This window comes from Legionella bononiensis, from assembly GCF_016786215.1.
Classification (GTDB): domain Bacteria; phylum Pseudomonadota; class Gammaproteobacteria; order Legionellales; family Legionellaceae; genus Legionella; species Legionella bononiensis.
The window spans coordinates 57,672-173,014 of sequence record NZ_JADOBG010000012.1 but is presented as its reverse complement, the minus strand read 5'-3'; the positions used below and the strand labels follow the sequence as shown (position 1 = coordinate 173,014).

Below are 115,343 nucleotides of genomic sequence, written 5' to 3'. Positions count from 1 at the left end.
GCTCCACATCGGGTATGACCAAGGACGACTATCAATTTGGCGCCAACCACATTACAGGCATATTCAATACTGGCAAGAATGTCATCATTAATGACGTTTCCAGCAATACGAACACAAAAGATATCACCGAAGCTCATATCAAAAATAGTTTCAACGGGAACTCGTGAGTCAATACAACCAAGGACAACAGCGATTGGATGTTGCATTTTTGCTGTATGTTTAATATCAACTCGATTCGACCGGTGTATGCGCGTGTCATGCAGGAAACGTTGGTTACCTTCATGTAATATATTGAGTACATCTGCCGGTGAAAGATTGGATTGAACGTCATAAGTAGTTACATTAATAAAATCAATGTAATTATGAATTTTATAATGATCTTTAAAGCCGGTTAGGTTTAAGGCGATATGTTTACTTGGGGCCTGATCTTCTTTGAATTCTTTTAACAATTCCAGAATTTCTTTATCTATATACTGAGTATATCTGGCGTCAATAATCAATTGAGCATGCTTGGGTATGGAATCCAGTTCGGCTACCAAGGCGGCTTTGTTTAGAAAAGTCATCTGCTGGGGAAGAATAATACGGCTGGTAACCCCATTGGGATATATTTCCTTGATTATATCAATCCGTGTCTGACTGTTCGATTTTAAGATATAAAACAGTGAGATGGATAGACCGATCAGGATGCCGGCGAGTAAGTTAAAAGCAATAATACTAATCACTGTTACTATAAATGGAATAAAGCGATCACTCCCTTGGGAGTAAATATTACGGTATATAGAGGGTTTATTGAGCTTATAGCCAGTATAAATCAAGATTGCCGCAAGTGAGGACAAAGGAATCTTGTTTAAAGCTCCAGGTACCAACATTACTGCAAACAAAATGAATACACCATGTAAAATCGTTGATATTTTAGATTTAGAACCAGCCTGAATATTAATCGACGTTCTGACAATTACCGAAGTAACCGGGATTCCTCCAACAAGACCAGCAGTAATGTTACCTACTCCCTGTGCGATTAACTCACGATTGGTTGAAACATGCCGCTTTCTTTTATCTATTCTTTCACCTGCTTTGAAATTAAGCAGAGTCTCGAGTGATGCAACTATCCCGATGATTAAAGCATATACATATACTTTAGGATTCGTCCAGGATCCCCAGTTGGGATATTGAAGTTGACTAAAAAATTCATATAACCCTGTTGTTTCAGGAATATTTACCAGTTGCGGTGAGTTTTGTACTAAAGGGGAGTCAAGCCATTGAAACAGGTCATTGAGAAATACTCCAGTGATTACCACTATGATTGGAGCAGGAATTTCTTTTAATAATTTAATTTTTGTATATTCGAAGTAGATTAAAATAAACATGGATAGTGCAGTAATTAACATAGCCCCCGAGTTGATGTGATGGGATAGAGCCAGCAGGGGGCTTAGGGTAATTACATCTGTAGTTTCCAATAAGTGAGTTTTCAATTCATCAAAATCTGATGATAGGGTAAATGCAAGCGGTAATTGTTTGATTATTAATAAAATTCCAACAGCACAAAGTAATCCTTGAACTACGTTGGTAGGAACGTAATCGGCAACGAAACCGGCTTTAAAACTGCCAATGATGATTTGCAGTACGCCGGCTAATACCAGGGCAAGTAAAAAAGAATTAAAATCGCCAATTTGGGCAATGGCAGTAACAACAACTGCAGCCATACCCGCAGCAGGTCCACTGACACTGATATGAGAACCACTGATACTTCCAACGACTATACCCCCGATTATTCCACTTAAAATTCCAGAAAATAGTGGGGCGCCAGACGCTAACGCGATTCCTAAACATAAAGGAATCGCTACGAGAAATACAACTATGGCTGCAACAAAATCAAATTTGAAATAGCGTTTAGTATATACACGAAATTTACGTGAATTTATAATTTTTTTATTGATCATCGAAAAGTTCCTGTATCTGAGATAAACATAATATCAGTCTGGCCAGCCTGCTTTTTCAACATGATGCGTGTTTGGCGCTCTCAATGGTGATGCTTTGTGGTTGGCTTGTTCAAAACATATACTATACATTATGTAATATATTTGTAAAGAATGTTACAGAATATTTTTGTCAGTTATAAAAGAGTTTATTGCAACTTATAAAAACCGAAGCGTGTTCTGTATAATAATAGAGAGAACTGGTTGAATTGAGGCGTTGGCACCATCCTCTTTCTGGAGTGGATGGTGTCGTTTTGATATGCCAGAACCTGAATATGTTGTAATGGTGTTTAGTCTTCCAAAATCTCAAATTCCTCGGCTTTAAAAACTTCCAATTCTGCGGTATCGCTAGGAGTGATTAATTCCTGTTCGAGATTTTTAAAATTCCACATGTTTTGATCCATCAACTGACTTGGTTTTAAACTTTGCAGAGCATGGAGGATATTGCTTGGAACTTTAGGATTTTCAGCAGCCAGCTGATCTATTAAATGCGCAACCTTTTTACGCATCAGATTTTCCTGCGAACCGCAAAGATTGCAGGGTATAATAGGGAATGCCTGTTCGCCGGCAAAAGTGATAATGTCTTTTTCCTGTACGTAGCACATTGGGCGAATGACTATATGCTTCTTGTTATCGCTTAACAGTTTCGGAGGCATGGAGCGTATATCACCATTATATAAAATAGACATCATTAAGGTACGTATCATGTCGTCACGATGATGCCCCAAGGCTATTTTATTAAATCCTTGTTCTTCGGCGTAGCGATAAATAATGCCTCGCCGTAATCGTGAACACAGTGAACAATAGGTTTTACCTTCAGGAATTTTTTCCTTTACGATGCTGTAGGTATCACGTGTCAGAATTTCATGAGGTATGGCACGGTCAGCCAACCATTGACGGAGTACCGAATCATTCCATCCAGGTTGAGCCTGATCGAGAGTGAAGGCAAACAGTTCAAATTTGTTACCCGAACGCCGCCGTAATTGATTCAGTATGGTTAACATGGTGAATGAATCTTTGCCCCCGGACAAACAGACCATCACTCGGTCTCCTCGCTGAATCATGTTAAAATCAGCGATGGCTTTTCCGGTATAATGTAATAATTTTTTTTCTACTAATGTGGGATTGGACGACATATAACAACCTAATCTATTATTTAGTGGTGGCGCTGGATACTGAAGCCATTCCATTAACCCGAGTAGTCGCTAACCATGAATTAACCAGCTCAATATCATTTACATTTAGAGTGCCGGCGAGATATTTTAAAGTTAATATAGCATTAATCAAATCGTATTGATCTTTTGCTAATTGTTCCTGAGCCTCGAACAGTCGTTGTTGGGCATTGACCACATCAACCATGGTACGTGTACCGACTTCAAACTGCGCTTCAGTACTTTCCAGGGAATTTTGTTGTGAGATAATCGTTTGTCTATCTGCTTTAACTTTGCTGATTCCATCGGTAATCGTATTGAACGCGATACGACTGTTTACAACTACGTCTCTGTAGGTTTGCTCCAGTTGCTCGCTGGTCGATTGAAAACCATATTGTGCCTGTCTGGTTTGAGACTGTACCAGTCCACCCTGGAATACAGGAAAATTCATTGCCAATGCCACACTGGCCTGCGTTTGTTTGGTTGGCGCAAAGAATGAGGTGCTGTCTACACTATTATGGGTCTGAGCGGCGTTCGTTTGTATGGAAAAGACAGGCCAGTTACCTGCTGATAATGATTTAACATTCTCTTTTGCCACCTCAAGATTGTATTTCGCGGCGTATAATTTATAGTTTTGCTTGAGACCTGTATCAATCCATTGGTTAACATCATTGGGTTCTGGCTTAATTAATGGAATTTTACTGTCGCGAAGAGGTGCCAGGGTTTCGTAGACATGATTGGTCAGTTTACGTAAATTTTCACTTTGGTTTATCTGATTATTCCGGGCAGAAATAACGGTGGCAATGGATTGATCATAAGCGGCTTTTGCCTCATAAACCGAGGTAATGGCATCCAGTCCGACCTGAAAGCGTTGAGAGGCTTGTTCGTACTGACGTTTGTTTGCACGTTTCTTGGCTTCAGCGAAATCCAGGGTGTCTTTGGCAAACAATACATCAAAATAGGCTCTAGCAGTTCTGAGTATTAAATCCTGGGCCGCATCATTAAACGAGGCCTGAGCGGCTTTAACAGATGCTTTTGCTTGTGAGACTTTTGCCCATGCCTGATAGTTGAATACTGCCTGGGATGCTGTTACTTGCCATAATGTACTGCCATAATAGAGGTTAGTACTCAGTCCACCGGCTTGTACCGCCTGTAGATTACGTCCCACTTGACTTTTAATACCAACTTGGGGAAATAGTGCAGCGCGGGCTTGTGGAATTGCTTCTGTACTGGACATGTAGGTATCGTAAGCATTTTTGAATACGGTATCGTTTTCAAGAGCCTGTTGATAAATATCCATTAGATCTGTTGCATGAATATGCGTTGATAGACCCAGAGTTAATATACAGAACAGCAACGATCTCTTCATTCGAGCTTTCCCTAGAATACAAATTCTTTTGGTTTTAACTGATCTACTAGTTGAGGAATATCTGTCTCAAAAAGCATGCTCTCAGTCCAGATACCATTATGATCTAAGTTGTATAAACGTGCCTGCATTATAGGGGATTTACCCTCTATAGTGAATAACTTTCCACCCGGTAATATCTGAAGTCTATGGGTTTCTGTTAGATGTTCCAGTGCCCCTGTAAACACCATAACATCGTAGGGGGCGCTTTCCAGCCATCCACGGCATGCGTCACCTGTAAATAATTCGACATTAGTGCATTTATGGGATTCCAGTTTATGTTTTGCGTACTGAGTAAATTCAGAATAACAATCGATGCTGATTACCTTTTTGCATAACTTGCTCAGCATTGCGGTAAAAAACCCACTTCCTGTTCCCACTTCCAGAACTGTTTCGTGACCTTTAAGGTTCAAAGCCTGTAATATTTTTCCCTCTTCCAAAGGGGTTAACATTTTTTGACCATGTGATAAGGGAATCTGCATGTCTGAGTATGCAAAATGAGTGAAAAGTTCAGGTACGAATTCATGACGAGGAATGAGATCATACAAATCAAGTATGGATTCGTTTAAAACATCGCCAGTTCTTAATTGTTGTTTGACCATATTAATGCGTGCGCTTTGATTGCTCATTTGTTCTACCGAGTTAATTATCTTTGATAGGTTAAAACTTTGGGCCAATTTTAGCAAGAATTCATCTGATGTGCTAAGCATAAATGTCGTAAAGTGAAAGTTCTTATTTTTCTTATCGGTATTTCATGGTGACTATGTTTAAAATTTGTTATTATTTATAACTTTGTCAACAGCCATTGGAGAGAAGAGTGCTTGAGCGATTTATTAATCATTTGCAAACCGAACTGGAAACTCTTAAAGATGAAGGTTTATTTAAATCAGAACGCATTATTTCCAGTCAGCAGCAAGCTGATGTAAAAGTAAATGAACGCGAAGTAATCAATCTTTGCGCCAATAATTATTTAGGTTTGGCAAATGATCCTGTGCTTATTGCTGAAGGACAAAAAGCCCTTGAACAATACGGTTATGGTATGGCATCTGTTCGTTTTATCTGCGGAACCCAAACTCCTCATAAAGTGCTGGAGCAGAAAATCAGTCAGTTTTTGAGTAAGGAAGATACTATTTTATATTCTTCTTGTTTTGATGCCAATACAGGACTTTTTGAAACCTTGTTGGGTGAAGAAGATGCAATTATCAGTGATGCGCTGAATCATGCCAGTATTATTGATGGAATCAGATTGTGCAAGGCTGCGCGATATCGATATGCAAATAATGATATGAGTGCTCTGGAAGAACAATTGATCGCTGCTAAAAACGCGCGTTTTCGATTGATTGCTACGGATGGGGTCTTTTCAATGGATGGCATACTGGCAAATCTCCCCGCAATTTGTGAATTGGCAGACAAATATGATGCCATGGTGATGGTAGATGACTCACATGCAGTGGGATTTATGGGAGCGACCGGAAGAGGAACTCCAGAGCATTTTGGTGTGACTGATCGAATTGATATTGTTACAGGTACCCTTGGAAAAGCATTAGGGGGAGCTTCTGGTGGTTACACGTCGGCAAATCATGTAATAGTAGAATGGTTGCGCCAACGCTCAAGACCTTATCTCTTTTCAAATACTCTGGCACCGGTAATCGCTCATACTTCATCTGTAGTGCTGGATCAATTAACCCAAAGTAATGCTCTGGCTGAAAAATTAAAACGCAACAGCCACTATTTTCGTAAAGGGATGACCGAATTAGGATTTAAACTAATCCCAGGCGAACACCCAATCATTCCTGTGATGCTTGGTGATGCCAGCCTGGCTGGCCGTATAGCCAATCGATTGCTGGAGTTAGGTATTTATGTCGTTGGATTTTCTTATCCGGTTGTGCCAAAAGGTCTGGCCAGGATTCGTACACAGATGTCAGCCGCTCTTGAATTGCATCATCTAGACAAAGCCTTGAATGCATTTGAAACGGTTGGTAAGGAATTTTCTGTTATTTAACAAGGTACTCTCAGTCAAATAGAGATGCCGCAAATAAATGGATAAACTGTTCCTGTTTTAATGCAGGATTAAATTAACTCATTATGATTCTGAGGTACTGAATGAAATCGTTAGTCAAAGCAAAAAGAGAACCCGGAATTTGGATGCAGGATGTACCAGTTCCAGAATACGGTGTTAATGATGTATTGATTAAAATTAAAAAGACTGCAATTTGCGGTACAGATATTCATATTTACACCTGGGATGAATGGGCACAAGCTACAATTCCAGTGCCCATGACAGTTGGCCATGAGTTTTATGGTGAAATTGTAGAGGTGGGTAAAGAAGTTCAAGGTTTAAAAGTTGGTCAAAGAGTTTCTGGGGAAGGGCATATAACCTGTGGTTTTTGCCGTAATTGTCGTGCAGGTAAGCGACATTTATGCCGTAATACCTTAGGTGTTGGCGTTAATAGACCAGGATGCTTTGCCGAATATTTGGCTCTTCCAGCTACGAACGTTATCGCTCTTCCTGATAATATTACTGGCGATCAAGCTTCCATACTGGATCCACTGGGTAATGCGACTCATTGTGCCCTGGCTTTTGATGTGGTGGGGGAAGATGTATTGATTACTGGCGCTGGCCCAATAGGCATTATGGCCGTTGCAATAGTAAAACACATAGGTGCACGGCATGTAGTCATCACAGATGTTAATGAATATCGTCTGGATCTTGCCCGTAAAATGGGAGCTACTCGAGCTGTTAATGTGAAACATGAAAAACTGGATGATGTTATTGCTGAGTTAGGCATGGTGGAAGGTTTTGATATTGGTCTGGAAATGTCAGGAAATCCTATGGCCTTGAATGATATGTTGAGGACCATGAATCATGGTGGACATGTCGCTATATTAGGCATCCCTCCTCAGGCAACTTCAGTTGATTGGAATCAGGTCATTTTTAAAGGATTAGTAATAAAAGGTATTTATGGTCGAGAAATGTTTGAAACCTGGTATAAAATGATAGCCATGTTACAAAGTGGATTAGCTATTGAACCGGTGATGACTCATCATTTTCCGGTAGACCAGTATGAACACGCGTTTCAAATTATGGCATCAGGTCAGTCAGGTAAAGTGATTCTTGATTGGTAACAGATCCAGATTTTAAGAGGGTTAGAGTATTATGGCACAGTATATTTTCACCATGAATCGGGTGAGTAAAATTGTTGAAAATCAACGATTTATTTTAAAAGATATTTCATTAAGTTTTTATCCCGGCGCCAAAATCGGTGTATTAGGTTTAAACGGTTCCGGTAAGTCTACTTTATTGCGAATAATGGCGGGAGTCGATACGCAGTTTGAAGGTGAAGCCAGACCTCAACCTGGAATCCGAATAGGATACCTGGAGCAAGAGCCACAACTTCATCTGGAAAAAACTGTTCGTGAAGTAGTGGAAGAAGGTGTAGCGGAAATCAAAGATAAATTGGCGCGTTTTGATGCGATCAGCATGCGTTTTGCTGAACCAATGAGTGACGATGAAATGAATACCCTGCTTGCTGAACAGGGTGAGTTGCAAAATGAAATTGAAGCCTGTGGTGGTTGGGATCTTGATAGAAAACTGGATGTTGCTGCCGATGCTCTGAGATTACCGGAATGGGATGCAGTGGTAGGCAAGCTTTCTGGAGGGGAGCGTAGACGGGTTGCACTGTGTCGCTTGTTGCTTTCGAATCCAGATATGCTATTGCTTGATGAGCCGACTAACCATCTTGATGCAGAAAGTGTCGCCTGGTTGGAACATTATCTTGAAGGATTCCCTGGTACTGTAGTGGCGATTACCCATGATAGATATTTTCTGGATAATGCCGCAGAGTGGATCCTGGAGCTGGATAGAGGTGAAGGAATTCCCTATAAAGGGAACTATACATCCTGGCTTGAACAGAAAGAAGAACGTTTAAGTATGGAGAAAAAACAAGAAGATTCACATCAACGAGCGATTAAGGCCGAGTTGGAATGGGTTCGAACCTCTCCAAAAGGACGACATGCCAAAAATAAGGCACGGCTTGCCCGATTTGAAGAAATGAATTCCAAAGAGTTTCAAAAACGAAATGAAACCAATGAAATATATATTCCACCAGGCGAGCGTCTTGGCGATTTGGTACTGGAAGGCGAAAAAATCTCTAAAGCATTTGGAGACAGAATTCTTATTGATAACCTGGATTTCGTACTTCCTAAAGGTGGTGTATTAGGTATTATAGGTCCTAATGGCGCAGGTAAATCAACCTTTTTGAAAATGATCACTGGCCAGGAAGAGCCTGATAGCGGTACCATTCGTATTGGAGAAACGGTGCAGATGGCTTATGTTGATCAGATGCGTGATGATCTGAATGCAAATAATTCAGTCTGGCAAGAAATTTCCGATGGTCACGATATTATGCAGGTTGGTAGTTTCCAAATGCCTTCCCGTGCTTATGTTGGTCGATTTAATTTTAAAGGTACGGATCAACAGAAGAAAATGTCCCAATTATCGGGGGGTGAACGAAATCGGGTACATTTGGCTAAGTTATTGAAAAGTGGTGGTAATGTATTATTACTTGACGAACCAAGTAATGATTTGGATGTGGAAACTTTAAGAGCCTTGGAAGAGGCAATACTTAATTTTCCGGGTTGTGCTATCGTTATTTCGCATGATAGATGGTTTTTAGATAGAATTTGTACTCACTTAATGGCTTTTGAAGGTGATTCACAAATCACGTTCTTTGAGGGAAATTACAGTGATTATGAAGCAGATAGAAGACGACGTTTGGGTGATGAGGCAACTAGACCATCGCGGATTAAATACAGACGACTAAAAGATTGATTTAATATCCGCTCTGGTCAGTGGATATGGTGCATTTTTAGTTAACCAATCATTCAGCATTATTTGAAGTACATTCTGAATGATTTGAGATTATATTGTGGAGATTAAATTTAAATGAAAAAGTTGTTTTGGTTTGGTTTGTTCCTATGCCTTGGTCTTACGTCCTGCGTTGAATATGACGAATCTACTTTAATTACTGATGATGCGGGTTACGTTCATCGGACAACTCATTATTTAAGGGATAAACGAGGGCGTGATTATTTTCCAATGCAAATTAAAGCATCGGGAGAACGACAGTTTATTTTCGATCCTAAAGCATCTGCATGGGCTGCATATGACGAGGAAGGGAAACGAGTAATGACTGGAAGCGGCTCTGCAGGAGTTGACGTTTGTGAAGAAAACTCCAATCAATCCTGTAGAACGATTACTGGCACTTTCCGTGTTTACAATAAACGGGGTGCTGATTGTCGCTCCGGGGAATATCCTGTAGATACTAAGGGCGGCGCTAAAATGCCCTATTGTATGTATTTCTATCAAGGATTTACCATCCATGCTGCCTATGAAGTTCCCGATCATCCATCCAGTCATGGTTGTGTTCGAGTTCTGCCCAGTGCTGCAAAATGGCTTAATGAAGAGTTCATTCGAGTTGGTACCAAGGTTACTATTCTAGCCTACCCGGATCAAAATGGCGTGAACAATCCTGCTGTAGCACCTCATTAATTTATTGGGTTTAAATTAATTATTATCTCCCGCATTAGAGTATAGAAATGCGGGAGCTTAGTGTTTCGAATTTCCTGGATTACGGCTACGCCTAATCCAGGCTAAAATATTAGGTACCAGTTTTATTTCTGAAGTGATGGCAAAAGCCATTCATTCATCAATGTATTCGCAACGTTCCGCGATGTCGAAAGCGGAATTGTCAACACACCTTAGTCAATAATCCAGATGTTCGCAATTTTTATAAATCTTCTTATTTTGATGAGTATTAGCGAAGCCAGGCTTAATTCCATATAATCAAAATTTGGAAGGAACTTACTTTAAAAACAATACAGTTTTTGGAGAACATTGGAGCATTACATGACAGGGAACATCATTCGATGGGGAATTCTGGGAACCAGTTTTATTTCTGAAGTGATGGCAAAAGCCATTCAATCTTCTGCAACCAGTCAGCTAGTTGCTGTTGGGAGTCGATCTTCAGAGTCAGCCAACCAATTTGCACAACAGTTTTCAATATCCCAAATCTATGATGATTATCAAAGATTGATTGATGCCCAGGACATTGATGCAGTTTATATAGGGTTACCGAATCATGTTCATAAAGAGTGGATCATTCGAGCTGCCTATGCTGGGAAACATATATTATGTGAGAAGCCTTTAGTTTTGAATACCGAGGAAGCACAGGAAGTGATTTCAGTACTCGCGGAAACCCAGGTGTTCTGTATGGAAGCGTTGATGTATCGATGTCACCCCTTTACCCAAAAATTGGAAGAAATAATACAAAGCAGGATACTTGGGGAGATCAAATTATATAATGCACTTTATACCGCTCCTATTGCAGATCTGGCTAATCCAATAGCTGGAGGAAGTATTCGAAATTTGGGATGTTATCCCATATCCTTAATAAGGCTTCTTGCCAAGGCTGAGCCCGTTGAACTTGTTGCATCCGGAAGATTGAATCAGAGTAATCATAGTGACAGTCAGGCGAGCGCCATTTTGAAATTTGAGGATACTGCAATTGCTGTAGTTTCTACAGCAGATGATTTTGAAATGGTCTGGCAGTTTGATGTTTATGGAACTTTGGGAAGTTTGAAGGCAGTGACCAACCCTTGGCTTCCGGGTGAAGAGAATAATCAATGTGTTGTCCAACTATATGAAGATAAAAAAGAACTTGAACTCATTATCAAGGCGGAAAAACCTTTGTATACCTATCAAATTGACGCAGTAAACAGCCATATCATGAAGAATAGTGTCCAGAAACAGAACGTTATTTCTTTGGCGGACAGTTTGGGAAATATCAGGGTATTGGAGGATTGGTTAAAGCAGATTAATTAACTCCGACTTGGCGCGGACTAACCTTGACCGATCCACGTTTTTAAAAGCACATTGATTAAATTGAATTGGTATTATATTTAAGATCGTCATCCTCGCGAAAGCGGGGATCCATCCTAAAAATTAGCACCATGCCAGATTTTTGCATGGCTCCCCGCATTCGGGCGAGGTATCCTGAGATATTCTGAATGGCGCGTACAATTTGCGCCAAGCAGAAATTATAGATTAATTGTCAACAGCCACTGATTTTATGCTTCAATTTTTAATTTAAGATCCACAATGTTGGCATGGATGTTAACAAATCCAGTAGTAAAGGGCACTGAAACGTTATTTGCCATAACTCTGTTTTGAATGGATGGATAGGACAACACATGGCCGTAAATCAACTCGACCGTAGTATTGGTATTGACATGATAGTCACCAATCAATCCAAGGAAATATTGTGTGTCTGAAGGAAACACAATTGTTCTTAGGCTGTCATGCTCAGGCCCATCATCAATCATGCCCGCCAGAGTAAGACCTAATTTCTCAGAAAACTGATTTCGTATTGCAGCAAGATAGGCATAAGATTTGCCGAAATGCATATCAAAAACAAAGTTACTGAATGGAGGTGGAGCCGCAGTATTGAAAAGACGTGCATATTCATTCACGTTCCATTCACTTTGAAATACCTGAAAGTTAACAAGCCAGGTTGGATTGAAAATATGAACATAGCTTGCAATCGTAGTTGCTGGCATATTGAAATTAAAATACAGATTATTACTGTAATTGGAACCAAGAACACTATAACCCGTAGTTTTTTGAACAATTCTTGAATAATAAGTCAAACCAAGGAAGTTAGTTTGATTGATGATGTATGTAGCTCCGACGTTATAGCCTAAACCAAAACTGTGCGTTTTATTGACCAGGTTGGAATAAGTAAATTGACCTGTAGGAAAAGCCCAGTTTACTTCATTATTTAGCAGAAAATTGAAATTTAAACCGCCGCCAAACTGAAGCTTTTGATTAAAAGCGTAGGACATTTTGGGACTAACATCTACATCAGTAAGGTAGTTTTGTGTCACTGCATATTTTGTAAATGTATTGCTGCCCCAATCCAGATTCGAATTGAATGGCTCAGTTACATCCACAGCAAAAACTGTTTTATCATTGAACCGTTTGGCAATGCGTCCGTAAGGTAATAAGGTGTAGGTTCGTGAATGGCCAACACCAGTATCATATTGAAAGGTATTAAAATTAAGTACGCTGCCTTTAAATGTTAAATCACCATAGAAGCCAGTTCCACCAACAATAAAACTTTCTTTTTTAACTTTAAATAATTCGGAGGGATTGTTATAGCTGATGCCTGCAAAATACTGAATTACGTTTGCATGTGCACTTAAGGTTAAAATGCATAAAACTCCTGTAGTAAATTTCCGCATGATTGTCCTATCATCAGAGCAGCATCCTGTTTACAGGATGCTGCTTGTTTAATGTCCTAATTAGTTGTGCCGGGAGTAGCGGTCGTTCCTGAACCTGGATTTTGCTGATTGGAACCGTTATTTATTGAAGACGGTGAAGTTCCTGAATTAGCCGGTGTAGTTGGTGTAGTAGTATTGCCAGGAGTGGTCGTACCTGAATTGCTGTTTGTTGGGTTTGTGTTCGTATTGGTAGGGTTAACCTCTGTGCCAGTATTGGCCGGTGGTGCGCCCGTATTCACAGTATTGGGGGTGGTTGATGTGCTGTTTGGATTAGTGGTCGCATTCGCATCATTTGATTGCTGCATGGTCACTGATGTTCTGGGAGTAGCAATCATTTGAGTGATACCCAGATCTCCTGACATTTTTCGACCTATAGTTAAATTCACAATCAGTAATTGCGTCACTTTTTCTTTATTATTTTGATAGACTACTTGCAATGGCAGAGTTATTTTCCACTCATTTGCAGTCGCTTCTGTCACTTGAGCCTGACCATCCAGTTGACTGCTAACAGTCAGATTTTGCGATTTAATGGCATCAATATTACCTGATTTTTGTAAGGCGGTGTTAAATCCTTGCCATCCTTGATCAGTAAAGCAGGCTTGAAGTTTTTGAAGTTGAGCATCCAGAGACGCTGGTTCAAAATCAAATGCCTGAGTTGCAGCTTTTTCCGACCAGGTTAATACCAGAGCTTGGTCTATAGTTTTGGTTTCAGCAGAAATTTTATAATCGCAATTGATCGGTTGGGAAACTTGTTGCTGCTCAACAGGTACCTGTTGTGTTGTCTGTGGTTCTGCATTTTGAGCCGGTTGTTGCGTATTAGTTTGTACAGGCTGAGTTGTTTGAGGTTGACTTGTTTGATTTTGTTGCGTGTTTTGAGCGGGTTGCTGATTGGTGGTTTGCACCTGCTGTGTCGGTTGATTGCTTTGATTGGTCTGATTGGTCTGGGTAGCTGGTGTATTTTGATTCACAGCAGGCGTTTGGTTTGTTGTCGCAGGGCTATTGGTTGCGCCTGGAGTTTGTGCCTGCACAGCTTGTTGGGTTGCTTCTGCATGTATTTGAGTACATATAAGTGTACATAAAGCACCCCACAGCATCGTTTTCTTCATGAATTATACTCCTTAATTAGTATCTAACAATTCTGCGATAATAAGAGCCGCTAGTCTAGCAGTTTTTTGTTCTTGATCCAGTGGTGGAGAAAGTTCAGCTATATCAAGACTGACTACTTTTCCGCTTTGCATAATGTATTTCAGCAAAGGAAGTATTTGCCATGGGGTGAGTCCCAGGGTTTGTGGCGCACTAACGCCCGGTGCATAACACTCAGCAAGGACATCAAGACAAATAGTCAAATAGATGTGATCCAGATTAAGCATAAAATCATCAAGAAAAGCAATTTGCCAGGCTTGGCTCTGTTCATTAAGTTCTTCAGCAGTGAGATAATTGACATTTAACTCGTTGGCGCGGTTGAAGAGCGAGGGTGTATTTCCAAATTTTTGAATTCCGATACAACAGTATTCAAAGGGTAGTTTATTGGTTTTACAGTGTTCCGCAATTTGAGAAAACGGGGTGCCAGAATTACCCGGTTGACCGGCTTGATAGGGACGAAGGTCAAAATGGGCATCAAAATTGATTATACCAATTTTAGAATAACGACGAGATAAACCCTGAAAATGGGCCCAGGCAATTTCATGCCCTCCACCAAATGCAATTGTTTTATGTCCTTGTTGAAGACAACGGTGTATTAATTCAGCGAATTGAGTTTGAGCCGACTCCAGATCATCATCGACACAGATAATGTTGCCAAGATCTATATAGTGTTGATCATAGGGACAGGGTAACTTCGCCAGCTGCTGTTTTAGTTGATCGGGACCCAAATGAGCTCCTGGTCTGCCAAGGTTTCTTTTGATACCGGTGTCACTGGCAAAGCCGAGAAAAATTGTTTTTTTATCCTCAGTGATCAGTTCGTTTTCATCATTTAAAAATTTAATTTTTTGAAAAAAACGCTCTTCATTTACTGTATCTTTTCTTCCTTGCCAAAGAGAGGGATTGGCTCTTTGATAATTTGGTAGATATTCAAACATCTACTTCTCCTATGTATTAAAATTATGCCATGTTAGTTCAATGTCTGGTATTATCTGCGCATATCGTCGAATAGTGAATGAGGAAAGCGTGTTTATTATTACTGGTGGAGGAAGTGGAATAGGGAAGGCATTAGCTTTGAATTTGGCTGAACGCGGTAAATCAGTATTGATAATAGGCCGACGTGAGTCATTATTGCAGGAAACCGCTTCCGTTTCTACTTCGATTAAATATTTATGCGCCGATGTATCCACCAGTGAAGGCCGAGAATTGATAAAGATCTATTTGAACAATATACCTCAAATAAGCGCTCTGGTTAACAATGCCGGATCTCTGGAACCTCTTGCTTCCATCGAGGATATCCCATTGACCGAATGGCATCAGACTTTTGCTACAAATCTGGATGCTCCACTTTTTTTACCACAATTATTAATTGATAAATTACAGCATGGCCGAGTATTAAACATTGGCTCTGGGGCAGCATATTTTCCTATAAAAGGATGGGCGGCATATTGTGTTTCCAAAGCGGCACTGGCAATGCTGACTCGATGCTGGCAGCTAGAAACAGACTCAGTATCGTTTGCCAGTGTAATGCCTGGTATTATTGATACCGAAATGCAAGCAATTGCCAGAAATGGTTCCAATATGGATCCTGAACAGGTTGATTTTTATAAACGTTTAAAACAGCAGAACAGGTTAATAACTCCGGAAACAGTCGCGGAATTTTTATCCTGGCTTTTGCTGGAAATTGATGAAGAGACCTATGTTTCAAAAGAATGGGATATATATGAATCATCACATCATGCATCCTGGCTTAAACCACCACATCAAGTTCTTCATTGGGATTTCTAATGTTTGCCTGCGATAAATTACTAGTAAACGCGACGACTATCACGGCACAAGGGTTACCATTGCAGAACCAGGCTATTGTTATTCAAAACGGCCGGATAAAATGGTGCGGTTCTATGGATGATCTGCCCAGCGAATTTATCGACGGAGCAGGCCAAAAAGAGGATTGTTTGGGTAAGGTGATCACTCCCGGCCTTATTGACTGTCATACTCATCTTGTTTATGCGGGTAACAGAGCTTCCGAATTTCGAATGAAGCTGGAAGGGGTGAGTTATGCCGACATTGCCAAATCGGGTGGTGGAATCCTGTCTACGGTACAACACACCCGGGCTGCTTCTGAAGAGGAACTGATTCAACAATCCTTACCCAGAATACTTGCTTTACGAAATGAAGGTGTGACTACGGTTGAAATCAAGTCGGGATATGGTCTGGACTTGGTAAATGAGATGAAAATGCTTAAAGTCGCCAGAAGTTTGGGTGAGTTAAGCGGATTAAGAGTGAAGACTACTTTTTTAGGCGCACATGCCATAGGTCCGGAATATAAGGGAAACAGTCAGGCTTATGTTGATTACCTTTGTCAGGACATGTTGCCGGCGATCACTGAAATGGGATTGGTTGATGCTGTTGATGTTTTTTGTGAGTCTATTGCTTTTTCAGTGGCCCAAACGGAACAGATTTTCGCAGCCGCGCGCGCATTGAAAGTACCGATAAAATGTCATGCAGAGCAATTATCCAACCTTGGAGCAAGTATACTGGCTGCTAATTCAGGAGCGTTATCTTGTGATCATCTTGAATTTCTGGATGAAGCAGGGGCTGCTGCCATGGCAAAATCAGATACGGTGGCCGTGTTGCTTCCGGGAGCGTTCTATTTTTTACGTGAAAAGAGAAAGCCTCCTGTTGAATTATTACGACAGGCTGGAGTTCGAATGGCCATTGCAACTGATTCAAATCCAGGATCATCACCCACTACTTCGTTATTGTTGATGATGAGCATGGCCTGTCAGTTTTTTGAAATGTCCATTCCTGAGGTATTGTCTGCAGTAACTGCTCAAGCGTCAAAAGCATTAGGTCTGGAACATGAAACGGGACTCATTGAACAGGGTAAGGCAGCAGATTTGGTATTATGGTCTATAACTGATAGTGCGTCTCTTTGTTATTATTTCGCTTACCCACTGTCACACAAGACGATGATAGCCGGTGAGTGGTTATCCAATACAAATATTGATCAGGAGTTAAATAATGATTAATCGAATGAATCGCATACTTAAAACGGGTTTTATTTTAGGTCTTATATTAAATTCATTATTGGCCTATTCCATCACTCCTGTAGTGATTAAACAGGAAACCGCGCAATACATTCTGGATATTAAATATCCTCAAGGTTTTAAATCACCTGCAGTTAATGCATCGATAAAAGACTTTATTGCAAAGACGCAAAACAGTTTTATGGGCGAATTATCAGAAGATGCAACCACTCCTGCTGATGCTCCTGGTAAAACTGGGCTTAATATTACTTATACAGTACCTTATAAAACACCCAGGGCTTTAAGCGTTCGATTTAATATATCCATTTTTCATAAAGGTGCAGCACATCCTTCAAATACAGTTGTGGTGAAAAATTTTATCAATGGAAAAAATGTTAATCTGGGTGATTTATTTGTGTCAGGATCTGATTATTTGACGCCAATTGCTGCATTTGCTAAAAAGAACATCACCGAAAAAAATATTTCTGATGAAAATTGGATCAATGAAGGCACCAAGCCTACTGCTGAAAATTATTCAGTCTGGTATTTTACTCCCAAGGGCATCGCCATAATTTTTAATAGTTATCAAGTTGCCGCATACGTTTATGGCGAACAAACCGTGAAGATTCCATTGTCTTTAATCTCAAGATTTGTCTCATCTGAAATTTCAAAATCAGTGTGGGGTAATTAATGTCTGATACCCCATTTATTGCCGCGAATGAGAAGGTACCCGAATTAACGTTGAGAGTCATCTTACTTGCAATAATACTTACTGTATTATTAGCGATGTCCAATGCTTATCTTGCTCTCAAATTAGGTATTTTAACGTCGGCATCAATTCCTGCGGCTATTATTTCCATGGGGATTTTGCGTTTATTTAAAAACTCCAGCATTCTTGAGAATAATGCGGTGCAAACCGCTGCCTCTGCCGGAGAGGCAGTTGCAGGCGGTATTGTTTATACCATCCCTGCCTTGATTATTATTGGATTTTGGAATCATTTTGATTATCTGACCAATTTCTTTATTGCCGCTTGCGGTGGAATATTGGGCGTTTTATTTTCAATTCCATTGCGCCGTATTTTGGTAAATGACCAATCTTTGAAATTTCCTGAGGGACGCGCTATTGCCGAGGTTTTGAAATCTTCTGCTGAGAAGGCCGGAATAAAAGATATATTTATTGGTGGCGCTATAGGTGGTTTTATTGAGTTGTTGCAAATTGGATTCAAACTCGTAGCCAATAGCTGGGGTTACTGGTTTGTTGTAAAAAGATCTTTGTTTGGTTTGGGCGCTGGTTTCTCTGCAACAATGATCGGTGCTGGATATCTTGTCGGACATGATATGGCCATCAGTATTTTTATTGGGGCTGTTATATCCTGGTTGATCGCATTACCAATAGTCAGTCAGTTTTACCCTGATTTTATTACTCAATATCCTCCCGAACAGGCGACGACCTTATTATGGAATAGTGAAATGCGCTATTTGGGTATTGGTGCCATGTTGTTCGCAGGAATGTGGACTTTTGTAAAGTTAGTAAAACCATTAACCAAAAGCATTAAAGGCTCTTTGAGTGCTTTTATCTCAAGGAACAACGCAGATAAGGATGTTCTGCGTACAGATAAAGACATTCCGTTGCCCTTTATCTTTATGGGTGTAGGAACCGTTGCAGCCATTCTGTTTTTATTTTTTCAGTTTATCTTTCCTTTAGGTCAAGTAGGGCTGGATAACACCTATTCTCCCACCATTGTGTTTTTTGGAGTGGTTTATGTTTTGGTAATTGGATTTCTATTTTCTGTTATTACTGCCTATTTTTCCGGAATGGTCGGAGTGACAGCAAGCCCGGGAAGCTCTGTAGTCATTTCCGGAATGTTGTTTGCTGCATGGTTACTATTAACTGCGATTGATCATTTATTGCCTCTTCCTTTAAGCGCGCATCAAATACAGGCCGCAGAAGCCATTACTATTATAATTGGTTCGGTTGTAACAGGTATTGCAGCAATTGCTAACGACAATACTCAGGATTTGAAAGTAGGGCAATTAGTCGGCGCAACCCCCTGGCGCCAACAGGTCATGTTATTGCTGGGAGTGATAGTTTCTGCATTAGTTATTCCTCCTGTAATGCAATTATTATTTAATGTTTATGGAATTGCTGGGGTTATGCCTCATCCTGGCATGGATGTTACTCAGACCTTGCCCGCCCCGACAGCCGCATTGATGGCAGCAATTACCGAAGCTGTTTTTAGTAATTCATTGCCCTGGAACATGATGTTCTTTGGATCCTTAATTATACTACTCGCTATAGTTTTGAATCGTGTTTTTAATTTAAAACGAGTTCTGAATTTATCAATCCTGGGTATAGCTATTGGAATGTATTTGCCTCTGTCGTCATCTTTTCCTTTATTTATAGGCGGGATGATTGCCTTATTTGTGCAAAAACGGTTACAGAGAATGAAGACAGGTCAAGAAGAAACAATCACTCGAAAACAAAAAGGTACTTTAATTGCCTGCGGCCTGGTTGCTGGCTCGGCAATAATGGATGTATTGCTTGCCATCCCCTTTTCTATTTTCCATAGTCCTGACGCATTGCAGTTGGTCGGGCCAGAGTGGAAAGAAAAAGGTGTCTATTTAGGAGTGTTCACTACATTTGTTCTGGCCTGGTGGATTAGTCAACGAGTGTGCAAACATAAAATTTGAGCTTTGGGAGTTTTTAACTCTCTTCATGATCAATTAAGAAACAACTGGATTTAATTTGTTTCAATGAGCTATAATGGTTTACTATTTAATTAATAAGACCATTTTATGCCCATTAGTTATACTACTTCAGATCTCTATAATGATTTATTATTTACAGTCCGCTACCTTCCCAAGGTAGTCAAAAATACCGTTCAGTATGGACTTCTTGGTGCCATTTTAGGGTACGGTGCTGCATTTGTTTGTAAACGATCACTTACTCAATTTGCACAGGAACAACATGAAGCTGTAGATCTTGTAGACGGTTACGTTCCTGACGAAGAGGAATTTCTTCACTTTTCACGTAATCGCTACGTTAACAGAGTTACCCCTCCAATATCTGAATTTGTTCCCATTTATTCTTCCATTATCGGAGCAGGGGCCGGTGCTCTATTTGCCCTCAGTAAAGTGTCTTCAGATTATTCTGTACAATTGAAGCAAGATAGAGAAGAGCGCCGGCTTGATGTAATGGTTTAAACCATTATTCTTTTCTGGAACAGGTGACATGGACAGATAAATAAGGATAAGATCGGTTAAAACACGTATAAGGACATTTCGATTGTGTACTTCCAGGATCGGCAATTAGTTTTATTTAAAAAAGCCATCATTATTTTTTGGACTATCTGGTGGGTATTGGCATTTTGGACTGATTTTATCGGTATGTTCGCCCATATGAAACTGATTCAAAAAAGTTGGGCCCCAGATGCTAATTATCCATTTCTGGTTGAAGCTTTGAAAATGTATGAGGTATCAGCTCTGATTCCCCAAATGTGTTTTGCCGGGATCCTGATATGGTCATTCCTATCCTCAATCGCCTTCATCTGGACCTGTATTGCCTTTAATCAGGAAATCGAGCGATGGATGAAAAGAGCAGATACAGCCTTTATCATTTCACTTTGTTTTTGGTTAGCGATGTTTTTAGCGGATCAATTGGTTATGAAATTTGATCTGGAAGAAAATCATATGGTACAAGGAGGTTTTCAATTATTAACCTATTTGACACTTTATATTCTTCCAACAGGTATTAAAGACAGTTGATTTATACTGTTAACTATCTTTGTTCATGGAGAACGGCACTTAAAGCGGTATTTATAAAGCTTCAGCATACACATTATATGTTATTTTTAGTTCCATTTAGTGCGATTGTTTGACAATGTCTCATCCCCCTTCTAGATTTAAAATAACGTCTAAAGGGATTTAATGTATGAAACTTTGTATAACTATTGTTTTATTGTTCAGTACAGTTCTTGGTTACAGTGTTCCGATAAATGTTGGAGTAATGGGGTTTGCTCCTCCTTTTTCAACTTCGACAGATGGTGGGAAAAGTTTTTATGGGTTTCATATCGAATTAATGAATGAACTGTGCAAGCGAAGTAAGCTGAAATGTGAATATAAAGCGACAAAATTAGCTGATCAGATTAAATCACTTAATCAAGGTACTGTTGATTTAATCTTCTCGGCAATTCCGATAGAAAAAACAAACACAGGCGATTATATTTATAGCTTGCCTTATATGAACAGTAATGCTCAATTTGTAACTTTAAAAAATAACGATACGATTAATAGTTTAAAGGATATTAATAATCTGACTATAGGTGCCTTAACGAATACCTTATATTATACCTTTATTAATTCCAAATTTAATACAAAAGATGTAATCAAAAAATTCTCAACCATGGGCGATATGGTTTCTGCCTTGGTAAATAAGGATGTAGATGTCATTATTGTAAATAATAATTTAGCTCGATATTTATTACTTAATGATATGAACACGTTTAAATTGGTAGGTCCACCTATAACTTTGGGTAATGGGTACGGTATATTAGCGCTTAAGAAGAATAAGAAACTAATCAATAAAATGAATTCAGCTTTATTGCAAATGGAATCTGATGGCTCCTATCTTGTCATTTATAACAATTATTTCAGTCATGAAATAAAATAAATGAGCGATTAACCTTCCAGTTCAATGGATTAGTATTTGATATCAATCTTGTAGATTAATATAAAAAGAATTAATCTTATTTCCTGCAAATATTCTAAGGATGGATATGAAAATTATGGTGATAGGCGGTACCGGATTAATTGGTGCAGCAGTAGTTGCAGAATTAGAACCTCGTCATGAGGTTATATGCGTCGGTCATTCCAGTGGTGATTACACCGTAAATATAGAAGATCCTGCAACGATAAAAAAACTGTATCAAAAGGTTGGTCGAATAGATGCCGTAGTAATGACTACTGGTCGAGTATCTTTTCTTGGTTTATCCGAAATGACGGCCAGCGATTTTAATGTGGGATTAAACAGTAAACTGATGGGGCAGGTAAATTGTGTCTTAATGGGTTTGGAATACATGAATGACGCGGGGTCTTTTACACTGACCAGTGGTATTTTAAATCATGATCCAATTGCTGCAGGTACTTCTGCTGCAATGGTTAATGGCGCCATTGATGGATTTGTTACAGCTGCAGCAATAGAAATGCCCAGAGGAATTCGCATTAATGCAGTAAGTCCAACCGTAGTCACAGAAGCATTGGATGTCTATGGCCCTTATTTTCGAGGATACGAACCTGTTCCAGTTCAACGGGTAGCTCATGCATTCAGTAAAAGTGTAGAAGGATTACAGACCGGCAAGATTTATCATGCTCGATAATCTTGGGCATACATCGTGACTGGGTGGTAATCTGTCAGGTAATCATGAATGGATCATTGTGTGGGTCAGTATTAAGGCTATATTCTGCTTTTTTAGCGATATCATTGCGGACTGATTCACCAAACAATCGTGAAATAGCATAGAGACTCATGTCAATGCCCGCTGAAATTCCTGATGAGGTAATGATTCTACCATCATCTACCCAGCGGGCTTTTTTTATCCATTGAACCTGTTGACTTTGTTGCGTCACCCAATCAAAGGCCAGTTTGTTTGTTGTTGCCTTATGTCCATCAAGTATACCTGCTTTAGCAAGTAATGCGGCTCCTGTACAGACCGATAAAATAAGTTCAGCTTTGCCACAACGATTTTGAAGCCAATGGATTAATGGTTCATTATAAATTTCTGTTCGTGTTCCCATACCGCCTGGAACGAGCAGTAGATCCAAATGTGGCGCTTCGTGCCAGCTGTAGTCAGAGAGGACTGATTGTCCTTGTGCTGATTTTATCAATCCCTTATGCTCGGAAATCAAGATACTGTTCAGGTAATTGGGGATCATTCCGAACATTTCCAGCGGTCCAAATACATCCAGCGTTTCAAAATTGGGAAAAAGTACTATTCCCAGGTTTTTGACTGAAGTTTTATTTTGATTCATAAGTTAATCCTGATTTCTATTAAGTTGTTTTGGTCGTTCAATTTATTGAATACCAAACCAACCCCCTGTATCACCACCACCCCAACAAGCACTATTTTTACAAGCCGGTATTTTATCGGCACAAAGTTGAGTAAAGGTCTCAGAGGCACTGATATCCTGGCCCTTATAGCCATCAGGTTGGCAAATTCGTTCTACATAGTGTCCCTTAACTCGAATTTGTCCTACTACAGATATGGTTGCTGAAACAGAGTACACACCGGGGTTATGCGAATAACAGGCAACATAGCAACCAGGAGGTTCAAAATAACTGTTGTCCGTAGGTAACAGTACCTGAGTGGCCCCAGGGTAAGGGTGATTAATTACTTGAGAATCTTTAAGGATATACACAGGAAATGGCGAAGGCAACAGAGTAAAGTCGGGATCTAAAATTGTTCCAGTAGTTCCCAGGGCAAAAGTTTGGAAGCACAATACAATTCCTGAGAGATACCAAACGGTTTTGTTCATAATAATCATCCAGATGGGGCCGCTTAATTGATTATAGCCTAAGGATGGCGCAACGTAGATCGCAGTTCGTATGGGTTTATAATTGAGTCCTATGACTACAATGGTTGTGCAGGTTTAGCTTTTGGATGATACCATTTCTTTCCTTCGATCAGCCGAGCGATCATCATGCTGCTTACGCTATTACCTGTTACATTGAGCATTGTTGCGAGTGGGTCAATGATAATGCTGATGGCTGCGATTGCTATCAAAACTGAAGGAGGAAAACCGTAAACATTCAGGATCAATAACTCCCCAAGCATTCCTCCACTTGGAATTGCTCCCATGACAGTACCAACCAACAGGGATACACCTAATGCAGTGATAATAACCGGTAGTTCGGAAAAATTTAATTGAAATACCCCAAACAGAAAGGCAATTTTAAAAATCCCACCGATCACTGATCCGTCTTTATGAATAATGGTTCCAAGGGGTACTGCAGTTTCATAAATTTCAGGGGCAACGCTCATTTGCTTTGTAGCAGCTAAATTCGCTGGAATACTGGCCGCACTGCTGCAGGTTGCAATGGCAGTAATCATGGGCAGGAAGATATTGCTCCAGAATAATTTGATACCGGAACTGGTACCGGCTAAATAGGCATACCAGGTAAAGAATACTAAAAAATAGAGCAGGCCAGAAGCATAATACACTACGGTAATGCGAATGTAGCTGTCCAGCAATTGTGTTCCCAATTCATTGACCAATACAGCGAAATAAGCAAAAAAACCGATAGGGGCGTAATACATGATAAGTCCAAAAACCCTCATGAATATGTCCTCACCCGATTGTAAAAAGGTTCTAAATGCTGTTCCTTTTTCCTTAGAGCCAGCTACAGCGAGACCAACCAGAATTGAGAAGACGATTAAAGCAAGAATATGCTCATGTGATAATAATTTGGAGAAATCAGACACGGTGAATATAGTGGCAATTTGGCTGGAAAAACTGATTGTATTCATTTGTTTTGGCATAACCAATTGTAATGATACTCCTTCAGCAGGAGGGAACAATTGTACGGTGATCATGGCGTACATTGCTGCCATTAGTCCTGTAAAAAGAAATACTACAGTCATATAAAAAATTATTGACCCCAGTTTTCCTATGGAACCGGCGCGAGCAATTGCAGATGAGACACTGAAGAAGATCAATGGAACTATTGCGGTAAAAATCAAATTAAGAAAAATATCGCCAAAAGGTTTTAACCAAAGCGTAGCGTCATGATCAAGGCAGGATCCTGTTAAACCACCCATCACGATTGATAAGATTAAAATGATGGGGAAGGTATACGATTTTATGGTTTTGTACTGTGTGATCACTCGCCAGTGCTTCCTTTCTATGCATTGCTCAAAAGTCTCCTGAGCAATGCATGTCTTATGTGATTATAAAGTTTCAATCCTGATTTTATGCTGTAATAGTTTGTCTTTGGCTATTTGGGCCTGAGACAGTTTTTCCTGTTCTTTGGCAATAATTTCTGCAGGAGCTTTATCAGTGAATTTGGGATTATTTAATTTACCCTGTGCCAGATCAATATCTTTATCCAGTTTGGCTACTTCTTTCGCCAGACGAACTAATTCAGCTTCTTTATCAATTAAATTGGCCATTGGAATAAGTAATTCGATTTCACCCAAAACAGCGGTTGCTGAAACCGGGATTTTTTCTTCAGCAGCGAGATAATGGATATCAGTTACTTTGCTCAGTGCCTTAAGTGTTTGCTGATATTTCTCAACGCGTTGTTTTAATGTGGGCGTTATATTACGAATCGATAACGGGATTAATTTAGCAGGTGAAATAGACATCTCACTTCGAATGGTACGGATGGCTTGAATCGCTGATTTGAGCCAATCCAGCTCTTCCTCAATGGTATCATTGATAAATTGTTCATCCACCTGAGGATAGCTGCTTAACATAATGCTATTGCCATTTTCATTAGTAAATTTGGTTGTTCTATGCCAAATTTCTTCGGTAATAAAAGGCATTAAAGGATGGAGTAATTTTAAAATCTGATCGAGCACATGGATTAGGGTCCTTCGAGTGCCTCTTTTCATAGCGCTCAGCGCATGTTCATCCTGTAATACAGGTTTGGATAACTCAAGATACCAGTCACAATACTCATGCCATACGAATTCATAAAGAGTATTTGCTAATAAATCAAATCTATAGGTGTCAAAATAATGATGTACTTTTTCTATAGTTCGTTGCAAACGTGACAGAATCCATTGATCAGCAGGGCTGTATTGGAACGCGCCATCACCAAAATCAATTTGTTCTTCATCTGTATTAAGTAAAACATAGCGGGCCGCATTCCATAATTTATTACAGAAGTTTCGATATCCTTCTACACGCCCTATGTCAAAACGTACATTACGGCCAGTTGATGCAAGCGAGCAATAAGTAAAACGTAATGCATCCGTACCGTAGGCGTTAATGCCTTCAGGAAACTCCTTGCGGGTTGCTTTAATAATTTTGTCACGAACGGAGGTGAGCATGAGATTGGAAGTTCGTTTAGCAACAAGAGATTCAATATCTATTCCATCGATTATATCGAGAGGATCAAGGACATTTCCTTTGGATTTGGACATCTTGTGTCCTTCACTGTCTCGAATTAACCCCGTTATAAAGATGTCTTTAAAAGGAATTTTTCCTGTAAATTTCAAGCCCATCATGATCATGCGGGCTACCCAGAAAAATATAATATCAAATCCTGTAACCAGTACTGAGGTAGGATAGAACTGATCCAGTTCAGGAGTACGTTCAGGCCAACCTAGTGTTGAAAATGGCCATAGTGCGGATGAAAACCAGGTATCCAGAACATCTTCATCCTGTTTTAGCGGTGTGGCATCATCTATTTTATATTTAAAACGAACGTCATTCTCACTGTAGCCCACATAAATATTGCCATGGTTATCATACCAGGCTGGAATTCTGTGTCCCCACCACAATTGGCGGCTGATACACCAGTCTTCGATATTATCCATCCATTGGTAATAGGTTTTAGTCCAAGTCTCAGGTATAAAACGGATGTCTCCCTTTTTAACTGCGGCAATGGCCGGTTCAGCTAATGGTTTGGTTTTTACATACCATTGGTCTGTTAATAAAGGTTCGATTACTACATTCGATTTTTCGCCACGTGGTACTTTTAATTGATGTGGTTCCGTTTTAACCAGTGCTCCAGTGTGTTCCAAATCCTTAATGATTTGCTCACGGGCAACAAATCTGTCCATACCCTGATATTTTAATGGCGCATTTTTATTAATTGTTGCTTTCTTGGTTAAGATATTGATTAACGGTAATTGATGTCGTTTGCCAACTTCATGATCATTAAAATCATGTGCAGGTGTGATTTTGACGCAACCACTTCCGAACTCCATGTCGACATAGTCATCGGCTATAATGGGAATAGTTCTATCGCAAAGTGGAAGATGAACTTGTTTGCCAACCAGATGTTTGAATCGTGGATCTTCCGGGTGGACTGCAACTGCCGAGTCACCAAGCAGTGTTTCTGGCCGTGTGGTCGCGACCACTACAAATTCATCGGAATCAACCACTGGATAGCGAATATGCCAAAGTGATCCCTCTTCTTCTTCAGAAAGTACTTCAAGATCAGATACTGCAGTCCCGAGTTTGGGATCCCAGTTGACCAGGCGAGTACCACGGTAGATCAATCCTTCATCATGGAGTTGAACAAACACTTTTTGAACAGCAGCAGACAGGCCTTCATCCATAGTAAACCGTTCGCGGCTCCAATCCACTGATGCCCCGATACGTCTCATTTGCTGGGTAATCGTGTTTCCTGATTCATTTTTCCATTTCCACACGTATTCGAGAAATTGCTCGCGAGTGAGATCTTTTCTGGAGATTCCTTGCGCTTCTAATTGACGCTCAACGACGAGTTGAGTTGAAATACCGGCATGATCAGTACCAGGCTGCCACAGGGTTTTGTCTCCAAGCATGCGATGATAGCGAGTTAATGCATCCATGATGGTATGTTGAAAACCATGTCCCATATGCAGACTGCCTGTAACATTGGGAGGAGGGAGCATGATACTGAATCGCTTTCCATCACCGCGGGGTTGAAAGTAATGTTGACTTTCCCATTTCTTGTAGGAAGCCTGTTCTATGGCTTCGGGGGAATAGGTTTTATCCATGTTTGAGCCTGTACTGGTAAAACAAAGAATATTATCACAGACTGAGGGAGCATGGCCAACATTATGGCGGATATCATGAGGTTCAAACGGGCAGTTTTCTGTGGAATAGTGCCATCTGTATTGACGGCACTATTTAAGGATATTTATCTAGAGTTCTTCCGCCGTTTCATCAGGTTTATGACGATGGTCTTCGGCAATATAAGTATACATGGTTGGAACCACAAACAGAGTAAAGCAGGTTCCAATTAACAGGCCAGTGGCAATAACCAGACCAATATCAAAACGACTGACGGCACCTGCTCCGGTTGCAATAAGCAGAGGTAGAACGCCAAAAACCATTGCCGCAGTAGTCATTAATATAGGTCTTAATCTGATTGCAGCGGCTTCCTCAACTGCGGCTCGCCTATCAAGATTTTTTTCTCGTTGCAGATGGTTCGCAAAGTCAACAATCAAAATACCATGCTTACTGATAAGGCCAATTAAGGTAATTAATCCCACCTGAGTATAAATGTTAATGCTTGCCAGGCCCAAATTCAGGGGAATTAATGCGCCACAGATGGACATGGGCACGCTGATTAATACGATTAAAGGATCCCGGAAGCTTTCATACTGAGCTGAAAGCACTAAAAAGATGATGACGATCGCAAAAAGAAAGGCAAATACCAGAGCGCTTCCTTCTTGCATGAATTGTCTTGATTCACCACCGTAATCATAGGTAAAGCCTTTGGGTAAGGTTTCATCTGCTGCTTTTTGTAAAAAGTTGAGTCCATCTCCCAGCGTTTTCCCCGGCATCATTACAGCCTGAATGGTGGCTGAATTTAATTGTTGGAAGTGAGTTGCGGCATTAGGTTGTGTTTTTTCAACCGGAGTTACTACTGTTGAGAGTGGAACCATAACATCGTTTGATGTTTTAACGTAGATTTGCCCTAATTGTTCTGGTGTCAGGCGATATTTTCTATCAAGCTGGGGTATGACCTGATAACTGCGACCTTCCAGGTTAAAATAGTTAATGTAGTTACCTGAGAGCGCACTGGTTAAACTGCTTCCTATCGCACGCATATCCAGCCCCATTTCTGAAGCTTTCGAACGATTTATTTGATACTCAACCTGAGGTTGATTGAATTTGAGTGAGTTATCAATATAGATAAACAGCCCGCTTTTTTTAGCGCGTTGCGTTAATTTGTTTGAGACATCATATAAACTCTGAAAATCATTCGTGGTTTTTATAACAAATTGTACAGCAGGTCCACCTCCACCGCCTGGAAGTGGAGGTGGAACAATCGCGAAAGCATTTAAACCGGCAATCTTGGATAATTTATTTTGAAGCGGTTGCTTCATATCAAATTGGCTGGTCGATCTTTGATCCCATGGTTTCAGCACCATTCCCGAGATGGGCTGCGCCATGTTAACAGTAAAATAATTTTCTGTTTCGGGAAAGCTTTTATAGATTTCATCAAAAGGTTTGGTAAACGCCTCTATGTAATTGAGTGTTGCAGATTGAGGCGCTACGGCCATGACGAAGAAGAACCCTTGATCTTCATCAGGAGCTGTTTCAGCAGCGGTGTTGTTATATAAATAAGGCAGCATCAAGAGAACAACTGCAGCAAAAACAAGCATAATAGATCGTGTATTTAATAAATTATGTAATGCATTCTGGTATTTCGTTTTAAGTTTATTAAATAAATCATCCAGGAAGTGTACAAATTTTCCACTGCTTATTTCTTTAGTTAATACTTTAGAACACATCATAGGAGATAGGGTTAAGGCTATGACTCCAGATATGATAACGGAACAGGCTAAAGTAAACGCAAATTCCTTAAACAGAGCACCTGTCAATCCCCCCATAAATCCTATGGGAGCATAAACAGCTGCAAGCGTAATCGTCATCGCGATCACTGGCGTTGCTATTTCTCTAGCCCCTATGATGGCGGCCTCATATGGGGTTTTTCCCTCTTCTATATGTCTATGCACGTTCTCTACAACGACAATGGCGTCATCAACAACCAGACCAATAGCCAGAACGAAGGCTAACAAGGTAAGGAGATTAACGCTGTACCCCAGCATGAGCATTAGAGTACACACACCAACCAGAGAAAGCGGTATGGTGACTACTGGAATCAACACCGAACGAATGGATCCAAGGAATAAAAAGATAACAATAATAACGATTACCCCGGCTTCGATAATGGTATGCATCACCTCACTGATTGATGCTCGAATAAAGGCCGTTGCGTCATAAACTATTGTACCTGTTAATGATGGCGGGAATTCTTTTACTATGGAGGGCATCAGTTTTCTGGCATCGCTAATTACTGTCAGCGGATTTGCTGTTGGGGTTGGGGTAATTGAGATAAATACAGCTTTTTTACCGTTAAAAGTTACTGAACTGTCATAATTTTGAGAGCCTAAAGTAATTTTAGCGATATCTCGAAGTCTTACTATGGAGCCTTTGGAGCTTCTTACGATGAGTTTGCTGAATTCTTCAGCGGTATTCAGATCAGTTTTTGCGGTCATATTAATTGCAACGTATTCACTTTTAGTGCTGCCCGCTGCAGTGAGGAAATTGTTACTGGCCAGTACCGATGCCACATCGGACGGAGTAACGTTCAGAGCCGCCATTTTAATCGGATTCATGAAGATACGCATGGAGTAGGTCGCTCCACCCAGAATATCCGCTTTGGCCACTCCATCAACAGTTTGTAACTGAGGTTGAACTACCCGAGTTGCGTAGTCTGTTATTTGTTGAGGCGTCATTTCCTTACTGTCCAGACTGATGTACATCAAGGCAGTAGATGAGTCTGATTTTTTAAGAATCACAGGCTGTTGTGCTTCTTTGGGTAATTGATTTAGTGTTTGCTGGACTTTACTCATGACGTCTGTAAAAGCGATTTGCGGATCAAAATTCAACTTTATGGTGAGGGTGATGGTACTCAGACCTTGATCACTGGTTGATGTCATGTAGTCTATGCCTTCAGCGCTTGCTACTGAACTTTCCAGCGGTGAAGTAATAAAACCGGCAATTAACTCAGCGTCAGCGCCGGGATAGGCGGTAATAATGGTGATTACCGTATTATCCATACGTGGATACTGACGAATCTGCATTTTATTAATGGAGTTTATACCAAATAGAAAAATCAGCATACTTACTACTATCGAAAGCACTGGGCGCTTGATATATAAATCGGTAAATTTCATAAGTTATCCTGCAAAAAAACCAGCAATTATTAAATTAAAGAGCTCAAGATATTGAGCTCTGCACTTCAAACAGGAGAAATCTCAGGATTTCTGTTATTGTCCCATGCTATCTGGATTACTGATATCAGTCAGTTGGACGCTATTATTAATTACAACAGGTGTACCATTTTGTAATTTGAGATCTCCAGTACTGACAACCAGTTGTCCGGCCTTAATTCCTTTTTTTACTACTGTATAATTACCTTGTTGTTCCCCGGTAACCACAAATACACGATTAACTACCAGTTGATCCGAACCATCCTTGTTTTTCTTGCCTTCTGTATTTTTTTCAATGAGATAGATGGAATTTCCATACAGGCTGTACGATATGGCTGTGGAAGGAACAATTACTGTATTAGGTTCTGCGGGTTGTGGAATTTCAATGGAAGAAAACATGCCAGGAATAAATACATACTCACTTATTTTATTTTGACGGTTGGCTTCGCTGTTACAGGAGATGACGAGTTTGCTACCTCTGACTTCTTTACGCGTTTTAATAAGTGGTGATTTTGTTGGGTCCTTGATTGCCTGGGATGGGCAATTGGGTAATGTCGCCTGAATAAGGACGTTATGGGTGTTCAAATCGATTTTAGAGTTTACAGCGGATATAGTCCCTTCAAAAAGCGCATTGGGAAATTCTTCGACTGAAAAAGAGATGGTTTGATTTAACTGGATTCGTTTATAGAGTTGTTCAGGTACATAGAATTCCAGGTAAAGAGGATCTAATGATTGAAGCGAAACAATGGAGGTTTGTCCTGGGGTGACGTACTGACCGAGATTCACCTGACGAATTCCAAGGCGACCGGAAAAAGGAGCTGTGATGTGTTTCTGATTTATTTGAGCCTGCATTTGTTCTACTTTAGCCTGAGCTTGTTGAAGATTTGCTTTTGCTTCATCAACACTTGAACTGGGAGTAGCGCCGCGTTTAAATAAATCCGTTTGTCGCTTGTAATTGAGTTCTTTAAGGGTTAATTCAGATTGGTTAAATTTAAGTAAGGCTTGATCAATGCTGTCATCAATTGTAATTAATGGCGCATCTTTATTAACAAATTGACCTGATTCAAAGTCAATTTTAACTACATTTCCTGATGCTTCAGAATTGACATCAACTCCATTAATAGCAACGAAATTACCAATGGCACTGATGGTAGGTAACCAATCCACTGATTCAGCAACTGCTGAGGAGACAGTAACGGCAGGAGGTTCGTAACTGGCAAAAAATTGCTTAATCATCATTGCTTTAATCAGATTAAAGGCAATGATCCCACCGAAAACAACCAATAAGGTAATTCCCATGATCGTCATACGTTTTTTCATTGTCTTCCCCTGCGGATATTCGGTAAATTTTTGAATTTGTCAAATATAACATAAAGATATACTTAATCATCTTATTGTTTCGATTTGTTTCAATTTTTATTTATTTCATGGATATAAAAATAACCTATTGACTAAATTGAATACTTTGTTACTATGCGGCTTCCATCTTAATAAGGGGGTAAACCATGAAGTTGAAGTCGTTATTGTTTCTAGTTTGTTTTAGCTTATTTACCAATGTTTTTGCAGCAAATATACACCTGAATCCAAATGCTGACAGCAAAGACAAACAATCCATTCAAAAAGGCGTAACTTATCCTGGATACTGTCAAATTGAAATCATTAACCAAAGTTATACTGACGTTAATGTATTCGGAACTTTTGATGATGGTTCTACTGTAGATTTTAATATCTATCGTTATGAATCACCTCACTATATAAGCTTATTCTATAATTTCTACTGTCATAGTGGCATGTACATTACTATTACTTCACCGTTTTACACCATTTACTCCGGTTGGACTAATGTCAACAGTACAATTCGTGTAGTTCCTTATTTGAAACAAGCCAAAGCTGAATTATCAACCCGATAAATCACCAAAAAAAGGTTCATCATTGATGAACCTTTTTTATTTCTGAGGAGTTTTTTATGAGATACCTCGTCTCAAGTCTGTTAGTCCTGCCTTTATTGAGTTCCTGTACTGTAATTGAAGAGCAATATTATGATCGTGGATATTATGTTCCAGCTCCACGAGTTGAAGTCAGACCTGTTAATCCACATCGACATTATCATGCTAACCCTGTATACCGACCTGCCCGAACCGGCGGAGTGTACCATGGTCACCCTGTTACCAATGGTAATACGGTATTGATTGCACCACGACCTCGTTCAGCCCAGGTTGAAGTACAACAAAATGTACATGGTCACACTGGAAACTCTGGAACAGTTCATGGTCATGCCGGGAGTTCCGGAACAGTACATGGCCATGCTGGAAATTCAGGAACTGTTCATGGTCATACGGGTAATTCCGGAGTTGTTCACGGTCATGCTCCAACTGATGATAATGTTGTTTTACAACATTCTCAAAGTACCGGTGTTACAAATCAAGCCAAAGCTAATTCCTCTGGGATGGTTAACCGTGGTAATGTCCAGGAGCATCAAAAAAACTCTGATGTTCAGACTAAATCACATGGACATGCTTAAGGTTTATTGACAATTCTGATTTCGATTTCCCATGACTTGTTCCTTAACCAGCCATATATTTTAAAGGTCCTCCCCGCGAAAGCGGGGATCCATGCAACAACGGAGCGTTCTACGTCCTGTTTAAAGAAATTAATCAACGTGATTACCCCTTCGTATCTGGATAAATTTTGTGGTACTCTAATAACGTTTTTTCTTTAAGGAGCCTTTATGATTGACTCACTGAAGATGTTACTGGTGGGATCTATTTCCATGATCATTATTGCCTGTGCTGCCTCTCCTCAAGCTGAAAGCACTGGAGAATATCTTGACAGCACAACGACGACTACAAAAGTTAAAGCAAGTTTGGTTGATCAATTAGGAACAGATGGATTTGCTGTTAAAGTCAAGACGTATAAAGATCAGGTACAGCTTAGCGGTTTTGTAGATTCACCGCGAATAAAACAAAGAGCCGCAACTATTGCTGCTGGAGTAGGTGGTGTTAAAAGCGTTCGAAACGACATTATTGTTAAATCACGATAGGTATCATCCAGGCTAAGGAATTTCTCATGTTTGATGAAAGTTATACTATAGAACATTTTGATGATGCGCTTTTTCAGGCTATTACGAATGAAAAGCGTCGTCAGGAAGATCATATTGAACTCATCGCCTCTGAAAATTATGTGAGTCCCAGAGTTTTACAGGCTCAAGGTTCTGTACTGACTAACAAATATGCAGAAGGGTATCCAGGAAAACGTTATTATGGCGGATGCGAATATGTTGATATCGCTGAAGATCTGGCTATAACAAGAGCAAAAAAATTATTTGGCGCACATTATGTTAATGTTCAGCCGCACTCAGGCTCGCAGGCGAATGCCTCTGTAATGATGGCTTTGCTATCACCTGGGGATGTTTTTATGGGCATGGCATTGCCTCATGGTGGTCATCTTACTCATGGTTCGAAGGTGAATTTCTCCGGTAAATTATACCAGGCCGTAGAATATGGTGTTGATGTGAACACTGGTTTAATTGATTATGATGTTTTAGAAAGTCTAGCACTGCAACATAAACCCAAATTAATCATCGCCGGTTTCTCCGCTTACTCGAGAACTTTGGATTGGGCAAGATTCAGAGCAATTGCTGATAAAGTAGGTGCTTATTTAATGGCCGATATGGCACACGTCGCCGGTTTGGTTGCTGCTGGACTATACCCATCTCCTCTACCTTATGCTGATGTGGTTACAACCACTACTCACAAAACCTTAAGAGGACCTCGAGGTGGTTTAATACTGTGTAAAGAAAATGAAGAAATTGAAAAAAAATTAAATTCTGCAGTTTTTCCAGGTATGCAGGGCGGGCCATTAATGCATGTTATTGCAGCTAAGGCAGTCGCTTTTGCTGAAGCATTATTACCAGAGTTTAAAGCTTATCAGCAACAGGTTCTGATAAATGCCAAAACGATGTCTGACGTGTTAAAAAGTCGAGGATATACTATTGTTTCAGGGGGTACCGATAATCATTTATTGCTGGTGGATTTGATTAATAAGAATATTACAGGTAAGGAAGCGGACGCTGCATTAGGTAAAGCCAATATCACGGTTAACAAGAATTCGGTACCTAATGATCCACGTTCTCCCTTTGTAACCAGTGGGTTACGATTGGGAACTCCTGCAGCAACTACGAGAGGATTTAAAGAAAAAGAAATTACTCTTTTATCCAATTGGGTGGCCGATATCCTGGATAATATTAACGATGAAACGATCAACGCACGAGTAAAAACACAGGTTTTGCTTTTGTGCCGTGAATTTCCGGTTTATGGTTAATCATGTACTGTCCTTTTTGTCATGCCGAAGAAACCAAAGTTGTTGACTCTCGATTAGTCGCTGATGGCGCACAGGTGCGCCGGAGGCGAGAATGTCTGCTCTGTCATGAACGTTTTACTACTTTTGAGACTGCTGAATTGATTATGCCGCTAATAATCAAACGTGATGGAAGACGAGAGCCCTTTAATATCGATAACCTGCGTTCAGGCATGCTTCGCGCTTTGGAAAAGCGACCGGTAAGTGTGGATAGTCTGGAAGAAGCAATCATTTCCATAACTCAGGAAATTCGCCGTAGAGGTGAACGAGAAGTGGATTCACAACTTATAGGTGAGCTGGTGATGAATGAGTTATTCAGGCTGGATCATGTTGCGTATGTGCGATTCGCATCAGTATACAAACGGTTCAAAGATGTGAGTGATTTTAGACAGACTATAGATCAGATGAAAAACGATAAAGAGTAACTTTTTTTACTTCTCAATTATTTTGGTACACGTAATCCTGAACGCAGAGAAGGATCTCCTAATGCAGGCACAATACTGCATTCAAGAGATCCTTCTCTGCGTTCAGGATGACACCAATTCGATGTTTATTGAGAAGTGACAGGCTTTAGCCCTAATCTATTCTAAATTAAGAGGTACGAGTGGAAAAACAATCAATAAGTGGTAAAAGGAAAGCACGCAAATTAGCATTACAGGCATTGTATCAGTGGTTAATGTCAGGTTCTGATCTTCATGAAATTGAAGCACAGTTCCGGGTTATTAATAATATGGATAAAGTGGATGTGGAGTATTTCACACGTTTACTTCATGGAGTCCCCGCTTATGTAGAGGCTTTGGAAGCAAGTTTCTCTCCATTTCTAGATAGAGATGTAGGTGGATTGAATCCTATAGAATTAACCGTTTTACGTATTGGTTCCTTTGAGCTTTTTTATTGTCCCGAAATCCCCTATAAAGTAGTCCTTGATGAATCAATTTCGCTGACTAAAGAATTTGGATCACAGGATGGACATCGTTATGTTAACGGTGTATTGAATAATTTGGCAAAGCAGGTACGTGCGGTAGAAATCAGTCTTGGCAATGAATGAATTTTCTCTAATTGATTATTATTTTAAGTCTTTTCCTGTCCGGCATAAAGAAGTGATGTACGGCATAGGTGATGACGCTGCCTGTTTGCATCTGCCTCAGGGATTTGATTTATTAGTCAGTACAGATACTCTGGTGTCAGGAGTTCATTTTCTGCTGGAATGGGATCCTTATGACATTGCCTGCAAAGCGGTGATGGTCAATGTAAGTGATATGGCTGCGATGGCAGCCGAACCAAGATATGTGACTTTGGCATTAACACTTCCTGAAATACAACAACACTGGCTCGAGCGCTTTTCACAGGGATTAAGGGACTCACTGGATCGATTTCATATTGATTTAATTGGGGGTGATACGACCCATGGACCTTTATCGATTACATTGACTATAATGGGTCTTGCCCCGCATAAAAAATCAATCAGGCGTTCCGGTGCAAAGTCAGGGGATGTTATTTTGGTTTCTGGTCTTCTGGGTGCTGCTGCCTTGGCCGTTAAAACACTTGATGATCAGAATATACCAGCCGATGAAAAAGCTGAGTTAATGCATCAATTATTGCATCCTAATCCTCGAGTTGATTTGATTAATCTGCTTCGCCAATATGCTACATCTGCTATAGATATTTCTGATGGATTAAGTGCTGATTTGAATCATCTGTGTATTGCCAGTGGAGTTGGCGCCTGTTTAAATGAAAGAGATATACCCGTTCATCCTCTGGTGGGCAAATATATGAAGGAACAGGCTGTTGACTTGGCTTTAACGGGGGGCGATGATTATGAATTATGTTTTACGGTTAATTCTTCGCAGTTGGAGCAACTTAAACACGAGTTGAATGAATTAAATTTAGAGTGTTATCCGATTGGAGTTATTGAAGAGCTCCCTGGTTTAAGGATTAAAACATCAAATAATCAGTTGGAAGAATTAAAACCAGTTGGTTATTCTCATTTTTAAATTGGATAAATAAAGTATGAATCAGGCAAATTTGGTTAATCGAGTATGGCAGGATCCTGCTTATTTTATAGCGTTTGGGTTTGGTAGCGGCTTGATGCCAGTAGCACCAGGAACCTGGGGTACTCTCGCTGCTGTCCCTCTTTATCTTTTAATGATGGATACTCATTGGAGTGTTTACCTAACGCTGACTGTCCTGGCTTTTATTTTAGGGGTATTGGTCAGTGACAAAGTATCGCGAGACTTAGGAGTCCATGATTATAAAGGCATCGTTTGGGATGAAGTCGTAGGTTATTTATTGACTATGTTTTTAGCCCCCAAAGGATTATGCTGGATGATTGCCGGTTTTATTTTATTTCGTCTTTTCGACATTTGGAAACCCCAGCCAATCCGTTATATTGATCAAACAGTACATGGAGGTTTGGGCATCATGCTGGATGATGTTGGAGCTGCTGTTCCAGCCTGGTTGATCATGCAAACCTTAGCTTGGAGTTTTTCGTGATGAATGAAAATCATAAAGAACTTATCAGTATGGGATTGACTGTTGGTATCGTTGTTCTTTCTATTTTTATTGTACATAAATTTATTCCTTCAATGATCTGGGCGGCAATTATTGCTATAGCAACCTATCCCTTGTATAAAAAATGGTGTGATTTTTTTGGCAAGAGAGATAATGTATCTGCATTATTATTTACTACGCTTATGGGGTTGCTGTTTCTTATTCCTTTAAGCTGGTTAGTCGGGATACTCATTAAAGAGTCACAGCTCTTCATCAATTTTTTGCAGCAAATTAATAAGGATGGTGGGGCAGCGCCTGAGTTTTTTAAAAATTTTCCTTTTATAGGTAATGACTTAGTACAATATTGGGATACCAATATTGGTAAACCCGGCAACATAAAAGACTTCTTATCCAATCTTCATGTTACACTGACTCCAGCAAGTTATTATATTAAACAAATCGGATTTAATCTGGCTCATAGAAGTTTTCAGGTCGGCTTTACTTTATTAACCTTGTTCTTTTTTTACCGTGATGGCGATAAATTACTGTTACAAGTCCACCATGTGGGAGAATATTGTTTGGGTACTCGATGGTTTCGTTATTCCGATCGACTTCCAAGGGCCTTGCGCGCTACAGTAAATGGGACCATAGTAGTAGGTATTGGCGTGGGTATTCTGATGGGGGTTTGCTACGCTCTTGTAGAGTTCCCAGCACCTACATTAACCGGATTTATTACCGCATTGGCCGCAATGATTCCTTTCGTTGTACCTATAGTGTTTATCACCGTGGCATTGGTTTTACTCTCTGTCGGCAGTTTGATAAGCGCCATAATCGTTTTGGTCTGGGGAACATTGGTTATGTTTGTTGCGGATCATTTTATTAAACCGGTGCTGATAGGTGGGGCCATAGAATTACCATTTCTAGCTGTTTTATTTGGTATCCTGGGAGGAGTTGAAACCTTAGGCTTACTGGGATTATTTTTGGGGCCTATGGTCATGGTATTATTTGTTACCCTGTGGCAAGAGCCTCAGGGTAAACAACAGTAAAAGGTCCGCCTCTATCAGGGAACGATCATTTTGGGTCCATCTTGAACGAGCCTAAGTACCGCTTTTATCGAAAGATAAACTGACGGTAAAGTTGAGCGAGTTAATTACATACCGCTCGTTTCCGTAGTTTTTCAAAGTATTGGTCGTGAGATAGCGATAGTCCATCCCGGCCCAGGTGAAATCATCCATAAAGAGACCTAAACCAAGAATACCTTGAGCGGCGCCACTAGTGAATGTTCTGCTTGAACCGTGAGAGGTACTATCCAGTTCGTAATAGTTTCGAATGAAATTTCCTCTGCTTGTAACACGCGCGTAACCAACACCTAATCCTACGTAGGGGAATACACTCTGATTGTCGCTATCATAGTTTATAAAATCCCAAAATAGGTTAGCCAAACCGTACATGGTTGCAACACTGCCATTAAACGCGAGATTATTCGCCTGAAAATGATCCTGAGGACAAATACCTGTGGGGGTCTGAACAATTGGACTGAGCAGAGTGCAATCGCCAATATCTACAGAACCCGATCCATTCCAGTTATAAAGAAATTCACCTTCAACCCTGAATTGATGGTAGCGGTAACCCAGCATAGCGCCACCACCGCCTCCAATTCTGCTATTATCTACTCTACCCACCCAAATCGTCGGATCAGGCGGCTCTACAAATGCAATTTCATGATTCGCAGGACCGGAACTCATTTCGCCCAGTAAGCCCAAATAAAACCCTTGTTCCGGATTTACTGCAAAGGCTGAACTGCTGATTAGCAGGTTCGATAACAAACCCAGTTGAATTAGCTGCTTCATTAAAAATCCTTACTTATAATTAACCTGATCAAAACGATAAATTGCCCCAACATTGGCGATATGCGCCTGGAAGACTTTTCCGAATCCACTCGGCGTATCAGTTGCTACATAGCGGTATGCTAGGTTCACGGCATAATTTTCCGCAAAATTATAAGTAATCCCTGCTGTTCCCTGATAGGCAAAAACGCTGTCACTAACAGAGAAAAAGGTTGGCGCAAAAGGACCTAAGCTGGAAAGATTCGCTTGAAGATAGGCATAACCAATACCTAAACCTAAATAAGGAGAAATCGCTGGTAACATTTCAGGAAAATCATAATAGATATTGGCCATTAACAAGTTGGCTGATGAATAGCCTGATACGCCAAGCTGATCGATATGATTGATACTAAAATGCTTCAGATTGCCTCTAAGATAAGTATATTCGGCTTCATAACGTAATGGATTACTTTGAAATCCGATGCGTCCGCCGGCGTTATAACCACTCTTATACCCGGTACGGTCTCGATATACAAAAATACTGGTATAGTTGTCGATATTGGCAGGTATATAGGTATAACCACCGAATACGCTGGTATACCAACCGTCAACTGGTGTTGCTGCTGAAGCAATGCCAGTGGCTAATAAAGCCGCTGAAAGTAGTGAAATTCTCATGACATCCCTTTGTTATTATTTTTTAACTAAACCATGTTAGCGATTTACTTTAAATTTGCAAGCCTTCTGTGGTGCTTTACCTTGAGCATTGCTGAATTTTTTGTTTTGTATGGACTGAGCTTTTAAAAGCAACTTAACTTAATAGCGAATTGAGCTTAAGAATTTTGTTGCTTGTATAAAAAAATTATTGAGGTAATATGATAGATGGACATAAAAAGGAGATTATATGCCTCCCAAGGATGGTAAGAAGAGATTAGTCATTCTGGATAATTTGGATTTATTCGTTGAAAAACTATTAACTCGAGTCGCGGAAGAATCAGAACAAGCCCGTGCTGACCTGATTGAAATATGTGAAACAGCCAAAAGAAAATACAATCAACCAATTCAATCCTGGTTCTTTGGATTCATTTATCAATACTCCAGAGTCAGAGGTTCCGAAGTCGACCTGGCGATCAAGAGTATGGAAGAATTCCATGATACCTGTACTCGATTGCAGGAAATTAAATTATTAGTCAGTAAAGGCAAATGGAATGTTGGCTCTTATAATTATTATTTGTTTGATGGATTAATTAGTAGTATTCCTGGATATGAACCTCTTACAGATAAAAACCGCGAAGCGGTCATTGAGCGGGTCAGTGAGTTAATTATAGATAAAATCGATTCCTTTATCGCTCAATACATAGCTAATCGTAAATTGATTGAAGCAAAAGAAAAAGAACTGAAAAACACACAGCAAAGCATTCAACAAACAGTTGATAATGTACTCATTGCTAAAACTCTGGAACTGGCTTCAAGTTCTGCTCAATCGTCACATGATAAAATTCAATTTGTCCTATATAAGGAAAAAAACATTTGGAAATTACATTGGGTTGATGTATTGGGGAAAGCATACAGTATTGAACCGGGCGATGAATTGATTGAGATACTTCATAATAAACAGTCTGAGGATCTGGATACATTGCATCCATTGATTATGAAGCGATTGAAAAGGGAATGTGTTAAAGCAAGGGATATGTTTCTTGATAGAGTTCAGATTTTAGTAAATCCCAAAAACCCTAGAACCAATACCGAGATGAGTAATGATGAGTTGGAACAAACAGGGAACCTGACTACTTTTGTTCTACGTGGCGAACCTGGGCATTATTCTCTATGCTGGATCAATTCATTAGGCAAAGATAAGGCTATTACTTTAGATGAATACCCTCAAATGGCAACCTGGCTTGAAGGGCAAAAATCGTTAACAGAAGAGCATATCTACACGTTGAGATCGTATTTAATGTATGTAAATACATCAAAATCAATTGGCATGGATGAATTTAAAACTCAGTTGAAGAACTGTTTGGAAAAAAGACCACCACCACCTCCACCCAAAGATGTAGATCAACCTAATACTGGTAAAAAACTAGATTTACGTTTATTCGCTGATCTTGAAAAATGTTTGCAACGAAAAAAAGATGCCCCACCAGTTCTAGCTGAGCCAAGTAAAGATGAAGAGACTACAGCGTTGAGTCCAGGGAAGGTACCATTACCAGGTAAACTCAACCTGAAATTGTTCAGTACTGTAGTTAATTCTATAGAGCATAAACAAAATGCTGCTCCAGAAGAGTCAGTTACTGGAGCATGCTCAAGTCAGGCCACTATTCAAAACCATTAGTTATTGGATAACGCCAGTCTTTTCCGAATGCCACTGGGCTGATTTTGATTCCCGGAGCAGCCTGGCGGCGTTTGTATTCATTGCGCTTTATTAATTTAATGACTTTATTCACTTCCTCAGGTTTAAAGCCCTTATTGATAATTGCTTTGGCACTCAATCGTTGTTCCATATAAGCGACAATAATTGCATCCAGGATTGCATATTCAGGCAGGCTGTCCTGATCTGTTTGATTGTCCTTTAGTTCAGCTGATGGAGCTCGAGTAATCACCCGTTCAGGGATAACTGGTGAAATGGTGTTCCTGTAGTGTGCCAGATCATACACCTGCGTCTTAAGTACATCTTTCAGTACGGAGAAGCCACCGGCCATATCCCCATATAATGTGGCATAACCTACAGCTGATTCACTTTTATTGCTGGTAGTAAGTACCATTTTTCCACTTTTATTGGACATGGCCATCAGCAACATCCCACGTATTCTAGCTTGTATGTTTTCTTCAGTCGTGTCAGCGGCTAATCCTTGAAAAACTGGATCAAGTACAGACAGAATGGAGTTAAATACAGGTTCAATTGAAAGTGTTGTATGAGAAACCTTGAGGGTATTCAGTTGCTGCAAAGCATCCTCTTTACTCATTGACGCAGTATATCGCGATGGCATCATTACCGCATGAACCTGTTCACATCCCAGGGCATCCACTGCTATGCTTAAAGTTAAGGCAGAGTCTATACCTCCTGATAGTCCTAGCAGGACACCCGGAAATTTGTTTTTTCTGACATAATCTCTTGTACCGCAGACTAATGCTTTATAAATTAATGCCTCATTTGAGAGAAGGGGAGTTAATTTTCCCTTAATTGTGTCCTGTGCGAGTTCTACCGTACATAACTCTTCTTCAAAAGCGGGTGCGCGAGCGCACAGGGCGCCTGTTTTATCCATGGCAAATGATTGACCATCAAACAATAATTCATCCTGACCACCTATCTGGTTCACATAAATCATTGCGATCCCTTTTTTGGCAAAAGAGCGAAGTAATTCTACTCGGGCAGGATATTTAAGATAATCGAAGGGGGACGCATTCAAGCTTATTATAGTGCCTACGCCTGCTTCGATTAAATCCTCTACTGGGCCTGGTTGCCATAAATCTTCACAGATGCAAATTCCTAAAGTGTGATTTTTTATCGTTAACGTGCACGGATCTTTTATTCCGGGAGTAAAATACCGTGCCTCATCAAATACATGGTAATTTGGTAATTTTTGTTTGTGATATTCTCTGATTTTCTGTCCCATATGGAACATGCTCATACTGTTATAACAGCACTCGTTATCCAGAACAGGATGACCAATCATTACATAGCAGTCTTTGGTAGCTGCCTGAATGCGTTGCAAGCTTTCACTAATTACTTGATAAAAATCCTTACGAAACAACAAATCTTCAGGGGGATAGCCCGTTAGTGACAGTTCAGGAAAAATGATTAAATCATGCTCTGATTGTTTGTTTTCAATGATTTCAATTATTTTGCTTTCATTGGACTTAATCGCGCCAACTGTTGGATTGATTTGTGCCATCAAAAGCTTGAGATTCGCTTGCATGTCAGTAGGTCAATTGAGTTGTTTAATCGCTATTGTATCGTATATAAGTATAAATATATATTGAGACCTTTCCTCTTTCCGTGTAAATCGGTTCTCAATTAAAAACGTTCACACCAGAGCATACATCATTAACTTCTCTTGTCCATTACACAATAAGCATCAACAGCTTCTAACAATTAGCGTTTTGGTCTTTGAGATGACTCGCTATCGATATCCATCTTTTCGGAACTTGAGGGTTGTGATGAATGATCGTGACTAAAAAACGAAGGCGAAGAGGGTGCGGCGGTGCTTTTGGCTGCCGTAGCATACGCCTGAAGGATTTTCAGGGATTCTGGATTTCTCGCCGCATAGTCCAGTACGGTTTTGCCATATCTGTTTTTAGCCATAACAGCCGTTGATTTTAATTCCTCTGGCAGGCAGGCCAGAATGAGCGTCAGGGATTCTGGATTATTCGCCGCATAGTGCAGTGTGGTAAAATCATATTTGTCCTTTGTCATCAGGGCTGCTGCTCTTTCGTTTTCCTGAAAGCATGCCAGAAGGAGTCTCAGTGATTTCGGTTTGTTTGCAGCTCTGAGCAGCACTGTTTCGCCATTCCAGTTCTTCTTCATGATTTGGGCTGCCTTGGTTTGCTCTGGTAAATCGGTCAAAATGAGTTTCAGAAACTCCGGATCGATTGCCGCTAGGTGCAGCACGGTATTACCAGACCTTTTTTTCTCCATCAAGAGTGTTGCCGTTATTTCCTTTGGCAGGTAAGGCCAAAGGAGATTCAGAGACTTTGGATTATCAAGTGCACAATCCAGCACGGTCTCGCCATCCCTGTTCTTATCCATCACAGCAGCTGCCTTTTTATCCTCAGGCAGGCACTCAATAAGGAGTCTCAGGGATTCTGAATTGGCTGTTGCCCGGTGCAGCAAGGTTTCACCTTTCCAGTTTTTTGTCATCACGATGTCTACTCTAGCTTTCTCTGGCAGGCAGGTCAGAAGTTGGTTTAGTAATTCCGGTTTTTTTAGCGCCAAATCAATAACCGTTTCGCCTTTCTTGTCCTTCTTCTTCACGGCTGCTGCCCTTTCGCCTTGCGGTATATTGGTTAGAAGGAGTCTCAGAGATTCCGGGTTGTTTGCCGCCCGGTGCAGCGAAGTATAACCATTATTGTCTTTGGCCATCACAGTCGCTGCTTTTGCAGATTCAGGTATGCAGAGCAGAAGGAGTTTCAGAGACTCCGGATAATTTGATGCCTCATGCAGTAACGTAGTACTTCCCCTATTCATCACCATAACGGCATCTGCCCGTTCAGCTTCCGTCAGGTATTCCAGAAGAAGTTTCAGGGATTCCGGGTTACTTGCCGCATAGTGCAGCACAGTCAAACCATTATTGTTCTTCGCCATCAAGACTTCTGCTCTTGCTACTTCCGGCAAGCAGTCCAGAAGGAGCTTCAGAGATTCCGGGTTGTTTGCTGCATAGTGCAGAAGGGTGCTTTGATCCTCAAATTTCATCATCACGGCCGCTGCCTTTGCGGTTTCCGATAGGTAGGTCAAAAGGAGTCTCAGGGATTCCGGGTTGCTTGATGCCTCAAGCAGTACAGTATTTTCAAATCCGTCCTTTATCATCATGGCCTCCGCCCTTTTGTCATCAGGCAGGGCGTTAAGGAACCATAGCACAAAAGACAGATAACCATTATGGAGCGCTGTGCTGAGCGGAAGATAACCATTAAAGGGTACGAGGTAGTCCGCACCCCTTGCAAGAAGGGCAGCGGCGAGAGGGATGTGGTTTTGCTCCGCAGCTAGATAAAAAGGCGTCAACCCGTCATCATCGACAGCATCAGGATTGAAATTCGGATGTCCAACGACAGCCTGAACAACGGTTTCCGGTGTATCTTTGGAAGCGGCAAGGAGTTTTGCTATATCAAGACTGGTGGCGGAAGTAATAGTACCTGGCGAGAGCAGTGGCGGTACAGTGTCTGGTGCCACGCCGTTAGCGCTATTCTCGACATAATTAAGGAGTTCATCTGGATAGGAGTCGCGCGCAAGCGTTTGTGCGGCTATGCCCTGCGCCTCATTGAATCGATTGCGCAGGAATTGCAGGAGGATGCGAAGATTCATTTGAAATGCATCTGACCAGGTGTCTTTGGAATAGCACAACGCATGGAGCAGGATGCGGTTTATCTGATAAGGAGTAATCTCGAGCACACCGTCTTCATTTATTCGTCCGGTCCATTCGATAAGCATACTGTCACTGAGACTGATTGCCGGTATGGCATTTTGTGTCCGTACGTTTTCCCGAAAAAATAGCTCACAAAGCTTGGTGAACAGATTCGCGCGCACGGTTATCTCATCATCTCCGGTTGCAGCAAACCAGCTGGCAAAGTAATTGCCGATAAAATCGTGAAAGGAAGTGTTTCGCCATATGCCAAAACCACGTTCAAATGTCCTTAATTTGCGTTCAAGCGCTCCGACGTCAGAGAGAAGCGCCTGAAGGGACGGGGTTGGAGTTTCGAGGCATCTGGCCAGAAACGATATAGAATCGTTCCAGGCAAGAAGATCTTCCGCTGGAATGTCACCTATGTTCAGCAGACTTTTGTGTTTCTCATACTGATGAAGGGCGTCCAGAAGGCGTATAAGCAGATACACTCTTGAGAATGCTTCATTCGCATCAGTCTCAGCCAACACTTCGGGCAGGAAGTCGGGTCCTCGAAGCCAGTCGAGCAATTCACGGGCTAAATGCTCAATTCCTGTTACAGGAATTGTGTCCATTCCTAACGCGGCATTCAATAATGCTGGATGGTTCAGGGCGGCAAGAAGTGGGGTGAAATTGCAAGGTATGTTTTTAAGTCCTTCCATGGTGCAATAATCGTGAATCGTGTTCATCATGCCTTTGTCGGGTAGGGCCTCGATTTCGTGAAAGCGCGAAAGTACCCAATTCTGTGCGCTTTCAGACCCACCAGCGCCTAAAATCGCCTCTTCAACTGGTTTTGGCATGCCTTCGAATATCCATGGCAAAAACAAGGACTGGAAATACCTGTTGAACACCTGACGCTCATCTCCTTCCGGGTCTCGTCCATTAGGAAGATCAATCCCCATCTGTTCATCAAGAACCTTATGAACCATGAAATCAAACAATCCTCGGAATAACAGATCATCTGCATTCAACGGTAGACGTTTGCCTTCATAGCCATTGAGCGCCATAAGCCATGAATGGCGAATCCCTGTGGCACAGATGGGTGGGTGAGCCGTTGCAAGGGCGTTGTTGATGCGGTCGAATTCCTGAAGACGCAGGGCTCGCTCTATTTTGGGTGAACTTCCTGGTGGCACCGGCCAGACGTGTTCATCGGTATCTATCAAAGCGGAAAGCACTATGGTATAGACTTCTGGCAGCGGTAGGTACCATTCCTCCGAAATTTCAGAATCACTCTTGGCACGCATGAGCGTGACCCGATCCAGTTCCGGATTCAGAGAACGAGGGCTCAGGGTTGTAGCCAGCCAGGATTTAGTGGTGTCGGTGAGGAACGATGTGGTTTGACGTTTTTCATAGCGCTCCCTGACGCTTTTAATACGCGTTTGCGCTGCAGCATTGCCTTCAGCGCTTAGGGACATGCGTGATGTAGCAGATGAAGAGGCTGACGCAGTAGAAGAGCTTGCGCTACGATGACGAAAAAGGTATTTTGGTGCAAGACGAATGGCGAGTGATGCTGCCGCATTCGATACAATCATATCGTGCGTGCTTTGTTCCTTTTCTGCAGCAAGGGCAATTTGGCGCTCTCTAGAGTCTGTCATAGGTATTTGCCTTTTGAACTCATAATTAGAATAATTTTAATTCAATTAGTTGTTTTTGTAAACATTATGGTCTTAGTGTAATCTGCTTCAGCAAGAACGATTTATTCTCTGCATATTATATTAGTTTGAAATCGAAGGATTAACTTATCTTAAAAACCAGTCTGGTTCTATTCACTGACTTTCTGCTGTCACGCGTTGAGAGATCCTCACTTTTTAAAAATGCATATTAATTAAACCTAACTTGTATATTTTATAACGTGTCATCTTCACGAAAGGGGGCACTGCCATTAAGTTAAGAGTTTCTCCTCGAACCGTTCGAGGTTAATTTGGAAACAAAATTACTAACTTAATGGCAGTGGTGAAAGCGGGAAGCCATTAAGTTAACACAATCAGGTGCTCATTTGATGCATGGATTCCCGCCTTCGCGGGAAGGACGTATATTTTGCCCAGATGGGTTTTCTATTAAATAGATGAGTAATTAAATGCCAGGTTTCCTCATCGTTTTCGCGAAGGTGACGTATAAACAGTGAGGAGCGCTTAGGGGCAAGTCGCTGGACGTCGACTTGGATGTTAATTAGCGACAGGGCACGTAGGTGACAGAGGAGATGTCCTAATCTACTTGCGTAAAAATAGAATGTTTATTGTAGCCAATTCTCAATTGATTCCATTGTTTGTTTATTGATTAAATAAAATTCTTCATACAGTTTTTGGGGAATTCCTGGTTTTTTATCTTTGAAATAGTTTTCCAATGCTTCACAAGCGTATCGCATGCGGATGGTTCCGAAATAAAGAGCGCTGCTTTTCATTTTATGTGCGATCTTTTGTACATGGGTAAAATTTTGTTTTTTCCAGGCTTGATCCATTTCCTGAAGATCCTGTTCGGTTTGAGTCAGCAGCATTTTTAATAATTCAGGAAGGGATTCTTTTGTTTCTATATGTTCAAGAGCGCTGTTTATATCCAATAGGGGATGTTGCTCAAAATTGAGTAGTTGATAGAACGATGAGTTATTTACTGTTCCGGAGGATGTGTCTTTATTCTTTAATACATAATCAGTTAACAAAGCAGTGAGCATATCCTGTCTGATAGGTTTGGTCAGCATTTTGTTAATACCCGCTTTTAATCCTTCTGGTTCTGCATCGGCTATAGAATGGGCTGTTAATCCAATGATAGGAACAGGATCTTGTCCGATTTTTTTTTCATATCTGCGGCATAATTTTGCTAAAGTTGTCCCGGAAATATCAGGTAGTCCAATATCGGTTAATACCAGATCAAATGAATGAGACTTAAACAGTGCCAGTGCTTTTTTCCCAGTTGTAGCTGACAGAAAATTACAATGGGCATGTTTCAGCGCATTTTCCGCCATTTTGAGTGCGATGGCATTATCTTCTACCAATAATATTACCGGAGTATTTTTATTTGAATTACATGCTTTATCTTTTTGTAAGTGTGCCTGACTATCAGCAGTATAAGTGGCCGGTACCGATTGAATCATGTCAACTGTCGTTTTGTCCCCGGTTGATGGCGTCTGGGTTGGTAACACCACGGGTATGTTGAGAGTAAACGTTGAACCAACTCCTGGGGTAGAGTCTACTGTGATATGGCTATGCAGAATATGAGTGTATTGTTTGACTATATGTAATCCCACGCCATGACCGGCATAAATTCCTTCATAAGAGGGTGTGCCGCGATAAAAGCGTTTGAAAATTTTTTCTTTATCTTCATGTTTGATTCCAGAACCACTGTCTTTTATATAAAACGACAAAATTGTATTTTTACCAGAAGATTCCTTTAGTTTGACGCCAATTTCAATAAATCCTTTTTCAGTGAATTTCACTGCATTTCCTAGTAAATTCAGTAAAATTCGATGCAGTTTGGTTTTATCTGTTTCTATGAACACAGGGACATCGTGTTCAATAGTCATTTTTAAATCCAGATTTTTCAATTTAATGGTAGGTAATTCCAAATCTGCAATATTCTGGATTAAATCGACTACGTTGAATACAGACAGATTAACCTGGTTTTCTTTTTCGCTTCCTGTAGCAATAATATCCAATACACTGTTGAGCATCGCCAGCAATTGTTCACCACTGATATTGATCAGATGGGCGTGCTCTTTCTCTTCTTGTGAACTTACTGATTGCTCTAAAATAGTAGACATTCCAATAATTCCACTTAATGGAGTACGAATGTCATGACTCATATTTCGTATGAATTCATCCTTGGCCTGGTTCGCTGCTTCTGCTTTCTCTTTAGCTTGTTTTAGTGCTACCAATAATTTTTTTTGTTCCGTGATATCAATAGAAGTTCCGACTATACCGATGATATTTCCATCATCATCGCGCAAGGGTGCTTTGATTGCAGTAAAATATTTGGTTTCTCCAGTGGATATATCTTTAATGACTTCTTCCTGGGATAAAACCATTCCGGTTCTCATGACTTCTTCATTATGCCGCTTGATATAGGCAGCCATTTCTTTGGGGTACAGTTCAAAAAGGGTTTTGCCCACATAGGCTTCAGCAAAACGTGCTCCGGTCGCATTGAAAACGGCTTCGTTTCCACCTAAGAGTACACTGTTCACATCTTCCCAATAAATAGGCGCTGGCAGAATGGGAGCAACGATTTCAAGTAGTTTAAGAATGCTTGCTTTTGACATGCTCCACCTCCCTTTTTATGTATTTGCGCACGTCTTCATTGGTTATCATGTCCCATGCAAAACCGAGCTGTTTTAGTATCGATTGCGTTCTATCCTGAAGTATTTTTATCTGTGTTGTATATCGATGTTGCTCGTTTAACCATCGCCTGTGAAGCAAAAAGAGTTCAAGCGATTGGTTGTATTCTTTATTTTCCAATTGGTTCATTATAGTAGTAATAAACTGATTAATTGTGACCATCTTAACATCAAGACTGTTGTCCTGAGTGAGAATATCACCTAAATTATAAGTTTGGGGATTAAAAACATGAAATATGGAGTTACTTAATGCATTGATATCAAAAAGTTTAATTATTGCCTGTGCAGTTAAATCCACTGGAGAGATTTCTTCCATGCTGATTTCTGGTGCTACCATTTTTAAGTTAATCAAACAGTTGATCCGTGTAAAAAATCCATTTTCTTCGATATTTTCCTGTCCACGATGAGTACTGGCATTAAAAGCTAAATTGCCCACACGGTAAATCGATCCAAGAATCCCATGCTTTCGGTATTTCATTACAATTTTTTCGCCTTCATATTTGGTTTTTACATAAATATTTGAACGATCTTCCATATTATCCCCGTCATCATCTTCTGTAAAAATATGATGATCACAGTTTGGAATATAGCCTTCATTTAAAACAGATGAGGTGGAAATATAATGAAAATGTTTCAATTTGGTTAATTTGGATAATTCCAGCAAATGACTTGTAGCCTGAACATTCGCCCGATAAAAAGTATCGTATTCCCCATAGTGTTTTGTAAGCGCTGCGGAATGGATGATACTGTCAATTTGTGTGATAAGCATTTGATAGGTTTCTTGGGAAATCCCTAAATCCTTTTGTTCAAGATCGCCGGCGTAAACAAAAAGGCGCTTGTTCAGGAAGTGATTTAAATGGTGCTCAAAATAAAATTTATATTGTTTATTTATCCGTTCAAATGCGTGTTCATCCGTGTCAGCTCGTATCAATAAAAAGATACTGTAATTAGTAGATGTTAATAATGTATGGAGTAAATTACATCCTAAAAATCCAGTTGCTCCAGTAAGCAATATATTGCTTATCGGGGCTTTTTCAAAATCAACGTTCAGTTGTCGTATGGATGAGTAATAGGAGTCCAGTTTGTTTTGAAATCTGGTTTCATTGTAAGAATATGAACTCTGCGCCTGGGAACGATAAGCTTCCTGAATGGCTTCCAGATTTTTTTTCAGATTATCCTTAATAAACGGTATGTCTCGAGCAATTTTTTTAGGAGTTTTTAAATTAAATACATCCGTCACATTAATATTAAAATTGGATTGTAAATTGGCTACAAGGCTGATGGCGATAATGGAGTTACCGCCAATTTTGAAGAAATCATCTTCGATACCCACTTGACGTAATGAGAGTACTTTAGCAAAGGCGTCACAAACCAGCGATTCTTTATCATTTGTTGGGGGGGAGTATTGACTCATTGGTGTTAATTCAGGCTCGGGCAATGCCTTTCTATCCAGTTTTCCATTAGGTGTAAGTGGTAAATGGGTTAAGTGTACCAAGGCGCTGGGTTGCATGTAATCGGGTAAATGTAATGCCAGATATTCTTGTATTTTACGTTCATCAATTTTTTTATTAGTGACATAGTATCCAACTAAAAATTTGCTATTTGTCTGGTTGTCTTCGGAATCCATCAGATTTTTAACCAGCACTACGGCTTGTTGAATATTAGGATAACTGCTAATAGCTGCTTCAATTTCGCCAAGCTCTATGCGATATCCTCTGATTTTTACTTGAAAGTCATTACGCCCGATGTATTCTAAATTTCCATCAGGACGCCATCGGACCAGGTCTCCTGTTTTATAAAGACGACTGTTAACATCCTGAATTTGTTCTTCTTCCGATTGAAAAGGGTTAGAAATAAAGCGTTCAGCAGTGAGTTCTCTCTGATTCAAATAGCCTTTGGCTACTCCCTGACCACCTATATAAAGTTCCCCAATAACTCCTATCGGTTGAGGCATTTGTTCTGCATTTAATACATAAGTTGTAGTATTAACTATTGGTTTTCCAATTAAGTGAACTTCGCCGGCTTTAATCTGCAATCCAGTAGCATAGATGGATGCCTCAGTGGGCCCATAGTAGTTATATAATTTTGTTTTATTTGACCAGTACAATGCGGTTTCTTTATCGCACGGCTCCCCAGCATAGATGATTGCTTTCAGTGATGGGTATTTTATTCTGGGTAAATTGGCAAGCAGGACGGGTGGCAGGTAAATATAATTGATTTGATGTTCAATGATGTATTTGCTGGTTAATAAAATATCCTGTCGTAAGGTATTACTTAAAAGATGTAGTTCATCGCCCTGAATTAGTGGGACAAAAAATTCGGAAACAGAGACATCAAAGGCGTAACTAGTAAAAGCAGTAATTTTTAATGGAGTAGGTTCATGATCACGTGTGTAAACATCCGAGAGCGCTCGTAGGGTGTTAATGACATTCTTATGCTCGATCATGACTCCTTTGGGTTTTCCAGTGGTTCCACTGGTATAAATTACATAAGCAAGGTTAGTGCTGGTATCTGCAGTAATGATATTGGTACTTTCGAATTTCTCGAGTTCCTGTTGAATTCTATAGTTATCAATGGCAATGATCTCCAGATTGTCAAAACGAGATTTTGATTCGAAGCCTGGATAAGCCAATTGGGGTTTTATTTTGTCTCTATGATGTTCGTTCAGGATTATTATATTTGCTTGAGTGTCTTCAAGAATATACTCTATACGTTCTTGAGGATAACTGAGATCAATAGGTACGTAAGCCCCTCCTGCTTTCAATATGGCAAGAATTGAGATCACAGTAAATTCATTTCTATCCAGTAATAATGCAATCAGGTCATCCGGTTTAATCTGATGGCAATTTATCAAGTAATGAGCCAGTTGATTGGCCTTTCGGTTGAGCTGCTCGTAGGTTAATTTAATTTCTTCAAATACCAGCGCGATGTCTTCAGGTGTTTTTTGTACCTGCATTTCAAAAAGGTCTACAAGGGTTTTATCCTGCGGAAATTGTTGCCCAGTTTGATTAAATTCATATAAAACCTGTCTTTTTTCTTCAGGGAATGTCAGGTCAATTTGTGATAAGAATTGTTTCGGATCATCTAATAATTTATTCAGGTAATTAAAATAACGAGGCAGCAGGGAAGCAGCAACACATTCCGGAAGTGTATCTGAGAGTATATCTGCACTAAAGTACAACGAGTCCTGATATTCTCTATATTTGATACATAATATTGAGTTTGCTATTTGTGCATAGCCTTTGCTTATTATCTGTCTTTCCTGCAGGATCAGATCCGCAGGTTTGGCGAGATTGGAATTGGAAAAATTAGAGATCGGACCAAGGTTAATTTGATTATTTAATTGGAGTGATGCCAGGTGTTTAAAAAAAGGCATTTTGTCGCGTAACATATAAGTTAAGGATAGAAAGGTCTCTTCTTCAGCGAGGCTTAACGGCAAGATTAGCGTATTGATAAAACAGCCGGGAATGGTTTTATCTTTTCGTATATTAGTGGGGTAATTGACCAGGATGTTTTTTTGATTATTCAGCTTTGCAAAAAACACACTCCAGGCCAGCAGGAGTAAATTGAACATACTCACATGGTAGCGCTTGCTCGCACTCACCAATTTTTGCATCACACCACCTGGCATTTGTTCTTTAAAATATAAGACTTTCTGACTTGGGTTGTATTCAGAATGATCCATATTTTTAGCAATGCTATTTACTGATTGAATGTAGTTTTTCAGCTCTGAAAAGTCACTTTCTGTGTGTAACGGTACTTCTTTTTCCAACTTGGCAATATATTCTTCCGGAGTGTCTTTCTTGATGGATTTGCCTGCAATTAATTGATTAAGATCGTTTATAAAGTGATCCAGAGTGTTGGCATCCATTAAGATGTGATGAATATTAAACAACGCAATATAACTCGAGTTATCTGTGATAGTGATGATGTTTAATCGGATGGATGAGTTATTACTGATATCATGCCGTTCTCTAATTAACGTGTTCTCAACTGTATCAAGATCCTCTGAGGATGTTGTTACAAAATGTATTTCGGGTGGAAGATTCGTATGAATACGTCCAATGACTTTATGGTGATCCAGTTTGAATGTTTGTCGTAAATACGACTTGGCATTAACAAGCTCATGCAGTTTTTCAATTAATAGTGTGATTGAATGTTCATCATGTAATTGATAAGAGAAGCACAGATTATATCTATTGATATGATTATCGACCTCAAGTTGATGCGCAATCAAGAAAGGTAATAAGCTGTTATGTGCATTATATTTTTTCATAATTTACCTGTTTTACATAAAGCCTTGGCGAATATGCAGTCCGATAATGAAATATCATGGTTCAAGGACCTTTAATTTGTATAGTGATATTCGGGTGTGTTAACACACTCTATTCAGTGCCCGTTCGTCATAGCCATTTTACTTTTATTCATTCTTGTCAGGGCTTATGAAAACGCCCAATCTCTTTGTTAACAGGAATTCTATTTATTCAAATCGAGTTATCGGCTTGTACGTGAAAATCTTAAAGAATTGCTTTTATAATGATTTGTTCGTGTTAGTTTGGATCATAGGACATCTTTAACCCTTTAATAAAATGAAATGATCTAAAATTGGCTTACTCAGTTATTAATAAACCATATTTTATCATAATTTGTTTCTGTGTATAAATTTTAATGTATTACTAATAGGGTATCAAACAGGACTTTATCCATTTGTGTCAGTTCTCTTTGCAAATACACGCAAAGACGACATTTTGATTGTTAAAAATGGCTAAGGTCTGGTCACAGTATACCAAAAAGTTTTGTACTACTTGATTAAGACAATGAAGAACATTACAAACATCCTGTTACAGAGACAATTGTCATTCAGAACCAAAATTGACTACAATAGACCCTTTTGCCTGGATAATTCTATTTTATGCTAAATGAAGCAATATCAAAAATGCCCGAAGCTTTTGAATCGAAAATACTGCTCCGGGGATTAGAGTACTTTCAAAATGGTCAAGTACTCAATATTCGCTTGAGTGATGGATTATTAAAAGGACGAGTTAAAGGCAGCAGCAGTCAGATTTACGATATTCACATGGATTTGAAAACATGGCCGGGCAAACCATCCCGTTGTTCCTGCTCCTATCATAGTAATTGTAAACATGCAGCCGCGTGCCTCTTCGCCTTGCGAGATAGGGAAAAACTTAATCTTCAGTCGCAATCTTCTACTAAATTGGATAAAAAACTGGATGTCTGGCTCAAGAACTTACGTGCTCAGGAAGCGACCGAAGTTAAAAAATACGAAGCAACCCACCATTTAAATTATTTAATTGCAGTAAAACTTTCGGGTTATGAACATAAAGTTTCTATTAAATTGGCGTTGGCTAAAATTTTAAAACGTGGTGGCTATGGTAAAAAGAGTATTTTTAATAGCTTACCAGAATCCAAAAAACAACACTTTATAGATAATGATGATGATATAGTCGCGCAATTATTATTCAAATGTGGTGTTTCTGGCTGGTTTGATAATTTAACGATTCGTAATACGGAATTATTGGAAAAAATTATTGCTACAGGACGTGCTTTTTTTATTGAAAATGAAGACATCCCTATCCAATTAGGAGAAACGTTGACTGGAACTTGCGAGTGGGTTCTGGCAACTAATGGAAATCAAAGTTTAAAATTAATGCATGATGGAGTGAGTCTTGAGCCTTTACTGCTTGACGAAAGCTGGTATTTTGACAGTTCTGTGCCCGTGATGGGTCGACTGGTTACACCCTATCCTGTAAGGCAATTACGTCATTTATTGGAAGCTCCTCCGATACCTATAGATCAAGCTGAATTGTTAGCGCAAAAAATGGATAAAACATGTCCAGAGTTTCCCACTCCACACGTATTTAAAAGTCGGGAAGTTAAAGAAGTTAAGCCAATACCTATTTTAACACTGGATACAATTAATGAGTTTGATAGTGAGTCATCCTGGTTTTACGACCGAGATGAAGACATTAACGCGGTATTTATCGCGAAGGTTTCCTTTGACTACAATGGCTTGATTATCCCTTATGCTGAACCCTGTCTCAATGTGATGCGTCAGCAAGAAGATGTATTGGTTGAATATAAACGGGACAAAGATTTTGAACAATTAAAATTAGAAGAGTTACATCAATCAATTGAATTAAGACCTACGCATAAATGGGAAGAATATAATTGGAATCTTGATGAGCATGAGTGCTTCGTCTTTGTAAATGCAACTGTTCCAGCAGATCTTGAACCTTTTTATGCCCGATCCTTGCCTTTTTTAAAAAGCCAAGGGTGGCGGGTGGAATTTAAAAGTTCATTATATCAGGAAGTAGTGAGTGCTGAGGATGTAGAGTGGTTTTCAGATATTCAGGAAAGCACTACAGATTTCTTTTCTTACCAACTGGGTATTTTAGTAGAAGGCAGACCCGTCAGTATTGTTCCTTTGGTTGCAGAGTTAATTCAACGATATAGTGGAAATGATTTGGATGGTTTGCCTGATGAACAACGCGTTAATCTTCCTCTAGAGGATGGACGGGTTCTGCAGTTACAAATGGGACGGATTAAGCCGTTAATTCGCCTGTTGTTCCAATTTGGATTGCGTCAAATAGATGAAAATCATCAATTACAAATCAATAAATATCAATTTATATTGATGCAGGAAGCCGAACTGGCATTAGCTGCGACGAAATCTCGTTGGCAGGGTGCAGAGTCATTACGAAAAGAATTGCGTCAGTTAATTACCCTGAGCGATTTACCAGAAATTCCAACACCCTCAGGACTGCATGCCAGTTTAAGAGATTATCAGCAGTATGGACTGAATTGGTTGCAGTTTTTACGGGTAAGTCAATTCAGTGGAGTTTTGGCGGATGATATGGGATTAGGTAAGACGGTACAGACTCTTGCTCATTTGCTCTATGAAAAGGAACAAGGACGATTGACTCAGGCTACCTTGATCGTTGCCCCTACCAGTCTGGTTGGAAACTGGCTAGCGGAAGCGAAACGATTTACTCCGGATTTATCTGTAGTCGCCTATCATGGCAGTGATCGGCACCTGGATAATTTTGATGATTACGATTTAGTGATATCTACTTATGGTCTAATTCATAGGGATAAAGAGAAATTTGTTAATTATAATTTCTATTATCTGATTCTTGATGAGGCGCAATTTATTAAAAACGCGCGCACTAAAACGACTCAGATTATTCAACAATTAAAAGCAAAGCATCGTTTGTGTCTTACCGGAACACCTTTGGAAAATCATTTAGGTGAACTTTGGTCTTTATTTCACTTTTTAATGCCGGGTTTGCTGGGTGATGCGAAACAATTCAGGCTTTGGTTTAGAACTCCTATAGAAAAATACGCTGATTTAGGGCGACGAGAATTATTAGCCCGAAGGGTGAAGCCTTTCATGTTAAGGCGAACGAAGAATCAAGTAGCCAGCGAATTACCGCCTAAAACTGAGATGACCCGTACCATCGAAATCGTGGGCCCTCAACGAGATCTTTATGAAGCAATTCGTATGAGTATGGAGAAAAAAGTCAGAGATGCCATTGCCAAACAAGGATTAGGGAAAAGTCATATTTTGCTATTGGATGCATTATTGAAATTGCGTCAAGTCTGTTGCGATCCCAGATTGTTAACTCTGCCAGAAGCAGCTATTGCTCATGGTACTTCCAGTAAATTGGAGACGTTGATGGAGCTACTGGATAATCTGGTTGAAGAAGGGAGACGCGTATTGGTTTTTTCTCAGTTCACCTCAATGTTAAAACTAATAGAAGAGCAATTAAACGAAAGAAAATACGATTATTTGAAATTAACAGGGCAAACCCAAAACAGACAGGCTTTGGTTGAGCAATTTCAAAAAGGTTCGATTCCTATATTTTTAATCAGTTTAAAAGCTGGTGGAACTGGCCTCAATTTGACACGTGCTGATACGGTGATTCATTACGATCCTTGGTGGAATCCTGCAGTTGAAGATCAGGCAACGGATAGAACTCATAGGATAGGACAGGAAAATCCAGTTTTTGTTTATAAATTAATAACATCAGGAACTGTAGAAGAAGCGATCTTGGGGATGCAGGAAAGAAAACGATTGTTGGTAGATGGTATCTTGTCCTCTGATGCATCCAAGACTATGACTTTGACGGAAGCAGATCTGGATCAATTTTTCATGCCCCTCACTTGAATGGGCATATTTGGCGCATCTTGCGCGATCTCGCCTGCTAAAAAATGCTCACATACAGGTGTATGCTGCGCTTTTTTAGCAGACGAGATCGTGCAACCTGCACTCAAATCTCCCCATTCAATGCAATCTGGCGAGATTGCGAAAAGATATTCAACCCTGTAGCCCGTATTAGGCGCAGCCGTAATACGGGATTTCGAAGTCCTATAATCCTTGTATTACGGCTGCGCCTAATACAGGCTACGAACTGATCATTCAATGCAATCTGGTGAGATTGCGAAAAGAAATACAACGATGTAGCCCGTATTAGGCGGAGCCGTAATACGGGATTTCGAAGTCCTATAATCCCTGTATTACGGCTCCGCCTAATACAGGTTACGATCCAACGATTCTCATACATGTTGCTTAACAAGCTGGATCGTGTAAATAGAGTTCATAACTGATTAATAAATAAATGATTTTAAAAAAATATTGGCAAAATTGATGATCATGGCTTATGCTTTTAATGGTTGCTAATTATGGAGAATGTTTATGAACGTATGGAAGTCACTATGTGGTTTTTTGATTGCAGTATGTTATTTACCTATAGCTATCGCCGCAGGCACACCTGCTGGAACCTGGACTACTATCGATGATAAAACAGGTGCCAAAAGAGCTGTAGTTAATTTGTCTATCTCCAACGGAACTTTAAGCGGTTATATCGTTAAAGTTTATCCACAACCAGGTGATACTGGTATTTGCTCAAAATGTCCTGGAGCTTTCAAAGGTAAGAAAATTCAAGGCATTGGTTTTGTATGGGGTCTAAAAGACGAAGGTAATGGAGTTTGGGGTGGTGGTTCAATACTGGATCCCAAAACTGGAAAAATTTATAAAGCCAAGATGACCCTTCAAGGTAACAAACTTTATGTAAGAGGTTATGTTGGAGTTTCTGTTCTGGGTCGTACTCAAACCTGGGTTAGATAATCTGATTTATAAAAAAATAGTATAAAAAGGCACACTAAAGTGTGCCTTTTTTGTTAAAAGCACATTACAATGGTATTAATAAAAAAGTATCTGTAACCTAACTATCGTGCCCCGACTATGCTAGAGCTTCAAACTTCTAAAAAAACAGTTGATCCATTGAAACGCCCACCTCACTCTGCTGAAGCAGAGCAATCCATAATTGGTGGTTTAATGCTGGATAATCAGGTTTGGGATAAAATCAGTACCAAACTATGTGAAGCAGATTTTTATCGCACGGAACATCGCATTTTATTCAGAACTATTGCTGCCTTAGCTAAAAAGGATCAACCTTTTGATGTAGTCACACTTCTTGACGCCCTAAAGTCTCATAATGAGTTAGATGATGCCGGTGGTGAAGCCTATTTATTTGAATTGGCAAATAATACCCCAAGTGTGGCTAACGTATCGGCCTATGCGGACATAGTCAGGGAAAAATCAGTACAAAGACAGTTAATCGCAGTCGCCACAGAGATTGCTGATTCAGCTTATAATCCAGTAGGAAGGCAAGTCCCTGAGTTATTGGACCTGGCCGAATCCAAAGTATTTGCTATTGGAGAACAAACTGGCGGTGATGGCGGTCCTGAAAATATCAAGTCAATTTTGGTACGTGCTGTTGAAAAAATTGATGCCCTCTATCATAGTGGTGATGCGATTACCGGACTAGCAACAGGTTTATCAGATTTAGATGAGATGACATCAGGTTTACAACCCTCAGACCTGGTGATCGTTGCGGGTCGTCCCTCAATGGGTAAGACTACTTTAGTTATGAACATGGCAGAACATGCAGCCATCAAGGCGGGTAAACCGGTATTGGTTTTCTCTATGGAAATGCCTGCTGATTCCCTTGCGATGAGGATGATGTCTTCTCTGGGGCGTATTGATCAACACCGTATCAGAACCGGTAAACTGGATGATGATGATTGGCCGCGTGTTACTTCAGCAGTACATATGCTTTCTGAAGCCCCATTATTCATTGATGATACGCCAGCATTAAGTCCCGGAGAAATGAGAGCGCGTTCCAGACGCTTGGCAAAAGAGCATGGCTCACTGGGCTTGATTGTGGTGGATTATCTTCAGTTAATGAAAGCGCCAGGGTTTGGTGCTGACAACAGAACTGCAGAAATATCTGAAATTTCACGGAGTCTAAAATCTTTGGCAAAGGAATTACAGGTACCTGTCATTGCGTTGTCACAGTTGAATCGAAGTTTGGAACAAAGGGCGGATAAACGTCCAGTAATGTCTGACTTAAGGGAATCAGGCGCTATTGAGCAGGATGCCGATTTAATCTGCTTTATTTATCGGGACGAAGTCTATAATGAGGATAGCCCAGATAAAGGAACTGCTGAAATTATCATAGCCAAGCAAAGAAATGGACCAATTGGTAAAGTTCGAGTGGCGTTTCTTGGTAAATTCACGCGTTTTGAGGATTTGGCTTTTAATGGGTATCAAGGGGTAGATTAAGGTGTCCAGACCTACCAGACTGGTAATAGAGTCAAGCGCGCTATTACATAATGTATTACAAATAAGACGTTTTGCTCCCGGTAAAAAAATAATTGCCATGGTCAAAGCCAATGCTTATGGCTGCGGCGTCAAGGCAGTGGTTCCTGTACTTGAAGGACAGGTGGATGGCTTCGGAGTAGCTTGTCTTGAGGAAGCGTTAGTCATTAAGGCAATGGGAAGCCAGACTCAATGCATTCTTTTTCAGGGAGTATTTAGTCCCGATGAATTATTGGTAGTTGCTCAAAATCAATTCGGTTGCGTACTGCATCATCCTCATCAATTAGAATGGCTTATTAATACACCCTTACCTAACCCCATTAAATTATGGGTCAAAGTAAATACGGGTATGCATCGTTTAGGATTTAAAGTCCAGGAGCTCCAGGACATAATGAGTGCATTACAATCCTGTTCCTGGGTTGATAAAGATATTGGATTAATGAGTCATTTGGCTTGTGCGGATGAATCGCTAAGACAAGAGAATCTGCAACAGATTTCTCTATTTGAAAGTATAAACGTACCAGGATTCACTAAGCGCAGCATCGCTAATTCAGCAGCAATTATTTCATTTCCAGAAACGCATGGGGATGTCGTAAGGCCTGGTATCATGCTTTATGGTGTGTCTCCATTTAACCATCAAATGGCTCCAGAATTGGGATTAATACCAGTAATGCGGTTTATGTCTGCTATAAGCGCTATTCATTACCATCCTCCTCATGCTCAAGTGGGATACGGTGGCACCTGGAAAAGTGATAAACCTTCAGTGATTGGTATAGTCGCAGCAGGTTATGGTGATGGATATCCCAGGCATATAGCTCCTGGTACCCCGGTCTGGGTTTGTGGAAGAGAGGTTGTAATTGCAGGTAGAGTATCCATGGATATGATGGCAGTCGATTTAACTGACCATCCTGAAGTTAAAATAGGTGATCCTGTTGAACTTTGGGGAAATCATATATTAGTTGAGCGAATTGCAAAATCTGCTGGTACTATTGGCTATGAACTGTTATGCCAGATCTCCGAACGGGTGCGTCATGATTAGTGATGACTAAGGAATGATTCATCAAAAGTTTCTTCAGATGAAACAGTAATTTGGGGCGAAATCCTGAACTATGGATAATATCTGGCCGTGATGGTAGAATGGCAACCGATTTGTAACTCATTAAACAGGTGAACTGTAATGAAAAAATTAACTGTTGCATCGTTATCTTTGTCGTTTTTCTTAGTTGGTTGTGCGCCAATAAATAATGAAGGCGTAGGTACTATTTCAGGTGGTGTTGTAGGTGGTTTACTTGGCAGTCAATTTGGCAGTGGTTCAGGAAAAGTAATGGCCGCAGCTGGAGGCGCCTTATTAGGTGCTTATTTAGGTGGTCAAATTGGTAAGACTATGGACAGGCAGGATCGCATGGAAATGCAACGTGCTTTAGAAACTGCTCCAACTGGCAGGGCTGTAGTCTGGTCTAACCCTGATAATGGAAATCGTTATACAGTACAACCAACGAGAACGTATTATCGTTCACAACAACCTTGTCGTGAATACATAACCAAAGCCTTGATCGGCGGTAAAACCCAACAAATCTATGGTAAAGCATGTCGTCAAGCTGACGGTTCATGGCGTGTTGTGAATTAATCTGTTGATTATTTCCAGAAAATAATCAAATCAATTTTATTCTTTTGTTATAGGGGGCTTGATTATAGCCCCTAACACTCGCCATACATGTAGCATGTTCTGTAGTTCCTCTACATTCTATAGGTCAATCCCTGCACAAGCGGGGATGATACTTCATAAAAATTGAACTCTAATATTAAGCAACCGTCCCAAAGTTTTTAAAGCATCTTCGCCTTAATAAAAGCAGTAAATGCCCCGCTTACATGGTTAAACTCCCTCTCCCGCGCAAGCGTTGAGGAATACTGACATTTAATTACTCGGCTGATTAATGGGCACTCCGTGTGAGCAAAAGTAGGTCATTCCCGCGCAGGCGGGAATCCAGGCATCAAATTAGAACCTGATTGTTTTTTGCTAAATGGATCCCCGCCTTCGCGAGGATGACGTCATTTCACTCAGTGTGAATTAACTAAGGTCTATAAGATGATTAAATGTATGTCCGGATACCTTAGCGCTCAAACGTGCTAATCGATGCAAACTTAACATAGACGTTTTTCCTGACTTTTGTTCGAAATAAGTATCGATATTTTAAAACAGCATCGATGTTTGTGCTATATTTATACAGTAAGTTAACAATAAAAGTAATTTGTACTCATGGAGAGTGAAATGGCTCACTTAATTTACAGTGTATTACCAATGCCACCACGAAAAATTGTGTACATTCATCCCAATGAAAGTGTAAAAAAGTGTATTGATTTAATGGTGGATATGGATATAGGTGCAGTTGTAGTTGTCGATTCAGAGAATAAACTGATTGGTATAGTAAGTGAACGAGATATTGTTCGCTCCTGTTTGCATCAATGTGTGGATCTCAATGCTGGCAAGGTTTCTGATGTAGTATTCACTAAAGTAAGTATACTCAGTCCACATGATACAGTTGAAAAAGCGATGCAAGTAATAACTCAGACGAAAAGAAGACATCTTTTGATTCGTGAAAATGATGAGTTTCTGGCGATATTATCAATTGGTGATTTGCTTTTACATTTACTGGATGATAAGGCAAGGGTTATAGAGCATTTGGAACATTACATTCATAATTAACCCGGACTTACGAAAAACGCCCAATCTTTTCGTTAAAAGGAATCTTTAATTAATACAGGAGACGTCATTTCGAACGAAGTGAGAGATCTCTTGAAATCAGCATGGTGCCTGCTCGTGGAGATCATTCACTGCGTTCTGGATGGCGAAATTAGCGCGGAAATTGAGACGTTACAAACATTCCTTTTGCCTCGATCCCAGAGGTTTTTCGTAAGTCTTGTGTTATAAATGTTCAATTTCTTCATTTCTCAAAATGATCACTGGGTGCTATAGTTATCTTTTGACTAATACATCCGAGCTATGACAACAACTTTCAGAATTCTATTCGTGTTATTTGTAGTATGGTCCAATCTTTGGGCGGCTACTACTCCTGCCGTCTGGTATACCCAGAAAGAGGATAAACAGGTCATTATTAATGTTGAATTGTATCTGTCTACTACTTGTAAATATTGTCATAAAGCGGATGCTTTTTTTAGTGAACTGCAAGCCACCACTCCATGGTTGCATGTACAGCGTTATATGATTAATGAAGATAAAAAGGCATTGATTCAGTTTAATCAATTATTAATGGAACAGAATATGTACGACTTCAGCGTGCCTTCTGTATTTTTTTGTAATTCGCGCTGGATTGGCTTTGCATCGAATGAGACCACGGGTAAAGATCTGCTTCGAGGTTTGACTTACTGTAAAAATGAAATTGAAAAAAATGGAACATTATCACCAGTTACTGTTAATGTATTAAAACGTTGGGGCCATGCAAATATGTTTGGTTCGTCCATGATAGAGCACCCATCTGCAGCAAAATATATTGGAACAATTGCATTAATGGATGCATTTAATCCCTGTGCCTTCTTTTGTCTCGCTGGATTTTTTGCGCTTCTTTTTATTCAGGAAGAGAGAAAAAAGCAATTACTGGCCGGATTGTTATTTATTATTACAGTAGGGGGAGTGCATTTTTTCCAACAGGCTTATGCGAGTACTTTCTTTGGGGTATTACCTTTCTTACGTTTGCCTGCGGCATTTACTGGGTTATTTTCTTTTTATCTCGCAGGCCAATATTACAGGAAACGTACAACAACACATTTACTGTTTTTATTGACCTTTTTGCTGGCATTTATGATTCAGTCCTATCAACAAACCTGTATCATGAACTGGTCCTATATTTTTGGCCAATGGTTATATAATCAACAGCTAAACAATGCTCAATTGATCCTGTATCAATTAGCTTACCAGGGTATTTATTTAATATTCTTATTCATTACACTTGCATTATATGTCATGCTCATTCGTACTGAATTTTTTGCCAAATTGAGGCAAAGATTAAATACGATAGGTTTATTATATATTATGACAATAGGCTTATTTTTAATTATTTATCCTTGGGCCCTGGCTAATTTGGCATTATCCTTATTTACCTTAATCATTTTATTTGTCTGTGGTTGGTTTTTAAGTAAATACCTTAGCCCGGTAAAAGATTAAACAAAGGAATCAATAAAAATAAATCCAGAATTATGATCATTTCAGGATTTTTAGAATAAACTTAACAATAGATAATGGAATGATACCGTGTGATGAATAGGGGGAAGTTCCTGAAATGGACGATTCGAAATACAAAGATTTATTTCCAATTGCCGTAGAAGTTCAGCAAGGGCAGGAATATTATTGGTGCAGTTGCGGTGAAAGTACTAAACCACCTTTTTGCGATAAAGATGATTGTGGGCAAAAGTCGATTTATTATTTGGCCGATTTAACAGAAGACCTTCATTTTTGTAATTGCAAACAAACCAAAAATCCGCCGTTGTGTGATGGATCACACGCGAAATTGTTACTGGAAATTGTAAATAAAAGACAAAATACATGAATTAAGAAAAGGATTTCTTAAATGATTGATCAAGAGCTTAAGAAGAAAATAGTTAATACAATTGGTCGTTATGAAACAAAATGCGACAAAATGCAACTGCAGATCAATGCATTAAAAAATGTAATCAATCAATTGATCATAACCCCCGTGGGTATTAATTATGAAATGGATGAGCAACTCTCTAAATTTCGCGATCAATTGGATGCAGAGTTTGACCCTGCTGCATTGGAAAAAAAGGTCAATGAATTGGTGGATCAATTTGCCAAATTACATAATAAAAATTTAGAGAGTTCCCGCGTAATAACAGGCTTGGTGAAGCAGGGCGTTGATTCTGTAAGTCGTATAGCCAATAAATCTCATGATAAACGGGCCGTTTCCAAATTACTTAAAATGCTGGACACTGAGGTGGAGAATCAGGTAATTCTGATTCATTTTAATGAAGTACTTACCCAATGTGTGTCCTCAGTTATTAAAGAAATCGAAGATCTGTCGCAAGTTTCCTCTGTCAATGAATTATTAAAAAATAAAGATGGGGAAATCAGTTTAAAAATTAATGACAGCTTACAGCAGTTAATTAATCATTTATCGATACCTCAAGATTTGGATGCAAAAAGAGAAGAGATAAAATTAATTCTGGAACGTCAGTTAACCACTGAGGATTTAAATAAAATAATTGACGGATTAACTGAGTTGGTTGTAGATGCTTTTAATGTAGAGCAAAACAGATTTAAAGGATTTCTTCAACACTTAACGAATCAACTTCATGATTTTGATGTTTATTTGAAAGCTACTTCTAAAAATCAGAAAGATGGTGTTCTCGAATGCCGTCAGTTAGAGCATGGAATTCAAGATAATATAGAACAAATCAAAAATCATATGGATAATTCAACGACTATTGAAGAGCTGTCAGCAAAAGTCAGCCAAAATCTTAAACTTATCGGAGACCGAATCAGAGCATTTCGCAAAAACCAACAACGACGCGAAAAAGAGTTTGAACAACAGGTTGTAACATTACAAACAAAATTAACGGAGTCTCAGCAACATGCTGAAGAAATCAGGAATCTGTTGTCCTTCCAAAAATACAGAATTAATCACGATAGTTTAACCGGTTTACCTAATCGTGAAGCATATGATGAATGTATGCTGGACTCATACCAACGATGGAAACTGCATTCCAAACCATTATCATTGGCTATTGGCGATATCGATCATTTTAAACACATTAATGATAATTTTGGGCATTTGGCCGGGGACAAAGTTCTTAAAAAGGTAGCAATGATTTTTAGATCCTCAATTCGCAATCTGGATTTTATATCTCGGTTTGGTGGTGAGGAATTTGTATTTATTTTTGAGGATACTCCCGGAAATCAGGCATATTCTGTTCTTGAGAAATTACGAAAACTGGTTGAAGACTGTCAGTTTTATTATAGAGATAAAAAAGTTGATGTGACTGTGTCTTTTGGTCTAACCACTGTTATTGAAAGTGATGATATTGAAAGTTTATTTATGCGGGCTGATAAGGCAATGTATAAAGCCAAAAACAGCGGACGAAATCGAATTGAAATACTATAATCGAATCTAAAATGAGCTATCTTCTGGTGGATAAACCATTTTGCTGGATGCAAATTTGACTTGATCTTGTACCCATGATTTGGGATTATCTAAACTCTTGGTTTTTAGGGTAGTACTATGAGTAAACTCATTGATATTCCAGTTGTAGTTGAAAGCGGGCAAAAATATAAAACTTCAAATGGGGTAACCGCAATTAAGGACGGGGTGAAGTCAACAGGTCTTACTCATGAACGCTTACCAAAACCCAAATGGTTACGTATTGTAAATCACACCACTCCTGCTTATAACCAAGTGAAGGAACAGGTTCAAAAACATCGTCTGGCGACAGTATGTGAAGAAGCGAAATGCCCTAATATTGCCGAATGCTGGTCGCATGGAACCGCGACTATCATGTTAATGGGGGCTGTCTGCACTCGTGCCTGCCGATTTTGTGCTGTAGATACTGGGAATCCACATGGTTGGCTTGACATGGAAGAACCTGATAATACCGCAAATACTGTTGCACTGATGAATCTGGATTATGTCGTGTTAACTTCGGTTAACAGAGATGATTTACCTGATGGTGGAGCCAGTCATTATGCGAAGACGATCAAAGCGATTAAACAACGTTCTCCGCGAACCAAAGTCGAGGCTCTGACTCCTGATTTTCAGGGTGTTGAACACGATGTGGCAGTTCTGTTGGATAGCGGTGTTGATGTTTTTGCGCAAAACGTTGAGACCGTTGAGCGTTTGACACACCCAGTTCGGGATAACAGGGCAGGATATCATCAAACTTTAAATGTATTGGCTTTTGCCAAACGATACAGACCTGATGTTTTAACCAAAACCAGTCTGATGTTGGGATTGGGTGAGACAAATGAGGAAATCATTCAAACCATGGATGATTTGCGTGCTCATCAAGTGGATATTTTAACTTTGGGGCAGTACCTTCAACCTACAAAAAATCATTTGCCTATAGAGCGTTATGTGACCCCGGAAACTTTTGCCGAATTAAGACAGATAGGCTTACAAAAAGGCTTTTTTGAAGTAGCATCGGGTCCTCTGGTGCGATCCAGTTATAGAGCCGATCGAGTGTTCAAACGAGATAATTTAGGCTTGGAAGAACCTAAGTAAGCGCATAAATCCAGTGGATATTGATAATTAATCAATTACTTCTCAATACTCTGAGACTTGCTCCTGAACGATCTTCTTCTATTAAAAAAGTACGATGAATAATTTTAATTTGCACTTGTTATAGGGTTTCATCCTCGTTATAGCGCTGAAGAACCAAGGCATTTAATTATTCAACCGTTTGATTATAAACCCATATGATTAAATAATGCGTCATTCCCGCGAAGGCGGGAATCCATGCATCATATTAACACCTGATTGTGTTTGCTTAATGGATCCCCTTTTTCGCAAGGATGATCTAAAAAAATTAGGATCGTTCAGGAACAAGTAGCGGAGCGTCGAAAGAGAATTGGACAACAATCGGTATAATTATAAACCTCAGATGTAGGTTCAAATTTCCCAATTAAAAGCCTATAATAAGTCCAATGTGGTTTTATTAGCGACATTTGATTGAATGACTTTTAAAGATTGGTGTTATGAGGCGCTGGGTATTGTTGAATTTACAGAAGGCAAAATCCTCAATTGCATATTTATCCCTGCGTTACCCAAGAATTCTCTAAAGAGTTTTTCATTGGTTGAGTGGGCTGGTGGATATCCTGTCAATGTCTCTAATATGAGTGGAATTATTATTCCTTATGATAACTATCTAGTATTAATGGATAGTCTACAGAATATTTTTTGGAACTCTCGTTTATTTCAACAGACTTATCAAGAATGGTTAAATCAGTTTTTTTTAAATTTGGGAGTCGATTTAACTCAAATGAGAGAATATAAGGATTTTTCTTCAATTCATTTGACTTTTAATACGCCTCAGTCGCAAATCAATTTTATATCCCGATTTAATTTTTTATATCCTATAGTGAGTTATAATCCCATATTGCGAACCGAATCCCTTCAATTACCTGCCACTATTATCAGGTATCTATTAACATTGTATTATCAAGATCCTGTTGCTGAGATAAAAAATAGTCGCAATTATTCAGTAATGCAAAATCATTTGGATAATTTGCGGCAATTAAAACAATTGATTGAACATCATAACCTGCAGATCAGGCTTGATTACTCAATGATGCTAGCCAGGGATTTTTCTAATAGTATCAGAAATGGAATCAGGCTAAGTCCTACGCACGCAGCAAGTGCATATTCTCTTTCATTAAAGATATATGCTGAAGTGAATCGAGATAATTTAACTACAGTACAATATGAAGAGTTAAATTATGCAGCCTCTCTTTTGGCTGCATATACACCAGAAGGGAAATTACGACAAAGTTTGAAAACTGATACAAAATTTATCAAATATCTGCACGAACAATTCAAGGTTCCCAACCTGAATGGACAGTTGGCTCAGATGCCTTTACTTAAACATTTAGCTGAACCAGAGCAAAATCTGATTTCATCGTTAATAGAGCAAAACTTGAATGCAATGCTTTATGGTTGTCCCTTTATTTCTATAGGTTACGGTTCTTATATAAGCATGCTTCGATTTCTCCCCGGAAGGCAAATGCAGTCTGATACGGATGAACTGATTTTTCAGGGTGGAGGAATGAGAGGACATGCGGCAGTTTTTAGAATCATCAAGATTGGATTTCTGGCAGATGGTGTTAGAGCTGAATTCAATGAGAAACCATTTTTTTATGAATATTATAAAGTTGAGGATAATTTAGGGGATGGTTATCATGAACTCAATTTATATGAGAAAACCTGTACTGGAACTTATGTAACTCAATTAGAACCATATACAATAAAGGACGGTGTTTTTATCCGATTAAAATTGGATCCCTTTACACAACCTGTTGAATATCAAAACGCTATGGAATTTACCCTGAAGGAATTAATCAGGGTGGAGCGATTAATCAAATTTTATAGGAAACCCTCTTATTCAGCCATCAGTCCAGATTTTTCCTCTCCAGACAGTGATGAAGCCAATGAATGGATTAGACTGAATGAAATTAGACTGTTCCTCAGTGGACGAGCACATCCATACCCACTGGTTTATTATAGTAAGGATCCTTTAAATCCATCGATAGGTCATCGTCGTACCGTATGTAATCGAAGAGGCTTTTATCAGGAAGGAGGTAGTTGTCCTGTATTTTCACTTAAAAGTCTGGTGAATGGTGTGATTGGCAGTGAGCTGATGACTTTGCACAATAATTTTATGCAACTGAATAATTCAAGACACTATATGAGGTCGATTGAATGTAAAATTGCTTTATTACACTATTTTCTTTCCCGACTTGGACAGTCACAAAAAGCATCAATGACTCCTGCCCCGAATTTGATAACACCTGAAGAAAAACCGACTGTATCTGGGGCAACAGTTCAGTATAGAGTTTCTTTTTTTAGTGAAAATCAGTCTGAGCCAGTGTTATCTAGTCATAAAGAAGTAAGGAAAACAGGGTTTAGAATGTGAGATTGAAACACTTTGTTACCCTGAATAGCATGTGTTCATGCCAGTTCGATTCCTTTATTTCTCATTTTCTTTTGTAAGAAATAGGCTAGAACGTACATGAATATTCCAATGCCCAAAGCACAAACTCCCATGATTAGATAATAGCTTTTATAATAGGGCAAACTTTCTACCGCGCTTTTAATGTGTTCTGGTATAGCAACCCAGCCTGCAACCCTTCCTGAAATTGCGTTGGACATAGAGCTGGCCAAGTACCAGACGCCCATCGCAAATGCTATTGCGCGCCCATCACAATACAAACCAATCATACTTAAACCTATGGCACTGACCCATAATTCTGCGATTGAAATTAAAACGTACGTTAAGGCAATATAATTGCCGTTGACTATGCCTTCAGTTGCTCTGCTGGCAGCAAAAGCCATGACCAGTAGTGCTATACCTGAGAGCATGGTTCCTGCTGCAAATTGATAGGGGATGGTGAAACGAGAAAACAACCGGTAAAAACGCGGAAGCTGGCTGCCTATAATTAAAATCAATAAAGGATTTAGCATTTGATATTGCGCCGCAGAGATGCTTAAGCCTAATAAATTATGATCGGAATTATTATTGGCAAATAAAACCAGTGTACTGTTCATTTGGTTGTAAATGATAAAAAACACAACCGCTTCTATTATCAGTAGGACTGCTATCATTTGTTTACTGCGAGTTTCGCCTGTAAGTAGAGCAGTTTTTACTATAAACCAGAGTATTCCTATGCTACAGCCTAGAGCAATCAATGTGCTGGCTATATAAACATGCGAATAGGCATATAAGGTCAGTGAATAAATAGCGGCAATATAACCTATTAAACGAAAGATACCTTGTTTTGAAAGCCTTGATTTATCCTTGCCCCAGATGACCGATTCATAAATCGAATACCTTTTGACAAAATTCAACGCAGCAATGGATTTACCTATGAACGTCAGGGTTAAAACAGACAAAGGCCCATACCTGCTGTCTAATAATGCAGGCGCGATTAAAGTCGCCAGAAGCGCGCCTACATTAATGGCCATGTAATAATAGGTCATTGCAGATTTTGCTTTTATTGCATCATCCGAATAAATATGCGAAACCATACTGGATGCCGTACCCATTAATAAAGAATTGGTAGCGGGAATAAATGCAAATGCTGCAATAAAAAGTTGATCTCCCAAAGAGCTTATTGTGTATCCACTAAGCATTACCAGTAAGTAGGCGCATGCCAGCATGATGCTGCCAAGAAGTATGGATCGCCTGATCCCCACAATAGTATCCGCCATGTATCCACCAAGTACGGGCATCAAATATCCGGTTGCTTGAGTCACTCCAATAAATGCATAGGCTTTAGCCTGGCTATAACCCAAACCCTGAGAGAGGAGGGGGCGAGTTAGAAATAAAATTAAAACAGTATTAAGCGCATAAACTGAAAACTGGCTCCAGAATGTAATGAAGATAATATTATTGGTTTGTTTTTGTCGTAGATTTAATTCGGGAAGATAATTTTTAATAGTTTCAGATATCAATTGTTCACCTCGTCCATGAAAATATAAATCTAAAATATCTTATAAAAACAGAGTATCACTTCTTTGCAAGGACTACATCTATTATATGAGTATCATGATAGGGGAAAGTGAAAATTTTGCTGAACAGTCGTTTCAACCGTTGAATCAAAAAATATTTAGGTAACATGCGAATTGACAGGGTATTCAGAAACCAGGTGCCTTCAATGCCAAAAAGAGCTAATTCGTCAATGTTATTGAGCGTAATCGGTATTTCCAGGCGCTTGTGATCAATGATTTCAAACTGATGCTGTTTAAAGGCGAGCATCAGCTCATCAAGATTTGCGGCAACCGTAGTATTTTTGACTATGGATTTATAGTAATGACCCACGACACTGCTTAATAAAGAATCCTGGGCTATAAATTCAGCTAATTGCTGTTGTGCGACAGGAAATGAATCATAGGTAGTCGTGATCATTGAATAATGCCCAGTAGCCCGTGTTAACAATTTAGCTTCATCGAATAAGATATTGATAGGAATGTAGGCATTAATAAAATGTGCAAGAACCAAATCCTGACTATGGGGAGGCAAGAATTTGCTCGCATCAGCCGCACTGGTTTCTATGGTTTTTAAACTCAAGGTTTCATTGGCACGCTTTAACATTTCAGAAGAAACGTCAATACCGGTAAATTCTGCAGCAGGCATAATGTGCTGAAGCTTGCGCAGAAAGGCACCGTCGCCAACACCCAGATCAAGAACTTTATAATTGGGTTTTAAGCCCAAATGAAATTTCTTCATCTGTTCAATAGCAACATGATGACTCTCACTAATTGCTCCAAAGCGATTAGCGGTAGCATAATTCTCAGCGATTTGGTTATACATGGCCTTCAAGGACATGCAGAATTCCTGTTTAACACTATTTTTCAAGTATATCCTTAAAATGGGGCAATTGGCGACAGGTGTTTGAGGAAAATATTTAGATGACTAAGAATTTTAATCCTTACCACCTGTATTCGCAGAACATAACAAAAAAAACTGTCGTATTCGGAGGTTTATATATGTATATGATTTGTGTAATCAACACTCATTTTCATGTATACTTCAAATTTTTATTATAATTCATGCTACTTTGTGAAATAGATTAAATAGCTTGTTACTATCTCAAAATAGTTGTATTTATTATTGCCTGTAGTGATTAGTTATTGATGTGCAATAAGTATCATTGGAATTATTTCTATAAGTAATGGGGTTCTTTTATGAGTTGTTTTGTTATTGCAGAAGCTGGAGTGAATCATAATGGTGATATTCAATTAGCTAAAGAATTAATATATGCAGCAAGAGACTCTGGTGCAAATGCAGTTAAATTTCAAACATTTAAAGCAGATACTTTAGTTAACAAAAAAGCCGAAAAAGCTCAATATCAAAAAATAAATTCTTCAAATTCAAATACTCAGCATGAAATGTTAAAAGCATTGGAACTTTCTGAGGATGATCATTACCTTTTGAGTGAATTAGCTACATCCCTTGATATTGAGTTCATGTCAACCGGTTTTGATGAAGATACAATTGATTTTTTGGTATCGATTGGTGTAAAGCGGCTAAAAATTCCATCAGGCGAAATTACTAATCTCCCTTATTTAGAACATATCGCTCAAAAAGGGCTTCCGTTGATTATGTCTACAGGTATGTGCGATATTGAGGAAGTGCGGCAAGCAGTTAATACAGTAAGTCCTTTGTTAGGTAATAGAATAAATAATGATCTTGTTTTATTGCATTGCACATCAAATTATCCAGCAGCATATAAAGATGTTAATTTAAGAGCTATGCAAACTCTTGCAAAAGAATTTAATTTACCTGTCGGATATTCTGATCATACTTTAGGTATTTTAGTTCCCACTTTGGCAGTAGGATTAGGTGCTTGTGTTATAGAAAAACATTTTACTATGGATAAAACACTTTCTGGTCCAGATCATGCCGCTTCTATGATGCCAGAAGAATTAAAGCAAATGGTGCAGGCAATAAGAGATACAGAATCTGCATTGGGTTCTGATGAAAAAAAACCAGCAGATAATGAAATACCAATCAGAGCCTTAGTACGTAGAAGTGTAACCTTAAAGCATGGTTTATCAAAAGGAACATATATTTCAAAGGATGATTTAATCTTACTTAGACCTGGCACCGGAATTACTCCTGCAGCCTTGCCCAAAGTAGTCGGGGCTAAACTCAAGATAGATCTTCCAGAAGGAAGTACGTTGTTATGGGAACATATAGAAGTATGATGCGAAGAAAAATAATCTATGTTACCGGTACGCGAGCAGATTATGGACTTATGCGAGAAGTACTTAAGAGGCTTGATGCCTCTGAACACATTGAGCTTTTGATTTGTGTTACAGGCATGCACCTCTCTACGGTTTATGGGAATACGGTTGAAGAAATTGAATCAGATGGTTTGACAATTTGTGGTCGTATAGCAGTAGACGTTGAAAATACAACTCATATAATGATGTCAAAAAGTATTGGTTATGAAATATTAGGTATGACCGATGTTTTTGCTCAAGAAAAACCTGATTTGATATTATTGCTTGGTGATAGAGGAGAAATGTTGGCCGCGGCGATTTCAGCAGTCCATTTAAACATACCTTTAGTTCATTTACATGGTGGAGAGCGTTCAGGCACAGTAGATGAAATGATCAGACACGCTATCTCCAAATTATCGCATTATCATTTTGTTGCGACAGAGAATTCTAAGCAAAGATTAATCAAGATGGGGGAACAGGAAGAGTCTGTATTTGTTGTTGGTGCTCCAGGGTTAGAAGCAATTAAAAACTATAAAATCACCAATAAGGAATCAATTTATCAACGTTTTGGATTTTCTTCAAATAAAAAAATGTGTTTATGTATCTATCATCCTGTCGTACAAGAATATAATGAATTGAAAAATCAGTTCAGACATGTTATTGATGCCGCTTTAGCTGTTGATCTCCAGGTTATCTGTTTGGAACCAAACTCTGATGCAGGTGGACACCTAATTCGAGAAGTAATTAAAGAATACAGTGAATATCCTGATGTGAAGATTTTAAAACATTTACCAAGAGCAGAATTTATTGATTGTCTGGCTCATGTTGATGTCATGTTAGGTAATTCAAGTAGTGGAATAATAGAGGCTGCTTCCTTTAATTTGCCTGTAGTCAATGTTGGCAGTAGACAAAATCTTCGCGACCGTAGTGATAATGTTATAGATGTTTCCACCTCTTATGATTCTATTAGGGCTGGATTACAAGAAGCATTGCAAAGAAGTAATGAGGTTTATACAAATTGCTATGGAGATGGAATGACAAGTGAAAAATGTTATAAATTGTTAACAACTTTACCTTTAAATAACCATATATTGAATAAGTGTAATGCATACTAAATTGAAAATCATTGGCTGTGGTGGGCATTCAAAGGTAGTTATTGATACTTTATCTAATACCTGCCATTCCTACATTGTATCACTTTGTGATAGTAATAAAGAACTAGTTGGCACAGAGATTTACGGTATTATAGTCGACTCAACAATGGATACTTTATTGGATCATATTGGATTTGTACATGTTGCTATTGGTAATAACCAGGTTCGGGAGCGGATTTATAATTCTTTAAATTCTGAATCATTACCATTATCAATTATGCATCCTACAGCTGTAATATCCAAATTTGCTGTTATAGGTTCAGGTTCATTTGTTGCTGCAAACGCAATACTTGGGCCTGAGAGTTCCATTGGTAAAGGATGTATTGTAAATCATGGGGCAATTGTTGATCATGAAGTTAAAATCGGTGCTTATACACATATTGCTCCCAATAGTACTTTAGGTGGACGAGTACGTGTTGGTAATGGGGTTTTGATCGGAGCCGGAGCAGTGATTTTGCCTGGTATAAGCTTGGGTGATGGATCGGTAATTGGTGCTGGAGCAGTGGTTGTTAAAGATGTACCATCTGGCTCTATAGTTAAAGGTGTACCTGCAGCATGAAGGGAATGAAATGATTCATATTAAAAAATTATTTGTTAATAAAAGTTTTAATTTAAAAGAAGCGTTGAATCAATTAGAAGAGACAGGACAGGGTGTTTTGTTTTTGGTAGATTCTGAAGAACGTTTAATAAGGACTATAACAGATGGAGATATTAGACGTCTTTTTTTGAAGGGTTGTACTTTAGAGACTTTACTCAGCGAATTACCTGAACAAAGTTCAAAATTTCTTCGAGATACTTCCTCTATACAAGATGCTTACCAATTAATGAGCGAGTATGAACTGGATCATATACCCCTAATTGATGAACATGGGAGACCTGTCCGTTTAATTCATAGACGCGAATTATCCCAGAATATTCTTCTTTCTTCTCCTCATATTGGCGATCACGAACAACAATATGTACAAGAAGCATTTACTACTAATTGGGTTGCCCCATTAGGGCCGAATGTTGATGCATTTGAAAAAGAAGTCGCAGAATATATAAATATTAAAAGTGCAGTTGCATTGAGCTCGGGGACTGCGGCCTTACACTTGGCGTTGATCTTGTTAGGTGTAAAAGCCGGAGATCTTGTTTTTGCATCGAGCTTTACTTTTGTAGCTACAGTTAATCCAATCATATATCAGGGAGCCACGCCAGTATTTATCGATTCAGATTTGGATACTTGGAATATGTCTCCTAAAGCTTTGGAACGTGCTCTCAAAGATGCAAAAGCAAAAAATCAATTACCAAAGGCAGTGATTATAGTCAATTTATATGGTCAAAGTGCAAATTACGATGCCTTGTGTGAGTTATGTAATGAGTACAATGTACCTATTATTGAAGATGCTGCTGAGTCTTTAGGAGCTACATATAAGAAAAAGCATACTGGAACTTTTGGAAAACTAGGTGTTTTTTCCTTTAATGGTAATAAAATTATTACTACTTCTGGAGGCGGGATGTTAGTCTCTGAAGATGAAGCACTAATTGAAAGAGCCAGATTTTTAGCAACTCAGGCTCGTGATCCCGCACCTCATTATGAACATAGTGTAGTTGGTTATAATTATAGATTAAGTAATGTTCTTGCAGGTATAGGCAGAGGGCAATTAAAAGTACTGGATGAACGAGTTGCTTCAAGAAAAAGAATTTTTGACCAATATAAGCACGCATTTAAATCATTTAACTTTATTGAAATGATGCCCGAAATAGAAAATGGATTTAGCACAAATTGGTTATCTACAATGCTAATTAATCCAATATCTTCTGCGCTAAGACCTGAAATAATTATAGAACAACTAAAAAAATACAATATCGAGGCAAGAAGAACCTGGAAGCCTATGCACAAGCAGCCTCTATTTTCAGGAACTACTTATTATCCACATGATGAAGAATTTAGTGTTTCAGATTATTTATTTGATCAGGGAATATGTTTACCATCAGGATCCAATCTAAGCTCCAAGGATATAGATAGAGTTATTCATTGCTTGATCGATATTTTTGAAAAAAATGATGACAGATCACTGTGTGTTAGTGCTTGAAGTTGAAGATAATATAGATTGGTGATTATTTTCTATTTAATTAGAGAGTTAAATTTTAGAGTTTTTTTGCATGAAGATAATCGATACTAAAATAGCAGATGTCAAAATTATTGAACCAACTGTTTATGGCGATGATAGGGGTTTTTTTTATGAATCGTTTCATCTTCGCCGATATCAGGAAACTCTTGGTATTAAAGAAGTCTTTGTGCAGGATAATTTTTCTCGCTCACAAAAGGGCGTGTTAAGAGGACTTCACTTTCAAAGTCAGTTTGCTCAAGGAAAATTAGTGTCTGTTTTGGCGGGAGAAGTATTTGATGTTGCGGTAGATATCCGAATTGGTTCCCCTACATTTGGAGAATGGGTTGGAGTGATATTATCTTCTCAAAATAGACGACAATTATGGATACCTAAGGGGCTGGCTCATGGATTTTACGTTTTAAGCGCTACGGCTGATTTTTTTTATAAATGTACTGATTATTATCATCCTCAAAGTGAAATTTCAATTAATTATCTAGACCCTCAATTAGCAATAGATTGGCCTATCGAGAGTGAAGTCCAACTTTCTACAAAAGATGCTGCTGCCGAGCCTTTGAGCTTAATTGATACCAATTATTTACCAAGGTATTAAAGCAAATGAAAATATTGGTAACCGGTGCAAAAGGTCAAGTTGGCACTGAAATTGTGACATTATTTACTTCTACAACACATGAAATTGTAAGCTTTACAAGACGAGAGCTTAATTGTGAAAATATAATGGGAGTAAATGCTGCCTTATTAGCGATTCGCCCAGATCTTATAATTAACACGGCTGCATATACTTCAGTTGATCAGGCCGAGAATGAACCAAATCGAGTTATGACTGTGAATTCTACTTTTGTTGCAGAGTTGGCAGTTTATTGCAGACAATGGAATATACCAATAATCCATTTATCTACTGATTATGTATTTGATGGAACAAAGTTCGAACCTTATAAGGAATCAGATATTCCTAATCCCCAAAATGTTTATGGGCGATCAAAATTAGCAGGTGAGCAAGCGATATTCTCTAAGTTAAATCATTATATTATTTTGCGAGTAAGTTGGGTATTTGGTACATCTGGTAGCAATTTTGTAAAAACCATTTTAAATTTGGCTTCTTCCCGTGACGAATTAAATATAGTTAGTGATCAATGGGGGAGACCAACTGCTGCCCGTGATATAGCCAGAGTATTACTAGGTATTGTTCAAAATATCGCCACAAATTCTTTTGACGATTGGGGGATATATCACTATGCAAGTCATGGGGTTACTAATTGGTTTGAGTTTGCTCATGAATTTATAAATATGGCTAAGGAAAAAAATAGCGCTTTAAATTTAGCACATATACATCCAATCAAATCTGAAGAGTATGTTACAAAAGTTAAAAGACCTAAGTATTCGGTTTTGGATACGAGCAAGATTCAGCAGAAATTAGGTATCGATTGTCACCATTGGTACAGTTATTTACCAGAGGTTGTAGAGTGTTGCATCAAATGAGCAGAATTATATGAGCTATAAAATTAAAAATCTTTTAGTCACCGGAGCTGCCGGCTTCATCGGTTCTAACTTTGTTCGATATTTTCTAGAGCAATATTCAGACATTAGAGTGATTAGTCTTGATAAATTAACCTATGCAGGAAGTAAAACTAATCTGAATTCTGTCGAACACTATAAAAATCATATTTTTGTACAAGGTGATATTTTAGATAAAGACTTGGTTTTATCTTTGTTACGACACTATGAGATAGACACTATCGCTCATTTTGCAGCTGAATCACATGTAGATAACTCAATTAATAATCCACGGATTTTTCTTGAAACCAATATCATTGGTACTTTTACTTTATTAGAATCTGCCCGATCTTATTGGATTAATGAGAAGAACTGGGATAAAGAAAACTGTAGGTTTCATCACGTATCTACTGATGAAGTTTATGGCTCTTTGGAAGACAGTGATCCTCCTTTTACTGAGTTAAATACCTACCAACCTAATTCCCCTTACTCTGCTTCAAAGGCTGGTTCTGATCATATAGTAAGGGCATTTTTTCATACTTATGGATTGCCTGTAATTACAACAAATTGTTCAAACAATTATGGACCAAATCAACATAAGGAAAAATTAATTCCCAAAGTAATTGATGCATGCATTCATAGAACACCAATTCCAGTATACGGGAGTGGTAAAAATATACGTGATTGGCTTTTTGTAATGGATCATTGTGAGGCGATTGATTTGATTATCAGGAAGGGATCTGTTGGAGATGTTTATAACATTGGTGGAAATAATGAGATGGATAATCTGAGTTTAATTAAAACTATTTGTCATGTTATGGATGACCTTATGCCAATGAGTAAACCCTATGAATCATTGATCAGATTTGTAGAGGATAGGAAGGGACATGATAAACGATATGCAATAGATAACTCTAAAATTTACAGGGAACTTGGCTGGAAGCCTGAAGGTGATTTTCATTGTAAATTGATGACGACCATTCAGCATTATCTGAGCTGAATTTAATTATAATTTTGATGGAGAGCTGATTTAAGGATTGTATTAAATTAGTATAACTTATGTTTAATAACATATATTTTAAAATTAATTTAACTATCCCTATAATTGACAGTTTATGAAAAAGCTTACTGAACTAGCTTCTTGGAATGAACTCCAAAAAGAAGCGAAGAATCTTCGAGAAAAAGGAAGAGCTGAGGCTCTTTATCTAAATGAAAATGCTAAAAGCCTATACATAAAAAGTATGGGTTTTTTGACGTTTGATTTTTCAAAACAAATGATAAATTCCACTATTATGGATTTACTGGTTCGATTGGCTAATGACGTTGAACTAGGAGAAAGAATAGAGAATTTAATGAGTGGTAAGAAAGTCAATGTCAGTGAACACAAAGCCGCCCTTCATACTGCTTTGCGTGATTTTGAAACATCATCGCTACTAGTTGATGGTTTAAATATTATGTCAGAAGTAGATAATACCCGAGAGCAAATTAAACGAATATCCAATCTTATCAGAACTAAAAAATGGCTTGGTTATTCAGGGACCCATATTACCGATGTTGTCAATATTGGAATTGGAGGTTCGGATTTAGGGCCTCGTTTCTGTATCAATGCTCTCGATTCTTATTGCTCAAAAGATCTTAATTATTATTTTATATCTGATGCTGATCCAGATGGGTTTGATGCAATAATCAAATTAATAGACCCTCAAACCACATTATTTATTATCTCCTCGAAATCATTTACTACAAAAGAAACCTTGATAAATGCTCATAAAGTTATTGAATTATATCCATCACAAAATAGCATTCAACAACATTTTATTGCTATTACCGCACATCCAAAGAGAGCACAACAATTGGGTATCAAAACTATTTTACCTATATGGGATTGGGTAGGGGGGAGGTATTCATTTTGTTCTGCTGTTAATTTAATTACTGCAATTGCAATTGGCTATGAACAATTTACTCAACTGTTAATTGGCGCCCATCAAGTTGATCAACATGTCCACCAAACAGATTTTAAAAATAATATTCCTGTATTAATGGCTTTATTGGGTATTTGGAATATTAATTTTTTAAATATTCATAATTTGCTTATTCTAGCCTATTCAAAACGGCTGGAATATTTTATCCCTTATTTGCAGCAACTTGATATGGAAAGTAATGGAAAATCTATCGATATAAACGGGAAGCGGGTTGCTTATGCTACAGGCCCTATAGTCTGGGGTGGCTTGGGAAATCAAGCTCAACACAGTTATTTTCAGTTATTATGCCAAGGTACACACAAATCTGCCGTTGATTTTATTACTTTACAGACAAATGACAAATCCATAATTAATGAGATGTGTGACTACAAAATGAAAGTTCTAAGTGAAGGCATAGAGTCTGTTAACAATCCCAATGGCTTTATATCGGGCAATGTTCCTTTGAATCATATTAAATTGTCTGATTGTTCGCCATTTTCTCTTGGCGCATTGGTATCCCTGTATGAACATAAGATATTCATACAAAGCGTCATTTGGAATATTAATCCCTTTGATCAACCTGGTGTTGAAAGTGCTAAATTGCTTGGAAATTTTTCGACTGCATTGAGTTGACTTAAAGAGTATTAAAGTGAAATGGTGTTTTTAAAAGATAATATCAGAATTTAATGTAATGGCTTATTATTCTTGATAAAATCAAAAAGATTATAAATTTGTTACAAATTAGAATGTGAGAAATAAATGAAAGGTATTATCTTGGCAGGCGGAACAGGTACCAGACTGTATCCCCTGACTAAATCTATCAGTAAGCAAATTGTTCCAGTTTATGATAAGCCAATGATTTATTACTCTATTTCTACATTAATGCTGGCTAATATTCGGGATATATTAATTATTTCAACTGAAGAGCATTTACCTCTTTATAAATCTTTATTATCTGATGGTTCACAATGGGGCGTTAGTTTTAGTTATGTGATCCAAAATAAACCTAAAGGAATTGCTGAAGCATTTATACTAGGCGATGAATTTATTGGAACAGACTCTGTGTGTTTGGTTTTGGGAGATAATATTCATCAGGGAAGGGGATTATCTGAATTATTGCAAAATGCCAAATCCAAATTAAATGGTGCTACAATTTTTGCTTATTATGTAGATAAACCTCAGGCTTATGGAGTTGTAGAATTTAATAAAGACTTGCAAGTAGTTTCGATTATTGAAAAACCAACTCAACCTAAATCGAATTATGCTGTAACTGGTCTGTATTTTTATGATAATCAAGTTATAGAAGTAGCAAAGAGTTTAAAACCTTCTGATAGAGGCGAGCTAGAAATAACTGATGTAAATCAATTTTATTTGTATGAAAATAAGTTGGATGTTGAAGTTCTTGGCCGTGGATTTGTATGGCTGGATATGGGAACGCCTGAAACCCTTTTATCAGCAAGTAACTACGTGCATATGATAGAACAACGACAAGGCCTTAAAGTTGGATGCCCTGAAGAAATAGCATGGAGAATGAAATTCATTAGTGATGCTGAGTTATTAGAAAGAGCGAATGAATTGGATAAAAGTAGTTATGGACAATATCTTTCAGGACTATTAAATCAAAATTATTATTAATTGAGTTAGGTACTGATAGTGTCCACAATTTTAATTACAGGTGCAACAGGCTTTATAGGGCGAAGTTTGGTTCCTGCTCTTATTTCAGCAGGACATGATGTTCGATGCGCAGTACATAAAAAATGTAAATCCCTTCAAGCAGAACAAGTACAAATCAATAAGTTAGAACTGCAGCCGGATTGGACAGAAGCATTGAGTGGTATTGATATAGTGATTCATCTTGCTGCAAAAGCTCATAGTACAGATAAAAAGCGTGACTTATATCCTGATGAGTATTCTAAAGTGAATAGCATCGCTACCCATCATTTAGCGACTCAGGCAGCGAAGAGCAAAGTAAAGAGATTTATATTTTTGAGCTCAATTAAAGTAAATGGGGAATTTACACTGGAAAATAGTCCTTTTACGGAAGAGAGCATTGTTCAGCCTGAGGATCCTTACGCTCAGAGTAAATTGGCAGCTGAACACTATTTATGGGACATTAGTAAGATTACAGGTATGCAAATTGTAATTATAAGGCCTCCATTAGTTTATGGTCCTCATGTTAAGGCTAATTTTTTAAAGATAATGAAGTTAGTTAATAAAGGTTGGCCTTTACCTTTTGGAATGGTTCATAATAAACGGAGTTTTATTTTTATTGATAATTTGGTTTCAGCAATATGTTCTGTACTTTGGGATGCAAGAGCTGCTAATCAAATGTTTTTGGTATCTGATGATGACTCTTGGTCATTAGCTCAATTAATAAATATATTGGCGAATGGAATGGATAGAAAAGCAACATTGTTTTCGGTACCTATCCCTTTATTGGCATTGCTTTTTACTCTCACTGGCTTTAAAAGTCTTAATTCCCGATTGTTTGCTTCGTTAGAAGTAAGTAATAATAAAATTAAATCACAATTAGGCTGGACTCCTCCCATCAGTTCAGCAGAGGGATTAGCGAAAACAGCTAAATGGTATCAATATGAATATAATTCTTAGTTTAATTCTTGTCATAGCATCGGCTATCTTGACCAATTTATTTTTTATATTTGCCAAAAATACTAGGCTTATTGATAAACCTAATGAAAGAAATTTACATGCTAAGCCGACTGTGCGCGGTGGAGGCGTTATCTTCATAGGGTTAAGTTTAATCACTTGGTTATTAATTAGTTATAATAATGATACTCTTGCAAATGAGCAGATAATATTTCTAAGTAGCATCTTTATAATTGCAACCATCAGTTTCTTTGATGATTTATTTAGCTTATCTGTCAAATTCAGATTTTTAATTCAATGTTTAATCGCTTTAACTATTTCTTTAACGATACAACCAGAGAAACTGGATTTTATCTTATTTTCTATCAGTTCCGTTTATATTATTGTCCCTTTTATCTTTATTTCAGTTATTGGGGCAATAAACCATTTTAATTTTATGGATGGCCTTGATGGATTTTGTGCTTCTCAAGCTATTTTTTTACTAATAACTTATGCTTTGTTTTTTTTCATACAAGGGGCTTTATTGTATCAAGAGTATTGTACTATTCTTACCCTTTGCCTCTTGGGATTTTTGGTCTTTAATTTTCCTCCTGCCAAAATATTTATGGGGGATATTGGGAGTGCCTCATTAGGTCTAATTACGTTTTGTCTTGCTTTGATTGCACAGGAGCAATACAACATTCCAATTATATATTGGTTTATGTTAAATTTAATCTTTCTTTTTGACTCAATAATTACTTTGTTACGGAGAATGATAAAAAAGGAGCATTGGATAGCCCCTCATAAAAAACATGCTTATCAGAGATTAAAACAGTTTGGAGTTAATTCGAGAATTATCTTATTCGGGCAAATAGTAATAAATTTGTTTTTCTTTGTGCTTGTACTATTGCTTCAGAATCAACTACTCAATTTGATTGTTGTATTGATAGTACAACTTAGCTCTCTGATGTTCATATATTATTCTATTGAAAATAAATTTCCAATGAAATGATTCCGATAACAACAATAATTTAACACTGGTTTCTAGTGCAGGGTTTGATATATTTTATTGACATATAACAATGTAAATGATTATCCTGCATTGATTTAAAATCAAAATCATAACAGATGAAATCTATTCAAAACTAGGAGAGATCATTGAGTTCTTTATATTTCGAAAATGAATCTTATTTAAACTACATGCTAGAGCATTGCCATCCTTCAAATCAAAATGATTATGGCCGAGTTTCTGGTACCCAATTCGCTATGAAAATCATTCAAGATTTAGAAATTCAAGATACTCATAAAGTATTAGAGATTGGCTGTGGTTTAGGAAGGATTTTGAATAACTTGCGTACTTCCTATAATGCTGATTTTTGGGGTTGTGATATATCATCTACACTTATTCAAGAAGCAAAGGCCTTATTTCCTGATTATCAAGATCAATTTTTTGTCTCTTCTGCAGAATCTATTTCCGCCCCTGAAAAATCGTTTGATAGAGTTATCTATTGGGGGGTTTTTGAAATGACTGATATGATTAAAGCCCTTATAGAAACATCTAGGATTCTTAAAATTGGTGGAAAGGCATTACTATGCTCTATCAAAAACAAAGAATTTATTCAGGATGATATTGATAGTATCAAAGCACATCAAGCTTATATAGAGAAGAACATTCCAATTAAATATTTACATGTAGAAAATTTTAAAAAGGTAATTGATTATCTTGGGTTTAGTATAAGCAAGCAATATATTTTCGATTATAAGGATGATTTAATTAAACAAAAATATAGGAACTCAGAAGATAACAATTATAATTATAGTGACGCTATTTATATAATTGAGAAATTGACTTCTACCCCTCTTGATGAAAAATCTGTTTTTTCCCCTGTTGAATTGTAGGAAATCTTGAATGAACTCTAGTGAAAGTAACAATGGCCAGCTCTATGTGTGCCCTGTAATTAATGCAATGGGTCCAGTGGTTGATAGCAGACACAATGATCTATTGCCTGATTGGGAAGCAGTTGATAATGCAGTTGATAAAATTTTCAATCCTGCATTTAGAGCTTCGTACAAAGATTCATATCAACGGATGGTAGCATTTTCTTGGTTTTTTATCAGCTGGTCAGGTTTTAAAACAAATCCAGTTCAAAGAGACTTTGGCTATTTCAATATCTTCGACCACTATAACCAGAGGTGGTCGAATGAAATGAAAAAATATAATGACCAACTGTTCTGGATGTATAATCATCCAGCGGAATCAGGTATTGGTAATGAATGGGGCCTGGATTGGTTACATAATTCACATTATCTGCAGATATTAATGAGATTTGTGGCTGAACGTCAATATTTCCCTTCTGTAGTAGAGATAGTTACTGAAAAAAATGATACGTCACATTTTCTTGAAAATTATTTTCCATTTGATTTAAGCAATCGCAATAGCGTGGATGTTAACTGGAACGCAATTAATGCCGATGGTAAACCTATGTCAGATGTTATTGACTGGCGTCGAGCTCCACATGATTGGGAAATTTATTCTCCAAGTGAATTAGACTATCAGCGTCCAGGCTCTATGAAGAGAAAAATTGGCCGGTTACTAGATATTAAATCGGTGGTGTATGAGTTAAAGGATTATGAGATAGAAAAGGCTTTTCAAACTTGTTTAGAAGGAAAGAATGCAATGATTTGTGCTTACGAGCACGATTTCAGAGACAGGTATCAGACTATAGTTGATAAATTACTTGATCCTGTGGTTCGCATCTCAAAAAAATACCCTGAAATAAAATGGCGCTACGCCAATGTCCTTGAAGCTTTTCAAAATTTATCCAATGATTCCAATGATTCCAATGATATTAAACTGAATTTTAATATCAAGTTGGATGCTAATGGAAATTTGTTAATTCATTCTAATGGTTCTATTTTTGGTAGATTTCCTTTTGCTTTTTTAAAAAATGGTGATGATTATATTCATTTAACACCATTGCCGGTTGGGGAAAACGTATGGCTCTTAGATAAGGGCATATTGATTCCTGGTTATCAATTGTTCGTAGCTGCATGCACTGCAAATGGTTGTATAGGAATAAATACATTTGATGTGAGCTTCTGAAATGATAAAGCAGGAATTTTATCTTTTTATTGATATACATCCTCAACATATTGAGGCAATAAACCAGTGGATATCAGGAAAGAATGGTAAGACAGCAATTCTAGTTCCAAGTCACTCGGAACTATCAACAGGCGCATTTAATGCCGAATTATTTACAGAGAAAATGCTGATTACGACAAATTCAGAAATAGAGGAGCTTTGTTATAAAACTGTAGAAAATCATAAACTATTTCAAGAAAATTATTATAAGAAATATAAATTCAATGGGGTTCCCTTAATTAAAGATTTTTATAATAATTTTGATGTATCCTCAAAAAATCTGTTTATTTTATCAGTAGCAGCACGAATGCTTTATGATAAAGGATATGATAATGTTGTAGTTGTGTTACAACACTATTCTATCTGGCACTTATTTTTATTGGATGAAGCCAAAAGTATAGCTCTTTCATCTGAAGATGCCACTCCTTATACTGTTAATGAATCTAATGAAATAATCTCATGTCCTAAACACCAAGACATATTTTTACAAACATCCAGAAAATGTACTAATTTTGAATTAGCTGGCTTAGTTTGGCATTTGTATTGTGGCCAAGGTTTCGAATACGATGAATTAATGAAGGGTAACTTGGCAAAAATTAGATGGGATATATTTTTGAGATTTATTGATCAATTGAAACTTAGTACAAAAAATCTAGTTTCTAAAATGTTGCAAAAATTTAAGTCATTAAAAACCAGGGACAATTCTCAAAACCCAAATAGGATCTTGTGTTTAATTACCAGCCAAGAGCCGTTATATTATAAAAACATTCTACCAATATCCAGAGCGTTAAATTCATCCAATGCTGAGGTATCATTTTATACTTTAAATAAAGAGCAGGCGGGGTTCTATCAAAACAATATAAAGGCTAATTCTTTAACAGCTGATGCCATGGATTATACAGATTGGTCATTAGTTATGTTCTTTGGTGTGTTATCTCTTATTAAATTGTTTCAGGCTATTCAAACCGCAGAAAATCAGAACCCCGAGCAAAGTACTAATACTCTTGGTATGAGTAGTAATACGCTATTTTTTATTGATCGATCTATTATTAATCGATACGGTTTTCAGAAGGGTATTATCCTTATAAGAAATATCAAAAGAATAAAAAAGATTTTTGATGATGTAAACCCTACAGTCGTTTATAAAGTACCTTCTACTCATATTTTACATCATGTAATTAAAGTGTTTACCGAAAGAAGGAAATTAAAATTAGTCACTTCAATTTTTGCATCTATAAATGAAGCATCAAGAAATTGGGAAGAAGTTGCGCCATGTGATATTTATACTGTGCTTGGTTACGAACAAGTAAATTCTTTTATTAATAAAGGGTTATCTTCTTCACATGTGTATCCCGTCGGCCAACCTGAATTAGATGTCTATATTGAAGATTGGAACGAAGATAAGTGTTATGAATATGTTATAGAGAAAATAGGGGCTATAGATAGAAATAAGAGAATTATCTTAATTGCCACAAGTAATTTCGATGTGGAATCCGAAAAGCAATGGATACCCAGAGTTGCGCAAATATGTTCTCAAATGGGACTACAATTACTCATAAAATTACATCCCTCAATGAATGTAAGCCAATTTAAATTAAACATAACAAGTGCTCATGACTATATCATATGTCCTGAAATGGATCTTATTCCCATCATAAAATTAGCCGCAATCATTTTGACTGATGTAAGTCATGCAGGCAAACTTTCAGTGTATTTTGGTAAGCGTCTTCTTATTGTAAATTTATCTGAACAACCTTTTCCATATAATAGATTGGATGAAGAAGGTGTGGCTCTATTGGCGAAAGATTTAGAGAGCATTGAAGATAAAATTAAAGAATTACTCTCTCATCAAGTTTCAGAAGAATATAGCTTATTTAGGAGCAAATTTATTTCACATAACTTTACAAGTGATAAAGAACCAGCTTCGAAATCGATAGTGAAATTGCTTTGTAATAGTTTATAGAGTTATTTGTGTATACTGAACGATTTAAAAGATGAAATCCGTTATTATTTTATGAGTATGAATGTATAGAAAAATGCTTTATTTTAGCAGTGAACTATATATAATCTAAAAAAATATTATACGTCTCATCTCTAAGCCAAGTATGCTTTTTAATTCTTATTCATTTGTATTCTTTTATTTACCTTTAGTCTTAATTATATTTGGTATTATACAAAATCGATTTCGAAACGAATATATAATAGCCTATTTGTTTATTACTTCTTTAATATTTTATGGTCTTTGGAATCAACAATACCTTCCAATATTATTAATATCAATTTTATTTAATTACACAATTAGTCTATTAATAAAACAGAATTATAAACAATTTTATTATTTAGGACTTTTAGGAAATCTCTCATTACTTATTTACTTTAAGTACAGTCAATTTGTAATCAATAATTTTTCCATATTATTGAATCAACCCATCGAATTAATTAATGGAGATCTTCCATTAGGTATTTCTTTCTTTACATTCACTCAAATTGCATATTTAACAGATTGTTATAAAAATCAAATCAAAGCTCCAACATTTATTAATTATGGTCTATTTGTAACCTTTTTCCCTCATCTCATGGCTGGCCCAATACTTCATCACCAAGAAATAATGCCGCAATTTAAACCTGAAAAAGCACGATTATTAACCTGGAACAATACAGCTATTGGTATCGCCATTTTTAGTATAGGACTTTTTAAAAAATCCATAATTGCAGATACTCTTGCTCCATACGCTAACCAGATGTTTGATGCTGCTTCTCATGGACCAGTTACTTTTATCGAAGCATGGTCAGGAAGTATCTGTTATACCTTTCAACTATACTTTGATTTCTCAGGTTACTCAGATATGGCAATTGGTCTCGCTCGAATGTTCGGTATCATTTTTCCATTGAATTTTAATTCACCTTACAAAGCAAAGAATATAATAAGTTTTTGGCGTCGATGGCATATGACACTTTCTCGTTTTTTAAGAGACTATATATACATCCCTTTAGGTGGCAATCGCCATGGTAAAATGAGCAAATATGTTAATTTAATGATCACCATGTTTGTTGGGGGAATTTGGCATGGAGCTGCATGGACTTTTATAGTTTGGGGGCTGCTCCATGGACTATTTCTGGTAATCAATCATTTATGGCTTTATGTAAAGCAAAAATATCTTAATTTTTTGTTTTCGAGAACTATATTTATATATAAAGCAATAGCTCAGACCATTACCTTTATTATAGTTGTTGTTGCCTGGGTATTTTTTCGAGCTGAGACCTTCTCAACAAGTTACTACATATTAAACGCAATGTTTAATCCAAATCCATCATTTACTTCAACTATATTTGCTCCAGAACAATTTAAAATCATGATCGAGTTATTACTTATTTCAAGTTTGCTTATTTTTGTAGCACCAAATACGCAGCAATTATTTTATAAATTCAAACCCGCATTAGAAACCTATCCTGGTGAAATTGAGCCATACTCTTTAAAAATGCTTCAATGGAGTCCAAATGCTCTTACCGCTGCTGTTTGTGCAATATTAACAGTAATTTCCTTGTTATCTTTTGGGAAAGTAAGCGAATTTTTATATTATAAATTCTAGGATGATTCGAATTGAATGACTTTAAAAAATTCTCAATCTATTATTTTTTCATTCTTACATTACTTATACTGATTATAATTATTTTTAATTGGGTAGTTAATCCTTATAATATTTATAGTTCTATAGCCATGAAAAAATTGAGTCGAAAACCCATGGTTACCTCCCATCTGCGACTTGCTAAAGCTAGGGCTGTGGAATGGAAAAAACCCCAAACTGTTATTATGGGCTCGTCTACCGCTGAAACTGGTCTTGACCCCGAACATCCTGATTGGATTAACAAACCTGTCTATAATCTTGGCCTTAGTGGTGCGAATATTTACGAAGTAATGCGGTATTTACAGCATGCACAATCAATAAAACCTTTGAAAACAGTGGTATTAACCGTTAATTTTTTTATGTTTAATGCATATTCAAAAAACAGAGTCGATTTTAGTGAAGAAATACTCAATATTGATTTTAATGGTAATCTAAATCCAAAATCCACTACTGCTTATTTCTCTACATTACTCACTTATGATGCTATAAATGCAAGTTTGTTCACTATTAAGAATCAAGATAAAAAAAATGCATTTAAAAATAATGGGCAATTAGTTCATAATTATCGGAATGATTTGGTTAATCAATTAAAGGGTTATAGAAATAATTTTATATCTGCTGAGCGATATAACAGAAGTTCATTTTTACCCCCACCTGCAAATAAATACGCATTTTATGATTTAAAAAACAATATTGATACGATGAACTACATGAAAAAAATCATTGAAATTTGTGAAACTAATAATACTGAATTAGTAATCATAATAGCTCCTGAACATGTAAGATTGTTGGAAACCTATAAATTACTTGGTTTATGGGAGCAATATGAACAATGGCAAAGTAAACTTGTATCTTTAGTTAATTACCATAATATGAACCATCCAAATCTTCAATATGCTCTCTGGAGTTTTAATAATATAAATCAATTCACTACAGAACCATTACCTGTAAAGGATGATCACGTTACAAAAATGCAATGGTTTTGGGATCCTCTTCATTTTAAAAATGAATTCGGTAATTTAATTTTATCAAGCATACTAAATCCCCAATTTAAATCGAACATAATTAATTTCAGATCAGATTTGACAAAAGCTAATCTGAGTTCTGAATTCGAAAAAATTAGGAGCGATTTAAATAGATGGGAGAGTTTAAACTCTGACCAAACTCAAGAAATTAAGCAAATATTGTCTAGTTCAAATTAGAAATTATGTAGATGCTAAACATAACCTGTGATGCTCGTTCAGGATCTAAGTGATCCTTGACGAGATCAGCAAAAGTTTACAACCAAATTATGCAACTTTCTTTAAAGCCACTACCTGTTACTTAAATAGGCACGTACTCTGGGACTTCAACAAGAGTTACAGTTTTTTTAATGTACAACCTTAGAAAATTCTTAATGTTGTTTATACTCCCCCCCTGTGATATATTCTTCGACTTCAAAAATGCCAGATCAAGGCTAAGAGCCCAATTTTAAATTGAATATTTATTGATTTAAAAACAACAAATTAAAACATATATCTTCTTGGATTTTGAACTGTTCTCATACAAACGAGATTTTTTAATCCATAGTAACGGAAGCCAAATTAGGAGGACCTCAAAATGAAATCGAATTCTCTTCAACAAACAACTTATGAATATTATTCCTCTTCTATAGTTGATGAATGGCTAAAATATGTATACATAGATGAAACAGATGCAGGACATTTTCCATTTGGCGCTGCCAGGCGACTTGTTTTATCAAAAGCAATAGAGCGAAATAACATTAAAGGGCAGTTTGCACTGGATGTAGGTTGTGGCGGTGGTCAACTTAGTATTGAACTAGCGAAGGCTGGATTTAATGTAGAAGGAATCGATTTTTCAGATAAAATGTTGGCACATGCTCAAAAAATTATCAATGAGGAACATTTATCAAATAAAGTAAAATTTCGCCAAGCTGACTTTTTAGAATTAAAACCTTCGGATTTTAAACACTCTGCAAATCTAGCAATCGCAATGGGTTTTATTGAATATTTTAATGATGAAAATATTTTTTTCCAAAATGTTGAATCGTTCTTGGTTAATAAAGGTTATTTGATTGTAGAATTTAGAAATAGAGCATTTAATATTGCATCTGCTAATCAGTTTACAATTAAGGAAGCTAACAATGGAGAGCTAGAAACTCTGGTTAATGCATTCCAAGATTATCTACAGGGCACAGAAATTAATCAAGATACATATCTTGAATATCTCGACCAAATGAGCCAAGTTAATGCATTACTAAAAGCCGATACCAGTGAATTTAATACACCTATTTTGACCAAAACATTCCCTACTACAAGAAGGCAACATATTCTTAAGGATCTGGTTAATACAGCTTCTCAAAATGGTTTTAAATTAGTGGATACTTTAGGTATGCATCCGCATCCATTTTTTCCGATTCTGGAACAAAGGGGAACGCGGGCGTTCAATAAAATTGCTTGGGCTTTGCAATGCATTCCTTGGAATCCATTAGTTGTTTTGAATTGTTCTTCAATTGTTGCTGTATTTCAGAAAAACTAGGTATCAGGGAATATAATATGATTTCAGTTACATACCATGCATTTTTTTTAGGTAATGAATATGAGCATTTGCCAAAAAGTATGGTTATTACAACAGAACAATTAGATTATCAAATTCGACATCTTAAAAATTTGCATCAATTTTATCACCCGAATGATATTATTTTAAGCATAGAAAAAACGGGCGTACCACCGCCCAATGCTGTCGTTCTTACTTTTGATGATGCTCATTTAGGACAAGCAACAGTTGCAGAAAGAGTTCTAAATCAACATGATATCAAGGGATTCTTTTTTGCACCGACATGCATTATTAATGATAGGATTCTGCCCACTGTTGAGAAACAACGATTATTACAATATTTTCGTACAGATTATTCCCTCTTTTATAATGGTTTTTGTGAGAAACTTAGAGAATTTTGCCCTGATATTGAACCAATACTCTATTTACCCAGTGAAACTGCTATATCATCAGCATTAGATTATTATGCAGAATATAAGTTTTATTCTCCTCTTGAGCGTCTTTACCGCAAGGTGAGAGAAACGATAATACCTACAGATAAATTTGATACAATTATAAATCTGATGTTTGGCGAAATTTTTAATGAACAAGAAATTGTAGATAGTTATTACATGAATTGGGAACATTTAAAACAACTAAAAAAGAATGGACATGAAATTGGTGGGCATGGGCACTTACACCTTTTGGAGACTTCGATTGATCCTGAAATGGCAATAAATGATGCTGCACATTGCCTCGATCTTTTGAGTACTAATTTACAATATAAACCAAGAACTTATGCATATCCTTATGGAATTTTCAAAAAGGAAACTGAAGAGTATCTTAAGCAGAAAGGAATACAAATCTCTTTTACATGTCGTGAGGGAATTGGCATGGAATATAGTCCATTACGCATGGATAGACTTGATTGTCAAAATTTACCTTTTGACCTCTCAGCACCAATTACCCACTGGTCTATCAATGAAATGGCATGATTTTAAAAGCCATTAATCATAGCTTAAAGCATTGAAGATGATGTGTGTATTGGCATTAGAATAACAAGCAATACAGCACTACTGACTTAATAGCATATCTAATTTGCGCTAGTCATCAATCATATTGTATTTCAAGCGAACTAAGTAGCTCTATAATTCTTTGTGAAGATGATTTATTTGGATCTACATCGATAAAACGTCTCATTTGCTCTTCAAAGTTGGTTGTATTTAAATTATTATTTTGATCCATTTTTATATCTACTAACAGACTTTCAAATTCTTCAATGGATTTCAGAGTAGGAAGGTTCAAGGACAGGATAAAATCACCATATTTTGTATGGTGCAACCCAATATTAGAAAGCATGCATAGTTTTTGATTAAAATAAGCTTGTATAAATATAGAAGAAAAATTGGTAAGACATAGGTTACTTTTGCTGAACAAGTAATCCAGAGATGCATTTTTAGTTATCTCTAGTTGAGGCCCTAATTGTGAAAGTGATTTATAGTTATCACAAGAATCCTCTGGATGAATTTTTAATATAAAACTGAATTGTTCTTGGAAAATGAAATTAATTTTTTGATATAAAAGTTTAATTTCAGCCAGTTGTAGCTCATGAGCTTTATGATCATTTAGACCTGATAAAAAATTGGTGAGAAAGTAGGTAATACACAAAGAGTTCTTTGAATTATATACAGGGGTATTTGTTGACTCGATAGGGGGTTTTATAAATGATTCAAAATATGGAGAACTTACAGTGTATATTCGTTCATGAAGATTATTCCCATAATTACGAACAACTTCAGACCAATAATGTCCTAATGAAAGAAATACATTACAGCCGCCGTAACCATATTTAACACCCCCAATAAATCGTGAGATGTATTTTTGATAGAAATAATATAATGAATTACTAAATTTTGTTTTTTTATTGGATTTCATTTGACTAAATAACAAACCATCTTGCAAGAGCACTGTGGTAATTTTGTATTTTTTTGCAATCCTTATAATGGCTCGTTCATAATGTCCAGTATCATTTCCCAACAGTATAAAATCAGGTTTAATAGTATTTAAGGTTATTTGGATCTTGTTACTTGCCTCAAGGTAAACATATTTCAGAGTATTAAATAAATAAAATAAATATCTAGACTGATTTTTAAGTTCTTTTAATGATTGTAAACCAAAACTTGAATTGTTATCTTCGGTGTTCTCTAAATCAATCAGCATTATTTCTATATCATAGTTGCATAATTTAGATTGAGTCGCTAATTCTAAAAATGTTCTTTTATGCAATGAATTACTGGATACTGCAAGTATTTTTCTCATCAACATACCTAATATTTTATTAGTACTATTTATTCAAATAGTACATTAGATCCAAACTCCAATTATCGAAATATCAGTTTCTAATCATTTGATAGAAAGTATTAATCTATTGGCAGTGCTAATTTTATATTGGAATTTGAAGAAGTCTTAACAAACTGGTTAAGTAACATATTACTCTTGAGTTCCAAACATGCTAAATCATCATTTTGTGGTTGAAGATAGACGGTTAATAGCTGAGTCAATTCTTCACAATTTGTAGCGACTAAATCCCAAAATCTCCCTTTGATAATACCAGTAAAATCAGGTGTATTAGCAAAATTTACAAGAATTAGAACTTTATTTTGGGCTAAAGCATCAAAAATGACACTAGATGCTTTCGTTATAACTATGTTTGATGAGTCAAGATCTTGACTTAGTGAGCGGGTCACAGCTGAATGCAGTTCGATATTTTTATATGACGAAAGGTGATTTTTGAATAGTTCAATAGGATGTGATGGGTGTAATCTTATGCTCAAAATGTAATGCTCTGGTATTGTTTCAGCCAATTTAACTATTGTGAATAATTCTTCGTCAATAGTCATGATTAAAGGGAATACATCGATATTAGAAGACGCAATATATAAAATCACTTTACAATTACTAATCCATTCCTTTTTATTTGGAGACATGACACTAAGTAGGTTTGTATTTCCACTAATTTTAATGAGTTCATTTGGGTATCCATAATTATCAATTAATAAAGTTCTATAATAATTTCCCCATATGTGGAACTCATTGGGTAATAACGGGTATTTGATTTTCGTACCCTGCAGATGTGCTAAATAAAAGCCTGTATTCGTTACAATATAGGGGGTAATAATGCCCCCTTGTAAGCCAATTAACTTACCATTGCTTGTATTTAATGCGAGGGCCAGAGATCGGCCAATGGATGAATGCGATTCAACCGTATACAGTGTATCTACGTGTTGATTTTTTACAATACGAGATGCGATATCTATATATAAACTAGCCGAGAATAGTAAACCAGGGAGCAGTTCAAGAATTTTATGTTCACATGATTTAAGAAAACTGAACTCGTCAATCATAAAATTGGATTGAACATTAATGTCTTGAAAAAGAGATGAAATCTGTTTTTTAAACACTTTCTTTTTGAAAAACAATTTCCAGATACTTGAATAAGAAACACTACTATACCATGGAATATAGATTCCCTTGATGATGAAGAACCAATTTTTAACTTTATTTAATGTTGAATGATTTGATAGAACTGGTTCAAATAAGGAAATAGTTTTAACGTTCTTGTTAATATTTCTAATTTTAATTTCAAATTCTTTGTAAATATTGTCCGTTATATAAAGTGAATTATTATTATCGAATTGCAGTAAACTTCTGTTTCCATGATTACATAAAAATGCAGTATATCGGGAATGTACAGAGTTAGATTTAAGGAGCGAGCTAATACCAAGTAAACATTTCTTAATAACAAGCAGGTCAAACCAGTACAATGAATTATAGAGTAAATGTTTAAATTTTTGAGAGAGCGTTTTCTTGACATTTATCTTATCAGTGCTCTCTAAAATCTGTATTTTATAATTTGTTTGTTCAAGAATTCTTAAGAGGTTTGAGCACGCTATAGATTGAACATTTCCAATAATTACAATGTTCTGAGGAGTATTTGAAGCCAATAGGTATTTATAGATTGTACAATATAAAATTGAATCAAAAATTCCTCCTGCTACCTCAAACAGAGCATCGTAAATAAACCACCACAATGATTGATTCTTAAATTTAAAATAGTCTGCTAACTGAATATTATTTGATAAGGTTATTTTAGGAAAATTGGTTAACCATCGTAATGCAGTTGTTAAAATTTCATTCCAAATTACGTCATTTATATTAAAAAGGTAATGAGACTGCAATCCCTTTAATATCAGCTGCTCACGTGTAAAAAGGGAATCACAGATATAAATATAATTAATGTGTTCTTCTTTTTTTATGGCGTCTACTTTAGTTAGTGATAGATTATTCCCAAAAATAAAAATGAGTTGTGTCTGTCTCATATAAATTAATTATTCACAATCAGTTTTTAATGAATCCAACACGACGCGAGAGATGCGATCAGCTGATTTTCCATCACATGGCCCAAAGATTGGTCTTAGATGTGTTATAAATTCATTCAATTTTTCTTTGGTCATAACTTCTGAACAAAGGAATGGAGTTAAAATGCTGCTTAGTTTTGTTGGTGAATTAATTTTAATAGCTAATTTGTCATAAATTGACATATGTTTTGCTTCGAAATAACTTTTTGATTCGGGATAATTAATTAAAAAACATAAATTTTCGCACAAAGTTGCTTCACCAACTATCGAAGAAAAAGTACTGATGCACAGGTCACTAAGTAATAAAAGATATGAATTGGGAATAATTACATTTTGTGGCGCAAAATGGATTTTGTCAGGTCGTTTAGAAGCTTGTTCTAATAGATAGGTAATGTTATCACCAGACCAGGGTTTAATAATAATATTAAAATCATATAAGTCGGCAAGTTTCAGAAGTTCCGATAATGTAGATTCAAAATCAGATTTATTTACTAAACAAGTATTTAAAACATTATATTGGACAGTAAAAAGTACATATCGCTTATTTGGATTTAGGCCTAATGCTGTTGCAGCTTTTTGACGATTTTTAAGTTTATCAGTTTTAGCAAAATAATGTTTATCTAGGCGTGCATAACCTGCTGTTTCGACTTGATCTACTGGATATCCGTAATTCTTAACAAATTGGTCTTTATGAAACTCTCCCCAGACAAGAAATTTATCAGGAATCGGGAATTTCAGAGACTCTTTATTAGAGTTGGTCCAATAGCCTGTTTCATGATGGTTTAAAGCATGAGAGTAGGGGCCTAATGCTTGTTGAACGCCAATTATTTTTACGTTATTAATTTTTGCGGCAGCCATTAATGGTCTGAATACACCTTCCCAATTATAGGTAAATAGTATTTTTGTTTGTAATTTAGAAATAAGTTGATCGTATTCATTAAATTGTCGTATTTTAATTGTTAAGATTTCTAACATTAATGAAATGGGCATTTCATTTTCAAGCAGCGGAGATATATAGGAATAGAGTTCTTCAATAACATTTATAAACTGCTTGGGAATAATATATGGGCTTGATTTTGGCATTCTATATATTTTAAATTTCCATAGAGGTTTTCTCGCACAACTATTTGATCTATCAACTATCATTGTTTCGCGTGAAGCACTTTGATGGATTTTCTCAATGATTCCTTCCGCATAGGTTAACGCATCATCTAATTGTCTAGTACTAAAATTATAATGTGTTCTTATATTTTCATTCTCGAAAAATATAAGTATGTCTTTTGGTTTCAAAAATAGATAAGAAAATATTCTAATCATATTACAAATGAATACTTTTAGTTTATAACTTATATAATTAAATATAAGCTGAGACAGATTTTTAGGTTTAATGAAAATAATTTCTTTAATCCACACTCGTAATGATTTCTTTTGAATATTAGCAAACTCTCCTTTTAACTCATTTAGAGAAGTGGGTAATATATTTGGCTGGAGAGTATCTCTATGTTCATATATGAAATATTCATCATTTATTCTTAATTTCTTAAGTAACATCTGGGATCGTAATTTGAGAAAGACTGGCTCGTGTAGAGCAATCTCCAGAAACCACCAAGCACTAATCCCATTATAATTTAATGATTCAAAAAGAGGACGCCCCGTTGTCTTAAATACTTTATTGGATAATTCGGCTATATACTTTCTTGCCTGTTCACGTATATCAAAATCAATTAATCCATCATCTAGTTGATTGTTAATTTCATTAGGCGTGTAGGTAATTCCATTCTTATCAGTTAATAGGCCTGTTTTATAATCAAAATACAAAATTTCCTTGTTCTTTATATATTCATGAGGCGATGTTCTACCTTGCTTAGTGGTATGACCTGCTTCCCTTTTACTAGTTAGCACGTTGTCCTCCAATAGGCATACCGTTTGTTTGTGCCATTTGTTGTATCATATTTATATTATTGGGTCCTAAATCAGTTTGATCTTCTGTTGGTTGCATATGCAGTTCATTTAAATATAGAGATATTGCCTTTGCTGGATCCCCATAATAAACTTGCTTACCTTTTGAAAGAAGCAATGCTTTATTACATTTTTGTACTACAAATTGTGTGCTGTGTGTGACAACTACTACCACTTTAGCTCTTTGTATTAGCTGATCCATCCGTTTGGCTGCTTTTTGCTGAAATTTAATGTCTCCAGCACTTAAAAGCTCATCCAGCATTAAGATATCTGGTGAAACACTCGTTGCAATAGAAAAGACTAAGCGTCCTTTCATTCCATCAGAATAATATTTAAAGGGTCTGTCAATTGCCTCACCCAGTTCGGAAAAATCAACTATTTCTTCATAGAGATCATCAATTTGTTTCTTGTTAAGCCCCATGAAGCATCCTGATAAATAGATGTTTTCACGACCAGTTAATTCATTTCTTGCGCCTAAACCGGCGCTTAATAATAGGTGTCGTGCATACAAATTTACATTTCCTTGGTTGATTGGAATCATGCCAGAAATGGTTTTTAATAAGGTGCTCTTTCCTGCGCCATTAGCGCCAACTATACCTATGATATCACCTGGGTATACGTTAATATTGATATTATCTAATACTCTAAATTTATTGTTTTTATGAAGTCTCGCTAGTCTGCCAAGGGAAAAACGAGTATTTGGTGTTCTATAAAACTCAACCATTAAATTTTTAACTTCTAGAATTGGTCCTGGAAATTTAACAATATTTTTTTTATACCAAGCCTCTATGCTTGTCTTGGAAACGCGGGATAAGAGCTTTTCAAATATCCATTCTCTATATCCTTGTTCGTTATTTAATTCATTACTTAACAGCTGAAGGAGTTGTTCTTCTGCAATAGTAATATCGAAACCATCAGTAGTTTCAAGTAGTTCATGAATTTTATGAAGTACCGAGTTTTTCATGTATTCATCTATTCTATTAATAAAAATAGCCTGATCATTTGAAAATAAATTCTCTATCTCCATATCAGAGGTGCAGATTTCCATTCCACAAATGGCAGCAGATAGATCAGCACCCAATACTCCAATGAGTTTAAGACTCACCATGCTTGGTTTAAACCCGATAGGTATCGATTTACAAAGATATAAAATCCCGTTCAAATAGACTTTAAGAAAATCCTTGCTTAATACAATGGTATATAGTTTATCAGTCTTTGTGTTACATAATAACGTTGTACCCGATGCGGTATGAGTGAAACCAGTATTACCAAATCGTATTGCTTCGCAATGTGTATTACCTTTGAGTTCGAGATATAAATTGTCTTCCAGATTACTTTTAAGATTACCCCAGAAATGGATAATAAGAGAGTTATGGTCAGGTATTTCTTCAAAACTAATTTTTGCTAATTGATCACTGATTGTAACCAATTCGATTGATGATTGATTATTGCGAATAATTCCATCGCCAGATTTAACGAATGTACTTTGGATCTTATCAATATCATTTTTGTCAGCCAGGAATGTTGTAAAAATACGATCTGTATTTGTTTTAGTACTTAATTGGGTTAAGAAATTATTCCATTCTCCCAAGTGTTTATTTTTATGAAGAAAAAGATTATTCAGCTGTTGTATGACTTCTGATGAAAGGCCATGTTGGTCTATTTCAGCCAATCTAAACTCTGCAAATAAATTTGGATATTGATTATTATCTATATAGTTTAAAATCTTACCTAGATTATTGAGACTATTAATTTTATTCATAAAAACTTAATCCAAATTATAAATACATAAAAAAGCGGTATTTTGCTGCGTTAAAAAGCTTAAAGGCAAAAAATGTTAAAAATATTGAAGTTACCAAGATATAAAGTAATGGAATAAGTTCGGGTGCTTTGCCATCAATTAAAATATCACGATAAGCAGGTAAAATATGTGCGAAAGGATTTAAATTGTATATCCACAGATATTGGGCAGGAATTCGTGAAACGGGGTAAATACCCGGTGACATATACCACCAGATAGAGGTTAAGGCGTACAATACACCTGCCAAATCCTTAATGAACGTACCAATAACTGCAAAAATTAGTGTAAAAAACATGGTCATAACTAATTGGACAAGTAATACAAATGGAAGATACAGATATGCAGTGGTCGGAAAAATTCCATAACATGCTAAAAAGATTAATAAGACCATAAATGACATAAACCATAAAAAGATTTCTGTACTTATATAACTTAAAATTATTATATAAATAGGAAAATTGGTTTGCTTTATGACTGACGCATAGGAGAGCAAGACATAGGGCGAAGAGTCAATGGTTTTAGAAAACCATCGCCAAAATATCACTGAGGTTAGAATAAATAAAAACATGTGTTTTTGGCCGGTATAAGTAAAAATTACTGTACTTATAAAAAAATAGAGGCCAGCCATAATAATAGGCTCTACTAAAAGCCAAAATTGTCCGAGGGCTTTATCAAAAATTCTTGCTTTTACCTCTGAACCAACAATGTATTTAATTCTATAAAAATCATTGAACGCCCGTTCCAGGATTTCACCTAGAGACTTTTTGGATTCATACACTCCCTTGGGAGTTACTTTTAAAAAATACTCGCTCACTATATTTTCCTAATTACCAAGCTGTTAAACCACCATCAATTATTAAATTTTGACCATTGACATAAGTTGAGGCATCGGATGCTAAGAATAAAAGAGCTCCAAGCATTTCATTTGTATTAGCCATCCGGTTGAGGGGCACCCGCTTACTGTATTTTTCAATAAAAATATCATTCTGTCCTGAGAATACGCCACCTGGAGTTAATGTATTCGTTCGTATACCTTTAGCACCCCAATATGTAGCTAGATACTTTGTCATTGCAATAACTGCGCCTTTGCTTGTTGAGTAAATTAGTGGGGTGTTAATCGCACCACCAAGATCTTCATAATATGATCCTTCATAAATGGATTGATCAGGTCCAACAACACCATAAATAGAGCTCACATTAATAATACTTCCAGTACCTTGTTTGACCATTTGTTTGCCAATATATTTCGCTGTAAGAAATATTGCAGTTACATTAACGTTTAATATGAAATTCCACTCGTCCAAACTAAACTCGTCAATGGGTTTAAAAAAATTTTTAGATTTTGTAGCAGCATTATTAATTAAAACATCAATTTTTTTATTCTCAATAATAATTTTCTCAGCCCAGGATTTGATGGACTCTTCAGAACTTAAATCTACTGCATAAGGTTTAGCTAAACCTATACCATTGTCATTTAACTTCTTGGATAAAGCATCACACTTTTCTTGAGAAAGATCCGCTATAACAACGGTTGCGCCTGCATTAACCAGACATTCACAATAAGTTGAACCTAATATTCCTGTGCCACCAGTAACGACCACAACTTTATCTTTCATATCAAACATAGATAAAGGCTCTTTAGCGAATTTAACTAAATTAGTCATAATCAACTCCTGCCAGTCGATGTTCAAATGTAGGAAGTATTTTTTTTGCTTGTACCTGGTCTGATTTTGAAATGGTGTATGTTATTGCTGTATTAATTTCACTGAAGGCTGAAACCAGCATACCTCCGGGACCTGCTATCATCGAATGCCCTGCAAACAATTCATCGGTGTCATTTGGCCCAATGCGATTTGATAGAACCAGGAATGCTTGAGATTCAATTGCCCTGGCTTGACCCAAGGTTGTCATAATGTGTTCTCTTGCAGCTGGCCACTCAGCGCTTACTAAAAACACATCAACTCCTTCAATTGCCAATCTTCTATACATTTCTGGAAATCTAAGGTCATAACAAATAGTAGGTGCTATTTTAAATCCATTCACTTCAAAAATTTGCGTTGTCTTACCTGCAGTTAAATACACATGTTCATTCATTAAAGTAAAGAGATGAGATTTATCATAGTGTCCTACTAGATTTCCTTCAGGGTTTATAAGCAGGAACCTATTTCGCAGTTGGCTATTCTCATCAAAATAAATTACTGAGCCACCAATCCATGCTTGATGTATTTTTGCCTTATTTTTCATAAATTCGATTGTTTTAGGCGTATCCTCTTTCGCCATACTTAGCCATTCAGAATGACAATAACCTGAACTCCATAACTCAGGTAGCAGGTAAAAATCAGCTCCTAAATTATTGTTAAAAATGCTATTGGCAGTATGGCGGTTTTTCTCCCCATCTGCTTCTTTTATTGACATTTGTATGCAGCAAAATTTCATATTCACTCTTAATTAATGATGAGGATTAATGATTAATTGTATTTTCTGAAAACCGGTTTTACAGGAGTACCTGTCAATAATCCTTCTGTTGAGTTTTCTGATATTGCTTGAGACATTTTTTTCATTGCAATCCTTGATCCTTGCAGATATTGATCAAGATGCGAGGAATCATGAGCTGCTGATATAGCAAAGTAAGGCGCTAAAATTCCCTGTTGAATCGTTTCCTGCAAAAACAATGATCGAAGAGATAAATCAATCTGACCCTCTTTGTTCTTAAAAACCTGGTAGGGGCTACATTGGATACCATCCATATATACGTGATTTTCAAGACCAAATTCTTTTGAAAGGGCATTAAATTGAGAAATTAATACTTCCCCTAAAGCCCATATATGTTTGCTTATGTTGCCATTTTCCATTATTTCGATTGATTTTAGTGCTGCAGCAATTGAATGTGTTTCTCCACCATTAGTTGTTGAAAGTAAAAATACACGTGGCTTACTGTGTTCTAATCCACCTAATTCCATAATATGACGTTTACCGACTAATGCAGATAAAGAGAACCCATTAGCAATAGATTTACCAAATGTAGCTAAATCAGGAGTTACATTATATAAATGTTGGGCTCCTTTAGGATGAAATCTAAATCCAGATATTATCTCATCAAAAATGAGTACAATTCCTTTTTCTTCAGTAAGTTGTCTTATTTTTTGTAAAAAACCTGGTTTTGGTTGGTGCGTCGTTGCAATTTCCATAATGACGCATGCAATATCATCTGGATATTGGTTTAAAACGCTTTCAAAACTATCGATATCATTATAACGAAAGTTTTTTGTTAATGCTTTAGTTGAATCTGGTATGCCTGCATCGCAAGCTGTATCACCTATAAACCAATCATCAACGCTAAAGAAGGGGTGATCCATGCATCGAACAACGATGTTTTTACCCGTATAGGCTCGGGCTAATTTCACCGCAGCAGTAGTTACATCTGAACCGTTTTTTGCCAGTTTCACCATTTCTGCGCATGGAATTAAATTGATTAATTTCTCGGCCAATTGATTTTCAATTGGGCTAGGAAGTATAAAGTTAGTACCGTTTTCAAGTTCTTCTTTTACAGCATTTAGTACTTCTGAATGAGCATGTCCTAATATAACGGATCTTAGTCCCATACCCCAATCTGTAAATTGATTGCCATCAATATCCCAAACCTGGCAGCCTTTCCCTTTTACTATAAATTTTGGTGACAATTGTGGAAACTGATCACTGCCCTTGCTATATGTGTGTGCCCCAGCGGGTATGTTTCTTTTGGCTATGGTGGCCAATTCCATTGATTTGTTAAAATTCATAATAATGAGGTCCTAGATAGATTGATTTTTGCCTGTCATTGAACTAATTTCAGCTTTCTTTAGTATTTGTAACATTTCATAATCATCCTGAAGTGTATAGTAGGGCTGAGATTTGTGTTCTACACAAGTTAAAAAGTCTTTAATTTCAGATATATAAGGTTCCTCTGGGTTAATATATTCTTTTTCTATTGACCCTAGTGATAATTTAGTGGTTTCCCACTGATTTGTTTCTTTAGTAAAATGGCGTATGATTTTTTGTCCATCATCCCACTCAATTGTACCATTGGAGCCTGTAATTCTAATTGCTCTGACCGGCGTTCTGCTGACTACATCTACTATAAGTTGTCCCAAAATACCTGATTTGTGTTTGAATTGTAAAAGATACATGTCATCGATATCTGCGTTAATATCTGATAATTTCGATTTCAGACCAGAAACTTCAGACAAATGTCCAAAAAGATCTACAAGCCAGACTAATTCGAAAGGTACTATTTCTCTGCAACCACCTGTTATTCTATTGGATACATAATAGTCCTGAATGCTTTCCCATGGATGCCAATCGGGGAGATATTGTCCGCTTTGATACTGCCATGCGTATACTTTCCCAATCGCGTTGTTGCTTATTAGATCTTTTATTAATTTGGGGCCTTGAAAATATTTCATGGTACATGATGGATATATGATCACATCGTTTTTTTCAGACAATTGATGTAAGGTTTCCATCCCTTCATCTACTACGCTTGCTTCAATAAACATTGGCACAGATGCTTCGACTGCCTTTAATGCATATTCCATATGTGCATCAGGCGGGGTAGAGATAATTACAGCTTTAAAATCGTTTAATCTAAGGGAATTAAAATCAGATGTTGTACTGACTTGGTATTTATTTTCAACTTCAGCTCTTCGTTCAGTTTTAATGTCATACCCTAAAATATTTGAGTTAGGTATTCCATTTGCCATTAAGCAACGAATTCGTCTTTTCCCCATTGATCCTAGACCAATTACTAAATAATTCATTTATACCTCTTCTAGAGTTTTAAACTTAACTGGTGCGGCATTTGCAATGTGCTGTTCATATTTTTTTTGAGCTACTTCATTAATCTTAACAAGCTCTGGTTTGATATTTATGAGGAGATCCATTAATTCGTAGCTTGTAAAATCAATAGAATTAAAATGGTTAAAAACTGCTTTTAAGAAGTTATAATCCTCTTCATAATCAAGTGTTAAGCGAATTTCTGGATGATTAAATATTTTATCCTGCATGGTTAACGATTTCGTTTTGAAATGGCCAGAACCGATAAAATACCCTCCCCAAACCTCGGTATCATTTTCATCCTTTAAGGAAATGACCTTTTCAAGCGCTTGGCGGGTTAGCCCTGTAGAGGCAGCTCCCAATGGTAAATTTTCTAAATAAATGCAATCGGCTGAATCTCGTCGGAGTTCTTGTGCAATCAGATCAATCCCTTCAGGAAAACAAAGCAAATCATCACCATCAACAATTACTACTGCATCCAAACCATAATGCTTGGCTGTCTGAAAATAACGAGCCAATTTATCCTCTTCACTACCACGAAAGGCTTTAACTCCATTGGCTTCTGCTAATTGAACTAAAACCTCGTCTCCAGGATGCGTAGATGTTGATACAATAACCTGATCAATGTTTTTGGTAAGTGCAAGACGTTTCAGTAAACATTCTGTTACTGTATACCCGTTAATATTTTGTAGAACTTTTTTAGGGAATCTGGTTGCTTTCTCACGAACCGATAATAAACAACCAATTTTCATATAAGATCTTCCCATTCAATAGCTTCATTTTCTTTAATATCTTTTTTTATTGTTCTACCTACAATCAACTCATGCATGTCAGGAGTTAATCCTATATCAGAACGTTTGAAGGTCAGATCTGTGCTTTCCAATCGTTTACCCTCTGTAATTGATTTTGCAGCAACAACTCGTTTTCGGGTAATGTTTCTATAGCGCGTGCTGGCTTCAGATAATTTTTGCCAGCTACTGATTCCTAGTGCAATTTCTGTGGCTCTTACAAAATCCACGAACGTTTTGAAATCATCTGGATTCAATGCGGACTCAAAGTCCTCGCCTTTTTCGCTTCTATCCCAGGTGATGTGTTTTTCCAAATAAGTAGCGCCATAAGGGATTGCAAGAAGCGGGATATTTAAAGCTAAAGGACTAGAACCATCTATATGATCTGCTAAACCAACAGGCAAGCCAAAAATATCTTGTAATGATTTGAGTTGTTTAATATTCGTATCTTCAAGTTTTGTAGGATAGTTCTGAAATCCATGAAGTAAAATTAGTTCTGCTTTACTGATGTTTTTAAACCATGTGATAGCTTGTTCAATTTCACCTAACAATGCACCGCCGATTCTAAAAAATGTGGTTGTATTTGTTTCGGCTAATTGTTCAATAAATTCTCGTTCAATAAAACTTGCTGCTGATACAACAAAATATTTTGGTTTTATTTGTGTATGAACAAATTTAAGACTGGCTAAATCATTAGGCATAACGCATAGATCTATTCCGGTTTTCTTAGCTTCTTGACTAAAATCAATCCAGTCTTCATTAGAAAGGTTAATATCTGAAAGATAGTTATAAATTTGTAAATGTTCTTTACCTTCAGATACTTTCCCTTTGCCACTACCGTAATGTGGTACCATATACGCTTCCAGAGCAGTAACATGAATACCTATTGCATCTGCTCCTGCTTCTTTAGCTGCCTTCATGATTTTTATGGCTTTTTCTAATTGACCATCGTGAGCCCAAGCCATTTCCGCGATAATTTTAATATGTTCCATAGTTTTTAGTCCAAAGAAGAATTGATGCTATAGTAACAATTTGTTACTTATAAAAGAAGAGGGTTTTTGAAATTTCATCTTGAGCATTAACCGTATATAACTTCAAAAAATATACATAGTTATCTATCTCTCATAATTCTCCAGAGCACTGTAGGTATTCACTTTTCAGACGTAATATCAAGCTGATTATTTAATCATGGCAATATGTAGTCTGCAATGAAATCAGTCAAGATTGATTTCATTTTTTATTGTTACTTTCTTCTGAATCTACCGGTATCTTGGAAATCCCGTTTATCAGGTTAGCTGGTACAGCAAATTGTAAATTCTTTGGCGGAGGTAGATTTAAATTATTCATCAATTGAATATACTCATCCTTAGATTGAACCTGAAGTCTGGGATTATATTGTTTTTCTCTGCCAATAGTACTGGACTTGTTGTTATTATAATCATGTCCAGGGAAAACTATTGTACTGTCTGGTAATTTTAATATTTTATTAAATAAACTATCATATTGGTCGCCTGCGTTTCCAAATTGAAAATCAGTTCGTCCAGTAGCATTAATGAGCAAAGTATCTCCCGTAAATACTTTATCATCTATCAGAAAACAATATGAATCTGGTGTATGTCCAGGAGTATGCATGGTTTTAATCGTGAGCGAGCCGAATTTTAGAAGTTCATTATCGCTAAATTTATATTTTATAAATTGGGCTTGTGTTTCAACTCCCATCATTGATTTACATCCAGTCAGGTCTGATAGATCCCCCGACGCTGTTATATGATCTGCATGTAAATGTGTATCAATTGACGCTACCAGTTCCAAGCCTAGTTTGTTGATTAGATTGGTATATGTATTAATTTGAGTTCTTACAGGGTCTATAATAATCGCATGTTTGCAAAAATCAGAACCTATTAAATAGGTATAAGTACACGAATCTTGGTCAAATAATTGATGAAATATCATTGAACCTCCGAATATGTAAAATATTGACTAAAAGGACATATGATTAATTTCATATCTTGATTCTCGTCTTCATGAATAGTTACAAAAAATAACTTTAATTAGTTTCATTATTTGAATATTTTATAATGACTTTTATATTTGATATAATTTTCTTACAGAGTACAACGAAACTCAATAATACTAAACGTAAAATTATTCCAGTTCGGACCATAACGCAAGTAAACATTGATTCATTTTTTTTAAAAAATTTATTATAGTATCTCCACATCCCTTTAGCCTTATAAACAAGTATTTTTAATGGTATTTGTTTAGTACTAAAACTTTTTATGTGTGCGACTTTAGTTGATGGAGTAAAAATGATGTCCCACTTGGATTGGATAAACCTATAAAACCAATCGTAGTCCTCACAATAAAGAAAATAATTGTCATCTAGAAGGCCTACAACGGTTAATGCTTCTTTTCTAACAAACATACATGAGCCTGAAATCAGTTCCACCTGAATAGGGTGTTTAGGTATTTCCTCATTTGATAATAAGTACCCCTTATATTTGGGATTATTCGGAAATACTTTGTAAAGCCTTAACATTTGATTTAAAACACGGGCTGGAGTTGGAGTAAGACCTCTGCATCCTACTTGTTCTGTGCCATTCATATTGGTGACTAAACACCCCACTATTCCAGCATTAGGATATTCATTCATTGTATCAAGTAAATGCTGAATCGTATCTTTCTCTATAAAACAATCTGGATTCAGATAAAGAATAAATGGAGTTTTAATATCTGCAAATACAGCGTTATTCGCAGCTGAAAATCCAGAATTTTTTTTATTTTTATGGATAAGTAAATTGGTACATTTCGAAAAACGTTGTTCTACCATATCCAAACTACAATCAGTAGATGCATTATCTGATATGATTATTTGAGGTAGGATTGTTCCAGCTAAAATCTGTTCTATGCAACGAACAAGCATTTCACCTGCATTATAGTTTACTATTACAACTGTAACCAATCTTTCTACCATGGCAGACCTTTTTTTAATATTTTTAATAATTCAATAGAGCTAATTATTCTGTTTTTTTGTATTGATTTTCTTTGTTTCCAAATTCTTGGCAGATCTTTTAAGGCATCTAGTTTAGATTTTAAAATAGTTGCGGTTTGGCCTCTTTTCATAAAGAGAAAAAGAGTCAATATATTTAACATTATATGTAGAGGCAGGGTTATGAGAATTAATATGAATGGCATATTTTTAAAATACGTCCATACTAAATTCCTGTGGCCATGATAAGTATAGAAATCACTATGTCTTTTTGTGGTGGCTGATCCAGTATGTTCAACTATTGCTTTAGGGGCATAGCAACCTTTGTAGCCTGATAACCATAGTCGGAAGGCTAAATCTATGTCTTCATAATAACAGAAATAGTGATCATCAAAACCTTGAACAGCATTGAATGCATCTCGTCTATATAATGCTGCGGCAGCACAAGGTGAAAAGAGTTCTTTAATTTCTTTAGGTGCATTACTTAATGGTTTTCTATGATTCATTCGCCAAGCTTTACCACTAATATGATATATGTCCCCAGTTCCATCCAATAGATGAGGTTCTTGTTCGCATATTAATTGAGAGCCCCAAAAACTGTATTGAGGGTTTTGTTCGATGGCTCTAACCATTTCTAATAGCCAATCTTCATGAGGATAGGCATCAGGATTGACTAAGGCAATCCAGTTGACTTTGCTATTAAGCGATTCTATTGCTTTATTATTTCCCGTTGCGAAACCTAAATTATTAGGTGATTTAATTATCTTTAAGGGCAATGTTGAATGTTCAATATCATCAGGAAGTTGCTCAATACTGGCGTTGTCAAAAATAATTACTTGATAGGGTTTATAGGTCTGTTTTTCTAATGCCTTAATGGTCTTACGAAGATAAACTGACGAGTTGTAATTAATAATAATTACACCAATGGTGATCTCAGTGCCTTGTAAATGCATCGCTTTGAGTCCAATTAGTGCTATTTGTAAGTATGATAATTTTGAATCCTTAATTCAATGTACTAAAAACGTTAAGCATTTAGTATTAGGTAAACCAAAAGATTTGTTGTGTTAAACTAATTTTGTATGAGGAATTTTGGAGCTATTTTATATGAGGCTGAACTTTAAATCCATTAAAGAAGGGTAATATATTCTATTACAGTTAAATGTCAGGGGACCAAATAACGACAAGTTTCCTTTTGCACCCCAAAGCGAGCTCTAATTTATTTTTTTTATTAAAACCTTCTGGAAATTCATCATAATTAAAGTAAAATCAACTAAAATTTTTTTATTATTCTTTGATTTATAAGATTATAATAGGAGAATTTTTATATTTTAAACTTTATAAGTTTGTGCTGAATTGATCTACAAATGTCGAGTTTTTTTTCGAACACTTAATACTCCGTTAATAATCAGAGTGTAGAATATGATCCGAGTAAGAAAAGTTGTTTAATTTTTAGTCAGCATGTGGCTGCCAAGAACACCATGGAAGCGTTCTATGGAGAAGTAGGTGGCTGCCTCATTAGGGAGATTTAGTCATGTTAATTTTGACTCGGCGTATAGGTGAAACATTAATCATCGGTGATGATGTAAATATTACTGTGTTAGGTGTAAAAGGTAACCAGGTTCGTTTAGGTATTAATGCACCAAAAGATGTTTCAGTTCATCGTGAAGAAATTTATTTACGTATACAACAAGAAAAAGAATCTGATGATTCTGAACAAGCAGTATAAATCGATTTCCTCGCAGTTCATCCAGTTCCGAGCAGTTAAAATGGCTCGGGACGAACCTTCAGTATTCTTCTAAGTCCCTTTTTTAGTTTAATTACCAGCATAATATCCTGTTTAATTGATTCAATTAATCATCAGCATTTACGTTCCCTCCATGTAAAGTAACTTCTTAATAACCATGCGAAACGTCATCCCGAATGCAATGCTTGAAGCTAGCCTTAGGCTTTTGAATCTGTTGCTGTGCCTGCATTAGAAGAGCTTTTACTGCGTTCAGAATGACGAAAATCACGGATTGTTTGAGATGTAACCCTGTAATGATGTATCCCCGGATGAGAGGAGATGCAGGATCCCTTGATCATCTTTTAAGATTAATTGCCCGGTTTGATCTATCCCACAAGCAATGCCCGAGAAAGAGGCCAGGGATTGAGTTACCGTAATGTGCTTCCCCACGAGATAATCGTATTGATTCCATTCATCCATAAAACTGTTGAGATCACAGTCTAAAAACTTATTTATATTATTCTGAAGATGAAATAACAGGCTGGCAATAATGGCATTGCGGTCAAATTGCTGATTGGATAGTTCATATAAAGAACCCCAGGGTTTATCCGGAAGAGGGTGCTTTAGGGTATCGGTATTCACATTCAGTCCAATACCAATAATGACCTGGGCATTTCCATTCGATTCAGCAATAATTTCAATTAAAATCCCGCATAATTTTTTATTGCCCCAGAGTATATCATTGGGCCACTTGATTTTAATTTCTTCAGTTGGAATAAATTCTTTTAACGAGTTGAGTACTGCTAAACTGGTTACCAGACTCAATCCGGAAAGACGGCTGAGATCACAACTCAAGTTCCAACGGCTGGAACAATAAATATTCTCTCCAAATGGTGAGTGCCATGCTCTACCAAACCGACCTCTCCCCTGTGTTTGTAGTTCAGCACAGCAAATATCCAGAATTGAACCAGTTGGAATTTCTTTCAAAAAGCGATTAGTGGAATCAATTGAGGTAAACAAATGCAATTTGAATGGGGGTGTAAATTTTTTGTTTTTAAGTTGAGCGGAAATTTCCGCCTCGTCTAATAGTTTGAGTGGAGTTGCTAGTTGATACCCTTGTTGTGATATCCGGCTAATTGGGATTCCCAAATCGATAAGCTGATTGATGTGTTTCCAGATAGCCGAGCGAGTAATGCCCAGAGCATTACCTAATTCATTGCCACTATGACAGAAGCCATCACCTAGCAACTGGATCAAGGTGCGCTGTGATTGATTAAACTGGATCATATCGTTAAAATTTTAAACTGACGTTTTGATGAAGCTGGATCAAACCATGTCGGATTTCCCTGATGGTCGGATGATGGCATAGAGCGCCACTGCAGGCTACTTCAGGCATAAATGTACGCAAATGCCAGGTCATGTTATGCAGCGGATCGTCCACCAGTTGTTTTGTTGGCATGGTTGTCGGCACATGAAATTCTTTGGTTGGGTAAGAAAGTCCAAGGCCGCTGGCTTTTATAAACGCTTCTTTTTGTGCCCAGACATGAAAAAATAATGCGGGTTTCATTGGTGATGGAGCTTTTTTAAATTCCATATATTCCTGATCAGAAAATAAATTTTTAGCAATTCCTTCATAAGGACGTGCTGAATATTTTTCAATATCTACTCCCATAGGATACCCTTTACCTACGGCGAGCAGGGCTAGATCCCCCGTATGACTGATATTGAACTGAAGTTTTTGGGAGTTAATAACGGTTGGTTTGCCATGTGGTCCATAATCAAATTCGAGCCGCTCTGGAGCTGTATTGAGATAACGGGAAAGAATGATTCTTAAAGTAGCTCGGGCGGTGGAAAAACGTCTTTTGTGTCGACTAAAGTAAAAACGGTCGGCTCTAGCTCGCTCATCCGCATTTAATAATTGATCGGCGATATGGAGTTCATGCTCTAAAGAGAACTGCCAGAGGTCGATACGTGACTCATTTAAAATGCAATTTTGCGTATTTAATGGGGTAAATCCTGTAATTATCATATGAAGTGTTTTGAATCTAGCGTCAATTAACGGTTAAGAGTATCATATACCATGATATTTAATTCAACAAAGAGTAATCAATGAGCCGACAATTTTTGGATTTTGAGCAACCAATTGAAGAGTTGAATCAAAAAATTGAAGCACTCCGCATGGTTGGTAGTGATAATGAAGTTAATTTGAGTGAAGAAATTGCCCGTCTTGAAGCGAAATGCTCTGAGTTAACGGCTAATGTTTTTTCCAATCTGGAGCCTTGGCAAGTTGCACAAATGGCGCGACATCCACTGAGACCTCAGACTACAGATTATATTGAACATATATTTACGGATTTTCAGGAACTGCACGGTGATCGCAGTTATTCTTCTGCTCCCGCTATCATTGGCGGTGTAGCTCGATTGAATGATGAACCTGTAATGGTGTTAGGTCATCAAAAAGGGAAGCGAACCAAAGAAAAAGTATATCGAAATTTTGGTATGGCACGACCTGAGGAATATCGAAAAGCATTGCGTCTGATGAAGATGGCTGAAAAATTTAAAATGCCAATCTTTACATTTATTGATACAGCTGGAGCGTATCCGGGAATTGGCGCTGAGGAACGTAATCAATCTGAGGCAATCGCGCGTAATCTGTTTGCCATGTCCCGTCTGAAAACTCCCATTATCTGTACAGTAACTGGTGAAGCCGGATCCGGTGGCGCTTTGGCTATCGGAGTGGGAGATAAAGTATTAATGCTTCAATTTGGTATTTATTCTGTAATTTCTCCTGAGGGTTGCGCATCCATTTTATGGAAAGACGCTGCCAAGGCGAGCGAGGCCGCTCGTGCTATGGGGATTACTGCAGACCGAATTTATGAAAATAAATTGGTTGATATGGTGATACCAGAACCATTAGGTGGCGCGCACCGCAATGTTGATGATATGACTAAAAGATTAAAAAAGGTACTCATCAATGAACTCCAGGCTTTGAAGAGCATTCCTTTGGATAAATTAATCGAATTGCGATATCAAAAGTTTATGGCTATGGGGGCATGTGACTAAGCCGTTATTCAATTCCAGGTGGGTTTTCCATCTGGAGCAGTTTAAGAAATTAATTGTAGGGTTTAGTGGTGGGCTGGACTCTACAGTTTTACTGCATGCGCTTTATTCTCAATCATCATTACGCAATAAATTACTGGCAGTACACATTAATCATGGCATTAGTCCCAATGCTTTATTCTGGCAAAGCCATTGTGAGGCCTTTTGTACTCATGCCGGTATTCCATTTATATCTAAAACAGTAGAATTTGATCGCTCTGCCAATATAGAAGAAGGAGCGAGAAATGCACGCTATGAAGTTTTTAACTCCTTGTTAAAGGATAGGGATTGTTTGCTTTTAGGTCATCATATGGATGATCAGGCCGAGACTGTTCTATTACAGTTGTTTCGAGGTGCTGGGGTAGATGGGCTGGCGGCTATGATGGAGTCTGGTAGTTTCGGTTCCGGGGCATTGTCCAGACCATTATTAACCTGTTCTCGCAAACAACTCGAGCAGTATGCGGCTCATTATGAATTAACTTGGATAGAAGATGAAAGCAATCAGGATGAACATTATTCCCGTAATTTTATAAGACAACAAATAATGCCTTCATTAGCTGCCAAATGGCCTGGAGTAGTGGGCAATATAGCCAGAGCAGCCAGTCATTGCCAACAGGCACGTTTGAATCTGGATGAACTTGCTGTAATGGATTGCTCGCAGTTATTATCACCATCAACCCGGTTGTGTATTGAATCTTTAAAATCGCTAAGTGTTGAGCGTCTTTCCAATGTATTACGCGTTTGGTTAAAAAAAAATCAAGTGCAATTGCCCGCTGCTGCGACTTTTGAGCGTTTGATCCATGAAGCTGTGTTTGCAAGTGAAGATGCTATGCCCTTAATTAGTTGGGATGCCGTACAGATTCGTCGTTATAAAGACTCACTTTATATTGTGCCTTCTAAAGAAATGCATCTGACTGAATGTATTGAGT

At 37.6% G+C, this 115,343-nt stretch carries 92 protein-coding genes (2 of these 92 cut by a window edge); 55 read left to right on the top strand and 37 right to left on the bottom strand.

Going from position 1 to position 115,343, the window contains the following annotated elements; translation table 11 throughout:
• The 4 genes from IZU94_RS09050 to IZU94_RS09035 all read right to left on the bottom strand — a co-directional run.
• On the bottom strand, positions 1–1,940 hold the 5' portion of the coding sequence (locus IZU94_RS09050) for a bifunctional SulP family inorganic anion transporter/carbonic anhydrase (protein ID WP_203109994.1). The gene continues 370 nt to the left of window position 1, outside the view; 1,940 of the gene's 2,310 nt are visible here — the first part of the coding sequence; its start codon is at positions 1,938–1,940; its stop codon lies off the left edge, out of view.
• Between the two features lie 326 nt (positions 1,941–2,266).
• On the bottom strand, positions 2,267–3,112 hold the full coding sequence (gene ttcA, locus IZU94_RS09045) for a tRNA 2-thiocytidine(32) synthetase TtcA (RefSeq protein ID WP_203109992.1): 846 nt from the start codon (positions 3,110–3,112) through the stop codon (positions 2,267–2,269).
• Between the two features lie 16 nt (positions 3,113–3,128).
• Positions 3,129–4,496, bottom strand: coding sequence for a TolC family outer membrane protein (locus IZU94_RS09040; protein ID WP_203109990.1), 1,368 nt, complete (start codon positions 4,494–4,496; stop codon positions 3,129–3,131).
• Between the two features lie 11 nt (positions 4,497–4,507).
• Positions 4,508–5,161 carry a protein-L-isoaspartate O-methyltransferase family protein gene (locus IZU94_RS09035; RefSeq protein ID WP_203109988.1) on the bottom strand — a complete coding sequence of 218 codons (654 nt, stop codon included), beginning with the start codon at positions 5,159–5,161 and terminating at the stop codon, positions 4,508–4,510.
• 188 nt (positions 5,162–5,349) lie between these two features.
• On the opposite strand from IZU94_RS09035, the gene IZU94_RS09030 reads away from it, so the two are divergent.
• The 5 genes from IZU94_RS09030 (at position 5,350) to IZU94_RS09010 (ending at position 11,415) form a co-directional block, all read left to right on the top strand.
• Positions 5,350–6,534, top strand: a complete 1,185-nt coding sequence (locus tag IZU94_RS09030; RefSeq protein WP_203109986.1) for a glycine C-acetyltransferase — start codon at positions 5,350–5,352, stop codon at positions 6,532–6,534.
• A 101-nt stretch (positions 6,535–6,635) separates the two neighbouring features.
• On the top strand, positions 6,636–7,658 hold the full coding sequence (gene tdh, locus IZU94_RS09025; RefSeq protein ID WP_203109984.1) for an L-threonine 3-dehydrogenase: 1,023 nt from the start codon (positions 6,636–6,638) through the stop codon (positions 7,656–7,658).
• 31 nt (positions 7,659–7,689) lie between these two features.
• Positions 7,690–9,363, top strand: coding sequence for an energy-dependent translational throttle protein EttA (gene ettA, locus IZU94_RS09020; RefSeq protein ID WP_203109982.1), 1,674 nt, complete (start codon positions 7,690–7,692; stop codon positions 9,361–9,363).
• A gap of 114 nt (positions 9,364–9,477) precedes the next feature.
• Positions 9,478–10,083 carry a L,D-transpeptidase gene (locus tag IZU94_RS09015; RefSeq protein ID WP_203109981.1) on the top strand — a complete coding sequence of 202 codons (606 nt, stop codon included), beginning with the start codon at positions 9,478–9,480 and terminating at the stop codon, positions 10,081–10,083.
• 357 nt (positions 10,084–10,440) lie between these two features.
• Positions 10,441–11,415 carry a Gfo/Idh/MocA family protein gene (locus IZU94_RS09010; RefSeq protein ID WP_203109980.1) on the top strand — a complete coding sequence of 325 codons (975 nt, stop codon included), beginning with the start codon at positions 10,441–10,443 and terminating at the stop codon, positions 11,413–11,415.
• Between the two features lie 245 nt (positions 11,416–11,660).
• On the opposite strand, the gene IZU94_RS09005 is transcribed toward IZU94_RS09010, so the two are convergent.
• Genes IZU94_RS09005 through hutG form a run of 3 tightly spaced genes read right to left on the bottom strand, consistent with a single transcriptional unit; the run spans position 11,661 to position 14,950 of the window.
• A complete protein-coding gene (locus IZU94_RS09005; protein WP_203109979.1) occupies positions 11,661–12,833 on the bottom strand; it encodes an OmpP1/FadL family transporter in 1,173 nt (390 codons plus the stop codon).
• Positions 12,834–12,889: 56 nt separating this feature from the next.
• Positions 12,890–13,978 (bottom strand): DotI/IcmL family type IV secretion protein, encoded by a 1,089-nt coding sequence (locus IZU94_RS09000; RefSeq protein ID WP_203109978.1) that lies wholly within the window; start codon positions 13,976–13,978, stop codon positions 12,890–12,892.
• Positions 13,979–13,990: 12 nt separating this feature from the next.
• Positions 13,991–14,950, bottom strand: coding sequence for a formimidoylglutamase (hutG, locus tag IZU94_RS08995; RefSeq protein WP_203109977.1), 960 nt, complete (start codon positions 14,948–14,950; stop codon positions 13,991–13,993).
• 40 nt (positions 14,951–14,990) lie between these two features.
• Here hutG and IZU94_RS08990 point away from each other — a divergent pair, with 40 nt between their 5' ends.
• The 8 genes from IZU94_RS08990 (at position 14,991) to IZU94_RS08955 (ending at position 22,416) form a co-directional block, all read left to right on the top strand.
• The gene (locus IZU94_RS08990; protein ID WP_203109974.1) at positions 14,991–15,800 is read left to right on the top strand and encodes an SDR family NAD(P)-dependent oxidoreductase; all 810 of its coding nucleotides are present in this window, start codon (positions 14,991–14,993) and stop codon (positions 15,798–15,800) included.
• Positions 15,800–17,044 carry an imidazolonepropionase gene (gene hutI / locus IZU94_RS08985; RefSeq protein ID WP_203109972.1) on the top strand — a complete coding sequence of 415 codons (1,245 nt, stop codon included), beginning with the start codon at positions 15,800–15,802 and terminating at the stop codon, positions 17,042–17,044. The genes IZU94_RS08990 and hutI overlap by 1 nt, the downstream gene beginning before the upstream one ends.
• Positions 17,037–17,732, top strand: coding sequence for a DUF3298 and DUF4163 domain-containing protein (locus IZU94_RS08980; protein WP_203109970.1), 696 nt, complete (start codon positions 17,037–17,039; stop codon positions 17,730–17,732). The genes hutI and IZU94_RS08980 overlap by 8 nt, the downstream gene beginning before the upstream one ends.
• On the top strand, positions 17,732–19,732 hold the full coding sequence (locus IZU94_RS08975; RefSeq protein WP_203109969.1) for an OPT family oligopeptide transporter: 2,001 nt from the start codon (positions 17,732–17,734) through the stop codon (positions 19,730–19,732). Before IZU94_RS08980 ends, IZU94_RS08975 begins: the two co-directional genes overlap by 1 nt.
• 105 nt (positions 19,733–19,837) lie before the next feature.
• Positions 19,838–20,245 (top strand): hypothetical protein, encoded by a 408-nt coding sequence (locus IZU94_RS08970; RefSeq protein WP_203109968.1) that lies wholly within the window; start codon positions 19,838–19,840, stop codon positions 20,243–20,245.
• A gap of 84 nt (positions 20,246–20,329) precedes the next feature.
• Entirely contained in the window at positions 20,330–20,806 is a 477-nt protein-coding gene (locus tag IZU94_RS08965; RefSeq protein ID WP_203109967.1) for a hypothetical protein, read from the top strand.
• Between the two features lie 166 nt (positions 20,807–20,972).
• On the top strand, positions 20,973–21,710 hold the full coding sequence (locus IZU94_RS08960; protein ID WP_203109966.1) for a transporter substrate-binding domain-containing protein: 738 nt from the start codon (positions 20,973–20,975) through the stop codon (positions 21,708–21,710).
• A gap of 106 nt (positions 21,711–21,816) precedes the next feature.
• Positions 21,817–22,416: a short chain dehydrogenase gene (locus IZU94_RS08955; RefSeq protein ID WP_203109965.1), complete on the top strand. Its 600-nt coding sequence runs from the start codon at positions 21,817–21,819 to the stop codon at positions 22,414–22,416.
• Between the two features lie 34 nt (positions 22,417–22,450).
• On the opposite strand, the gene IZU94_RS08950 is transcribed toward IZU94_RS08955, so the two are convergent.
• The 6 genes from IZU94_RS08950 to IZU94_RS08925 all read right to left on the bottom strand — a co-directional run bounded on the left by IZU94_RS08950 (position 22,451) and on the right by IZU94_RS08925 (position 32,301).
• Positions 22,451–23,068 carry a DJ-1/PfpI family protein gene (locus IZU94_RS08950; protein ID WP_203109964.1) on the bottom strand — a complete coding sequence of 206 codons (618 nt, stop codon included), beginning with the start codon at positions 23,066–23,068 and terminating at the stop codon, positions 22,451–22,453.
• A gap of 42 nt (positions 23,069–23,110) precedes the next feature.
• Positions 23,111–23,572, bottom strand: a complete 462-nt coding sequence (locus IZU94_RS08945; RefSeq protein WP_203109963.1) for a hypothetical protein — start codon at positions 23,570–23,572, stop codon at positions 23,111–23,113.
• Positions 23,573–23,667: 95 nt separating this feature from the next.
• Positions 23,668–24,921: a dicarboxylate/amino acid:cation symporter gene (locus tag IZU94_RS08940; RefSeq protein WP_203109961.1), complete on the bottom strand. Its 1,254-nt coding sequence runs from the start codon at positions 24,919–24,921 to the stop codon at positions 23,668–23,670.
• A 63-nt stretch (positions 24,922–24,984) separates the two neighbouring features.
• Positions 24,985–27,750: a valine--tRNA ligase gene (locus tag IZU94_RS08935; RefSeq protein ID WP_203109959.1), complete on the bottom strand. Its 2,766-nt coding sequence runs from the start codon at positions 27,748–27,750 to the stop codon at positions 24,985–24,987.
• Between the two features lie 147 nt (positions 27,751–27,897).
• Positions 27,898–30,945, bottom strand: a complete 3,048-nt coding sequence (locus IZU94_RS08930) for an efflux RND transporter permease subunit (protein ID WP_203109957.1) — start codon at positions 30,943–30,945, stop codon at positions 27,898–27,900.
• A 93-nt stretch (positions 30,946–31,038) separates the two neighbouring features.
• Positions 31,039–32,301, bottom strand: a complete 1,263-nt coding sequence (locus tag IZU94_RS08925) for an efflux RND transporter periplasmic adaptor subunit (protein ID WP_203109955.1) — start codon at positions 32,299–32,301, stop codon at positions 31,039–31,041.
• 185 nt (positions 32,302–32,486) lie between these two features.
• On the opposite strand from IZU94_RS08925, the gene IZU94_RS08920 reads away from it, so the two are divergent.
• The 9 genes from IZU94_RS08920 (at position 32,487) to IZU94_RS08880 (ending at position 38,873) form a co-directional block, all read left to right on the top strand.
• A complete protein-coding gene (locus IZU94_RS08920) occupies positions 32,487–32,891 on the top strand; it encodes a hypothetical protein (RefSeq protein ID WP_058474112.1) in 405 nt (134 codons plus the stop codon).
• 56 nt (positions 32,892–32,947) lie between these two features.
• Positions 32,948–33,502 carry a hypothetical protein gene (locus IZU94_RS08915; RefSeq protein WP_238400300.1) on the top strand — a complete coding sequence of 185 codons (555 nt, stop codon included), beginning with the start codon at positions 32,948–32,950 and terminating at the stop codon, positions 33,500–33,502.
• Between the two features lie 207 nt (positions 33,503–33,709).
• On the top strand, positions 33,710–34,021 hold the full coding sequence (locus IZU94_RS08910; protein WP_058474114.1) for a BON domain-containing protein: 312 nt from the start codon (positions 33,710–33,712) through the stop codon (positions 34,019–34,021).
• A 26-nt stretch (positions 34,022–34,047) separates the two neighbouring features.
• A complete protein-coding gene (gene glyA, locus IZU94_RS08905) occupies positions 34,048–35,301 on the top strand; it encodes a serine hydroxymethyltransferase (RefSeq protein ID WP_203109953.1) in 1,254 nt (417 codons plus the stop codon).
• Positions 35,302–35,303: 2 nt separating this feature from the next.
• On the top strand, positions 35,304–35,762 hold the full coding sequence (gene nrdR, locus IZU94_RS08900) for a transcriptional regulator NrdR (protein ID WP_203109951.1): 459 nt from the start codon (positions 35,304–35,306) through the stop codon (positions 35,760–35,762).
• 179 nt (positions 35,763–35,941) lie between these two features.
• Positions 35,942–36,385 carry a transcription antitermination factor NusB gene (gene nusB, locus IZU94_RS08895; RefSeq protein ID WP_203109950.1) on the top strand — a complete coding sequence of 148 codons (444 nt, stop codon included), beginning with the start codon at positions 35,942–35,944 and terminating at the stop codon, positions 36,383–36,385.
• On the top strand, positions 36,378–37,331 hold the full coding sequence (thiL, locus tag IZU94_RS08890) for a thiamine-phosphate kinase (RefSeq protein WP_203109949.1): 954 nt from the start codon (positions 36,378–36,380) through the stop codon (positions 37,329–37,331). The genes nusB and thiL overlap by 8 nt, the downstream gene beginning before the upstream one ends.
• A gap of 16 nt (positions 37,332–37,347) precedes the next feature.
• Positions 37,348–37,830 (top strand): phosphatidylglycerophosphatase A family protein, encoded by a 483-nt coding sequence (locus IZU94_RS08885; RefSeq protein WP_203109948.1) that lies wholly within the window; start codon positions 37,348–37,350, stop codon positions 37,828–37,830.
• Positions 37,830–38,873, top strand: coding sequence for an AI-2E family transporter (locus IZU94_RS08880; RefSeq protein WP_203110191.1), 1,044 nt, complete (start codon positions 37,830–37,832; stop codon positions 38,871–38,873). The genes IZU94_RS08885 and IZU94_RS08880 overlap by 1 nt, the downstream gene beginning before the upstream one ends.
• Before the next feature lie 51 nt (positions 38,874–38,924).
• Here IZU94_RS08880 and IZU94_RS08875 read toward each other — a convergent pair whose 3' ends face one another.
• Together IZU94_RS08875 and IZU94_RS08870 are read right to left on the bottom strand one after the other, a co-directional pair.
• Positions 38,925–39,677 (bottom strand): outer membrane beta-barrel protein, encoded by a 753-nt coding sequence (locus IZU94_RS08875; RefSeq protein ID WP_203109947.1) that lies wholly within the window; start codon positions 39,675–39,677, stop codon positions 38,925–38,927.
• 9 nt (positions 39,678–39,686) lie between these two features.
• The gene (locus IZU94_RS08870; protein WP_203109946.1) at positions 39,687–40,328 is read right to left on the bottom strand and encodes an outer membrane protein; all 642 of its coding nucleotides are present in this window, start codon (positions 40,326–40,328) and stop codon (positions 39,687–39,689) included.
• Positions 40,329–40,554: 226 nt separating this feature from the next.
• On the opposite strand from IZU94_RS08870, the gene IZU94_RS08865 reads away from it, so the two are divergent.
• Positions 40,555–41,982, top strand: a complete 1,428-nt coding sequence (locus IZU94_RS08865) for a hypothetical protein (RefSeq protein ID WP_203109944.1) — start codon at positions 40,555–40,557, stop codon at positions 41,980–41,982.
• Here IZU94_RS08865 and IZU94_RS08860 read toward each other — a convergent pair.
• From IZU94_RS08860 to IZU94_RS08845, 4 genes are all read right to left on the bottom strand, one after another.
• On the bottom strand, positions 41,966–43,567 hold the full coding sequence (locus IZU94_RS08860; protein WP_203109943.1) for an NAD+ synthase: 1,602 nt from the start codon (positions 43,565–43,567) through the stop codon (positions 41,966–41,968). The two genes, IZU94_RS08865 and IZU94_RS08860, sit on opposite strands and share 17 nt — an antisense overlap.
• A gap of 176 nt (positions 43,568–43,743) precedes the next feature.
• Positions 43,744–47,337: an ankyrin repeat domain-containing protein gene (locus tag IZU94_RS08855; RefSeq protein ID WP_203109942.1), complete on the bottom strand. Its 3,594-nt coding sequence runs from the start codon at positions 47,335–47,337 to the stop codon at positions 43,744–43,746.
• Positions 47,338–47,975: 638 nt separating this feature from the next.
• Positions 47,976–49,991 carry an ATP-binding protein gene (locus IZU94_RS08850; RefSeq protein WP_203109941.1) on the bottom strand — a complete coding sequence of 672 codons (2,016 nt, stop codon included), beginning with the start codon at positions 49,989–49,991 and terminating at the stop codon, positions 47,976–47,978.
• Positions 49,969–54,342, bottom strand: a complete 4,374-nt coding sequence (locus IZU94_RS08845) for a non-ribosomal peptide synthetase (protein WP_203109940.1) — start codon at positions 54,340–54,342, stop codon at positions 49,969–49,971. The genes IZU94_RS08850 and IZU94_RS08845 overlap by 23 nt, the downstream gene beginning before the upstream one ends.
• Positions 54,343–54,978: 636 nt before the next feature.
• On the opposite strand from IZU94_RS08845, the gene IZU94_RS08840 reads away from it, so the two are divergent.
• The 11 genes from IZU94_RS08840 (at position 54,979) to IZU94_RS08790 (ending at position 70,404) form a co-directional block, all read left to right on the top strand.
• On the top strand, positions 54,979–58,254 hold the full coding sequence (locus IZU94_RS08840; protein WP_203109938.1) for a DEAD/DEAH box helicase: 3,276 nt from the start codon (positions 54,979–54,981) through the stop codon (positions 58,252–58,254).
• 528 nt (positions 58,255–58,782) lie between these two features.
• The gene (locus IZU94_RS08835) at positions 58,783–59,214 is read left to right on the top strand and encodes a DUF2147 domain-containing protein (RefSeq protein WP_203109937.1); all 432 of its coding nucleotides are present in this window, start codon (positions 58,783–58,785) and stop codon (positions 59,212–59,214) included.
• A 117-nt stretch (positions 59,215–59,331) separates the two neighbouring features.
• Positions 59,332–60,714 carry a replicative DNA helicase gene (gene dnaB / locus IZU94_RS08830; protein WP_203109936.1) on the top strand — a complete coding sequence of 461 codons (1,383 nt, stop codon included), beginning with the start codon at positions 59,332–59,334 and terminating at the stop codon, positions 60,712–60,714.
• Between the two features lies 1 nt (position 60,715).
• Positions 60,716–61,789 carry an alanine racemase gene (alr, locus tag IZU94_RS08825; RefSeq protein ID WP_203109935.1) on the top strand — a complete coding sequence of 358 codons (1,074 nt, stop codon included), beginning with the start codon at positions 60,716–60,718 and terminating at the stop codon, positions 61,787–61,789.
• A 138-nt stretch (positions 61,790–61,927) separates the two neighbouring features.
• Positions 61,928–62,377 carry an RT0821/Lpp0805 family surface protein gene (locus IZU94_RS08820; protein WP_203109934.1) on the top strand — a complete coding sequence of 150 codons (450 nt, stop codon included), beginning with the start codon at positions 61,928–61,930 and terminating at the stop codon, positions 62,375–62,377.
• Between the two features lie 642 nt (positions 62,378–63,019).
• A complete protein-coding gene (locus IZU94_RS08815) occupies positions 63,020–63,454 on the top strand; it encodes a CBS domain-containing protein (protein WP_203109932.1) in 435 nt (144 codons plus the stop codon).
• Between the two features lie 324 nt (positions 63,455–63,778).
• Complete coding sequence (locus IZU94_RS08810) at positions 63,779–64,930, top strand: hypothetical protein (RefSeq protein ID WP_369410892.1); 1,152 nt, start codon at positions 63,779–63,781, stop codon at positions 64,928–64,930.
• Between the two features lie 115 nt (positions 64,931–65,045).
• A complete protein-coding gene (locus IZU94_RS08805) occupies positions 65,046–65,312 on the top strand; it encodes a CDGSH iron-sulfur domain-containing protein (RefSeq protein ID WP_203109928.1) in 267 nt (88 codons plus the stop codon).
• Between the two features lie 21 nt (positions 65,313–65,333).
• Complete coding sequence (locus IZU94_RS08800; protein WP_203109925.1) at positions 65,334–66,884, top strand: GGDEF domain-containing protein; 1,551 nt, start codon at positions 65,334–65,336, stop codon at positions 66,882–66,884.
• A gap of 117 nt (positions 66,885–67,001) precedes the next feature.
• The gene (gene lipA, locus IZU94_RS08795; protein ID WP_203109923.1) at positions 67,002–67,997 is read left to right on the top strand and encodes a lipoyl synthase; all 996 of its coding nucleotides are present in this window, start codon (positions 67,002–67,004) and stop codon (positions 67,995–67,997) included.
• 451 nt (positions 67,998–68,448) lie between these two features.
• Positions 68,449–70,404, top strand: coding sequence for a hypothetical protein (locus IZU94_RS08790; protein WP_203109922.1), 1,956 nt, complete (start codon positions 68,449–68,451; stop codon positions 70,402–70,404).
• Positions 70,405–70,439: 35 nt separating this feature from the next.
• On the opposite strand, the gene IZU94_RS08785 is transcribed toward IZU94_RS08790, so the two are convergent.
• Entirely contained in the window at positions 70,440–71,942 is a 1,503-nt protein-coding gene (locus tag IZU94_RS08785; protein WP_203109921.1) for a peptide MFS transporter, read from the bottom strand.
• Positions 71,943–71,997: 55 nt separating this feature from the next.
• Positions 71,998–72,816: a class I SAM-dependent methyltransferase gene (locus IZU94_RS08780; protein ID WP_203109920.1), complete on the bottom strand. Its 819-nt coding sequence runs from the start codon at positions 72,814–72,816 to the stop codon at positions 71,998–72,000.
• Positions 72,817–73,175: 359 nt separating this feature from the next.
• On the opposite strand from IZU94_RS08780, the gene neuB reads away from it, so the two are divergent.
• The 18 genes from neuB (at position 73,176) to IZU94_RS08690 (ending at position 93,820) form a co-directional block, all read left to right on the top strand.
• On the top strand, positions 73,176–74,198 hold the full coding sequence (neuB, locus tag IZU94_RS08775; protein WP_203109919.1) for an N-acetylneuraminate synthase: 1,023 nt from the start codon (positions 73,176–73,178) through the stop codon (positions 74,196–74,198).
• Complete coding sequence (gene neuC, locus IZU94_RS08770; RefSeq protein WP_238400301.1) at positions 74,177–75,331, top strand: UDP-N-acetylglucosamine 2-epimerase; 1,155 nt, start codon at positions 74,177–74,179, stop codon at positions 75,329–75,331. Before neuB ends, neuC begins: the two co-directional genes overlap by 22 nt.
• Positions 75,321–75,929 carry an acetyltransferase gene (locus IZU94_RS08765; protein ID WP_203109918.1) on the top strand — a complete coding sequence of 203 codons (609 nt, stop codon included), beginning with the start codon at positions 75,321–75,323 and terminating at the stop codon, positions 75,927–75,929. The genes neuC and IZU94_RS08765 overlap by 11 nt, the downstream gene beginning before the upstream one ends.
• Before the next feature lie 10 nt (positions 75,930–75,939).
• Positions 75,940–77,445: an aminotransferase class I/II-fold pyridoxal phosphate-dependent enzyme gene (locus IZU94_RS08760; RefSeq protein ID WP_203109917.1), complete on the top strand. Its 1,506-nt coding sequence runs from the start codon at positions 75,940–75,942 to the stop codon at positions 77,443–77,445.
• A gap of 70 nt (positions 77,446–77,515) precedes the next feature.
• Complete coding sequence (gene rfbC / locus IZU94_RS08755) at positions 77,516–78,073, top strand: dTDP-4-dehydrorhamnose 3,5-epimerase (protein ID WP_203109915.1); 558 nt, start codon at positions 77,516–77,518, stop codon at positions 78,071–78,073.
• Positions 78,074–78,078: 5 nt separating this feature from the next.
• Positions 78,079–78,960 (top strand): dTDP-4-dehydrorhamnose reductase, encoded by an 882-nt coding sequence (rfbD, locus tag IZU94_RS08750; protein WP_203109913.1) that lies wholly within the window; start codon positions 78,079–78,081, stop codon positions 78,958–78,960.
• A gap of 10 nt (positions 78,961–78,970) precedes the next feature.
• Positions 78,971–79,975: a dTDP-glucose 4,6-dehydratase gene (rfbB, locus tag IZU94_RS08745; RefSeq protein ID WP_203109911.1), complete on the top strand. Its 1,005-nt coding sequence runs from the start codon at positions 78,971–78,973 to the stop codon at positions 79,973–79,975.
• Between the two features lie 115 nt (positions 79,976–80,090).
• Positions 80,091–81,569, top strand: coding sequence for a glucose-6-phosphate isomerase (gene pgi / locus IZU94_RS08740; RefSeq protein WP_203109909.1), 1,479 nt, complete (start codon positions 80,091–80,093; stop codon positions 81,567–81,569).
• A gap of 126 nt (positions 81,570–81,695) precedes the next feature.
• Entirely contained in the window at positions 81,696–82,571 is an 876-nt protein-coding gene (gene rfbA / locus IZU94_RS08735; RefSeq protein WP_203109907.1) for a glucose-1-phosphate thymidylyltransferase RfbA, read from the top strand.
• 18 nt (positions 82,572–82,589) lie between these two features.
• Positions 82,590–83,546, top strand: coding sequence for an NAD-dependent epimerase/dehydratase family protein (locus tag IZU94_RS08730; RefSeq protein ID WP_203109905.1), 957 nt, complete (start codon positions 82,590–82,592; stop codon positions 83,544–83,546).
• The gene (locus IZU94_RS08725; protein WP_203109903.1) at positions 83,530–84,534 is read left to right on the top strand and encodes an MraY family glycosyltransferase; all 1,005 of its coding nucleotides are present in this window, start codon (positions 83,530–83,532) and stop codon (positions 84,532–84,534) included. Before IZU94_RS08730 ends, IZU94_RS08725 begins: the two co-directional genes overlap by 17 nt.
• A 146-nt stretch (positions 84,535–84,680) precedes the next feature.
• On the top strand, positions 84,681–85,421 hold the full coding sequence (locus IZU94_RS08720; protein ID WP_203109901.1) for a class I SAM-dependent methyltransferase: 741 nt from the start codon (positions 84,681–84,683) through the stop codon (positions 85,419–85,421).
• 76 nt (positions 85,422–85,497) lie between these two features.
• Positions 85,498–86,625 carry a hypothetical protein gene (locus tag IZU94_RS08715; RefSeq protein ID WP_203162698.1) on the top strand — a complete coding sequence of 376 codons (1,128 nt, stop codon included), beginning with the start codon at positions 85,498–85,500 and terminating at the stop codon, positions 86,623–86,625.
• 1 nt (position 86,626) lies between these two features.
• Positions 86,627–88,627, top strand: a complete 2,001-nt coding sequence (locus tag IZU94_RS08710) for a CDP-glycerol glycerophosphotransferase family protein (protein ID WP_203109898.1) — start codon at positions 86,627–86,629, stop codon at positions 88,625–88,627.
• Positions 88,628–88,769: 142 nt separating this feature from the next.
• Complete coding sequence (locus IZU94_RS08705; RefSeq protein ID WP_203109896.1) at positions 88,770–90,254, top strand: MBOAT family O-acyltransferase; 1,485 nt, start codon at positions 88,770–88,772, stop codon at positions 90,252–90,254.
• Positions 90,255–90,265: 11 nt separating this feature from the next.
• The gene (locus IZU94_RS08700) at positions 90,266–91,492 is read left to right on the top strand and encodes a hypothetical protein (RefSeq protein ID WP_203109895.1); all 1,227 of its coding nucleotides are present in this window, start codon (positions 90,266–90,268) and stop codon (positions 91,490–91,492) included.
• 397 nt (positions 91,493–91,889) lie between these two features.
• Positions 91,890–92,828: a class I SAM-dependent methyltransferase gene (locus IZU94_RS08695; protein ID WP_203109894.1), complete on the top strand. Its 939-nt coding sequence runs from the start codon at positions 91,890–91,892 to the stop codon at positions 92,826–92,828.
• A 17-nt stretch (positions 92,829–92,845) separates the two neighbouring features.
• Entirely contained in the window at positions 92,846–93,820 is a 975-nt protein-coding gene (locus tag IZU94_RS08690) for a polysaccharide deacetylase family protein (protein ID WP_203109893.1), read from the top strand.
• A 115-nt stretch (positions 93,821–93,935) separates the two neighbouring features.
• Here IZU94_RS08690 and IZU94_RS08685 read toward each other — a convergent pair whose 3' ends face one another.
• The 14 genes from IZU94_RS08685 to IZU94_RS08620 form a co-directional block, all read right to left on the bottom strand.
• Positions 93,936–95,144 (bottom strand): nucleotidyl transferase family protein, encoded by a 1,209-nt coding sequence (locus IZU94_RS08685; protein WP_203109892.1) that lies wholly within the window; start codon positions 95,142–95,144, stop codon positions 93,936–93,938.
• A gap of 101 nt (positions 95,145–95,245) precedes the next feature.
• A complete protein-coding gene (locus IZU94_RS08680; protein WP_203109891.1) occupies positions 95,246–97,204 on the bottom strand; it encodes a CDP-glycerol glycerophosphotransferase family protein in 1,959 nt (652 codons plus the stop codon).
• A 9-nt stretch (positions 97,205–97,213) separates the two neighbouring features.
• On the bottom strand, positions 97,214–99,145 hold the full coding sequence (locus tag IZU94_RS08675) for a CDP-glycerol glycerophosphotransferase family protein (protein ID WP_203109889.1): 1,932 nt from the start codon (positions 99,143–99,145) through the stop codon (positions 97,214–97,216).
• On the bottom strand, positions 99,135–100,964 hold the full coding sequence (locus IZU94_RS08670; RefSeq protein WP_203109888.1) for an ABC transporter ATP-binding protein: 1,830 nt from the start codon (positions 100,962–100,964) through the stop codon (positions 99,135–99,137). The genes IZU94_RS08675 and IZU94_RS08670 overlap by 11 nt, the downstream gene beginning before the upstream one ends.
• Before the next feature lie 16 nt (positions 100,965–100,980).
• Positions 100,981–101,817, bottom strand: a complete 837-nt coding sequence (locus tag IZU94_RS08665) for an ABC transporter permease (protein ID WP_203109887.1) — start codon at positions 101,815–101,817, stop codon at positions 100,981–100,983.
• Positions 101,818–101,830: 13 nt separating this feature from the next.
• Positions 101,831–102,667, bottom strand: a complete 837-nt coding sequence (locus tag IZU94_RS08660) for an SDR family oxidoreductase (RefSeq protein ID WP_203109886.1) — start codon at positions 102,665–102,667, stop codon at positions 101,831–101,833.
• Positions 102,660–103,418, bottom strand: coding sequence for a nitrilase-related carbon-nitrogen hydrolase (locus IZU94_RS08655; protein WP_203109885.1), 759 nt, complete (start codon positions 103,416–103,418; stop codon positions 102,660–102,662). The genes IZU94_RS08660 and IZU94_RS08655 overlap by 8 nt, the downstream gene beginning before the upstream one ends.
• A gap of 53 nt (positions 103,419–103,471) precedes the next feature.
• Positions 103,472–104,782 carry a glutamate-1-semialdehyde 2,1-aminomutase gene (locus IZU94_RS08650; protein ID WP_203109884.1) on the bottom strand — a complete coding sequence of 437 codons (1,311 nt, stop codon included), beginning with the start codon at positions 104,780–104,782 and terminating at the stop codon, positions 103,472–103,474.
• Between the two features lie 12 nt (positions 104,783–104,794).
• Positions 104,795–105,799, bottom strand: coding sequence for a Gfo/Idh/MocA family protein (locus IZU94_RS08645; protein ID WP_203109882.1), 1,005 nt, complete (start codon positions 105,797–105,799; stop codon positions 104,795–104,797).
• A complete protein-coding gene (locus IZU94_RS08640) occupies positions 105,800–106,567 on the bottom strand; it encodes a cytidylyltransferase domain-containing protein (protein WP_203109880.1) in 768 nt (255 codons plus the stop codon).
• Positions 106,564–107,595, bottom strand: coding sequence for an N-acetylneuraminate synthase family protein (locus IZU94_RS08635; RefSeq protein ID WP_203109878.1), 1,032 nt, complete (start codon positions 107,593–107,595; stop codon positions 106,564–106,566). Before IZU94_RS08635 ends, IZU94_RS08640 begins: the two co-directional genes overlap by 4 nt.
• A 238-nt stretch (positions 107,596–107,833) precedes the next feature.
• Positions 107,834–108,556, bottom strand: a complete 723-nt coding sequence (locus IZU94_RS08630) for an MBL fold metallo-hydrolase (RefSeq protein WP_203109876.1) — start codon at positions 108,554–108,556, stop codon at positions 107,834–107,836.
• Between the two features lie 94 nt (positions 108,557–108,650).
• Positions 108,651–109,577 carry a glycosyltransferase family 2 protein gene (locus IZU94_RS08625; RefSeq protein WP_203109874.1) on the bottom strand — a complete coding sequence of 309 codons (927 nt, stop codon included), beginning with the start codon at positions 109,575–109,577 and terminating at the stop codon, positions 108,651–108,653.
• Positions 109,571–110,545 (bottom strand): glycosyltransferase family 2 protein, encoded by a 975-nt coding sequence (locus IZU94_RS08620; protein WP_203109872.1) that lies wholly within the window; start codon positions 110,543–110,545, stop codon positions 109,571–109,573. The genes IZU94_RS08625 and IZU94_RS08620 overlap by 7 nt, the downstream gene beginning before the upstream one ends.
• Positions 110,546–111,123: 578 nt before the next feature.
• Between IZU94_RS08620 and csrA the strand changes: the two genes are divergently transcribed.
• The gene (gene csrA / locus IZU94_RS08615) at positions 111,124–111,318 is read left to right on the top strand and encodes a carbon storage regulator CsrA (RefSeq protein WP_011213314.1); all 195 of its coding nucleotides are present in this window, start codon (positions 111,124–111,126) and stop codon (positions 111,316–111,318) included.
• Between the two features lie 282 nt (positions 111,319–111,600).
• Here csrA and IZU94_RS08610 read toward each other — a convergent pair whose 3' ends face one another.
• Together IZU94_RS08610 and IZU94_RS08605 are read right to left on the bottom strand one after the other, a co-directional pair.
• The gene (locus IZU94_RS08610; RefSeq protein ID WP_203109870.1) at positions 111,601–112,602 is read right to left on the bottom strand and encodes a biotin--[acetyl-CoA-carboxylase] ligase; all 1,002 of its coding nucleotides are present in this window, start codon (positions 112,600–112,602) and stop codon (positions 111,601–111,603) included.
• A gap of 4 nt (positions 112,603–112,606) precedes the next feature.
• Positions 112,607–113,344, bottom strand: coding sequence for a 4'-phosphopantetheinyl transferase family protein (locus tag IZU94_RS08605; protein WP_203109868.1), 738 nt, complete (start codon positions 113,342–113,344; stop codon positions 112,607–112,609).
• Between the two features lie 80 nt (positions 113,345–113,424).
• Between IZU94_RS08605 and IZU94_RS08600 the strand changes: the two genes are divergently transcribed.
• Both IZU94_RS08600 and tilS read left to right on the top strand, forming a co-directional pair.
• Complete coding sequence (locus tag IZU94_RS08600; RefSeq protein ID WP_203109867.1) at positions 113,425–114,378, top strand: acetyl-CoA carboxylase carboxyltransferase subunit alpha; 954 nt, start codon at positions 113,425–113,427, stop codon at positions 114,376–114,378.
• Positions 114,371–115,343 carry the 5' portion of a tRNA lysidine(34) synthetase TilS gene (gene tilS / locus IZU94_RS08595; protein ID WP_203109866.1) on the top strand. The gene runs 320 nt beyond the window's last position, so only the first 973 of its 1,293 coding nucleotides appear in the window; its start codon is at positions 114,371–114,373; its stop codon lies beyond the right edge, outside the window. Before IZU94_RS08600 ends, tilS begins: the two co-directional genes overlap by 8 nt.

What these genes read in the sequence shown, in the direction of transcription:
- IZU94_RS08600 (WP_203109867.1), top strand. Translation starts at nt 113,425, where the DNA reads ATGAGCCGACAATTTTTGGATTTTGAGCAACCAATTGAAGAGTTGAAT.
- IZU94_RS08660 (WP_203109886.1), bottom strand. Translation starts at nt 102,667, where the DNA reads ATGACTAATTTAGTTAAATTCGCTAAAGAGCCTTTATCTATGTTTGAT.
- glyA (WP_203109953.1), top strand. Translation starts at nt 34,048, where the DNA reads ATGTTTGATGAAAGTTATACTATAGAACATTTTGATGATGCGCTTTTT.
- IZU94_RS09040 (WP_203109990.1), bottom strand. Translation starts at nt 4,496, where the DNA reads ATGAAGAGATCGTTGCTGTTCTGTATATTAACTCTGGGTCTATCAACG.
- thiL (WP_203109949.1), top strand. Translation starts at nt 36,378, where the DNA reads ATGAATGAATTTTCTCTAATTGATTATTATTTTAAGTCTTTTCCTGTC.
- IZU94_RS08860 (WP_203109943.1), bottom strand. Translation starts at nt 43,567, where the DNA reads ATGCAAGCGAATCTCAAGCTTTTGATGGCACAAATCAATCCAACAGTT.
- neuB (WP_203109919.1), top strand. Translation starts at nt 73,176, where the DNA reads ATGAGTTGTTTTGTTATTGCAGAAGCTGGAGTGAATCATAATGGTGAT.
- IZU94_RS08915 (WP_238400300.1), top strand. Translation starts at nt 32,948, where the DNA reads ATGAGATACCTCGTCTCAAGTCTGTTAGTCCTGCCTTTATTGAGTTCC.
- lipA (WP_203109923.1), top strand. Translation starts at nt 67,002, where the DNA reads ATGAGTAAACTCATTGATATTCCAGTTGTAGTTGAAAGCGGGCAAAAA.
- IZU94_RS08685 (WP_203109892.1), bottom strand. Translation starts at nt 95,144, where the DNA reads ATGAGAAAAATACTTGCAGTATCCAGTAATTCATTGCATAAAAGAACA.
- IZU94_RS08610 (WP_203109870.1), bottom strand. Translation starts at nt 112,602, where the DNA reads ATGATCCAGTTTAATCAATCACAGCGCACCTTGATCCAGTTGCTAGGT.
- IZU94_RS08680 (WP_203109891.1), bottom strand. Translation starts at nt 97,204, where the DNA reads ATGAGACAGACACAACTCATTTTTATTTTTGGGAATAATCTATCACTA.
- IZU94_RS08980 (WP_203109970.1), top strand. Translation starts at nt 17,037, where the DNA reads ATGATTAATCGAATGAATCGCATACTTAAAACGGGTTTTATTTTAGGT.
- rfbA (WP_203109907.1), top strand. Translation starts at nt 81,696, where the DNA reads ATGAAAGGTATTATCTTGGCAGGCGGAACAGGTACCAGACTGTATCCC.
- IZU94_RS08875 (WP_203109947.1), bottom strand. Translation starts at nt 39,677, where the DNA reads ATGAAGCAGCTAATTCAACTGGGTTTGTTATCGAACCTGCTAATCAGC.
- IZU94_RS08805 (WP_203109928.1), top strand. Translation starts at nt 65,046, where the DNA reads ATGGACGATTCGAAATACAAAGATTTATTTCCAATTGCCGTAGAAGTT.
- IZU94_RS08840 (WP_203109938.1), top strand. Translation starts at nt 54,979, where the DNA reads ATGCTAAATGAAGCAATATCAAAAATGCCCGAAGCTTTTGAATCGAAA.
- IZU94_RS08800 (WP_203109925.1), top strand. Translation starts at nt 65,334, where the DNA reads ATGATTGATCAAGAGCTTAAGAAGAAAATAGTTAATACAATTGGTCGT.
- IZU94_RS08960 (WP_203109966.1), top strand. Translation starts at nt 20,973, where the DNA reads ATGAAACTTTGTATAACTATTGTTTTATTGTTCAGTACAGTTCTTGGT.
- IZU94_RS08920 (WP_058474112.1), top strand. Translation starts at nt 32,487, where the DNA reads ATGAAGTTGAAGTCGTTATTGTTTCTAGTTTGTTTTAGCTTATTTACC.
- IZU94_RS08655 (WP_203109885.1), bottom strand. Translation starts at nt 103,418, where the DNA reads ATGTCAATAAAAGAAGCAGATGGGGAGAAAAACCGCCATACTGCCAAT.
- IZU94_RS09015 (WP_203109981.1), top strand. Translation starts at nt 9,478, where the DNA reads ATGAAAAAGTTGTTTTGGTTTGGTTTGTTCCTATGCCTTGGTCTTACG.
- IZU94_RS08695 (WP_203109894.1), top strand. Translation starts at nt 91,890, where the DNA reads ATGAAATCGAATTCTCTTCAACAAACAACTTATGAATATTATTCCTCT.
- IZU94_RS08625 (WP_203109874.1), bottom strand. Translation starts at nt 109,577, where the DNA reads ATGGTAGAAAGATTGGTTACAGTTGTAATAGTAAACTATAATGCAGGT.
- IZU94_RS08620 (WP_203109872.1), bottom strand. Translation starts at nt 110,545, where the DNA reads ATGCATTTACAAGGCACTGAGATCACCATTGGTGTAATTATTATTAAT.
- dnaB (WP_203109936.1), top strand. Translation starts at nt 59,332, where the DNA reads ATGCTAGAGCTTCAAACTTCTAAAAAAACAGTTGATCCATTGAAACGC.
- IZU94_RS08835 (WP_203109937.1), top strand. Translation starts at nt 58,783, where the DNA reads ATGAACGTATGGAAGTCACTATGTGGTTTTTTGATTGCAGTATGTTAT.
- rfbB (WP_203109911.1), top strand. Translation starts at nt 78,971, where the DNA reads ATGAGCTATAAAATTAAAAATCTTTTAGTCACCGGAGCTGCCGGCTTC.
- neuC (WP_238400301.1), top strand. Translation starts at nt 74,177, where the DNA reads ATGGGAACATATAGAAGTATGATGCGAAGAAAAATAATCTATGTTACC.
- ttcA (WP_203109992.1), bottom strand. Translation starts at nt 3,112, where the DNA reads ATGTCGTCCAATCCCACATTAGTAGAAAAAAAATTATTACATTATACC.
- IZU94_RS08865 (WP_203109944.1), top strand. Translation starts at nt 40,555, where the DNA reads ATGCCTCCCAAGGATGGTAAGAAGAGATTAGTCATTCTGGATAATTTG.
- IZU94_RS08930 (WP_203109957.1), bottom strand. Translation starts at nt 30,945, where the DNA reads ATGAAATTTACCGATTTATATATCAAGCGCCCAGTGCTTTCGATAGTA.
- hutG (WP_203109977.1), bottom strand. Translation starts at nt 14,950, where the DNA reads ATGTTTGAATATCTACCAAATTATCAAAGAGCCAATCCCTCTCTTTGG.
- csrA (WP_011213314.1), top strand. Translation starts at nt 111,124, where the DNA reads ATGTTAATTTTGACTCGGCGTATAGGTGAAACATTAATCATCGGTGAT.
- pgi (WP_203109909.1), top strand. Translation starts at nt 80,091, where the DNA reads ATGAAAAAGCTTACTGAACTAGCTTCTTGGAATGAACTCCAAAAAGAA.
- IZU94_RS08780 (WP_203109920.1), bottom strand. Translation starts at nt 72,816, where the DNA reads ATGTCCTTGAAGGCCATGTATAACCAAATCGCTGAGAATTATGCTACC.
- IZU94_RS08725 (WP_203109903.1), top strand. Translation starts at nt 83,530, where the DNA reads ATGAATATAATTCTTAGTTTAATTCTTGTCATAGCATCGGCTATCTTG.
- IZU94_RS08955 (WP_203109965.1), top strand. Translation starts at nt 21,817, where the DNA reads ATGAAAATTATGGTGATAGGCGGTACCGGATTAATTGGTGCAGCAGTA.
- IZU94_RS09035 (WP_203109988.1), bottom strand. Translation starts at nt 5,161, where the DNA reads ATGAGCAATCAAAGCGCACGCATTAATATGGTCAAACAACAATTAAGA.
- IZU94_RS08990 (WP_203109974.1), top strand. Translation starts at nt 14,991, where the DNA reads ATGTCTGGTATTATCTGCGCATATCGTCGAATAGTGAATGAGGAAAGC.
- IZU94_RS09005 (WP_203109979.1), bottom strand. Translation starts at nt 12,833, where the DNA reads ATGCGGAAATTTACTACAGGAGTTTTATGCATTTTAACCTTAAGTGCA.
- ettA (WP_203109982.1), top strand. Translation starts at nt 7,690, where the DNA reads ATGGCACAGTATATTTTCACCATGAATCGGGTGAGTAAAATTGTTGAA.
- IZU94_RS08845 (WP_203109940.1), bottom strand. Translation starts at nt 54,342, where the DNA reads ATGAAAAAATATAATGCACATAACAGCTTATTACCTTTCTTGATTGCG.
- IZU94_RS08820 (WP_203109934.1), top strand. Translation starts at nt 61,928, where the DNA reads ATGAAAAAATTAACTGTTGCATCGTTATCTTTGTCGTTTTTCTTAGTT.
- IZU94_RS08815 (WP_203109932.1), top strand. Translation starts at nt 63,020, where the DNA reads ATGGCTCACTTAATTTACAGTGTATTACCAATGCCACCACGAAAAATT.
- IZU94_RS08910 (WP_058474114.1), top strand. Translation starts at nt 33,710, where the DNA reads ATGATTGACTCACTGAAGATGTTACTGGTGGGATCTATTTCCATGATC.
- IZU94_RS08925 (WP_203109955.1), bottom strand. Translation starts at nt 32,301, where the DNA reads ATGAAAAAACGTATGACGATCATGGGAATTACCTTATTGGTTGTTTTC.
- IZU94_RS08870 (WP_203109946.1), bottom strand. Translation starts at nt 40,328, where the DNA reads ATGAGAATTTCACTACTTTCAGCGGCTTTATTAGCCACTGGCATTGCT.
- IZU94_RS08640 (WP_203109880.1), bottom strand. Translation starts at nt 106,567, where the DNA reads ATGAAAATTGGTTGTTTATTATCGGTTCGTGAGAAAGCAACCAGATTC.
- IZU94_RS08765 (WP_203109918.1), top strand. Translation starts at nt 75,321, where the DNA reads ATGCATACTAAATTGAAAATCATTGGCTGTGGTGGGCATTCAAAGGTA.
- IZU94_RS08630 (WP_203109876.1), bottom strand. Translation starts at nt 108,556, where the DNA reads ATGATATTTCATCAATTATTTGACCAAGATTCGTGTACTTATACCTAT.
- IZU94_RS08690 (WP_203109893.1), top strand. Translation starts at nt 92,846, where the DNA reads ATGATTTCAGTTACATACCATGCATTTTTTTTAGGTAATGAATATGAG.
- IZU94_RS08885 (WP_203109948.1), top strand. Translation starts at nt 37,348, where the DNA reads ATGAATCAGGCAAATTTGGTTAATCGAGTATGGCAGGATCCTGCTTAT.
- IZU94_RS09010 (WP_203109980.1), top strand. Translation starts at nt 10,441, where the DNA reads ATGACAGGGAACATCATTCGATGGGGAATTCTGGGAACCAGTTTTATT.
- IZU94_RS08635 (WP_203109878.1), bottom strand. Translation starts at nt 107,595, where the DNA reads ATGGAACATATTAAAATTATCGCGGAAATGGCTTGGGCTCACGATGGT.
- IZU94_RS08645 (WP_203109882.1), bottom strand. Translation starts at nt 105,799, where the DNA reads ATGAATTATTTAGTAATTGGTCTAGGATCAATGGGGAAAAGACGAATT.
- IZU94_RS08650 (WP_203109884.1), bottom strand. Translation starts at nt 104,782, where the DNA reads ATGAATTTTAACAAATCAATGGAATTGGCCACCATAGCCAAAAGAAAC.
- IZU94_RS08935 (WP_203109959.1), bottom strand. Translation starts at nt 27,750, where the DNA reads ATGGATAAAACCTATTCCCCCGAAGCCATAGAACAGGCTTCCTACAAG.
- IZU94_RS09000 (WP_203109978.1), bottom strand. Translation starts at nt 13,978, where the DNA reads ATGAAGAAAACGATGCTGTGGGGTGCTTTATGTACACTTATATGTACT.
- IZU94_RS08670 (WP_203109888.1), bottom strand. Translation starts at nt 100,964, where the DNA reads ATGAATAAAATTAATAGTCTCAATAATCTAGGTAAGATTTTAAACTAT.
- IZU94_RS08950 (WP_203109964.1), bottom strand. Translation starts at nt 23,068, where the DNA reads ATGAATCAAAATAAAACTTCAGTCAAAAACCTGGGAATAGTACTTTTT.
- IZU94_RS08710 (WP_203109898.1), top strand. Translation starts at nt 86,627, where the DNA reads ATGATAAAGCAGGAATTTTATCTTTTTATTGATATACATCCTCAACAT.
- IZU94_RS08850 (WP_203109941.1), bottom strand. Translation starts at nt 49,991, where the DNA reads ATGTCAAAAGCAAGCATTCTTAAACTACTTGAAATCGTTGCTCCCATT.
- IZU94_RS08970 (WP_203109968.1), top strand. Translation starts at nt 19,838, where the DNA reads ATGCCCATTAGTTATACTACTTCAGATCTCTATAATGATTTATTATTT.
- IZU94_RS08605 (WP_203109868.1), bottom strand. Translation starts at nt 113,344, where the DNA reads ATGATAATTACAGGATTTACCCCATTAAATACGCAAAATTGCATTTTA.
- IZU94_RS08790 (WP_203109922.1), top strand. Translation starts at nt 68,449, where the DNA reads ATGACTTTTAAAGATTGGTGTTATGAGGCGCTGGGTATTGTTGAATTT.
- hutI (WP_203109972.1), top strand. Translation starts at nt 15,800, where the DNA reads ATGTTTGCCTGCGATAAATTACTAGTAAACGCGACGACTATCACGGCA.
- IZU94_RS08760 (WP_203109917.1), top strand. Translation starts at nt 75,940, where the DNA reads ATGATTCATATTAAAAAATTATTTGTTAATAAAAGTTTTAATTTAAAA.
- IZU94_RS08945 (WP_203109963.1), bottom strand. Translation starts at nt 23,572, where the DNA reads ATGAACAAAACCGTTTGGTATCTCTCAGGAATTGTATTGTGCTTCCAA.
- IZU94_RS08705 (WP_203109896.1), top strand. Translation starts at nt 88,770, where the DNA reads ATGCTTTTTAATTCTTATTCATTTGTATTCTTTTATTTACCTTTAGTC.
- IZU94_RS08975 (WP_203109969.1), top strand. Translation starts at nt 17,732, where the DNA reads ATGTCTGATACCCCATTTATTGCCGCGAATGAGAAGGTACCCGAATTA.
- rfbC (WP_203109915.1), top strand. Translation starts at nt 77,516, where the DNA reads ATGAAGATAATCGATACTAAAATAGCAGATGTCAAAATTATTGAACCA.
- IZU94_RS08855 (WP_203109942.1), bottom strand. Translation starts at nt 47,337, where the DNA reads ATGACAGACTCTAGAGAGCGCCAAATTGCCCTTGCTGCAGAAAAGGAA.
- rfbD (WP_203109913.1), top strand. Translation starts at nt 78,079, where the DNA reads ATGAAAATATTGGTAACCGGTGCAAAAGGTCAAGTTGGCACTGAAATT.
- nrdR (WP_203109951.1), top strand. Translation starts at nt 35,304, where the DNA reads ATGTACTGTCCTTTTTGTCATGCCGAAGAAACCAAAGTTGTTGACTCT.
- IZU94_RS08880 (WP_203110191.1), top strand. Translation starts at nt 37,830, where the DNA reads ATGAATGAAAATCATAAAGAACTTATCAGTATGGGATTGACTGTTGGT.
- tdh (WP_203109984.1), top strand. Translation starts at nt 6,636, where the DNA reads ATGAAATCGTTAGTCAAAGCAAAAAGAGAACCCGGAATTTGGATGCAG.